The organism is Nocardia sp. NPDC051990 (assembly GCF_040680755.1).
Taxonomy (GTDB): Bacteria; Actinomycetota; Actinomycetes; order Mycobacteriales; family Mycobacteriaceae; genus Nocardia.
In genome coordinates this window covers 173,015-288,357 of record NZ_JBFAXH010000007.1, presented here as the reverse complement: position 1 = coordinate 288,357, position 115,343 = coordinate 173,015, and the positions used below count along the sequence as shown (strand labels likewise).

The 115,343-nt window shown below is 66.1% G+C and carries 108 protein-coding genes (2 of these 108 running past the window's edge); 51 read left to right on the top strand and 57 right to left on the bottom strand.

The features are described 5' to 3' along the window. A protein-coding gene (gene abaF, locus AB0L63_RS16710) for a fosfomycin efflux MFS transporter AbaF (protein ID WP_364500932.1) crosses the window boundary here: on the bottom strand, positions 1 to 1,267 show its 5' portion. The gene continues 107 nt to the left of window position 1, outside the view; 1,267 of the gene's 1,374 nt are visible here — the first part of the coding sequence; it begins with the start codon at positions 1,265 to 1,267; its stop codon lies beyond the left edge, outside the window. Positions 1,268 to 1,537: 270 nt separating this feature from the next. Between abaF and AB0L63_RS16705 the strand changes: the two genes are divergently transcribed. The 11 genes from AB0L63_RS16705 (at position 1,538) to AB0L63_RS16655 (ending at position 13,729) form a co-directional block, all read left to right on the top strand. Further along, positions 1,538 to 2,449 (top strand): dihydrodipicolinate synthase family protein, encoded by a 912-nt coding sequence (locus AB0L63_RS16705; RefSeq protein ID WP_364500929.1) that lies wholly within the window; start codon positions 1,538 to 1,540, stop codon positions 2,447 to 2,449. Positions 2,450 to 2,512: 63 nt separating this feature from the next. Then, complete coding sequence (locus tag AB0L63_RS16700) at positions 2,513 to 3,985, top strand: aldehyde dehydrogenase (NADP(+)) (protein ID WP_364500926.1); 1,473 nt, start codon at positions 2,513 to 2,515, stop codon at positions 3,983 to 3,985. Beyond that, entirely contained in the window at positions 3,982 to 5,205 is a 1,224-nt protein-coding gene (locus AB0L63_RS16695; protein ID WP_364500923.1) for an FAD-binding oxidoreductase, read from the top strand. The genes AB0L63_RS16700 and AB0L63_RS16695 overlap by 4 nt, the downstream gene beginning before the upstream one ends. Next, positions 5,202 to 5,534: a (2Fe-2S)-binding protein gene (locus AB0L63_RS16690; RefSeq protein ID WP_364500921.1), complete on the top strand. Its 333-nt coding sequence runs from the start codon at positions 5,202 to 5,204 to the stop codon at positions 5,532 to 5,534. Before AB0L63_RS16695 ends, AB0L63_RS16690 begins: the two co-directional genes overlap by 4 nt. Next, on the top strand, positions 5,531 to 6,976 hold the full coding sequence (locus AB0L63_RS16685) for an FAD/NAD(P)-binding oxidoreductase (protein ID WP_364500919.1): 1,446 nt from the start codon (positions 5,531 to 5,533) through the stop codon (positions 6,974 to 6,976). The genes AB0L63_RS16690 and AB0L63_RS16685 overlap by 4 nt, the downstream gene beginning before the upstream one ends. An 11-nt stretch (positions 6,977 to 6,987) precedes the next feature. Beyond that, positions 6,988 to 7,977: a proline racemase family protein gene (locus tag AB0L63_RS16680; RefSeq protein WP_364500916.1), complete on the top strand. Its 990-nt coding sequence runs from the start codon at positions 6,988 to 6,990 to the stop codon at positions 7,975 to 7,977. 137 nt (positions 7,978 to 8,114) lie between these two features. Then, positions 8,115 to 9,476, top strand: a complete 1,362-nt coding sequence (locus AB0L63_RS16675) for an amino acid permease (RefSeq protein WP_364500913.1) — start codon at positions 8,115 to 8,117, stop codon at positions 9,474 to 9,476. Positions 9,477 to 9,538: 62 nt separating this feature from the next. Beyond that, positions 9,539 to 10,231 carry a GntR family transcriptional regulator gene (locus AB0L63_RS16670; RefSeq protein ID WP_364500910.1) on the top strand — a complete coding sequence of 231 codons (693 nt, stop codon included), beginning with the start codon at positions 9,539 to 9,541 and terminating at the stop codon, positions 10,229 to 10,231. A gap of 261 nt (positions 10,232 to 10,492) precedes the next feature. Next, positions 10,493 to 11,719 carry a hypothetical protein gene (locus AB0L63_RS16665; RefSeq protein ID WP_364500908.1) on the top strand — a complete coding sequence of 409 codons (1,227 nt, stop codon included), beginning with the start codon at positions 10,493 to 10,495 and terminating at the stop codon, positions 11,717 to 11,719. Between the two features lie 106 nt (positions 11,720 to 11,825). Next, positions 11,826 to 13,295, top strand: a complete 1,470-nt coding sequence (locus AB0L63_RS16660; protein ID WP_364500905.1) for an SDR family NAD(P)-dependent oxidoreductase — start codon at positions 11,826 to 11,828, stop codon at positions 13,293 to 13,295. Positions 13,296 to 13,339: 44 nt separating this feature from the next. Beyond that, on the top strand, positions 13,340 to 13,729 hold the full coding sequence (locus AB0L63_RS16655; protein WP_364501088.1) for a DUF2784 domain-containing protein: 390 nt from the start codon (positions 13,340 to 13,342) through the stop codon (positions 13,727 to 13,729). Here the strand turns inward: AB0L63_RS16655 and AB0L63_RS16650 are convergent. Both AB0L63_RS16650 and AB0L63_RS16645 read right to left on the bottom strand, forming a co-directional pair. Further along, entirely contained in the window at positions 13,669 to 14,442 is a 774-nt protein-coding gene (locus tag AB0L63_RS16650) for an alpha/beta fold hydrolase (RefSeq protein ID WP_364500899.1), read from the bottom strand. The two genes, AB0L63_RS16655 and AB0L63_RS16650, sit on opposite strands and share 61 nt — an antisense overlap. Before the next feature lie 47 nt (positions 14,443 to 14,489). After that, on the bottom strand, positions 14,490 to 15,395 hold the full coding sequence (locus AB0L63_RS16645) for a dienelactone hydrolase family protein (RefSeq protein ID WP_364500896.1): 906 nt from the start codon (positions 15,393 to 15,395) through the stop codon (positions 14,490 to 14,492). A 44-nt stretch (positions 15,396 to 15,439) separates the two neighbouring features. On the opposite strand from AB0L63_RS16645, the gene AB0L63_RS16640 reads away from it, so the two are divergent. Further along, positions 15,440 to 16,786, top strand: coding sequence for a CoA transferase (locus AB0L63_RS16640; RefSeq protein ID WP_364500893.1), 1,347 nt, complete (start codon positions 15,440 to 15,442; stop codon positions 16,784 to 16,786). 33 nt (positions 16,787 to 16,819) lie between these two features. Here AB0L63_RS16640 and AB0L63_RS16635 read toward each other — a convergent pair whose 3' ends face one another. After that, complete coding sequence (locus tag AB0L63_RS16635; RefSeq protein WP_364500890.1) at positions 16,820 to 17,392, bottom strand: TetR/AcrR family transcriptional regulator; 573 nt, start codon at positions 17,390 to 17,392, stop codon at positions 16,820 to 16,822. Positions 17,393 to 17,494: 102 nt separating this feature from the next. On the opposite strand from AB0L63_RS16635, the gene AB0L63_RS16630 reads away from it, so the two are divergent. The 3 genes from AB0L63_RS16630 to AB0L63_RS16620 are packed head-to-tail and all read left to right on the top strand — an operon-like array spanning position 17,495 to position 20,661. Then, a complete protein-coding gene (locus AB0L63_RS16630) occupies positions 17,495 to 18,700 on the top strand; it encodes an FAD-dependent monooxygenase (RefSeq protein ID WP_364500888.1) in 1,206 nt (401 codons plus the stop codon). 48 nt (positions 18,701 to 18,748) lie between these two features. Then, complete coding sequence (locus AB0L63_RS16625; RefSeq protein ID WP_364501086.1) at positions 18,749 to 19,777, top strand: nucleoside hydrolase; 1,029 nt, start codon at positions 18,749 to 18,751, stop codon at positions 19,775 to 19,777. Beyond that, positions 19,774 to 20,661: an amidohydrolase family protein gene (locus AB0L63_RS16620; RefSeq protein ID WP_364500885.1), complete on the top strand. Its 888-nt coding sequence runs from the start codon at positions 19,774 to 19,776 to the stop codon at positions 20,659 to 20,661. The genes AB0L63_RS16625 and AB0L63_RS16620 overlap by 4 nt, the downstream gene beginning before the upstream one ends. Before the next feature lie 3 nt (positions 20,662 to 20,664). Here the strand turns inward: AB0L63_RS16620 and AB0L63_RS16615 are convergent, their stop codons facing one another. Genes AB0L63_RS16615 through AB0L63_RS16600 form a run of 4 tightly spaced genes read right to left on the bottom strand, consistent with a single transcriptional unit; the run spans position 20,665 to position 26,027 of the window. After that, positions 20,665 to 20,856, bottom strand: coding sequence for a hypothetical protein (locus tag AB0L63_RS16615; protein WP_364500883.1), 192 nt, complete (start codon positions 20,854 to 20,856; stop codon positions 20,665 to 20,667). 19 nt (positions 20,857 to 20,875) lie between these two features. Next, positions 20,876 to 21,886 carry a methylmalonyl Co-A mutase-associated GTPase MeaB gene (gene meaB / locus AB0L63_RS16610; RefSeq protein ID WP_364500880.1) on the bottom strand — a complete coding sequence of 337 codons (1,011 nt, stop codon included), beginning with the start codon at positions 21,884 to 21,886 and terminating at the stop codon, positions 20,876 to 20,878. Beyond that, complete coding sequence (gene scpA / locus AB0L63_RS16605; protein WP_364500877.1) at positions 21,883 to 24,183, bottom strand: methylmalonyl-CoA mutase; 2,301 nt, start codon at positions 24,181 to 24,183, stop codon at positions 21,883 to 21,885. The genes meaB and scpA overlap by 4 nt, the downstream gene beginning before the upstream one ends. Next, complete coding sequence (locus AB0L63_RS16600; RefSeq protein ID WP_364500874.1) at positions 24,183 to 26,027, bottom strand: methylmalonyl-CoA mutase family protein; 1,845 nt, start codon at positions 26,025 to 26,027, stop codon at positions 24,183 to 24,185. The genes scpA and AB0L63_RS16600 overlap by 1 nt, the downstream gene beginning before the upstream one ends. A gap of 174 nt (positions 26,028 to 26,201) precedes the next feature. On the opposite strand from AB0L63_RS16600, the gene AB0L63_RS16595 reads away from it, so the two are divergent. Then, complete coding sequence (locus AB0L63_RS16595; protein ID WP_364500871.1) at positions 26,202 to 26,846, top strand: TVP38/TMEM64 family protein; 645 nt, start codon at positions 26,202 to 26,204, stop codon at positions 26,844 to 26,846. Between the two features lie 283 nt (positions 26,847 to 27,129). On the opposite strand, the gene AB0L63_RS16590 is transcribed toward AB0L63_RS16595, so the two are convergent. From AB0L63_RS16590 to AB0L63_RS16580, 3 genes are all read right to left on the bottom strand, one after another. Then, positions 27,130 to 28,032, bottom strand: a complete 903-nt coding sequence (locus tag AB0L63_RS16590) for a trypsin-like peptidase domain-containing protein (RefSeq protein WP_364501084.1) — start codon at positions 28,030 to 28,032, stop codon at positions 27,130 to 27,132. A gap of 223 nt (positions 28,033 to 28,255) precedes the next feature. Continuing rightward, positions 28,256 to 28,621 (bottom strand): nuclear transport factor 2 family protein, encoded by a 366-nt coding sequence (locus AB0L63_RS16585; protein WP_364500868.1) that lies wholly within the window; start codon positions 28,619 to 28,621, stop codon positions 28,256 to 28,258. Positions 28,622 to 28,732: 111 nt separating this feature from the next. Beyond that, complete coding sequence (locus AB0L63_RS16580; RefSeq protein WP_364500865.1) at positions 28,733 to 29,125, bottom strand: hypothetical protein; 393 nt, start codon at positions 29,123 to 29,125, stop codon at positions 28,733 to 28,735. Between the two features lie 164 nt (positions 29,126 to 29,289). Between AB0L63_RS16580 and AB0L63_RS16575 the strand changes: the two genes are divergently transcribed. Genes AB0L63_RS16575 through AB0L63_RS16565 form a run of 3 tightly spaced genes read left to right on the top strand, consistent with a single transcriptional unit; the run spans position 29,290 to position 30,993 of the window. After that, the gene (locus tag AB0L63_RS16575; RefSeq protein WP_364500862.1) at positions 29,290 to 29,607 is read left to right on the top strand and encodes a hypothetical protein; all 318 of its coding nucleotides are present in this window, start codon (positions 29,290 to 29,292) and stop codon (positions 29,605 to 29,607) included. Positions 29,608 to 29,611: 4 nt separating this feature from the next. Continuing rightward, positions 29,612 to 30,157 carry a DUF6879 family protein gene (locus AB0L63_RS16570; RefSeq protein ID WP_364500859.1) on the top strand — a complete coding sequence of 182 codons (546 nt, stop codon included), beginning with the start codon at positions 29,612 to 29,614 and terminating at the stop codon, positions 30,155 to 30,157. Beyond that, on the top strand, positions 30,154 to 30,993 hold the full coding sequence (locus tag AB0L63_RS16565; protein WP_364500856.1) for a helix-turn-helix transcriptional regulator: 840 nt from the start codon (positions 30,154 to 30,156) through the stop codon (positions 30,991 to 30,993). Before AB0L63_RS16570 ends, AB0L63_RS16565 begins: the two co-directional genes overlap by 4 nt. Here the strand turns inward: AB0L63_RS16565 and AB0L63_RS16560 are convergent, their stop codons facing one another. The 4 genes from AB0L63_RS16560 to AB0L63_RS16545 form a co-directional block, all read right to left on the bottom strand. Further along, positions 30,994 to 31,164 (bottom strand): hypothetical protein, encoded by a 171-nt coding sequence (locus AB0L63_RS16560; protein WP_364500853.1) that lies wholly within the window; start codon positions 31,162 to 31,164, stop codon positions 30,994 to 30,996. Between the two features lie 12 nt (positions 31,165 to 31,176). Beyond that, a complete protein-coding gene (locus tag AB0L63_RS16555; protein ID WP_364500851.1) occupies positions 31,177 to 31,455 on the bottom strand; it encodes a hypothetical protein in 279 nt (92 codons plus the stop codon). Positions 31,456 to 31,685: 230 nt separating this feature from the next. After that, complete coding sequence (locus AB0L63_RS16550; RefSeq protein ID WP_364500848.1) at positions 31,686 to 32,933, bottom strand: SPFH domain-containing protein; 1,248 nt, start codon at positions 32,931 to 32,933, stop codon at positions 31,686 to 31,688. Continuing rightward, positions 32,933 to 33,364, bottom strand: a complete 432-nt coding sequence (locus tag AB0L63_RS16545) for an NfeD family protein (protein WP_364500845.1) — start codon at positions 33,362 to 33,364, stop codon at positions 32,933 to 32,935. The genes AB0L63_RS16550 and AB0L63_RS16545 overlap by 1 nt, the downstream gene beginning before the upstream one ends. A gap of 302 nt (positions 33,365 to 33,666) precedes the next feature. Between AB0L63_RS16545 and AB0L63_RS16540 the strand changes: the two genes are divergently transcribed. The 4 genes from AB0L63_RS16540 to AB0L63_RS16525 all read left to right on the top strand — a co-directional run bounded on the left by AB0L63_RS16540 (position 33,667) and on the right by AB0L63_RS16525 (position 39,042). Beyond that, entirely contained in the window at positions 33,667 to 34,494 is an 828-nt protein-coding gene (locus tag AB0L63_RS16540; RefSeq protein WP_364500842.1) for a DUF3097 domain-containing protein, read from the top strand. Between the two features lie 203 nt (positions 34,495 to 34,697). Then, a complete protein-coding gene (locus AB0L63_RS16535; RefSeq protein ID WP_364500839.1) occupies positions 34,698 to 35,516 on the top strand; it encodes a hypothetical protein in 819 nt (272 codons plus the stop codon). A gap of 102 nt (positions 35,517 to 35,618) precedes the next feature. Next, positions 35,619 to 36,389: a serine protease gene (locus tag AB0L63_RS16530; protein WP_364500837.1), complete on the top strand. Its 771-nt coding sequence runs from the start codon at positions 35,619 to 35,621 to the stop codon at positions 36,387 to 36,389. A 193-nt stretch (positions 36,390 to 36,582) separates the two neighbouring features. Further along, the gene (locus tag AB0L63_RS16525) at positions 36,583 to 39,042 is read left to right on the top strand and encodes an FHA domain-containing protein (protein WP_364500834.1); all 2,460 of its coding nucleotides are present in this window, start codon (positions 36,583 to 36,585) and stop codon (positions 39,040 to 39,042) included. A gap of 22 nt (positions 39,043 to 39,064) precedes the next feature. Here AB0L63_RS16525 and AB0L63_RS16520 read toward each other — a convergent pair whose 3' ends face one another. From AB0L63_RS16520 to AB0L63_RS16485, 8 genes are all read right to left on the bottom strand, one after another. Beyond that, complete coding sequence (locus tag AB0L63_RS16520) at positions 39,065 to 40,126, bottom strand: ferrochelatase (protein ID WP_364500832.1); 1,062 nt, start codon at positions 40,124 to 40,126, stop codon at positions 39,065 to 39,067. A gap of 21 nt (positions 40,127 to 40,147) precedes the next feature. After that, positions 40,148 to 40,984 (bottom strand): NADH-dependent enoyl-ACP reductase InhA, encoded by an 837-nt coding sequence (inhA, locus tag AB0L63_RS16515; RefSeq protein WP_364500829.1) that lies wholly within the window; start codon positions 40,982 to 40,984, stop codon positions 40,148 to 40,150. Between the two features lie 74 nt (positions 40,985 to 41,058). Further along, entirely contained in the window at positions 41,059 to 41,775 is a 717-nt protein-coding gene (gene fabG1, locus AB0L63_RS16510; RefSeq protein WP_364500826.1) for a 3-oxoacyl-ACP reductase FabG1, read from the bottom strand. A gap of 97 nt (positions 41,776 to 41,872) precedes the next feature. Next, on the bottom strand, positions 41,873 to 42,877 hold the full coding sequence (locus tag AB0L63_RS16505) for a VWA domain-containing protein (protein ID WP_364500823.1): 1,005 nt from the start codon (positions 42,875 to 42,877) through the stop codon (positions 41,873 to 41,875). Next, complete coding sequence (locus AB0L63_RS16500; RefSeq protein WP_364500820.1) at positions 42,874 to 43,824, bottom strand: DUF58 domain-containing protein; 951 nt, start codon at positions 43,822 to 43,824, stop codon at positions 42,874 to 42,876. The genes AB0L63_RS16505 and AB0L63_RS16500 overlap by 4 nt, the downstream gene beginning before the upstream one ends. Before the next feature lie 53 nt (positions 43,825 to 43,877). Then, positions 43,878 to 45,086 (bottom strand): MoxR family ATPase, encoded by a 1,209-nt coding sequence (locus tag AB0L63_RS16495; RefSeq protein ID WP_364500817.1) that lies wholly within the window; start codon positions 45,084 to 45,086, stop codon positions 43,878 to 43,880. Positions 45,087 to 45,223: 137 nt separating this feature from the next. Continuing rightward, positions 45,224 to 46,642 (bottom strand): NlpC/P60 family protein, encoded by a 1,419-nt coding sequence (locus AB0L63_RS16490; protein WP_364500814.1) that lies wholly within the window; start codon positions 46,640 to 46,642, stop codon positions 45,224 to 45,226. Between the two features lie 265 nt (positions 46,643 to 46,907). After that, entirely contained in the window at positions 46,908 to 47,486 is a 579-nt protein-coding gene (locus AB0L63_RS16485) for a DUF6676 family protein (RefSeq protein ID WP_364500812.1), read from the bottom strand. A gap of 333 nt (positions 47,487 to 47,819) precedes the next feature. Between AB0L63_RS16485 and AB0L63_RS16480 the strand changes: the two genes are divergently transcribed. Both AB0L63_RS16480 and AB0L63_RS16475 read left to right on the top strand, forming a co-directional pair. After that, positions 47,820 to 50,636, top strand: a complete 2,817-nt coding sequence (locus AB0L63_RS16480) for an aconitate hydratase (RefSeq protein WP_364500810.1) — start codon at positions 47,820 to 47,822, stop codon at positions 50,634 to 50,636. A 96-nt stretch (positions 50,637 to 50,732) separates the two neighbouring features. Continuing rightward, positions 50,733 to 51,299: a helix-turn-helix domain-containing protein gene (locus tag AB0L63_RS16475; protein WP_364500808.1), complete on the top strand. Its 567-nt coding sequence runs from the start codon at positions 50,733 to 50,735 to the stop codon at positions 51,297 to 51,299. An 84-nt stretch (positions 51,300 to 51,383) separates the two neighbouring features. Here the strand turns inward: AB0L63_RS16475 and AB0L63_RS16470 are convergent, their stop codons facing one another. Then, a complete protein-coding gene (locus tag AB0L63_RS16470) occupies positions 51,384 to 52,112 on the bottom strand; it encodes an ABC transporter permease (RefSeq protein ID WP_364501080.1) in 729 nt (242 codons plus the stop codon). A gap of 26 nt (positions 52,113 to 52,138) precedes the next feature. Further along, on the bottom strand, positions 52,139 to 53,416 hold the full coding sequence (locus AB0L63_RS16465; protein WP_364500806.1) for a glycosyltransferase: 1,278 nt from the start codon (positions 53,414 to 53,416) through the stop codon (positions 52,139 to 52,141). A 97-nt stretch (positions 53,417 to 53,513) separates the two neighbouring features. Between AB0L63_RS16465 and AB0L63_RS16460 the strand changes: the two genes are divergently transcribed. Both AB0L63_RS16460 and AB0L63_RS16455 read left to right on the top strand, forming a co-directional pair. Next, the gene (locus AB0L63_RS16460; RefSeq protein ID WP_364500803.1) at positions 53,514 to 56,078 is read left to right on the top strand and encodes a cytochrome P450; all 2,565 of its coding nucleotides are present in this window, start codon (positions 53,514 to 53,516) and stop codon (positions 56,076 to 56,078) included. 42 nt (positions 56,079 to 56,120) lie between these two features. After that, a complete protein-coding gene (locus AB0L63_RS16455; RefSeq protein WP_364500801.1) occupies positions 56,121 to 56,939 on the top strand; it encodes an SDR family oxidoreductase in 819 nt (272 codons plus the stop codon). 125 nt (positions 56,940 to 57,064) lie between these two features. On the opposite strand, the gene AB0L63_RS16450 is transcribed toward AB0L63_RS16455, so the two are convergent. Next, a complete protein-coding gene (locus tag AB0L63_RS16450) occupies positions 57,065 to 57,856 on the bottom strand; it encodes a hypothetical protein (RefSeq protein ID WP_364500794.1) in 792 nt (263 codons plus the stop codon). A 50-nt stretch (positions 57,857 to 57,906) separates the two neighbouring features. Further along, a complete protein-coding gene (locus AB0L63_RS16445; protein ID WP_364500792.1) occupies positions 57,907 to 58,392 on the bottom strand; it encodes a MarR family transcriptional regulator in 486 nt (161 codons plus the stop codon). A gap of 299 nt (positions 58,393 to 58,691) precedes the next feature. On the opposite strand from AB0L63_RS16445, the gene AB0L63_RS16440 reads away from it, so the two are divergent. The 3 genes from AB0L63_RS16440 (at position 58,692) to AB0L63_RS16430 (ending at position 60,942) form a co-directional block, all read left to right on the top strand. Further along, a complete protein-coding gene (locus tag AB0L63_RS16440; RefSeq protein ID WP_364501078.1) occupies positions 58,692 to 59,120 on the top strand; it encodes a cupin domain-containing protein in 429 nt (142 codons plus the stop codon). 388 nt (positions 59,121 to 59,508) lie between these two features. Continuing rightward, positions 59,509 to 59,967 (top strand): hypothetical protein, encoded by a 459-nt coding sequence (locus AB0L63_RS16435; protein WP_364500789.1) that lies wholly within the window; start codon positions 59,509 to 59,511, stop codon positions 59,965 to 59,967. Between the two features lie 12 nt (positions 59,968 to 59,979). Beyond that, entirely contained in the window at positions 59,980 to 60,942 is a 963-nt protein-coding gene (locus AB0L63_RS16430; RefSeq protein WP_364500787.1) for a hypothetical protein, read from the top strand. Between the two features lie 81 nt (positions 60,943 to 61,023). Here the strand turns inward: AB0L63_RS16430 and AB0L63_RS16425 are convergent, their stop codons facing one another. The 3 genes from AB0L63_RS16425 to AB0L63_RS16415 form a co-directional block, all read right to left on the bottom strand. Continuing rightward, complete coding sequence (locus AB0L63_RS16425) at positions 61,024 to 61,257, bottom strand: helix-turn-helix domain-containing protein (protein WP_063043281.1); 234 nt, start codon at positions 61,255 to 61,257, stop codon at positions 61,024 to 61,026. A gap of 151 nt (positions 61,258 to 61,408) precedes the next feature. Continuing rightward, a complete protein-coding gene (locus AB0L63_RS16420; RefSeq protein ID WP_364500784.1) occupies positions 61,409 to 63,040 on the bottom strand; it encodes an ABC-F family ATP-binding cassette domain-containing protein in 1,632 nt (543 codons plus the stop codon). 213 nt (positions 63,041 to 63,253) lie between these two features. Next, complete coding sequence (locus AB0L63_RS16415) at positions 63,254 to 64,276, bottom strand: transglycosylase SLT domain-containing protein (RefSeq protein ID WP_364500781.1); 1,023 nt, start codon at positions 64,274 to 64,276, stop codon at positions 63,254 to 63,256. A gap of 160 nt (positions 64,277 to 64,436) precedes the next feature. Between AB0L63_RS16415 and AB0L63_RS16410 the strand changes: the two genes are divergently transcribed. After that, the gene (locus AB0L63_RS16410; RefSeq protein WP_364500778.1) at positions 64,437 to 65,201 is read left to right on the top strand and encodes an SDR family oxidoreductase; all 765 of its coding nucleotides are present in this window, start codon (positions 64,437 to 64,439) and stop codon (positions 65,199 to 65,201) included. A 56-nt stretch (positions 65,202 to 65,257) separates the two neighbouring features. Here the strand turns inward: AB0L63_RS16410 and AB0L63_RS16405 are convergent, their stop codons facing one another. The 4 genes from AB0L63_RS16405 to AB0L63_RS16390 all read right to left on the bottom strand — a co-directional run bounded on the left by AB0L63_RS16405 (position 65,258) and on the right by AB0L63_RS16390 (position 68,190). Further along, positions 65,258 to 67,459 carry an MMPL family transporter gene (locus tag AB0L63_RS16405; protein WP_364500775.1) on the bottom strand — a complete coding sequence of 734 codons (2,202 nt, stop codon included), beginning with the start codon at positions 67,457 to 67,459 and terminating at the stop codon, positions 65,258 to 65,260. Positions 67,460 to 67,474: 15 nt separating this feature from the next. Further along, entirely contained in the window at positions 67,475 to 67,618 is a 144-nt protein-coding gene (locus tag AB0L63_RS16400; protein WP_364500772.1) for a hypothetical protein, read from the bottom strand. Positions 67,619 to 67,740: 122 nt separating this feature from the next. Then, positions 67,741 to 67,899 carry a hypothetical protein gene (locus AB0L63_RS16395; RefSeq protein ID WP_364500769.1) on the bottom strand — a complete coding sequence of 53 codons (159 nt, stop codon included), beginning with the start codon at positions 67,897 to 67,899 and terminating at the stop codon, positions 67,741 to 67,743. 102 nt (positions 67,900 to 68,001) lie between these two features. Further along, positions 68,002 to 68,190, bottom strand: coding sequence for a hypothetical protein (locus AB0L63_RS16390; RefSeq protein WP_364500766.1), 189 nt, complete (start codon positions 68,188 to 68,190; stop codon positions 68,002 to 68,004). A gap of 385 nt (positions 68,191 to 68,575) precedes the next feature. Between AB0L63_RS16390 and AB0L63_RS16385 the strand changes: the two genes are divergently transcribed. Beyond that, on the top strand, positions 68,576 to 69,679 hold the full coding sequence (locus AB0L63_RS16385; protein WP_364500763.1) for a lycopene cyclase family protein: 1,104 nt from the start codon (positions 68,576 to 68,578) through the stop codon (positions 69,677 to 69,679). After that, positions 69,679 to 70,605: a Ku protein gene (locus AB0L63_RS16380; protein WP_364500760.1), complete on the top strand. Its 927-nt coding sequence runs from the start codon at positions 69,679 to 69,681 to the stop codon at positions 70,603 to 70,605. The genes AB0L63_RS16385 and AB0L63_RS16380 overlap by 1 nt, the downstream gene beginning before the upstream one ends. A 129-nt stretch (positions 70,606 to 70,734) precedes the next feature. Here the strand turns inward: AB0L63_RS16380 and AB0L63_RS16375 are convergent, their stop codons facing one another. Further along, entirely contained in the window at positions 70,735 to 71,172 is a 438-nt protein-coding gene (locus AB0L63_RS16375) for a DUF4189 domain-containing protein (protein ID WP_364500757.1), read from the bottom strand. 258 nt (positions 71,173 to 71,430) lie between these two features. Here AB0L63_RS16375 and AB0L63_RS16370 point away from each other — a divergent pair, with 258 nt between their 5' ends. Further along, positions 71,431 to 73,086, top strand: coding sequence for an NERD domain-containing protein (locus tag AB0L63_RS16370; protein ID WP_364500754.1), 1,656 nt, complete (start codon positions 71,431 to 71,433; stop codon positions 73,084 to 73,086). A gap of 85 nt (positions 73,087 to 73,171) precedes the next feature. On the opposite strand, the gene AB0L63_RS16365 is transcribed toward AB0L63_RS16370, so the two are convergent. The 7 genes from AB0L63_RS16365 to AB0L63_RS16335 form a co-directional block, all read right to left on the bottom strand. Beyond that, positions 73,172 to 73,543 carry a metal-sulfur cluster assembly factor gene (locus tag AB0L63_RS16365; RefSeq protein ID WP_364500751.1) on the bottom strand — a complete coding sequence of 124 codons (372 nt, stop codon included), beginning with the start codon at positions 73,541 to 73,543 and terminating at the stop codon, positions 73,172 to 73,174. Beyond that, a complete protein-coding gene (sufU, locus tag AB0L63_RS16360) occupies positions 73,540 to 74,034 on the bottom strand; it encodes a Fe-S cluster assembly sulfur transfer protein SufU (protein WP_364500748.1) in 495 nt (164 codons plus the stop codon). Before sufU ends, AB0L63_RS16365 begins: the two co-directional genes overlap by 4 nt. A 22-nt stretch (positions 74,035 to 74,056) precedes the next feature. Next, complete coding sequence (locus tag AB0L63_RS16355) at positions 74,057 to 75,328, bottom strand: cysteine desulfurase (RefSeq protein WP_364500745.1); 1,272 nt, start codon at positions 75,326 to 75,328, stop codon at positions 74,057 to 74,059. Between the two features lies 1 nt (position 75,329). Then, positions 75,330 to 76,148, bottom strand: a complete 819-nt coding sequence (sufC, locus tag AB0L63_RS16350; protein WP_364500742.1) for a Fe-S cluster assembly ATPase SufC — start codon at positions 76,146 to 76,148, stop codon at positions 75,330 to 75,332. A gap of 73 nt (positions 76,149 to 76,221) precedes the next feature. Then, entirely contained in the window at positions 76,222 to 77,526 is a 1,305-nt protein-coding gene (gene sufD, locus AB0L63_RS16345; protein ID WP_364500739.1) for a Fe-S cluster assembly protein SufD, read from the bottom strand. Then, a complete protein-coding gene (gene sufB, locus AB0L63_RS16340; RefSeq protein WP_364500731.1) occupies positions 77,526 to 78,965 on the bottom strand; it encodes a Fe-S cluster assembly protein SufB in 1,440 nt (479 codons plus the stop codon). The genes sufD and sufB overlap by 1 nt, the downstream gene beginning before the upstream one ends. Continuing rightward, complete coding sequence (locus AB0L63_RS16335; RefSeq protein ID WP_364501076.1) at positions 78,962 to 79,693, bottom strand: metalloregulator ArsR/SmtB family transcription factor; 732 nt, start codon at positions 79,691 to 79,693, stop codon at positions 78,962 to 78,964. Before AB0L63_RS16335 ends, sufB begins: the two co-directional genes overlap by 4 nt. Positions 79,694 to 80,123: 430 nt before the next feature. Here AB0L63_RS16335 and mptB point away from each other — a divergent pair, with 430 nt between their 5' ends. The 4 genes from mptB to AB0L63_RS16315 all read left to right on the top strand — a co-directional run bounded on the left by mptB (position 80,124) and on the right by AB0L63_RS16315 (position 84,827). After that, positions 80,124 to 81,872, top strand: a complete 1,749-nt coding sequence (mptB, locus tag AB0L63_RS16330; RefSeq protein ID WP_364501073.1) for a polyprenol phosphomannose-dependent alpha 1,6 mannosyltransferase MptB — start codon at positions 80,124 to 80,126, stop codon at positions 81,870 to 81,872. A gap of 128 nt (positions 81,873 to 82,000) precedes the next feature. Beyond that, a complete protein-coding gene (locus AB0L63_RS16325; RefSeq protein ID WP_364500728.1) occupies positions 82,001 to 82,933 on the top strand; it encodes an ABC transporter ATP-binding protein in 933 nt (310 codons plus the stop codon). Then, positions 82,930 to 83,721, top strand: a complete 792-nt coding sequence (locus AB0L63_RS16320) for an ABC transporter permease (protein ID WP_364500725.1) — start codon at positions 82,930 to 82,932, stop codon at positions 83,719 to 83,721. Before AB0L63_RS16325 ends, AB0L63_RS16320 begins: the two co-directional genes overlap by 4 nt. A 131-nt stretch (positions 83,722 to 83,852) precedes the next feature. Next, on the top strand, positions 83,853 to 84,827 hold the full coding sequence (locus AB0L63_RS16315) for a heme A synthase (RefSeq protein ID WP_364500722.1): 975 nt from the start codon (positions 83,853 to 83,855) through the stop codon (positions 84,825 to 84,827). A gap of 333 nt (positions 84,828 to 85,160) precedes the next feature. On the opposite strand, the gene AB0L63_RS16310 is transcribed toward AB0L63_RS16315, so the two are convergent. After that, on the bottom strand, positions 85,161 to 85,982 hold the full coding sequence (locus AB0L63_RS16310) for a hypothetical protein (RefSeq protein ID WP_364500719.1): 822 nt from the start codon (positions 85,980 to 85,982) through the stop codon (positions 85,161 to 85,163). A 36-nt stretch (positions 85,983 to 86,018) separates the two neighbouring features. Here AB0L63_RS16310 and AB0L63_RS16305 point away from each other — a divergent pair, with 36 nt between their 5' ends. After that, complete coding sequence (locus AB0L63_RS16305) at positions 86,019 to 86,294, top strand: hypothetical protein (RefSeq protein WP_364500716.1); 276 nt, start codon at positions 86,019 to 86,021, stop codon at positions 86,292 to 86,294. 133 nt (positions 86,295 to 86,427) lie between these two features. Here AB0L63_RS16305 and AB0L63_RS16300 read toward each other — a convergent pair whose 3' ends face one another. Next, a complete protein-coding gene (locus AB0L63_RS16300; protein ID WP_364500713.1) occupies positions 86,428 to 86,778 on the bottom strand; it encodes a hypothetical protein in 351 nt (116 codons plus the stop codon). Between the two features lie 61 nt (positions 86,779 to 86,839). On the opposite strand from AB0L63_RS16300, the gene AB0L63_RS16295 reads away from it, so the two are divergent. Next, positions 86,840 to 87,805 carry a quinone oxidoreductase gene (locus tag AB0L63_RS16295; RefSeq protein WP_364500710.1) on the top strand — a complete coding sequence of 322 codons (966 nt, stop codon included), beginning with the start codon at positions 86,840 to 86,842 and terminating at the stop codon, positions 87,803 to 87,805. 171 nt (positions 87,806 to 87,976) lie between these two features. On the opposite strand, the gene AB0L63_RS16290 is transcribed toward AB0L63_RS16295, so the two are convergent. Then, positions 87,977 to 88,966 (bottom strand): heme o synthase, encoded by a 990-nt coding sequence (locus AB0L63_RS16290; protein WP_364500708.1) that lies wholly within the window; start codon positions 88,964 to 88,966, stop codon positions 87,977 to 87,979. 306 nt (positions 88,967 to 89,272) lie between these two features. Here AB0L63_RS16290 and tkt point away from each other — a divergent pair, with 306 nt between their 5' ends. The 7 genes from tkt (at position 89,273) to AB0L63_RS16255 (ending at position 98,895) form a co-directional block, all read left to right on the top strand. Then, the gene (gene tkt / locus AB0L63_RS16285) at positions 89,273 to 91,414 is read left to right on the top strand and encodes a transketolase (protein ID WP_364500705.1); all 2,142 of its coding nucleotides are present in this window, start codon (positions 89,273 to 89,275) and stop codon (positions 91,412 to 91,414) included. A gap of 6 nt (positions 91,415 to 91,420) precedes the next feature. Then, positions 91,421 to 92,551: a transaldolase gene (tal, locus tag AB0L63_RS16280; RefSeq protein ID WP_364500703.1), complete on the top strand. Its 1,131-nt coding sequence runs from the start codon at positions 91,421 to 91,423 to the stop codon at positions 92,549 to 92,551. A gap of 4 nt (positions 92,552 to 92,555) precedes the next feature. Continuing rightward, positions 92,556 to 94,115, top strand: coding sequence for a glucose-6-phosphate dehydrogenase (zwf, locus tag AB0L63_RS16275; RefSeq protein WP_364500701.1), 1,560 nt, complete (start codon positions 92,556 to 92,558; stop codon positions 94,113 to 94,115). Beyond that, positions 94,112 to 95,020 (top strand): glucose-6-phosphate dehydrogenase assembly protein OpcA, encoded by a 909-nt coding sequence (opcA, locus tag AB0L63_RS16270; RefSeq protein ID WP_364500698.1) that lies wholly within the window; start codon positions 94,112 to 94,114, stop codon positions 95,018 to 95,020. Before zwf ends, opcA begins: the two co-directional genes overlap by 4 nt. After that, positions 95,013 to 95,774 carry a 6-phosphogluconolactonase gene (gene pgl / locus AB0L63_RS16265; protein WP_364500695.1) on the top strand — a complete coding sequence of 254 codons (762 nt, stop codon included), beginning with the start codon at positions 95,013 to 95,015 and terminating at the stop codon, positions 95,772 to 95,774. The genes opcA and pgl overlap by 8 nt, the downstream gene beginning before the upstream one ends. Before the next feature lie 256 nt (positions 95,775 to 96,030). Next, positions 96,031 to 98,307 (top strand): thiamine pyrophosphate-dependent enzyme, encoded by a 2,277-nt coding sequence (locus tag AB0L63_RS16260; RefSeq protein WP_364500693.1) that lies wholly within the window; start codon positions 96,031 to 96,033, stop codon positions 98,305 to 98,307. A gap of 108 nt (positions 98,308 to 98,415) precedes the next feature. Continuing rightward, positions 98,416 to 98,895 carry a hypothetical protein gene (locus AB0L63_RS16255; protein WP_364500690.1) on the top strand — a complete coding sequence of 160 codons (480 nt, stop codon included), beginning with the start codon at positions 98,416 to 98,418 and terminating at the stop codon, positions 98,893 to 98,895. Positions 98,896 to 98,910: 15 nt separating this feature from the next. On the opposite strand, the gene AB0L63_RS16250 is transcribed toward AB0L63_RS16255, so the two are convergent. Further along, entirely contained in the window at positions 98,911 to 99,894 is a 984-nt protein-coding gene (locus tag AB0L63_RS16250) for an alpha/beta hydrolase (RefSeq protein WP_364500688.1), read from the bottom strand. Between the two features lie 54 nt (positions 99,895 to 99,948). On the opposite strand from AB0L63_RS16250, the gene AB0L63_RS16245 reads away from it, so the two are divergent. Next, a complete protein-coding gene (locus tag AB0L63_RS16245) occupies positions 99,949 to 100,797 on the top strand; it encodes an SDR family NAD(P)-dependent oxidoreductase (protein WP_364500685.1) in 849 nt (282 codons plus the stop codon). Positions 100,798 to 100,800: 3 nt separating this feature from the next. Here the strand turns inward: AB0L63_RS16245 and AB0L63_RS16240 are convergent, their stop codons facing one another. Continuing rightward, entirely contained in the window at positions 100,801 to 101,634 is an 834-nt protein-coding gene (locus tag AB0L63_RS16240; protein WP_364500682.1) for a LysR family transcriptional regulator, read from the bottom strand. Positions 101,635 to 101,704: 70 nt separating this feature from the next. Between AB0L63_RS16240 and AB0L63_RS16235 the strand changes: the two genes are divergently transcribed. After that, positions 101,705 to 102,838, top strand: a complete 1,134-nt coding sequence (locus AB0L63_RS16235; RefSeq protein ID WP_364500680.1) for a YbfB/YjiJ family MFS transporter — start codon at positions 101,705 to 101,707, stop codon at positions 102,836 to 102,838. Here AB0L63_RS16235 and secG read toward each other — a convergent pair. Both secG and AB0L63_RS16225 read right to left on the bottom strand, forming a co-directional pair. Continuing rightward, positions 102,825 to 103,058 (bottom strand): preprotein translocase subunit SecG, encoded by a 234-nt coding sequence (gene secG / locus AB0L63_RS16230; RefSeq protein WP_062991810.1) that lies wholly within the window; start codon positions 103,056 to 103,058, stop codon positions 102,825 to 102,827. The two genes, AB0L63_RS16235 and secG, sit on opposite strands and share 14 nt — an antisense overlap. 58 nt (positions 103,059 to 103,116) lie before the next feature. After that, positions 103,117 to 104,727, bottom strand: coding sequence for an MFS transporter (locus tag AB0L63_RS16225; RefSeq protein WP_364501070.1), 1,611 nt, complete (start codon positions 104,725 to 104,727; stop codon positions 103,117 to 103,119). A gap of 257 nt (positions 104,728 to 104,984) precedes the next feature. Here AB0L63_RS16225 and AB0L63_RS16220 point away from each other — a divergent pair, with 257 nt between their 5' ends. Together AB0L63_RS16220 and AB0L63_RS16215 are read left to right on the top strand one after the other, a co-directional pair. Further along, the gene (locus tag AB0L63_RS16220) at positions 104,985 to 105,785 is read left to right on the top strand and encodes an META domain-containing protein (protein ID WP_364500676.1); all 801 of its coding nucleotides are present in this window, start codon (positions 104,985 to 104,987) and stop codon (positions 105,783 to 105,785) included. Then, positions 105,782 to 106,300, top strand: coding sequence for a hypothetical protein (locus AB0L63_RS16215; protein ID WP_364500673.1), 519 nt, complete (start codon positions 105,782 to 105,784; stop codon positions 106,298 to 106,300). The genes AB0L63_RS16220 and AB0L63_RS16215 overlap by 4 nt, the downstream gene beginning before the upstream one ends. A 59-nt stretch (positions 106,301 to 106,359) precedes the next feature. Here AB0L63_RS16215 and AB0L63_RS16210 read toward each other — a convergent pair whose 3' ends face one another. From AB0L63_RS16210 to uvrC, 8 genes are all read right to left on the bottom strand, one after another. Continuing rightward, on the bottom strand, positions 106,360 to 106,518 hold the full coding sequence (locus tag AB0L63_RS16210) for a hypothetical protein (RefSeq protein WP_364500670.1): 159 nt from the start codon (positions 106,516 to 106,518) through the stop codon (positions 106,360 to 106,362). A 166-nt stretch (positions 106,519 to 106,684) separates the two neighbouring features. Then, positions 106,685 to 107,470, bottom strand: coding sequence for a triose-phosphate isomerase (gene tpiA, locus AB0L63_RS16205; protein WP_364500668.1), 786 nt, complete (start codon positions 107,468 to 107,470; stop codon positions 106,685 to 106,687). A 3-nt stretch (positions 107,471 to 107,473) separates the two neighbouring features. After that, positions 107,474 to 108,709: a phosphoglycerate kinase gene (locus AB0L63_RS16200; protein WP_364500665.1), complete on the bottom strand. Its 1,236-nt coding sequence runs from the start codon at positions 108,707 to 108,709 to the stop codon at positions 107,474 to 107,476. Between the two features lie 5 nt (positions 108,710 to 108,714). Beyond that, entirely contained in the window at positions 108,715 to 109,734 is a 1,020-nt protein-coding gene (gene gap / locus AB0L63_RS16195; protein WP_364500663.1) for a type I glyceraldehyde-3-phosphate dehydrogenase, read from the bottom strand. A gap of 476 nt (positions 109,735 to 110,210) precedes the next feature. After that, positions 110,211 to 111,194 carry a DNA-binding protein WhiA gene (gene whiA / locus AB0L63_RS16190; RefSeq protein ID WP_040692075.1) on the bottom strand — a complete coding sequence of 328 codons (984 nt, stop codon included), beginning with the start codon at positions 111,192 to 111,194 and terminating at the stop codon, positions 110,211 to 110,213. After that, the gene (yvcK, locus tag AB0L63_RS16185; protein ID WP_364500660.1) at positions 111,185 to 112,231 is read right to left on the bottom strand and encodes a uridine diphosphate-N-acetylglucosamine-binding protein YvcK; all 1,047 of its coding nucleotides are present in this window, start codon (positions 112,229 to 112,231) and stop codon (positions 111,185 to 111,187) included. Before yvcK ends, whiA begins: the two co-directional genes overlap by 10 nt. After that, the gene (gene rapZ / locus AB0L63_RS16180; protein ID WP_364500658.1) at positions 112,228 to 113,250 is read right to left on the bottom strand and encodes an RNase adapter RapZ; all 1,023 of its coding nucleotides are present in this window, start codon (positions 113,248 to 113,250) and stop codon (positions 112,228 to 112,230) included. The genes yvcK and rapZ overlap by 4 nt, the downstream gene beginning before the upstream one ends. Before the next feature lie 83 nt (positions 113,251 to 113,333). Then, a protein-coding gene (gene uvrC / locus AB0L63_RS16175) for an excinuclease ABC subunit UvrC (RefSeq protein WP_364500655.1) crosses the window boundary here: on the bottom strand, positions 113,334 to 115,343 show its 3' portion. Its footprint extends 18 nt past the window's final position; 2,010 of the gene's 2,028 nt are visible here — the last part of the coding sequence; its start codon lies off the right edge, out of view; it ends in the stop codon at positions 113,334 to 113,336.

The following is a 115,343-nucleotide window of genomic DNA, read 5'->3' as shown; positions in this document are numbered from 1 at the left end:
AGATCGGCACCGAGCTGTGGAAGCTGTCGAGCAGGCTGACGGCGATCAGCGGTGCCAGCGAACCGGCCATGATCGGCGCGACCTGATAGCAGAACGACAGCGCGGTATAGCGGACGTGGGTCGGGAACATCTCCGTCATCAGCGCGGAATACGGTGCGTAGGTGAGTGATTCGATCGCCAGCCCCAGCGTGATCGCGATGATGATGACCGCGTAGTTCCCGGTGTCCATCATCGGGAACGCCACGAATCCCCATCCCGCGGTGAGCACGGCGCCGGTGAGGTAGACCGGCCTGCGGCCGATCAGATCCGACAGCAGTCCGGCCGCCGGAATCATGAAGAAGTGCAGCAGATGCGCCGCGAGCAGCAGCGCGAGGATCGGCGCCGTGTCCACATGCACCATCAGCTTGAGATAAGTGATCGAGAAGGTCACCACGGTGTAGTAGAGGATGTTCTCGGCGAAACGGGCGCCGATGCCGATAAGCACCTCGCGCCAATGGAAGCGCAGCACCTCGACGATGCCCAGTGACCGGCGCTGATCCGCCTCGAGCCTGGCCTGCGCCGCACGGAAGATCGGCGCGTCGTCGACGCTGGAGCGCACCCAGTAGCCGATCAGCACGACCACGGCGGACAGCCAGAAACCGATGCGCCAGCCCCAGGACAGGAACTGCTCATCGGACAGGTTCGCCGACAGCACCAACAGCACCACGGTCGCGAGCACGTTCCCCAGCGGCACCCCCGATTGCGGCCAACTTGCCCAGAATCCGCGGCGATCGTCCGGGCTGTGTTCGCTGACCAATAGCACCGCACCGCCCCATTCGCCGCCGAAGGCGAAGCCCTGGATCAACCGCAGCGTCACCAGCAGGATCGGCGCCCAGTATCCGATCGCGTCGAAGGTCGGCAGACAGCCCATCAGGAAGGTCGTGACACCGACGACGACCAGGCTCAGCTGCAGCAGCGCTTTGCGACCGACGCGATCACCGAAATGTCCGAACAGCAGCCCGCCGAAAGGGCGGGCGAGGAAGCCGACCGCATACAGCGCGAAGGCCGCGATGATGCCGTCGACGGCGTTTCCGCTGGAACGGAAGAACACCTGACCGAAGACGAGCGCCGAGGCGGTGCCGTAGAGGAAGAACTCGTACCACTCGGCGACCGCGCCCGCCATGGCCGCGGCGACGATGCGACGTAGCCCGGCGGGCCCCGATCGCGTCGCGCCGGGGCGAGCCGCCGCTGCATCCGGCGTGGTCTCGGTGTTGTCGAGAGCGGTCATGGTGTTCACCTTTATCGGGATCGAATGGCGCGTCGGATGAGCCGACCACCGGGAGAATCGGGTCCCCTTTGCGCCGATCGGCGGAGATAGATGGGAGTAACCCGCACACTGTGACGTGTGACATTGCACAATAGAGAAGTGGTGTCGCTCACGCAAGGGATTGCGTGACTGCCATCACTCGCGTTACATTCAGTGCAATGTCACACCGTACTGGTGTGGCTCGTCGACCGGGCGTAGGTTTCCCGGACTCCCACACAGATGGAGGCGCACATGTCCGAAATGACCACATCGGCCGAGATCAAGCCCTGGCACGGGGTGTTGGTTGCGACGACCCTCCCCTTCACCGCCGACTACGCCGTCGACTACGACGCGTACGCCGAACACGTGCGGTGGCTGGCGGCCAACGGCTGCCACGGGGTGAGCCCGAACGGATCGCTGGGCGAGTACCAGACCCTCAGCGACGAGGAGCGGGCCAAGGTCGTGACGACGGCCATCTCGGCGGCCCCCGAGGGATTCACCGTGATGCCCGGCATCGCCGCCTACGGCGCGCTGCAGGCGCGCAAGTGGGCCGAGCAGGCCGCCGAAGCGGGGGCGCAGGCCGTAATGCTGTTGCCGCCCAACACCTATCGCGGCGGACGCGATTCGATCCTGGATCACTACCGCACGGTGGCACAGGTCGGACTGCCGATCGTCGCGTACAACAACCCGATCGACACCCGTATCGACCTGACCCCGGACATCCTGGCCGAACTGCACGGCGAGGGTCTTATCGTCGGTGTCAAGGAGTTCACCGGCGACGTGCGGCGCTTCTACGAGATCAAGGAGCTCGCCCCCGAACTCGACGTGCTCGTCGGCTCCGACGACGTGGTCATGGAACTCGGCATCGCGGGCGCGGTCGGCTGGGTGGCCGGTTACCCGAACGCCATCCCGCAGGTGACGGTGGAGCTGTACAACGCCGCGGTCAACCGGGACCTGGACAAGGCGCTGCCGCTGTACCGCAACCTGCACAAGCTGCTGCGCTGGGACTCGAAAACCGAGTTCGTGCACGCGATCAAGCTGTCGATGGATCTGGCCGGACGCGCCGGCGGCGCGTGCCGCCCGCCGCGGGTACCGCTCGCGCCGGAGCTTGCCGAGAAGATCGCCGCCGACACCCGCGAGGTGCTGGCTCAGGGCTACCGGTAGTCGAAAGACGCACGGCAACTGGTGAATTCGGAAGTGGTGAACACGGGAAGTGAGGAGCAGGCGATGACCGGAAGCATGGTCGAATCCGTTGCCGATACGACCGAGGACGAGGTCGATGCCATCGTCCGCGCGGCAGCTGGGGCGGCGGCCCCATGGGCGGCGCTCGAGCTCGCCGACCGGGCCCGGGTGTTGAGGGGCATCGCGGACCGGCTCGACGCGCAGGCCGCCGAGCTCATCCCGCTGGCGATGCGCGAAACGCATCTGAGCGAACCGAGGCTGGTCGGCGAACTGAAACGGACCAGCTTCCAGTTGCGGCTGTTCACGCAGACGGTGCTCGACGGCGAATTCCTCGACGTACGCATCGACGCCGCCGACGCCGATTGGCCGATGGGCGCACCGCGGCCGGATCTGCGCCGGATGAACATCCCGCTCGGGCCGGTGGTCAACTTCGCGGCCAGCAACTTCCCGTTCGCCTTCTCCGTCGCCGGGGGCGACACCGCCGCCGCGCTGGCCGCCGGATGTCCGGTGATCGTCAAAGCCAGCCCTGGCCACCCGATGCTGTCACGCGCGGTCGGCGCCCTCGTCGACGCGGCGGTCGCCGAAGCCGGTGCGCCGCGCGGCACCTTCGGTCTGGTCTTCGGCCGCGACGCCGGGGTGCAGGCGCTCACTCACCCGGACGTCGCCGCCGCGGCGTTCACCGGCTCGACCGCCGGCGGCCGAGCGCTGTACGACCTCGCCTCCCGCCGTCCGGTACCGATCCCTTTCTACGGCGAGCTCGGCTCGATCAATCCGGTGTTCGTCACGCCGGATGCGGCCGAAGCGCAGACCGAGGAGATCGCCACCGGGTTGCTCACCGCAGTGAGTACGAGCGCCGGGCAGCTCTGCACCAAGCCAGGGCTGGTCGCGGTGCCCGCGGGCGCGCCGGTGCTCGGCAAACTGGCCGAGCTGATCCGCACCCGGCCGATGCCGACCGGGCAGCTGCTCAATGACGCGATCGCGGACGGGTTCGCCCGCGCCGTCGAGCAGGTGCGCGCACACCCTGATGTGGAAGTGCTGGGCGGCGGCGAATCCGACGAGGCCCTGCTGCTGATCACGACGGCCCGGACGGTACTCGCCGATCGCGACCAGCTGATGCACGAAATGTTCGGCCCGGCAACACTATTGGCGACCTACCAGGACACTGCGGAGCTGCTGGAACTGGCCAGCGCGCTGGACGGACAGCTGACTGTCTCCGTCTTCGGCGAGCACGCCGACGACACCGCACGCGCGCTGCTCACCGCCGCCGCAAGCGCGGCCGGTCGGGTGCTGTGGAACAGCTGGCCCACTGGGCTTTCGGTGACCTACGCCCAGCAGCACGGCGGGCCGTACCCGGCGACTACCGCACCGGGCTCGACGTCGGTGGGCACCGCGGCCATCGCGCGCTTCCTGCGTCCGGTGGCCTACCAGTCGGTGCCCGACGACCTATTACCACCGCCGCTGCGGGCGCAGAATCCGCTCGCCGTGCCGCGGTCGGTGAACGGGGCGCGCGCGCAATGACCGGCGAGGCGTCCCTGCGAGGTACCGATGTGCTGGTCATCGGCGGCGGCATGATCGGATGCGCGCTCGCGGACCGGCTGACGCTGGCCGGTGCGTCGGTGCGGGTCTGCGAGGCGGGCGGGGTTGCGTCCGGCACCACCTCCCACGGCGAGGGAAACGTACTTGTCTCCGACAAGGGGCCGGGACCCGAGCTGGAACTCGCGCAGCTGTCACGGCGGCTGTGGCCCGACGTCCTCGAACGGGTCGCCGAGCGGCTGCCCGCCGACGCGGCGGCCATCGAATGGGAACCCAAGGGCGGCATCGTCGTCGCCACGACGGACGCGGGAGCCGCCGCGCTCACCGCATTCGCACGTGGTCAGCGCGCGGCGGGCGTGTGCTGCGAAGACCTCGACGCGGATCGGCTCGCGGCGGCCGAACCCGCGTTGACCAGGGACGTTGTCGCCGCCATCTACTACCCTGACGACGCGCAGGTGCAACCGGCCGGCGCCGCGGCCGCCCTCATCGGGTCGGCGGTCGCGGCGGGCGCGGCGGTCGAGACCGGCTGTGCGATCACCGGCCCGATCCTGCGCGGTGGGCGGCTGATCGGCGTGCAGACCACCAAGGGAGCGCGGCACGCCGACGTGGTCATCAACGCGGCCGGCCCCTGGTCGGGTTCGGTATCGGGCCTACTCGGCGCGCCGATCGCGGTCCAACCCCGCCGCGGCGATGTACTGATCACCGCGCCGATGCCGCCGACGGTCTTCCACAAGGTCTACGACGCGGACTATGTGGGCGCGGTGGGCAGCTCGGACGTGGCGCTGCAATCGTCGGCGGTGGTCGAATCCACCCGCGGCGGGCCGTTGCTGCTCGGATCGTCGCGGCGTCAATGCGGTTTCGACAACCGGTTGCGCCCCGACAGCCTCGCCGCCATCGCTCGCAAGGCGATGCGACTGTACCCAGTGCTCGCCGATGTCGCGATCATGCGTGCCTACGGCGGCTTTCGCCCGTACGTCGACGATCACCTGCCGGTGATCGGACCCGATCCGCGACTACCCGGACTGTGGCACGCGACCGGCCATGAGGGAGCCGGAATCGGCCTGTCGACCGGCACTGCGCAACTGGTCGCGTCCGCGCTCGCCGGTCGACCGGACGAGGTCGACATCGCGGCCTTCGCCGTCGACCGCCCGGCCGTCATCGCCACCCGCTCTACCGATCCACGCACGGAGGACGTATCCCGATGAGCCCCATCGTCATTCCCCCGGCCGCAGACCCGGTCGGCCGCGCCGACCGGCCCCTGACGATTACCGTCGACGATCGCGAAGTGCTCGGCGTGTACGGACAGACGCTCGCATCGGTGCTGCTAGCCAGCGGCCGCTCGGATTGGCGCACCGCGCCCACCGACGGGCCGCGCGGCGTGTTCTGCGGCATCGGTGTCTGCTTCGACTGCGTCGCCACCGTCAACGGCGTCCCCGACGTTCGGCTGTGTCTGCGCCCGGCCCGCGACGGCGATTCGGTCACCACCCAGTCCCGCATCACCCGGCCCGCCGAATCCGAACGGGGGGCGCGATGAGCAGACATGTGGTGGTGATCGGCGGCGGCCCGGCGGGCACGGCGGCTGCGGAATCCGCGCTGCGATATGGCGCGACCGTCACGCTGATCGATTCGAACGAGGAACTCGGCGGCCAGTACAACCGGCGCATCCCGGCCGCATACGGCGTTCGCCGCCCGCTCAGCATCGGACACGGATACGTCGCCGCGGATCGACTCGCACGGCTGCTGATCGATCATCCGCGGTGCGAGTACCTGTCGTTGGCCTCGGTCTACCAGATCGAGCGGCACCACGAGGGCGGCTGCCCCGCCGTCCGGCTGCTGCTCGGCGCCGAGGGTGACCGGCGGACTCACCGGGTGGTGCAGGGCGACGCACTGGTGCTGGCCACCGGCGCCTACGACCGGGTGTGCCCGTTCCCCGGCTGGGATCTGCCCGGCGTCTACACCGGCGGTGCCGCGCAGACGCTGGCGAAGACCCAGCGGGTGTTGGTCGGCAAGTCCGTATTGCTGTCGGGCACCGGCCCGTTCCTGCTTCCGGTCGCGCAGTCGCTTGCCGTGGGCGGGGCCGATGTCCTCGCGGTGCTCGAGGCCAATCCAGGCCGCCGGCTCGCCCGGCAGTGGGCGGCCCGACCCTGGCAGCTGCGCCACAGTGCGGGCAAGGCAGCCGAGCTGATCGAGTACATCGCGTGCGGGGTGCGGCACCGGATCCCGCTACGCACCGCCCATGCGGTGGTCGCGGTCGCCGGCAACGGACGAGTCGAGCAGGCCACGGTCGCCCGACTCGACGAGAACTGGACGCCGATACCCGGCAGTCATGCCACGGTGGCCGTGGACGCGGTCGCGGTCTCGCACGGATTCACCCCCCAGCATGAGCTGGCAGTCGCCGCGGGCGCGCGACTGGACGCGGACGGATTCGTCCGCGTCGACCACACCCAGCGCACCGGCGCCGATGCCGTTTGGGCGGCCGGGGAGATCACCGGCATCGGCGGCTCCCAGGTCGCCGCCGTCGAGGGGGCAGTGGCCGGTATCGCGGCGGCGGGCGCCGACCCGACCGCGGACCGGGCACTGCGAGCCAGACACCGCACCGCCGAACAGTTCGTCGCGCGCCTGGCCGCCGCGCACCCGATCCGGCCCGGCGTGCTGACCTGGGCGCGACCCGAGACCGTGATCTGCCGGTGTGAGGGCACCACCCGCGGCGAGCTGGCTGCCGCCTGGGCCCGCGCCGCGGGCGACAGCTACCGGCCCGCCAAACTGGCCACCCGCGCCGGACTCGGCCCGTGCCAGGGCCGCATGTGCGCGGCGAACGTCGAGGCGCTGCGGGGCCGATCGTGTTCCGACAGCGCCGAGCCGTCCGCCGTGACCGCTCCCCCCGGTCTCGCGGCCGCCACCCCTGCCTGGCGTCCGCTGGCCACGCCGGTGCGGCTCCGGGAACTCGCCGACCTCGACAGCGAAGGACACTCCTGATGCGCAGCTCTATGATCATCTCCGCAATCGACACCCACACCGAGGGGATGCCGACCCGCGTTGTCACCGGCGGGGTAGGCACCATTCCCGGTGACACGATGGCCGCCCGGCGGATGTACTTCGCCGAACACCTCGACGGACTGCGCAAACTGCTGGTCAACGAGCCGCGGGGCCACGCGTCGATGAGTGGGGCGATCCTGCAACCGGCCACCACCGACGACGGCCACTACGGTGTGCTGTTCATCGAGGTCAGCGGGCTGCTGCCGATGTGCGGGCACGGCACCATCGGCGTGGCGACCGCGCTGGTCGAGGCAGGCATGGTGCCGGTCACCGAACCGGTCACCGAGATCCGGCTCGATACCCCCGCCGGGCGGGTGGTCGCGGAAGTGGCCGTCAGCGGCGGCCACGCCGACTCGGTCACTCTGCGCAATGTGCCCGCGTACTGCGATAGCCTCGACAACACCGTCGAGGTGCCGGACCTGGGCACTGTGCGCTACGACATGGCCTACGGCGGCAACTTCTACGCCATAGTCGACCTCGGCTCGCTCGGGCTGCCGTTCGACCGCGCGCACAAGGACCGCATCCTGGACTCTGGTCTGCGAATCATGCGGGCCATCAACGAGTTCCGGCGCCCGGTCCACCTCGCCGACGAGCGGATCGCCGGGTGCAAGCATGTGCTGTTCCTCGATCCGGCCTCCGAGTCCGCGCATACGCGCCACGCGATGGCCATCCATCCGGGCTGGTTCGACCGGTCGCCCTGCGGCACCGGCACCTCCGCGCTCCTGGCTCGCCAGCACGCCCGTGGGTTGCTGTCCGGTGACCAAGTGCTGCACAACGATTCGTTCATCGGCACTACCTTTCGTGCACGCGCGGTCGACACGACCACCATCGGCGATCGCCAAGCGATCGTGCCCGCGATCACCGGACGTGCATGGCTGACCGGGACGGCGAACTACCTGCTCGATCCGTCGGACCCCTTCCCTGAAGGATTCATCTTCTAGCGCAAGACATTTCGCACACGGCCCCGTCCACCACAACCCATCTCCGCCATCGCCACACCCCGAAAGGCCAGTCCATGTTGCGAGTCGGCAATCGACCCCCGCGCCCACCGATGACCCGAAGCGGGGTGCTGCGACGAATGCCCGTCACCGTCGCGGACGCCGGCGACTTCACCAAGAGCATGGGCCTGTGGCAACTCGTCGCGCTGAGCCTCGGCGGGCTCGTCGGCGCCGGTGTGTTCTCGCTGGCTGGTGTTGTGGCCCATGAGGTTTCCGGCCCGGCGGTGCTCATCTCCTTCCTCATCGCGATCATTGCCTCCGGCGCGGCCGGCCTGTGCTACGCCGAGTTCGCGGGCATGGTCCCGAAGGCGGGCTCGGCCTACACCTACTCCTATGTGGCACTCGGCGAGATCATCGGCTTCATGATCGGGTGGGATCTGCTGCTCGAATACACCGCCATCGTGTCGGTGGTCGCGATCGCGGTGTCCGGCTATCTCAACTACATCACCCACTACATCGGATTCGACCTGCCCACCTGGGCGCTCGGCGCGCCCGGCACCGGGTCCGGACACAAGGTCGACCTGTTCGCGGTGGTGCTGTGTCTGCTGCTGGCGTTCCTGCTCTCGCGTGGCACCCGTGAATCCGCCCGCGTGCAAACCGGACTCGTCGTGGTGAAGATGGCGATCGTCGCCATCGTGGTCGTGGCCGGCGCGTTCCACATCAAGGCGGGCAACTACACGCCGTTCTTCCCGTTCGGGGTCGGCGGCGCGGTTTCCGGTGCGGCGCTGGCGTTCTTCGCGGTGTACGGCTACGACGCGATGAGCGCGGCCGCCGAGGAATCCACAGACGGCAAGAAGCTGATGCCGAAGGCCATCATGATCAGCCTCGGCATCGCCTCGGTGGTCTACCTGTTGATCTGCCTGGTCATCGTCGGCATGGTGAACTACACCGACATCAATGTCTCCTCGCCGTTCTCCAGCGCGTTCGACACCGTGGGAATGGGGATTCTGGGTCTGGTCATCGCGGTCGGGGCCGTCATCGGCGTCACCACCTCCGCGTTCGCGAATATGCTCGCCGTTACCCGGGTCGGCTTCGCGATGAGTCGAGACGGTCTGCTGCCTTCGTACTTCGGCAAGAGCAGCCCCACCCGCAAGGTACCGACCCGGGTGATCTGGCCAGTCGGCATCGTCTCGGCCCTCATCGCCGGATTCCTGCCGATCCGCGAGGCCGCCGAACTCACCAACGTCGGAATCCTCATGGCGTTCATCGTCGTCGCGCTGGGCGTGATGCGGCTGCGTCGGACCCGGCCGGACGCCGATCGAGCCTTCCGCACCCCGTGGGTGCCGGTAGTGCCGTTGATCGGGATCGGGTTCTCGGTCTGGCTGATAAGCCACCTCGACTGGGTGACCTGGCTGCGTTTCGTCACCTGGCTCGTGCTGGGTCTGGCACTGTACTGGGGCTTCGGCTACCGCAACTCGAAACTGAACACGACGGAGGGCTAACTATGCTGGAAGCCGCGGGCCCGCCCAGAGGAGAAACCCGGAGCGCATTGATGATTGAACGATTGGACACTCGCAAGCGGCCGACGCTGCGTGAGCACGTCCTGGACGCGCTGCGTGCGGCGATCATCTCTGGCGAACTCGAACCCGGAGAACTGTACTCGGCGCCGTGGCTGTCGGAGCGGTTCGGCGTGTCGCCGACACCGGTGCGCGAGGCGATGCTGAATCTGGTCAAGCAGGGGCTCGTTACCTCGGTGCCGAACAAAGGCTTCCGAGTCACCGAGACCTCCGATCACGATCTCGATTCCATCGCCCGCATCCGGATGCTGCTGGAGCCGCCCAGTGTCCGCTCCATAATCGGAGAGATCCCCGACGCCGACATCCCGGGTTTGCGCGCGCAGGCCGACAAGATCGTCGACGCGGCCAAACGCGGCGATCTGGTCGAATACGTCGACGCCGATCAGCGGTTCCATCTGATGCTGCTCGACTATTGCCATAATCCCCGGCTGTCGCAGATCGTCAGCGATCTGCGCGCGCAGACCCGGCTGTTCGGTCTCGCCTCGCTCGTCGAGCGCGGCGAACTGGAGAAATCGGCGCAGGAACATCACACGATCATCGATCTGATCGAACGCAAGCAGGGCGAGGATGTCGAACTCTTCCTGCGCCGCCATATCGGGCATGTGCGCGGCATCTGGGCATCCGGCAACACGGTCGAAAACCGCGTGGAGAGCCGCCGGAAATCCGATAGGCAAGAATAGCTTCGAGTTCGACCTTTGCGGCGTGGTCGCGGCCAGGCGGGTTCGCTGCCGGATTCCGCTACTAGCGCACGCTGAGTGGATCGGTTGTGGCGCTGCCCGATTCACGCCGATCACTGGCTGCCGGTGACCGAGCCGCTGCTCGTCGCCGAGGATTGCCAACGTCGTCGACGATCTGCGCGCGGCCAACGCCAGCATCCCGCACTGACCGCATTGGTCCCACCAGCGGTGGGTGGCAGGCAAACAAGGTGGTACCTTGCGCGCATGACTGGACCGGGGGAACAACAGAACCAGCCCAACGACGCTTGGTGGGCGCAGGAGCAGCTGCAGCAGCAGAGACCGCAGTATTCACAATCGGATCCGACGATGGTCGGGCAGCCGGGTCATCAGCTGCCGTCGCAGCCGGCGGTTCCGGTTGCGGGACCGCAATCCGGCGCTGCCGAGCAGCAGCCCGCCGATCCGACGATGGTGCGGCAGCCGTTCGATCAACCAGGAGCCGCGCCCGCCGGATACCAACCGGGGACCGGATATCAGCAATCGGGATATCACCAGTCCTCGCCGGGATATCCGCAGCCGGGGGCACCCCAGGTCGCGGGGGGATACCCGCAGAGTAATGCCCCGCAAGCCGCACCGGGATTCCAGCAACCCGGGGTACCACACGCCGCGCCGGGATTCTCGCAACCCGCATTCGAGCAGTCCGCACCCGGATACCCGCAGGGCGCACCGGGTTTCCAACAGCCCGGGTATCAGCAACCCGCCGGATTCCAGCCCGCGCCCGGATACCAGCAACCGGCACCTGGATATCAACAGCGGCCCACATCCGGTGGCAAAGGCTGGCTTTGGGCGCTCGCCGCGGTCGTCGCCACCTCGGCGGTATGGGCGGGCGCGATGTTCGCGATCGGCGCCTTCGACGCGGGCAAGGCCGATATCAGCAAGGACGCCGACCTGCGCGGCTATAAGTACATCGACAATCTCTGCGATATCACCGACACCTCGCTCTACACCAGCGCCGGCTTCACCCTGTCGAAGACCGATTCCTCGGGTGATACCTACCCGAAGCACGAGGGCTCCAAGCACGCCGCGGTCGACTCGATGGGGTGCGATATCCGCTTCACCCCGTCCGCGACCGAGAAGTACGAATACGCCGCGATCTATACCAGCGCGCAGGTACACAAGCAGACCAATCCGGGACCGGAATTCACCGCGTCGTACGAAACCTGGACCCAGACCGAATACGGCAAGGACGCGAAGGTCGACAAGGTCTCCGGACTCGGTGACGAGGCATATGTGGTCACCGGCAAGCACAGGTCGGACGATCCGACGGCCGATGTCTCACTGGCCGTGCGCGACGGCTGGACCATCTACCACATCAGCTGGTCGCAGTATTCCTCCAGCACGTCGAAGTCTCCGGGCAAAATCCTCAGCGCGTCCGAGGCCACCGAAATGCTGAAGAAGACGGCTTCCTCGACCATGAGCAAACTGCGCAAATAGCTGGCGTCCGGTCGGTGCGGGACCGCCCGCGCCGACCGGTCCAGATTTCGGATGCGACAATGACCGGGTCAACCTCCCAGATCACGAAGGATCAACCTGCATTCCGATGGTCGAGAACACCGTGTCGACGTCTACCGCACCAGCGCCGAGCGGGACCGCCATCGACCCCGATGAGCTGGCGATCTGCCTGCGGGTGCTGGAACAGGCCGCGCGCTTGGACAAGGACGATCCGGATTCGGTCACGGTACAGCGCGCTGTCGGCCATATGTTCAAGAAGTTGAAGCAGCGCAGGCGAACCGAGGCCAGGGATTCGGTCGCCGAGGCGGACCAGGCCGTGGTCGCGGCGACCGCGACCGGATCGCCGAATCGGATCGATGACGAAACCGCCGGCATTGCGCTGACCTCGAATGCGGTGGGCGCGAGCGCGGGCACGCTGATCCGGCCGCGCCCTTGCTATATCTGCAAACAGCGCTACACCCGAGTCGACGCGTTCTACCACCAGTTGTGCCCGGACTGCGCGGCCAGCAGCCACGCAAAACGGGACGCCCGTACCGATCTCGCCGGAAGGCGCGCCTTGCTGACCGGCGGTCGAGCCAAGATCGGCATGTACATCGCGCTGCGGCTCCTACGCGACGGTGCGCACACCACCATCACCACCCGCTTCCCGAACGACGCGATCCGCCGCTTCGCCGCCATGGACGACAGCGCCGACTGGCTGCACCGGCTGCGCGTCGTCGGTATCGATCTGCGGGATCCGGCCCAGGTCGTCGCGCTCGCCGATGATGTCGCTGCGCAGGGACCGCTGGATATCCTGATCAACAATGCCGCCCAGACCGTGCGCCGGTCCCCCGGCGCGTACAGCGCGCTGGTCGAGGCCGAATCCGGGCCGCTGCCCGCGGGTGCGCTGCCGGATGTGGTGACCTTCGGCAAAACCATGCAGGCGCACCCCACCGCACTCACCGCATCCCTGACTCCGACGCTGTCCTCGGCCGAGGTGGCGGAACTGGCCTTGGTCGCGGGATCGGCCACGCCGGAACGCATTTCGCGCGGTATCGCCATCGATGCCGGTGGTCTGGTACCGGATCTGGCGCACACCAACAGCTGGGTACAGACCGTCGCCGAGGTGGACCCGACCGAACTGCTCGAGGTCCAGCTGTGCAATTCGGTGGCGCCGTTCATTCTGGTTTCCCGGCTGCGCCCGGCCATGGCGGCTGCCGCCGCCCGCCGCAAATACGTCGTGAACGTCTCCGCCATGGAGGGCCAGTTCTCCCGCGCGTACAAGGGCGCGGGCCACCCCCATACGAATATGGCCAAGGCGGCGCTGAATATGTTGACCCGCACCAGCGCCCGCGAAATGTTCGAACAAGACGCCATCCTCATGACCGCCGTCGATACCGGCTGGATCACCGACGAACGCCCGCACTACACCAAGATCCGCCTCGCCGAAGAGGGCTTCCACGCGCCCCTGGACCTGGTCGACGGTGCTGCCCGGGTCTACGACCCGATCGTCCAGGGCGAAACCGGCACCGACCTCTACGGCTGCTTCCTCAAGGACTACCAACCCTCGCCCTGGTGATCCTGCTGGCCGAGACCGTACGCGCCCAGGGATACGCTGGGCATATGGTGTATCGGCTGCTGGCCGATGCCACCGCCGTGGTGCATTTCGCATTCGTGGCGTATGTGGTGGTCGGCGGGTTCGTGGCGTGGCGGTGGCCACGCACCATCTGGCTGCATCTGCTCGCGTTCGGCTGGGGTTTCAGCACGGCGCTGTTCGGATTCGATTGTCCGCTCACATATTTGGAGAATTGGGCACGGCATCGGGCCGGAGTGGCCGGGCTGCCGCCGAGCGGGTTCATCGACCACTACCTGACCGGGGTGATCTACCCGGAGAGCGCGCTGGGGTTGGTGCGCGTGCTGGTCGCGGTGTGTGTGGTGGTGTCGTGGGTGGGCTATGTGTGGAGGGTGCGGGCGATGAGGTCGGCGACCTCGGAGACCTTGTCATCCAGGTAGAAGTGACCGCCAGGAAAGACCATGTGGTCGAAGGCGCCGGTGGTGTGCTCGCGCCACTGCTCGGCCTGCTCCGGTGTCATCGTCGGATCATCGGTGCTGACCAATGCCGATACCGCGCAGGACAACAGGGCACCGTCACGATAGCGGTAGGTCTCGATGGTCTGGTAGTCGCTGCGCACCGCAGGCAGCACCAGTTCGGCGAGACTCGGCTCGTCGCGCAGAATCCGGATGGACCCAGGATCGGTTGCCAGGCGCTCCAGGTCACCGATCAGATCGTCGTCGGAGCCGAGATGCAGGCGACCCGGCTCGACGAAAGTCGGCGCGGGACGGCCGGATACGAACAGCGCGACGAGCGGTTGCCCCTTGCTCTCCAGGCGGCGCGCGGTTTCGAAGGCCACGGTCGCACCCATGCTGTGGCCGAACAGGGAAAGTTGTTCCACCGGGCCCTGATTCAGTACCTCGTCTACGATCCGATCGACGAGGGCGTCCATATCGCCGATGGTGGGCTCACCGAGCCGATCCTGCCGACCCGGATACTGGACGGCCGCGACGGCGATGCCGTTCTCGAACCGTTCGGCCAGTGCCCGATAGGCCGTGACCGATCCCCCACCCGGCGGGAAACACAGCAGTTGATGGCTCGGCGCGGGATGTGCGCGCAACACCCGCAACCAGTCCGTCGCCGTAATGGCCTTGCCCACGTCGATCTCCTTCATTGTCGAAAGTTCCACCGACCTGATATCGCGACGGGAACAGCCGCGTTTCACCCGAGATAGGTTCCGTACCAATCCAGGACCCGCTGCCACGCCTCAGCCGCCGCGGTCGGGTTGTAGCGAGGTCCGGTGTCGTTGAAGAAGGCGTGGTTCGCATTCGGTGCGACGTAGATTTCATGGGTGAGGCCCGCCCGGTCCAGTGCCGCCTCGGCAGTGGGGCGCGAGGCGATCACCCGCTCGTCCTTGGCGGCGTAGATCCCGAGTACCGCCGCGTTGGAACCGGACAGATCTCCGTTCGCCGGGAATGGGCCGTAGAACGGTGTCGCCGCAGCGAGTTTCGGCGTGCCCGCGGCCAACAGCATCCAGACCAGACCGCCGCCGAAGCAGAATCCGGTGGCGCCGATCTTCTTTCCGGGCACCCGCCGTTCCAACTCGGCAATCCCGGCCTGCAGATCGGCGATGAACTGTTGCGGCGCGATCTTGCCGAGTTCGGCGGTGGCCGCCGCCGGATCGGTGAAGGCGGCGGTACCGCCGAGTTCGGACAATAGATCAACGGCGAGTGCGGAGTATCCGGCACCCGCGAAACGTCCTGTCACCGAACGGATATGGTCGGTGAGCCCCTTGTTCTCATGAATGACGAGCACGCTGCCACGCGGCTGCGGCGCAGCCGCCCACGCGGCTTGTAGCTGGCGATTGTCCGGTCCGGGAAAGGTGATCGCGGTGGCCGGGACCGCGCCGCTGGTACCCGGCGGGGGCGATGACGCCGCGGGCTTCGCACCCGTCGACGCGGAATTCGCCTGGTCGCCGCTACTGGAGCAAGCGGCGAGCAGTGCGACCGCGGCGGTAGCGCCGACCCCGAGCATTCCTAGTCGGCGCAGTGCTTCCCGGCGGCCGATCAATCCGTCGGCATGGTCGGTGGCTACCTCTTCGGCGATATAACGCTGCAGCGGCGTCATGGCCCCGACCCTACTACTGCGGCACAACAACTACTCTCGATCTCGTGATTGTGCACGAACAGCTGGTCCGCGACTATGAGGCCGGAATCGGTGTGCCAGCCTCCGGCACCGTCCCCGACGCCGATCCGGGCAGCTGTTTGGCTGCGACGCTGCCGGTTTGGGCACTGGCCGCCGGATCGGTGGCCGCGGTGACGGCGGCGGCGAACCGAATCCGCGACGCACACCACCTGAATCCGGTGCTGCACCGGCTGGATCCGGACCGGATCAATGCCGCCTTCGCCAGCGAACGCCTGCTGCGCATCGGCGGTGCGCCCGCCAAGGTATTCGCCGATCTATCCGGCTTCTTTCCCACCTTCGACGGCTGGGTCCGCACCCACGCCAACTATCCGCACCATCGCGCGCGGTTACTCGCCTCGCTCGGACTACCCGAGGACGCCCCCGTCGATCTGGCGGTCGCGCAGGTGGCGATGAGCCGGGCCAGCGATATCGAGGAACATGCGGCCGCACACGGCGCCATCGCGGTCCAGGTGCGTACCGAGCAGGAGTGGGCGGCGAGCCCGCAGGGCCAGGCCGCCGCATCGGGTCCACTGGTGGCGATCGACACCCGGATCGACCGGGGCGAGCTCGGCCTGCCGATCGGCGCATCGCCCTTGCAGCCGTTGCGCGGGGTCCGGGTACTCGATCTGACCCGTGTGATCGCCGGACCCGTCGCGACCAGAACTCTGGCACTGCTCGGCGCCGATGTGCTGCGGATCGACCCGCCGCACCTACCCGAGATCCCCTGGCAGTACCACGACACCTGCCAGGGCAAGCGTTCCACACTGCTCGATCTGCATCGGCACCTGCCGCTGGTCAACGAACTGCTCGCCGCCGCCGATGTGCTGATCACCGGATATCGACCTGGCGCGCTGGAAAGCGCCAGACTCACCGCCGCCTGCCGTCCCGGCCTCGTACACGGTCGGATATCGGCATGGGGCGAATCCGGCCCGTGGGGTCGGCGGCGTGGTTTCGACAGCATCGTGCAGGCCGCGGCGGGTATTTCGATCGTCGAGGGCGCACCCGCGGTGCCGGGGACACTGCCCACACAGGCACTCGACCACGCCTCCGGCTATCTGCTCGCCGCTGGGGTGATCGACGCACTCGTGGCGCGCGCCCATGACGGTATCGGCCGCGATGTCAGAGTCGCATTGGCGCGCACCGCATCCTGGCTCCTCACCGCGCCCGGCCGGACCCCGCGTCATCCGCAGGCCGCGCCGCCGAGTCCGATGGCGGCGGTCACCCACGGCAATGTCACCACCGCCGCGCCAGTGCTCGCCGAATATCCGGATTATGCGTGGCCCGCACCGCGGTATGGCGCGGACCAGCCGGTGTGGCCGTTGCACACCCGATAGCACTGGCACTGTTCGGCGGCGGGCAGCGACCGATCAGGACTCGCCAGCCAGGGCCGCGATCGCCTTGGCCATTCGCGCGCCGTCGGGCAGGTTCCTGCCGCGGGTGATCGTCCACAGGATGCCGAGGCCCTGGGTAAGCATGAAGTACAGCTCGCCGATCGCCAGGGCGGTGTCCGCGTCCAGGTCCGGACGGGATTCCTGTATCGCTCGAGCGATTTCCTCGTAGGCACCGGTGAGGCTTTCGCTCATGAATGTCTGCGATTCCGGCGTCCGCGCGACGCGGACCAGATTCTCCAGACTGGCCAGCATGCAGTCGAGGTTGTCCTCGAAGACCTGCGGCATCGCGTTCCACATCTGCGTGAATGCCTCGAGCGGCGGCTGACCGCTGCCCGCGCGGACCAACGCCTCCATGCGGTCGCCGATATCCGTGCCCAGCGCGGTGGCGAGTGCCTCGGTGATCAGCTGATCCTTGGAGCCGAAATGGTAGCCGATCGCGGCCAGGCTGACACCCGCGGCCGCCGCGATATCACGCGCGGTCGTCTTCGCCACGCCACGTTCGATGATGGCCTTACGTGCTCCCGCCAATAGATCTTCTCGGTTTCCCATGACCCCAGCTTACACATGGCTCAGACATTTGTACTAGACATTCGTGCCAACCTCGTGTTAGACATACGTCTGGCACATTCGTTCGAGAGACTGGACCCGGTCATGACCGTCAACTCCCTCCACATCCTGATCAGCGGCGGCGGTATCGCGGGCAACGCGCTCGCGCTGCAATTGCTGCGGGCGGGCGTCCGAACCACCATTGTCGAGCGCGCCCCCAAGCCGCGCCCCGGCGGTCAGGCCGTGGACCTGCGCGGGCCGAGCCGCGAGATCGCCGAGCGGATGGGCCTCATGCCGGGCGTCCGCAAGTACCAGCTCGACGAGCGCGGCATGGCATACGTCGACGAAAACGGCCGCGAGTTCGCCCGGATGCCCGCCGAGATGTTCGACGGCAAGGGCCCGGTGGCCGAGATCGAAATCACCCGAGGCGATTTGAATCGGGTGCTGCTCGACGAACTGGCCGATACGACCGGCGAACTCGATTACCGCTACGGCGAATGGATCACGGCGCTGCGCCAGGACGACACCGGTGTCGAGGTCGACTTCGCGTCCGGGCATACCCAGCGATTCGATCTGGTCGTCGGCGCGGACGGGGTGCACTCAGCAACCCGGCAGCTGGCCTTCGGACCGGAGGAGCAGTTCGTCACCTATCTCGGCGGCTACATGTCGTTCTTCACCATCCCGACGCCCCCCGGAACCGAGCCGGGCTGGTTCAAGATGCATATGGTGCCCAGCGCGGCGGTCGGGATTCGACCGGATGCCGATCCGGCCACCGCGAAGGCGATCATCACCATGCGCACCGAGGCCGATCCGGCGCTGCGCCGCGACGTCGCCGCGCAGCAACGACTCATCCGCGACATGCTGGCCGAGGCCGGATGGGCCACCCCGGCCGTGCTCGACGCGATGACCACGACCCCGGACTTCTATTTCGACATGCTGGCGCGCGTCGACATGTCATCACTGTCGACCGGCCGGGTCACGCTGCTGGGCGACTCCGGCTTCTGCGGCTCCCCGATGACCGGTATGGGCACCGCCATGGCCATCGTCGGCGCCTATGTTCTGGCCGGTGAAATCGCCGCCGCCCCGGCTGATCTCGCGACGGCGCTGACCCGCTACGAGCAGATCGTCAGACCGTTCCTGGACAAGGCCAAGGAGCTGCCCGGTGGCGGCATCAAGATGATGTTGCCCACCTCGCGCCTCGGCACGCGGATGGCACGCGTGAGCATGAAAGTGATGACCTCGCGGGTGCTGCGCCCGGTGATGCTGCGGATGATGTCGAATACCGACGATTACGTGCTGCCCACCTACTGAGCCGCCAGGTCCGCTCGCTACGCTCGACTGGTGTGGCAGAAGATCATCATGGACGTCGATACCGGAATCGATGATTCGCTCGCGCTGCTCTACCTACTCGCCTCCCCAAACGTCGAGATCGTCGGGATCGCCGCCACCGCGGGCAATGTGCCCGCGCCACAGGTGGCGGCGAACAACCTCGCCTGGCTGGAGGTGTGCCGGGCACCTGAGATCGAGGTCGCGCTGGGTGCCGCGGAACCGCTCGCGATCCCGCTGCGCACCACCGAGGACACGCATGGGCCGCAGGGTGTCGGTTATGCGGAGCTGCCGCGATCCACTCGGCCGATCTCAGCCCGGTCCGCGGCCGAGATGTGGGTCGATCTGGTGCGTGCGGCTCCCGGCGAGATCATCGGACTCTGCACGGGACCGCTGACGAATCTGGCGCTCGCACTTCGAATCGAACCACGGCTGCCACTGCTGCTGCGGCGGCTGGTGATCATGGGCGGAGCCTTCAACCATCCCGGCAACACCACGCCGACCAATGAATGGAACGTGCACGTGGATCCGGAGGCGGCCAAGGAGGTCTTCGACGCCTTCTCCGCCGCCCCCGCCGATCGGCGGCCGATCGTGTGCGCGCTCGATACCACCGAGACCATCGAGATGCGGCCCAAGCATGTGGCGCAGCTCGCCGAACGCGCGGGCAGTCTGCCCATAGAGCTGGTTTCGGAGACCGACCCGCCGGAGGCCAGGTCGGCGACGAGCAATCCGATCGTGCGGTATTTCACCGATGCGGTTCGGTTCTACTTCGACTTCCACAAGCACCACAACCAGGGCTATCTCGCGCATATGCATGATCCGTTCGCGGCAGCCGTCGCACTGGATCCGGCACTCGCGATTACTCGACCGGCCACCGTCGATGTCGAACTCGTCGGCGCCATCACCCGCGCCACCACAGTGGCGGACTGGGCGGGCATGTGGGGTCGAGAACCCAATGCCGACATCGTGGTCGGCACCGATCCGGAGGTGTTCTTCGAGCGATTGATCACCAGGGTCAGTGACTTCGCCCGGTCGGTCTATCCGCAGGAGGCTGCTCGATGATCGGCGACGCCGACGACAATACCTATCTCGCCGACTTCCGCACCCGGCTCGAACTGCCCGGAATCATCGACGTCCATACACATTTCATGCCGGAGCAGGTGATGGCCAAGGTGTGGGCATACTTCGATTCGGCCGGTCCGCTGGTCGGCCGGGAGTGGCCGATCGCCTACCGCGACGATGCACAGGTCCGGTTGAAGACCTTGCGCGACTTCGGTGTTCGCGCGTTCACCTCGCTGGTGTATCCACACAAGCCGGATATGGCGGCGTGGCTCAACGAATGGACCGCCGACTTCGCCGAGCGCACCCCGGATTGCCTGCATACCGCCACGTTCTATCCCGAACACCACGCCGCGAGTTATGTGGAGGCGGCCATCGAGCGCGGCGCCCGGGTGTTCAAGGTGCATGTGCAGGTCGGTGACTTCCATCCCGGTGATCCGCTGCTGAATCCGGTGTGGGGCATGATCGAGGACGCCGGGATACCGGTGCTGATCCACTGCGGCTCTGGACCCGCGCCGGGCGAGTACACCGGCCCGGAGCCGATTGTCGCTCTGCTGCAACGCTATCCGCGCCTACACCTGATCATCGCGCATATGGGTACGCCCGAGTATTCCGAATTCCTTGATCTGGCAGAGGAATACCCGAACGTGTACCTGGACACGACGATGGTGTGGACCGATTTCACCGAGGCTTCGGCACCCTATCCGACCGCCGAGCACGGCAGGCTGCGCTCCATGAGCGACCGCATTTTGTTCGGTAGCGACTTTCCGAATATTCCGTACTCTTACGGACATTCGATCCGCGCGCTGGAACGCTTGGAACTGGGCGACTCCTGGCTGCGGCAGGTCTGCTACCGAAATGCCGAACGGCTCTTCCGGATCGGGTAGGGCTCAGGCCGATGCGACGGTGAACCTGGTTCGCTGGTGCACCGGCCGCTCGGCCTCGTCGAGCAGGGCCACCGCGAAATCCGCCAGGGAAATCGCCGAGACGCCGTCGGCATCGGTGAGCAGTTTGTCCGCGCCGGGCCGGTAAGCGCCGGTTCGCCGACCCGCCACCCCGGCTGGTCGCCGAGCCGCAGCCACCGATGGATTATCGCCACCTCTAACTGTCGAAGGCGTCGAGAATCTGCTCGGCGGCCAGCGCCGCAGTCAATGTACCGTCGCGCACCTGCTTCTCCACTTGTGCGCGAATGACATTGACGTTCGGGTTCTCCGCGAGGCGCCGCAGCAACTGATCGTGCACCATGGTCCAGGTCCAGTCGACCTGTTGGCGGCGCCGCTTTTCGGCGAATTCCCCGGCCTCGGTGAGCACCCGGCGGTGTTCGAGAACGGTGCCCCAGAACTTGTCCAGCCCATGGCCTTCCAGGCCGCTCATGGTCAGCACCGGCGGACGCCAGAGCGCATCGTGCGGATGGATGAGGCGCATTGCCCCGGCCAATTCGCGGGCCGCGGCCTTGGCTTCGATCTCGTGTTTGCCGTCGGCCTTGTTCACCGCGACCAGGTCGGCGAGTTCCAGGACACCTTTCTTGATGCCCTGCAATTGATCTCCGGTACGGGCCAGGGTCAGAAAACAGAACACGTCGACCATATTCGCGACCGTCACCTCGGACTGGCCGACGCCGACGGTCTCCACCAGGATTACGTCGTAGCCCGCGGCCTCGAGCAGCACGATGGTCTCGCGGGTGGCCTTGGCGACGCCGCCCAGGGTGCCCGCAGTGGGCGAGGGACGGATATAGGCGTTGCGCTCCAACGACAGTCGCGCCATGCGGGTCTTGTCACCGAGGATGGAGCCGCCGGTGCGGGTGGAGGACGGGTCGACGGCCAGCACCGCCACCCGATGCCCCTCGCCGATCAGCTCCATGCCGAGCGCATCGATGAATGTCGACTTGCCGACGCCGGGCACACCGGTTATACCGACCCGATTCGAGGCGACCGTATCGGTCGGCGGTGTCAGTTGCAGCAGCAGTTGCTGTGCCAGCTCTCGATGGTCGGCCCTGGTCGACTCGACCAGTGTGATCGCCCGCGCCACAGCGGCCCGATCCCCCGAGCGGACCGCCTGCGCGAGTGCGTCGACATCAATGGCGCGCTGACGCCCGCCCGATGCTGAAATCATTGGCCGCTGCCGCCACCGATCTCATGACCGAGTTCGCCGGCCAGCTTCTGCAGCAGATCGATGGCCGCGTCGGCGATCACGGTGCCGGGCGGGAAGATCGCCGCCGCGCCCGCCGCGTACAACTCCTCGAAGTCGCCGGGCGGAATGACGCCGCCGACGATGACCATGATGTCGGGTCGCCCGACATCGGCCAGTGCCTGCCGCAGGGCGGGCACCAGCGTGAGGTGGCCGGCCGCCAGCGAGGACACACCGACGACGTGCACATCGTTATCGGCCGCCTGCTGCGCCACCTCTTCCGGGGTCTGGAACAGCGGGCCCACATCGACGTCGAAGCCGAGATCGGCAAAGGCCGTGGCGATCACTTTCTGACCTCGGTCGTGCCCGTCCTGGCCCATCTTGGCGACCAGGATGCGCGGGCGCCGCCCCTCCGCCTCGGCGAATTCCTCGACGAGTTCGCTCGCCTTGCTGATATTGGTCACCTTCCCGGCCTCGTCGCGGTACACACCGGAGAGCGTACGGATCTCGGCCTGGTGCCGGCCGTACACCTTTTCCAGTGCGTCGGAGATCTCACCGACGGTGGCCTTGGCGCGCGCCGCATCGATGGCCAGCGCGAGCAGGTTGTTCTCCATGCCGCCATCCGAAGAGGCTGCCGCACGGGTCAATTCGGCGAGTGCCCGCTGCACTTCGACCGAATCACGTTCGGCCCGAAGCCGGTTCAGCTTCTCGATCTGCTCGGCACGCACCCGGGAGTTCTCGACCTTGAGGACCTCGACCTGCTGATCCTCTTCGACCTGGTACTTGTTCACGCCGATCACCGGCTGCTGGCCGGTATCGATGCGGGCCTGTGTGCGGGCGGCGGCCTCCTCGATGCGCAGCTTCGGGATGCCCTCACCGATCGCCTGCGCCATACCGCCATGTGCTTCCACCTCGGCGATATGCGCGCGAGCGCGGTTGGCGAGCTGGTGGGTCAGCCATTCCACGTAATACGAACCGCCCCAGGGGTCGATCGGCCGCGTGGTGTTGGACTCCTGCTGGATCAGCAGCTGGGTATTGCGGGCGATCCGCGCGGAGAAGTCCGTCGGCAGGGCCAACGCCTCGTCGAGGGCGTTGGTGTGCAGCGACTGGGTGTGGCCCTGGGTCGCGGCCATCGCCTCGATGCAGGTGCGCGCCACATTGTTGTAGGCGTCCTGTGCGGTCAGCGACCAACCCGAGGTCTGCGAATGCGTCCGCAGCGACAGCGATTTCGCGCTCTTGGGTTCGAACTTCGCTACCAACTCGCTCCAGAGCAGCCGTCCCGCACGGAGTTTGGCGACCTCCATGAAGAAGTTCATGCCGATGGCCCAGAAGAACGACAGGCGCGGCGCGAACTTGTCGACCTCCATGCCCGCGGCGATGCCCGCGCGGATGTACTCGACACCGTCGGCGAGGGTGTAGGCCAGTTCCAGATCGGCCGTTGCTCCGGCCTCCTGGATGTGGTAGCCGGAGATGGAGATGGAATTGAACTTCGGCATCTTCGCGCTGGTGTAGGCGAAGATATCGGAGATAATCCGCATCGAGGGCTTGGGCGGGTAGATGTAGGTGTTGCGGACCATGAACTCCTTCAGAATGTCGTTCTGAATGGTTCCGGCCAGCTGTTCCGGTGCCACGCCCTGTTCCTCGGCCGCGACCACATACAGCGCGAGGATCGGTAGCACCGCGCCGTTCATGGTCATCGAGACCGAGACCTGATCCAGCGGGATGTGATCGAAAAGCTGACGCATGTCGAGGATGGAATCGATCGCGACACCGGCCATTCCGACATCACCCTGGACCCGCGGGTGATCGGAGTCGTAGCCACGGTGCGTGGCCAGGTCGAAGGCGACCGACAGCCCCTTCTGACCCGCCTGCAGATTGCGGCGGTAGAAGGCATTCGAATCGGCGGCGGTAGAGAAGCCCGCGTACTGGCGAATGGTCCACGGCTGGTTCACATACATCGTCGGGTACGGACCGCGCAGGAACGGCGCGATACCCGGCACGCTGTCGAGCGGATACCCCTCGGCCGCAATGGCATCGCGGTCGGCCTTGGTGAAAACCGGTGGCACGTCGATACCTTCGGGTGTCGACCACACCAATTGGTCCGGGGTGTAGTTGTGCGCCTCGGCGGCGGCACGCACGAACGCGTCGACCTGCGCCGAGTCGACGTCGGCGGGTTCGGCCGGACATTCGGACAGCGGCACATCGGCGAAACTGCCGATCCGGTGCTCGATGCCGCCGGCCTCGTCGATTTCGTCCGGCTTGTCGATATGACTCAATGTCATCAGGCTCCCACCTTCTCCAGCAGGTCGGACAGTGCGGCCACCGCATCGATGCGGGCCGCGAGATAACCGTCGGGGCGTTGCGCGGCGCTCAGTTCGGCGACGGCTTTTTCCGCACCGGCCAGCAGCACCGTGTCGATTCCGGCGGCCCGCAACTGCTCGACCGCCGGACCTGCCTGCTCGGCATAACGCTTGTCCGAACCGCACAATACGGCGATCGTGGCACCGGATTCCGTTGCCGCCGTGCCGATTCCGGTCACCTCCAGCGGACCGGGGTTTATCGACTCGATACCGCCCGAGGCCAACAGGTTCGCGATGAAGGTGACCCGCACATTGTGTTCGGCCACGGTGCCCAGCGGCACCAGCAGCGCACGCGGTCGCACTCCCTTGGCCGCGAGGTAGGCGTCCGCGCGATTGCGCAGTGCCTCGAATGCGGCGCCGTAGCGAGCCACCTGCCCGGGCTGCCGTGCGGCCTCGGACAGCGACTGTTCGGCCAGGTTCGGGAATTCGTTGACTCCGGTGACTGCCGTCTTGCGGTGTGCCACATCGGCATCCCGGGCCGATCGGGTGGCGGCGATCCGCTCGGCGAGCAGGCCGGAGTCCAGCGCGGCCAGGTAGCCGCCCGCGGCCTCGAGCTCCTGCATGAACTCCCATGCCTTGGCGGCGAGTGCTGCGGTGAGATCCTCGACGTACCACGAACCGGCCCCCGGATCCTGCACATGACCGAGATGCGACTCCTCGAGCAGCAGCAGCTGGGTATTGCGAGCCATACGGTCCGCAAACGACTTCGAGACGCCGAGTTCACCGGGCGGCAACGCCGAATCGAAGGGCAGCACCGTAACCGTATCCGCGCCACCGACTCCCGCGCCGAACGCCGCGAGGGTGGTGCGTAGCATATTCACCCACGGATCGCGCTGGGTCATCATCGCCGCGGAGGTCACCGCATGCTGCGGCGCGCCACCGAATGCGGGTGCACCGCACACATGCGCGATGCGGGCCCAGAGCTGCCGGGCCGCACGGAATTTCGCGATGGTGGCGAACTGGTCGTCGGTCGCGGCGAAGCGGAACTCCAACTGTTCGAAGGCATCCGCGATGTCCTGGCCCTCGGCGAGCGCGCGCAGGTAGGCCAGGCCGGCGGCTATTGCCGCACCGAGTTCCTGGGCGTCCGAGGCGCCCGCATCGTGAAAGACGGTGCCGTCCACCGTGATAGCGCGTACGGTCTCCGGACGCTGCACCGCCTGACCGGCCAGGGCGATCGCCTCCGCCAGTTCGATATCGGCGGCTCCAGCGAAGCGACTGGTGAGCGGGGCCGCGCCCAATGCGACTCGAATTTCGGTCCGGTCCGCCACCTGGTAACCGTCCAGCACCGCGAAGACCTGTTCCGTCGCCGCGGAAACCGCTTCGCCCGCGGCGAGTGTCAGCGGCGCCAGTTCGAACAGCAGACCGGACAGCGCCGCGGGCAGTTCGGCCACCGGCACACCGCGCTCGCCGACGCCGAGCCAGAGTGCGCTGATCCCGTTGTCCAGCGCGGCCAGAATCTCGCGATTCGCCGCGGCGCCATCGGCCGCGTGGATGAATGCGCTGACATACCAGCCGCGATGCACATCTCTGGTGGCGTCCCGGCCACGGACGAACGGATATTCGCCCGGCAGCGGCAGTTCAGGCCGCTCATCCCTGCGGGTGTACAGCGGGGCGATGGTCAGACCGTCATAGGTCCGCTCCTCGAGCAGCTTTTCTGGCTCCTCCGGAAGTTCGGCGACGTCGACCCTGCGGGCCTTCGCCAGTACCCCCGCCACGCCCTTGCGCCATGCGGCGTAATCGGGCACCGGCTCTGAAGCAATCGGCATAGCTGCTGTTCCTCTTCTCCTCGACGCACACCTCGTGTGGCCCAAAACCATTGCATTCGCCCAGCTCAGCAAGCACATCGGTTAACGGGCATTCGTCGGCGTTCCCTTCGATGCTAGCGGCCGCTTCCCGGTCGGTTGACCGTGGCCGCCACTACCAACGGGTAACCTGGCGCGGTGCTCAGGCTCATCCGTGACCCACGCGTTGTCGCCCTGCTCGTCGGTGGCGCGGCGCTGTTCCTCGCGGCCATGCTGGTCCCGCTGCCGACACCACGGCAGATCCAGGACTGGGCAACCTCGGTCGGTCCGATCTTCCCGCTGTTGTTCTTCGTGGTCCATGCACTGGTTACGGTGGCCCCGATCCCACGGACCGTGCTGACGGTGAGCGCGGGCGTCCTCTTCGGACCAGCGCTCGGCATCGTTCTCGCCGCCTCCGCAACCACGGTCAGCGCCGCCCTGGCTATTCTGCTCGTCCGCGCGCTGGACCGCGATCGAGTCGCCGCCCACCTCACCCACCCGGCAGTGCGCTCCATCGATGAACGCCTCGAACGCCGCGGCTGGCTCGCGGTCGGCTCACTGCGCCTGATCGCCTTCGCCCCCTTCTCGGTGATCAATTACTGCTGCGCCCTCTCCTCGATCCGCTTCTGGCCCTACTTGATCGCCACCGTCATCGGCATCCTCCCCGGCACCATCGGCACCGTCATCCTCGGCAATGCCCTCACCGGAGGTACCCATCCCGGCATGCTCATAGTCTCCGGGGTGCTCATCGCCATCGGAATCATCGGACTGATCGTCGACGCGCGCTGGGCGCAAACCCAGTGACCGGGATCGCGGGCCCGCCGCCCCCGGTCACCGTGACCGACCGACTACCGCGCGCGTGCGTCGCCCGAGGCGGTATGTGCACGTCTGCATCGAGCCGATTTGCGGTTGCCGGCGGGTGGCTACCCTGGAACAGCAACGTCCGCTCGAAGGGAGGCGACGAACGATGGTGGTACACGCAGTCGAACCGGGGCCGAATGGCAATAACCACGACAACTGGAATCAAGACCCCGGCGAGGATCTGGCCGACGACGTCATCCGACCGTGGGGTCGATGACTTCCCGACCTAATCCACGGTCAACTCGATCGGCACCGCGAACACATCGACCATCGCACCATTGCGCAATACCGTCACCGGCATCGAGACCCCGATGGCGTCACCGAAGAGTTGCCGTTGGATGCCTTGGGCGTCGGCCACCTCCGAGCGGGCAACGCTGAGTACCAGGTCGCCGCGGCGCAGCCCCGCGTGATCGGCGGGGCCGCCGCGGACGACTTCGATAATGCGGACACCGGCGTGTTGGCCGGTGCGGGCGGCGACGGATGTGGGCAGTGGGGCCGGAACGCCGACCAGGCCGAGGTAGGCGCGGCGCACACGGCCGTCTTTCAGCAGGGTGCTGATGATGCGGCGAGTGGTGGCATTGATCGGGATGGCGAGGCCGAGTCCGACGCCCGCGACCGCGGTATTGACACCGACCACTCGGCCCGATGAATCCGCGAGCGCGCCACCGGAATTGCCCGGATTCAGGGCGGCATCGGTTTGGATCACATCTTCGATCACGCGACCGGCACGGCGGGAGTTGACCGGTACCGCGCGCCCCAGCGCACTGACCACACCCGCGGTGACGGAGCCCGCCAAGCCCAGTGGGCTCCCTACCGCCACCACCAATTGGCCGACCACCAGCTTGTCGGCATCGCCGAGCACCACCGCGCCCGGTGCACCGGCGCGGGCCCGCAGCACCGCGAGATCGGAGAGCGGATCGACGCCGACGACGTCGATCCGCGACTCCACACCGTCCGCGAACACCACATCGCCGCTGCTCGCCGCACCGATCACATGCGCGTTGGTCAGCAGAAATCCGTCATCGGTGAAGACCACCGCGGATCCGCTCCCCCGCCGGGTTCGCACGCTCGCCACATGCGGGGTGACCGACGCCGCGACCGCGATGACCGACCGCGAATACGCGTCCATCGCCGATTCATCGAGATCGTGTTGCCGTCTGGCGTCCTCCGGATCCGACAACGGAACCGACTCGTCGTCCACGCTGACCACCATCCTGCTCATCGGGCGCGCACTCCATATCGAGGCCGCCCTCTCCAGGATCCTCCGCCGACCCGCCCGGTGCAGCGTGTTCGCCACAGGCGCAACCGGATTCATCCGACGTTTACCCGCGCCTGTCAGGCCCCGGGATCGGTTATGCTCCCGGCACGCGATCCAGGAAGCCGTACACACCGATGATCCGGCCGTCCTCGGCGAGGGTGATCACATCCGTCCCGGCGACCGGCGCACTCCCGTCGGCCGACACCAGCTCCCAGGAGAACCGGGCGGTGTTGTGGTGTCCGTCTACCACGCCGAGCTGCCGGAATTCGAAGCCGGGAAACTGCTGGTGCACGCCTCCGATGGCGGCGCTCAATTGTTCGTGCCCGGCGACATCGGTCAGCGGATCGGTGTAGAAACCGTCCTCGCGCCAGGCGGCGGCCACCGCCTTGGCGCGCACCTCGTCATCGGTGGCATTCCATGCCGTAAAGTAGCGCACCACCGCGTCCTCGTACTGATGCATAGCGAATCATCCTCTGCTGGAAGGTATTTCGGCCCCCGCCGGGAAGCTCCGGCGGGATACCTCAACCTTGCCCGCTGCCGATCACGGAGTCGATTACGCGCGAGGTAAGAATCAGCGCGCGAACCAGCGCGGCCACTGATGACCGCGCTCCCACACCGTGTCCCCGGCGACCACGACCAGGTCGCAGATCTCGGTGAGCACGCGCCGCGACGCCCAGATGTGCTCCCTACTCGGCACGATGACCGCATGTGCACCGCAGCGCGCGATGGCCGCGAGTAGCCGCGCGACCGGATCGCCCTGCGGCCCCACCGTCATCGGGACCAGGCCGTAGCCCCTCCGAGCCGCGCAGGTGCGAGTGGCCCGCACATCGTGATCCACCATCGATCCCGAAATATCCCACCGCACGAATCCGATCGCCCACGGTTTGGTCACCACCCCGTTGCACAGTGACCCCGTTTCGCTTCCCAACCGCCCGACAACCTCCCATGGTTCCGACCCGCTCATGTCACCCAACCTGTCTGCCAGCGCCTACCCAGAACGGTAGAAATACGGCCCGGCGCGCCACCATGGTTTTGCGGGGATTTGCGGAAGTTGTTGACCCTTATGGCGATGACCGGCGACGATTATGCGCAGCCAGCGCAATACCCACGCGAGACGAGGCCACTGTCATGCGTATACAACTGCTCGGCGGACCGACCAACAACACCGGCTCGCCCCGGCTCTGGATCGATGAGGATCGACATCTCTATCTCGTGCAGGGCTACCGGGTGGCCCATGACGCGAACCGCGTCGAAATACCGCATATACTGCTCGGCTGGCTGCAGCCCGGCACGTACATCGGCGTCCCGCTGCTCGATTCCGGGCATGGCTCCTTCACCCTCGCCGGACAGCCGATCACCGATCCGGATGCGTTGGCGCACATGCGGATTCCTGATCATGAAACCGCGATCGCAGTCCCGGTCGGACACAGCCCGTGGGAATGGTAATGCAATGCTCTTCTTCAGCATCGAGGAAACCAACGATCTCATTCGCGAGACCCGCAGCGATGCTTTCCATCTCGAGGTGTCCGATGATCACTCCCAGGTTGCCGACGAGACCGAACCGATGCGCCGCGTGCTCGCGGGCCTACCGCCGTTCGAGGAGAGTTCCTATCCGCCGTCGTGGCGTGCCTGGGAGGAGCTCACCAGCGAGGTCGCCGGTCGCGGCGTGCCGATCCGACGTGTTCGGGTGGTCTCAGAGCCGCTCACCGACTACGTTCGATTCCTGCGCGCACTCACCGATCGCAATCAGCGTTATGGCGAGGATATCCGCTGGCTACCAAGGCATCTCGCCGATCCAGCGGAATACACCGACGACGAATGGTGGCTGCTCGACGAGACGGTCGCGTTTACGATCTTCACCAAGACCGGCGATCTGGCGGGGGCCGCGGTAACCACCGACCCCGTGCTGGTCGCACGCTGCACGACAGTACGAGATACGCTGTGGAACAAAGCAATTCCGCACCACGACTATATGCCCGGCGGGCGGAGTGCATGACCGGTGTCGAGCAGTCCCGGCAAGCCTTCGGGGCACGCTTACGCGAACTGCGCAAGGCCGCACATCTGACCGGCGTGCAGCTCGCCGCCGATGCGGGCTGGCATTCGGCCAAGGTGTCGCGCATCGAACACGGTAAACAAACGCCGAGCGATAGCGATCTGGCCGAGTGGTGCCGCCTGTGCAGCGCCGAACTGCTGCTGCCGGATCTACGTGCGGCACTGGCGAATATCGAGGCGCTCTGGCAGGAGTGGCGGCGCATCGCCGCGACCGGACATGCCCAGCAGCAGCGCCGCCGTATCGAGTCGGAGGCGCGCGCCACCACCATCCGCAATTACGAGAACGCGGTCGTGCCCGGCTTGTTGCAGACCGAACCCTATGCCAGGGCCGTACTCGAGACCTGCATCGACTTCGTGGGCGGTATCGACGATATCGACCACGCGGTGGCGGCTCGGATCGCGCGCCAACGAATTCTGCACCACGGCACCCATCGGATCTGCATCCTGCTGGCCGAACAGGTGCTCTACACCACGGTCGGCGACAACGAGGTGATGGCCGGTCAGCTCGAGCGCCTCATCGATATGATGCCGCTGCCCCGACTCGGGATCGGGATCATTCCGCGGACTGCGGATTTCCTCTACACCACAACATGTTTCGTATTGCTCGACAAACGCATCGCCGAGGTCGAAACGATTTCGGCGGGTCTCACCATCAGTCAGCCGCGGGAACTCGCCTACTACGAGAAGACCTGGGCGGCACTGCACCGGCAGGCGCGGTACGGCGAAGCCGCCCGAGCCATGATCATCGATGCGCTGAAACTACGGTTGACACAGCGGTAGTTACAGTGCCGCAAGGAATTTCGCGGCATCCGCGTAATCGTCCTCCCAGGCGGGGCCGGTCGGCGCGAGAATGACACGTTCGACACCGGCGTCCCGATGCGCGGCGAGCAGTCCGACGGCGGCCGAATGCTCGGCGGGCAGCGCCGGTGCCACCACAGTCACCGCGGGCACAGATCGATCGAATTATGCTGCCAGTGACCGCAATTCATTGAAATCGACGGCCAACTGGTCGAGGTCCGCTGCGGGGTTATCCAGCCATCGGCGTATTCGGCCGCCCGCCGCCGTCCGAGTCCCATTGCCCGCCACCACGACCGGCGGCATCGCGGATCCGGGTGCCAGCGCCACGTCGACGTCGTTGACCGTGGCGGTCGCACCGGTGACGAGAGCGGGCAGCACCCGCAGTGCCTCGTCGGTGTGCCGACCGCGCACAATCACCGAACAGATCTTCGGCACGACCGTCACCGCGACGGGCTTCTACATCCGCAATCCGCACGACCTGGGTGACTGCGCGGTGGCCGCCGCGGACAATGGCACCATCGTCTGGCGCGTGCAAAACCAATCCCACACGAGAACACCCGACCCCTGCGCCATCGCACTCCAATTGGCAACGCTGACTATCGATCTCGCGCCCTAGCCATCAACAAGCACCCCGGGCCTCGACGAGATCCGGGGTGCCTGCCGTGTTTCCCCGACTACCGCGATGGCGGCTGCCAGGACTGTCCCTGGGGTCCGTTCGGTCGGTACGGCGGCTGCTGCGGTGGAAGCTGCTGCGGCGGGGTCTGCTGCGGTGCTGGCATGACCGGCTGGTGCGGGGAGGACGGGGTTCCGGTCACCGGAGCCGCCACGCCCTCCACCGATGCGCGGGCATCGGCCTCCGCGGCACGAACCGCCTGTTCGATGGCTGGATCGCGCGCCGTATCGAACCAGCCCGCGACATCGGAATCGTCCTCCGGCTTGCTCTCCACCTCGTCGACGGGGGTGGGCTCGTAGCGGAATACGCCGTCCTCGCCCTTGGTCGCGAAGTTCTGCGCGAAGCCCTCTAGCGCCTTGCCGAAATCGCTCGGCACCAGCCATACCTTGTTCGCATCACCGCGCGCGACCAGCGGCAGGGTCTGCATGTATTGGTAGGCAAGCAGTTCCGGCGTCGGCTTACCGGATTTGATTGCGGCGAAAACCTTTTCGATGGCCTTCGCCTGGCCCTGTGCCTGCAGATAGGCCGCGGCCCGTTCACCCTGGGCGCGCAGAATCCGGCTCTGCCGTTCACCTTCGGCCGCCAGGATCGAGGCCTGCTTGGCGCCCTCGGCGGAGAGGATCTGCGACTGCTTGGCGCCCTCGGCCGTCTTGATCTGCGATTCGCGGGTGCCCTCCGCGGTGAGGATCATGGCGCGCTTCTCGCGGTCGGCCTTCATCTGCTTCTCCATCGACTCCTGGATCGATGGCGGCGGATCGATGCTCTTGAGTTCGACCCGCGCGACGCGCAGTCCCCAGCGGCCGGTGGCCTCGTCGAGCACCCCGCGTAGCTGACCGTTGATCTGATCGCGGGAGGTCAGCGTCTGCTCCAGGGTCATGCCGCCGACCACATTGCGCAGCGTGGTCACGGTGAGCTGCTCGACGGCCGCGATGTAGTTGCTGATCTCGTATACCGCCGCCTGCGGGCTCGTCACCTGGAAGTACACGACGGTGTCGATGTGCAGGGTCAGATTATCCTCGGTGATCACCGGCTGCGGCGGGAAGGACACCACCCGCTCGCGCAGATCGACCTTCGCCCGGATCCGGTCGGCGAACGGCACCAGAAATGTCAGCTGACCGGACACTGTGCGCGAATATCGGCCTAGTCGCTCGATGACTGCCGCCTCTGCCTGCGGGACAAGGGCGATCGATTTGAAGACCACCACCACGACCAGCAGCACCAAGACGGCGGCAACGATCAGTACACCCATCAGGGCCCCTTCCAGACGACCGCGGTCGCGCCATCGATCTGCATGACGTACACCGTGGTTCCCTTCGGATATTCGACCGTTGTATCGAACGGCCGTGCGGTCCATTCCTCACCGCCGATTTTGACCAGGCCGCTGTGCTCGGCCACCGGTTCGAGCACCAGCGCCTGCTTACCCATCAGCGCGTCCACATTGGTCGGGATCGGCGGCGGAGTTCCGAAGCGCCGCCGCAGAACTGGGCGCACCCCGAGCAGCAGCACAAGTGCCAGCATCGCGAAAATCACCGCGTCGACGACCAGACCGGTACCCGCTACCGCGCCCACGCCCGCGGTGCCCAGCGCGGCGACGCCCAGCATGAGCAGTGTGAGGTCCCCGGTGAGCATCTCCGCCGCCGCGAGCAGCAAACCCGCGACGAGCCAAACGATTGCGGCCACATGCCCACTGTAGTTGTCCGTGGCACTTCTGTGGCGTGACAAACCCAAGATCAGCGGCCACAATGCGCACCGCGGCCTGGCCCCCTCGCCGACAACGCCGCAACCATCGCTCGATATGCGCAGATCCGGGCAGTTCGGGAGGGTGCTTCGGACGATCTGGTCACGATTTTCCGCCATCTCGCCGGCCGTCCCGCTCATCCTGCCGATGCCGAACCTGATCACGCCCGATTGCCGAGGGTCTGTGACCGGCACACCAACTCGGTTGCGCCGCAACCCGAAATGGCGGTGCTAGTTTCGGGCGGGTGAGCGGGCGTGACAGATATGGCAGCGATATCTTCTCCGGACATTCGCGGGCGAATAAGCGAACGGTGCCGACGGTGACGGCGGAACGCGACCTCGTCGTGGAGGATGCGGACAGCGGATTCTGCGGCGCCGTCGTCGGATTCGATCGCAGCTACGACGGCGAATTCGTCAAACTGGAGGACGCCCGCGGTGTGGTGCGGTTGTTCGCATTACGCGAGGCCGCGTTCCTCATCGACGGCCAGCCGGTGACGCTGGTTCGCCCCGCAGCCGTGGCACCCAAGAAGCAAACCCGGTCGGCGTCTGGCTCGACGCGCGTGGAGGGGCTGCGTGCGCAGGTCGCCAAAACCAGCCGGATCTGGGTGGAGGGTGTCCACGATGCCGCATTGGTGGAGCGGGTCTGGGGGCACGATCTGCGGGTCGAGGGTGTGGTGGTCGAGCATCTCGAGGGTCTGGACAATCTGGCCGAACGGCTGACCGCATTCGCACCCGGACCGGGGCGGCGGGTCGGCGTGCTGGTCGACCATCTGGTCACCGGTTCGAAGGAATCCCAGCTGACCACCGGCCTCGGTAAGTACGTGCTGGTCACCGGGCATCCCTATATCGATGTCTGGCAGGCCGTGCGCCCAGCGGCGGTCGGCATCGCGGCATGGCCGGAGGTGCCGCGCGGTGAAGACTGGAAGACCGGCATCTGCCGCCGCCTCGGCTGGGGCACCCCACAGGAGGGGTGGCGGCGGGTGTACAACGCCGTCGAATCCTTCCGCGATCTGGAATCCCCGCTGATCGGCGCGGTGGAGCGGCTCATCGACTTCGTCACCGAACCGGAGTGACCGGATCGATACCGGTCCAATCACTGAAATCCTGTCCCACTACGCGGAATTAGGCCCCGGTCGACGCAACTGCGCGGCGGCGGCGGCGGCCGGTCCGACATTCCAGCTACTCGCGGTACCGGCAGACCGATCGATGCGCGCAGCTCACCGGGGTATCCGGCATGGCTCCCCCGAGTCGCAACGCTCCTTTATGCTCGATAATTATGTGCTCTCCTAGTGCCACGCTGACGGTGTGGGCCGGCTCCTGGCTGGCCGGTCGCAGCGCGCCCGATGACATCCTGGAGGCGTTGTACGCCTGGGCGCCGCGGCACACGATCGCCGCGGGCGACCCGATCACCGGCGGTCGCGACGACCTGCCCTGGTCCTTGCGCGACAATCTGTCCGGCACCGGAGTCATGGCGCTGCTCAAGGTGATTCGCGGGGCGATGGCACAGCCCGGTGCGCAATTGCGTCTGGTGCTGCCGGTGCCCGGCGATGTGCGCGGTCTGCCGACCGGAACGGCCTTCGCCGCCGATGCCATCGAGGCGGGCGAGGGCATGCTGTTCGGCGCGCCCGGCGGCGACGGCACCGGTTTGATCCCGCAGTGGGCCGATGACGACACCCTGCAGTGGACGGTCTACAGCACACCGATCCCCGCCACGCCCGGACCGGATATGTCGCTCGGCGAGGCCGAGTACACCATGCGCGAGGCGGTGCGCGATGCCGCCGACGCCCTCATGCGCCTACACACCACCGCCGTCGGCACGGCCGCCGACGCCGACCCCCGCGAACTCATCGAGGCCGAACTCGCCGACTACTCCCGCCACGACTATCCGGACTCGATCCCGTTGCGCGCCAGGCGAATCCTCGACAGCGCCGACCACGTCGCCGCGATCCTCACTGTCGCCCAACGCGAACCGGCCTCCGCGCCCACCTCCGCCACCGCCATCGGCGCCCAGGAAGACCTGCTACGCCCACTCTGGGACGCGATCCGCGCGGCCCGGTTGGTGGCGGTGCACGCCGCGGCCCGGGGCAATTCGTAAAGCAGCGGCGGTCGACCGATGCAGCGGCAACGAAGGCGCGACAACATCGGCATCCTCTGGTCGAAGAGGCCAAGCGATCGCCGGAACCATCCGGGAGGCAGCATGTTACGCATACCTCGCATTGCCGCGGCTGTGACCACCGCACTCATCATCGGTCTCGGCGCGCCCGCCGTTCCCGCCACGGCGATCGTGGGCGGAAATACCACCGAGGCGAGCGCCCATCCGTGGCTCGCCGCCGTCGGCACCCCGTTGTACCTCCCCCGGCCCTCCGGACAGTTCTGCGGCGGTGTGCTCATCGCGCCCGATCGAGTTGTGACAGCGGCACACTGCGTCGAATTGGCCCGGCTGCTCCCGCAGGCGATCAGCGTCACCTTCGGCCGCACCGATCTGCGCTCGTATGATGGAGTTACCGTGGGGGTCAAGGAGATTCGCGTCCATCCGGACTTCAGGAAGACCGATTTCGACGGCGAGACCGTACACCACAATGATCTCGCGATCCTCGTCCTCGACAAACCGATGCCGGGGCCCTACCTGGAAGTTGCCCCGCCACAGCACGATCCGCGTGCATACGGCGACACCGGCACCATCGTCGGCTGGGGCGGCACCACCGAGGACGACACCTCCAATACGCTCCTGCGATCCGCCACGGTTCCGATCGTCCCCGACGCCATCTGCGCCGCCGCCTACGGCTCTGCCTTCGACCCCGCCGACATGCTCTGCGCCGGCTCCCCCGACGCCGACACCGCCGAATACGACAGCGGCGATCCACTCATCGCCGCGGGCCGCCTGATCGGCGTCACCTCTTGGGGCAAGGGCAGCGCCCGCCCAGGCTTCCCCGGCGTCTACGCCTACCTCACCAGCTCGAGCTTCTGACCGACGACACTACGACGGAGCCTGCCCGAACTGGTCCGATGGAACCGGACGGAGTTGCCGTCAACCTGAACCGCTGTATACGTCGTCGACGCGAACGCCAATCGGGTGCTTGTGCTTACGGGTTGCTGACGAGCGGAATTGCGAGGTGGTCGACCATTGCGGGGATACTGCGGACCAGTCGTATACTCGCCTCATGGCGGATGAACAGTCCTCCATGGGATTCCCCGAGGCACCGGTTCTCGTGGTGCAGACCAGGGAACGCGTCTATCGGCTACGCGCTGGAGCGGCGTATAACGTCGGTCGCGATCCGGCTTCCGACATTATTGTGACCGATCCGCGCGCATCTTCGTTGCACGCCGTTCTGGAGCGGGGTGCGGATGGTTGGGAAATCGAGGACGCGGGCAGCCTCAACGGCACCTTTTTCGACGGCCATCGCGTCGAGCGGATGGTGATCGACCATAACGAGACATTCCAGCTCGGTCACGCCGTGGACGGCGAGCAGCTGGCCTGTTTCCTGGAGGGGCAAGCAGGACGACCCGACCACGAGTCCGATGGCGACGTTGGGGAAGACACGATGGTCGTCCCCAATCCCGGTTACAACCTCGAGGATGAAGTAACGGTCACGAAGTTCAACGCTGGCCGGCCCCGGCGAGTTTCGCGATCGTCACCCTTGGCGGTACCCAGCGAGGTCGTCCGGATCACATCGCCCACGCTCCGAATCGGACGCGCGGCCGACAACGACGTTGTCGCGCATGACCTCATGCTCTCCCGCCATCACGCCGAGCTGCGCACGATCGGCGACGGCAAGTACCAGATCGTCGACCTCGACAGTCACAACGGCACCTACGTCAACGGCCACCGGATCGACGCGGCGGACCTCTCCGAATCCGATTTGATCGGCATGGGCCACACCACGTTCCGGCTGGTAGGCGACGAGTTGCGCGAGTTCGTCGACACCGGTGACGTATCGGTGTCGGTGCAGAGTCTCACCGTGCGAACCCCCGATGGCAAGGTGCTCCTCGACGGGGTCGGCTTCCCCATCCCGCAGCGTTCGCTCGTCGGGGTCATCGGGCCGAGCGGAGCCGGCAAGTCGACGTTGCTCGGCGCGATCACCGGGTTACGGCCCGCGACGGAGGGGACCGTCCGCTACGACGGACGCGACCTGTACACCGATTACGACGAGCTCCGGCACCGTATCGGGCTGGTTCCGCAGGAGGACATCCTGCACAACCAGCTGCCGACGCGGCGCGCGCTGCTCTACGCGGCCGAACTGCGGTTCCCCGGTGATACCCGCAGCGAGGAGCGCGAGGAGCGGGTCGACGAGGTCCTCAACGAGCTAGGTTTGGCGCGGCACGCCGATACCCGCATAGATAGGCTCTCGGGCGGGCAGCGCAAACGGGTCAGCGTCGCACTGGAGCTACTGACCAAACCGTCCCTGTTGTTCCTCGACGAACCGACCTCAGGTCTCGACCCGGGCCTGGACAAGACGGTCATGGAAATGCTGTCCGAGCTGGCGCACGACGGGCGGACCGTCATCGTCGTCACGCACAGCGTGGCGAATCTCGATTCCTGCGATCGCCTGCTGGTCTTGGTGCCCGGCGGTCGGCTGGCCTATTACGGGCCGCCCGCGGAGGGTCTGCAGCAGTTCGCACAGCGCAACTGGGCCGAGGTGTTCCAGGCATTCGACCGCGAGGAAGACCGCAACTGGGCCGGTGAGTTCCGAACTTCGCCGCGCTTCGAGAACTACGTGGCGGTCGGGCTGACCGACGACGTCGGCCCAGCGCAAGTTCATACACCTGCGCCACCGCCCGCGCCGCAGTCCAAGCTCAGCCAGCTCAGCACACTGTGTCGGCGATATCTGGCGGTGATCGCCTCGGACCGCAGCTATTTGGCGCTTCTCGGCGTGATGCCCCTGCTGCTCGGTGGCTTGATCGCCGCGGTGCCGTCGGGCGCGGGATTCGCCGGGGCGCCGGGATCCAACACCGATGCCCCGACCAAGCTCATGATTTTGGCATTCGGTGCGTGCTTCGTCGGCACCGGCAACTCGATTCGCGAGATCGTCAAGGAGCAGACGATCTACCGCAGAGAACGCGCGGCAGGCCTGTCGACAGGGGTCTACCTGATGTCGAAAATGCTGGTCCTCGGCGTGATCACCGCCCTGCAGGCGGCGGTGTTGGTCCTGATCGGCACCATCGGTGTGGATATGCCGCCCAAGGGGCTTTTCACATCGGTCGAGCTGGAGTTGATCCTGGCGATGGCGCTGCTCGGCATCACATCGCTGGCATTGGGCCTGCTGGTGTCGGTGTCGGTGAGCACCTCGGAGAAGACACTGCCGCTGCTGATCGTGCTCTCGATGGCACAACTGGTGCTCACCGGCGGGCTGGTGCGGCTCCCCGGCACATTCGGCCTGGAGCAACTGGCCTACTTATCGCCGTCCCGTTGGGGGTTCGGCGCGGGAGCCGCCACCATCGACCTCGACACCCTCACACCGCACTCGGGCGCCGCCGACCCGCTGTGGAAACACACCATCGGCACTTGGCTGCTCGACATGGGAGTCGTCGCCGGGCTGGGGGCCGTCTTCCTCGCGCTGGCCTGGTATCGCCTACATCAACTGCGTCCACGGCGCACCGGTGCCCGCCGCGAGCGGATTTGACGGTGGACGTCCACCTCGAAAGCTAGGTTGCCGCCGCCGGCCGTCGCGGCGGAGTGCAGCAGTCGATTGCGCAGCGGGCACCGTTTACGGTGCAGCCGTAGCCCGGAATATCGCCGAGTCGGCGTGGCAATCTACCGGTCAGGTGCTCGTTGATCAGTTCGACGACCAACTCGGCGAAACGGGGATCGGTGCCAGGGGTGGCGGCCCTGGCGAACGCCATGCCCAGTTCCTCGGCCTTCTCCCTGGCTTCGTTGTCCAGATCCCAGATGACCTCGAGGTGATCGGATACGAACCCGACCGGGCAGACCACGACCGCATCCACACCCTTGCCGGACAGATCCTCGAGATGATCGACGATATCCGGATCGAGCCACGGGATCTGCGGTGGCCCGGAACGGGACTGCCACACCAGGTCATAGTCGGCGAATCCCGTTGCGGCGGCACATAATCGGGCGGCCTCGGCGACCTGGCGACTGTACAGACGGCCACCATCGGCAGGCGGCCCCGCGGAAATATCGGCCGATACCGGGATCGAGTGGGCGGTGAACACCAGTCGAGCGCCCACTCGGCGCTCGGTGGGAAGGGAACCGACCGCAGCCCGAATCGCCGCCGCGAATGCCTCGATCAACAGCGGGTGGTCGAAGTACTGCCGCAACTTCACCAGTTCCGGCGCATCCGGCCCGAACGCCGCACGCGCCCTGCTGATGTCCTCGTCGTACTGGAGGCACCCGGAGTATCCGCTCCACGCCGAGGTCGGGAACACCAGTGCCGACCGCACGCCGTCAGCCGCCATCCGCGCGACGGTGTCCTCGACCATCGGATTCCAGTTGCGGTTGCCGAAGTAGACCGGTAATTCGATGCCGGCACCGGCCAATTCACGCTCGACCGCGGCGATAATGTCGCGATTGAGCGCATTGATCGGTGAGACACCGCCGAAGTGCAGATAATGCTGTGCGACCTCATCGAGACGTGCGCGCGGCACCCCTCGTCCCCGAGTGACGTTCTCCAGGAACGGCATAACGTCCTCGGGCCGCTCGGGACCGCCGAACGACAGCAGCAGTAGGGCGTCGGCGGCCCGAACCACGGTGTCTCCCTTCGGATTACGTCAGTTGATCGACATATTCTCCGGGAACCAGGTGTTGTGGCTGGCTCCGCCGTCGACGTAGATGATCGAACCGGTGGTGGCGGGCAGCCAGTCCGAGAGCAGCGTGACGATCGACTTCGCCACCACGGTCGGATCGTCGACATCCCAGCCGATCGGCGACGCGCCGTCCCAGTAGGTGTTGAGCTGGTTCAACTTGGCGGCATCGTCGGTCGCGGTGCCCGCGATGGCCTTGGCGGCGAGGGTCTTGATCGGTCCGGCGGCGATCAGATTGGAGCGAATCCGCTTGGCGGTGCCCACCTCTCGCGCCACATACCGATTCACCGACTCCAGCGCGGCCTTGGCCACACCCATCCAGTTGTAGAACGGCATCGCGGTGCGCGGATCGAAGTCCATGCCGACGAGCGAACCGCCCTCGTTCATCACCGGAAGTACGGCGCGGGCCAGCGACGCGTAGCTCCAGGCCGAGATCTCGAAGGCCTTGGCCGCGTCCGGACCGGGACCGTCCAGGAATGGCCGCGCCTCCGGGCCCATCAGCGTGCGCGGCGCGAAGGCGATCGAGTGCAGTACGCCGTCGAGGCCGTTCGGCGCCAGTTCACGGAGCTTATCGGCCAGTGCCGCCAGATCCTCTTCATTGGTGACATCGAGCGGGATCGCCGGGGCGACCTCTTGCGGCAGTCGCTTGGCGATCCGATCGATCAACCGCAGCCGCTCCGGAATGCCGGTGATGATCACCTTCGCGCCCTGCTCCTGCGCGACCGCGGCCGCGTGGAACGCGATCGACGAATCGGTGATGATGCCGGTGATCAGGATGGTCTTGCCTTCGAGCAATCCGCCCATGGGTTTTCGGTTCTCCTCAGTCGAAGTTCGTGGGGTTGCGCAACCGCCGAGGCGGCGCGGCGTTGTCGGTTGGCTCAGTGCCCCATGCCCATGCCGCCGTCGACCGGAATTACCGCGCCGGACACATAGCGCGAATCCTCGGAAGCGAGGAAGCTGACCACAGCCGCGACATCCTCGGGCTGGCCGAGACGCTGCAGCGGAATGAACTTCTTCGCCATGTCACGCAGATCGTCGGGCAGCTCGGCGGTCATATCGGTTTCGATGAAGCCGGGCGCGACGACATTGGCGGTGATCGAACGCGAGCCGAGTTCACGGGTGACCGAGCGGGCCAAACCGATGACACCGGCCTTGGACGCCGCATAGTTGATCTGTCCGGCTTGACCGGCGAGGCCGACCACAGAGCCGAGGAAGATCATCCGCCCCCAGCGCGCCCGCAGCATGGCACGATTCGCGCGCTTGGCGCACCGGAACGCGCCGGTCAGGTTCGCATCGATGACCTTAGTGAACTGCTCCTCGGTCATCCGCATCAGCAGGGTGTCGTCGGTGATGCCCGCATTGGCGACCAACACCTCGACCGGCCCCTGGTGCTGCTCCACCTCGGTGAAGGCGGCATCGACCGAATCACTGTCCGTCACATCGCATTTCACACCGAACAGACCGTCCGGAGCCCCCGACCCACGATGTGTGACGGCCACCTTGTGCCCGTCGGCGAGCAGTCGCTGCGCGACCGCCAGTCCGATACCGCGGTTGCCTCCGGTCACCAGGACCGACCGGGATGTGATGTTCGACATGAGAACCAACCTATCTGTTCGGGTTCGCGCGCCACGCCCAGGCCACACATAGTGCTCTATGCAGAACCGGGCGCGTCGCGACGGTGGGCATTGACGACTACGGCAGGCGTTGACGATAGAGCAAGCCGGTCACTACACCGGCTGCGATAACGAGCATGCCGAGCAAAAGCCATGGTCTGCTGGCATCGCCCCTGGTCATCTCATAGCCGATCTGTTCTTCGAGCGTGTCGTAGACGGTGGTCAGCTCGGTCAGGCTCGAGGCGGTGTAGAAATCGCCGCCGGAAAGTTCGGCGATCTCGCGCAGCGCATCGTCGTCGACAGGCACCTTGACGCGCTGAGTGCCCTTACCGTCCGGGTCCGGAATCTCCACCGAGCCCCACGAGGTGCCGAACGAAATCGTCGACACCGGAACACCTTTGTTCTTCGCCAAGCGGGCAGCGGTGAAACCGTGCCGTGGATTGTCGGCATCTCTGTCGTCGGGCACCGTCTGCTTACCGTCGGACATCAGCACGATACGCGCGGGCGGTGGCGTTTCCGCACCGCCCAACACCGTGGCGATGGTGTCGATCGACTGCAGCGCGGTGAGGATGCCTTCACCGGTGGCCGTGCGCTCGGCGAGTTTGATATTGTCGATGGCCGCCTTGACGGCCTCGCGGTTCGTCGTCGGCGGCACCATCACCGAGGCGGTGCCCGCGAAGGTGACGAAGCCGAGATTGATGCCTGGCGGCAGCCCGTCGACGAATTCCTTACCGGCCTTCTGCGCCACCTTCAGTCGCGAGGGCGGCACATCGGTCGCCTCCATGGACAGCGAAACGTCCATCACCAGAACGACTGTCGCGCGATTGCGGGGCACCTTCTTGACCGCCGTCGGCCCCGCGGCCGCGATGGTGAGGAACACCAGACCGACCAGCAGCAGCGCGATCGGCACATGGCGCATCGGACTCGGCCGCGCCGGGGCGACCTTCTCCAGCAGCTCCATATTGGTGAACTGCAGCATGTGCCGGTGGCGGCTGCGCTGAACGAGGATGTAGCCCAAGGCGATCAGTACGACCACGGCGAGGAAACCGAGCCAGACCAGCGCGGTGAAATGCGAAATACTCACTGGCGCGGCGCCCGTCCGCTCGGGGCGCCGAATGCGTGGCGCCGGGTGGACACGAACCGGACCACATCGGAGATCCAGTCCCGATCGGTCTGCAGGGTGAGCACCGGGGCGCCGCAACTGCGCAGGGCCTGTTCGACTTGAACGCGATGACGCTCGGCGGCGGCCGCGAAATCGGCGCGCAGCGCAGGCGTCACGCTGAACTCGCGGGTGCGCCCGGTCTCGGGATCGTGCAGCACCACGTCCCCCACATCGGGCAACGACAGATCGCGGGGATCGAGCACCTCAACCGCGAGCAGATCGTGGCGCGCGGAGATGGCGCGTAGCGAACGCTGCCAGTTGATTTCACCCAGGAAGTCGCTGATGACCACCGCGAGTCCGCGTTTGCGCTGTGGGCGGCGCAGCGATTCGATCGCCTCGCGCAGATCACCGCGCACGCCGTCGCGGGCGTGCGGCGTCGTCGCGATCTCGCGCAGCATCGACTGCGCGTGCACCCGACCACTGCGCGCGGGAATGCGGGTCAACTGTTCTCCGGTCGCAACGACCGCGCCGATCCGATTGCCACCGCCGCTGGTGAGATGGGTAATCGCCGCGGCGGCCGCGACCGCCAGATCGCGCTTCTCGCACAGCGCGGTGCCGAAGTCGAGGCTGGCCGACAGATCGACCACCATCCAGGTCTCGAGTTCCCGGTCCGCAATCATCTGCCGCACATGCGGATGGGTGGTGCGGGCGGTGACCGACCAATCCATCTGCCGCACATCGTCGCCCGGCTGATAGGTCCTGGCCTCGCCAGGCTCCGAGCCGGGGCCCGGAATCAAGCCGAGGTGATCGCCGTGAAGTACACCGTCGAGCCGACGACGGACGGTCAGTTCCAACGTTTTGAGCGCCGCCGTCAACTTCGGGTCGGACAGTTCGCCCGATCGGAAAGACGGTGGTGCATGTGAGGACATCGGCACTGGTGGAACCCCGTCTTGTGGCAAATCAGGCGCAGCCGATGCCGAGATCACTTCGGCTGGTTGTTGCCGGCGGCCGGAGACATCTGCGCGACCGACGGCTGCGGCACCGCGTCCTGGCGTGCCGGCGGCTGCGGGATCGGGGCCTGCGCGCCGTGCGGACCCATGGCGGGCGGGGCGGCCGGAGCCGGGGCAGCAGCCATCCCGGGGGCGACCGCCTGCGGCCCGACCTGCGGCAGGCCCACCGTCTGCAGCACGCGCTTGATCACATCGTCGGGGCTGATCTCATCGGCTAGCGCGTCGTAGGACAGCACCAGCCGGTGACGCAGCACATCCGGAATCACCTCGACGACATCCTGCGGCACCACATAGTCGCGGCCACGGATCAGCGCGACGGCGCGGGCCGCGGCGATGATGCCGAGGCTGGCGCGCGGCGAGGCGCCGTAGGCGATCCAGCTCGCCACATCCTGCATGCCGAAATCGCCGGGCTTGCGGGTCGCCGCGATCACCCGAACCACGTAGTCGACCAGCGCATGGTGCACGAACGTATTCGCGGCCACCTGCTGTAGGCGGATCAGCTCGGACGGCTCGAGGATCGGCTTAGCTCCCGGCGGGGTGACACCCATCCGGTAGATGATCTCGCGCTCTTCCTCCACCGACGGGTAGTCGACGACCACTTTGAACAGGAAGCGGTCGCGCTGCGCCTCGGGCAGCGGGTACACGCCCTCGCTCTCGATCGGGTTCTGGGTCGCCATAACCAGGAACGGATCGGGCATCGGGTAGGTCTTGCCGCCGATCGATACATGCCGCTCGGCCATCACCTCGAGCAGTGCGGACTGCACCTTGGCCGGCGCGCGGTTGATCTCGTCGGCGAGGACGAAGTTCGCCACGACCGGGCCGAGTTCGGTATCGAATTCCTCGCGGCCCTGGCGATAGATGCGGGTACCGATCAGGTCGGTGGGCACCAGGTCAGGGGTGAACTGGATGCGGGCGAACGAACCACCGACAACCTTCGCGAAGGTCTCCACCGCAAGGGTTTTGGCGATACCCGGCACCCCCTCGAGCAGAACGTGGCCGCGTGCCAGCACCCCCACGAGCAGCCGTTCGACCAGCCGATCCTGACCGACGATAACGCGCTTGACCTCGTATATCGCCTTCTCCAGGGTCTGGACGTCACGCTCCAGGGTGCTGGGTGCGGGAGCAGTGGCCGATTTAGCCAAATTTGCCCCGCTCACACCGTCCGTCGAAGTCACCAACATCCCCGCTTTCGCTTTGGTCCTGTGCGTGCTGCCACAACTATTCCAGGTAATGGCCGCATATGCCGCAACCGGACCCGAGATCACGGCAAATCAGCAGGTGCGCGGTCGGCTTCGCGGCGTGCGGCCCAGCCTAGGGGCTACGAGACGATCCGCACCGCGTACGGCATGATGCCGCCCTCGCGCACCGGCGCCACCCGTACCACCTCGCCGGACTGCGGCGCCTCCACCATCTTCCCGTTTCCGAGGTAGAGCGCAACATGTTCGCTGCCGTTCGGCCCCCAGAACAGCATGTCGCCGCGGCTGCGCGCAGCCACGGGCACCCTGGTGCCCGCGTTGTACTGATAGCCGCTGTAGTGCGGCAATGAGACGCCGACACCAGCGAAGGCGTAGATCATCAGACCCGAGCAGTCGAAACCGACCTTGTGGTAATCGCCGAAGCTGTCGGCAACACCGCCGTCGCGGATGCCGAGGGTCGGCCCGTCCTCGTCGCCACCGCCCCAGGCATAGTTGACACCCAGCTGCGACATGGCCCGATCGACCACGGTTTCGATCGCCTCGGCACCGCCGATGGACGGCCTGGTGACGCGCGGCTTGGTCTGGCGCGGCGGCGGCGAATCCTGCATCTGGATATGCGGTCGTCTACCCTCGCCCGCTTGCGCCGCGCGGTCCTTGGCGGCCTGGTCCTGGGCCGCGCGCGCGGCGGCGGCCGCAGCCGCGGCGCGGATGGCTGCCTCCTCGGCCTTGCGCTGTTCGTCCCAGGCCAGATAGGCCTCGCGCTGTCCTTGCAGCCCGGCCACATTCGCGCGGGCCTGATCGAGGCGGCCCTGCGCCGCCGCGCGCTCGCGTAGTAGGCCCTCCCGCTGCGCCGCCTGTTGATCCTGTTCGGCCTTCACCGCGGCGACGGCGTTCTCGGCATCGGCCTTCTTCTGTTCGGCCACGGCAGCGGCCGCGTCCGCGGCCGACTTCGCTTGGCGCGCACTGGCATTGTCATTGCCCTGCGCGATCTGCGCGCGGCGCAGCGAGTCGAGCACCGACTGCTGATTCTTCGATACCAGCGTGAATACCTGGGCGCGGTTCAGGGCGACATCCGGGGTGGCCGAGGACAGATAGGTCACCATCGAGGTCGCTGCGGGCCGGGTGTAGGCCTGCACCGTGAACTGATCGAAGTTGCGCCTGGCCTGTTCGACCCGGGTTCCGGCCTCGCTCAGTTCGCGCTGGGTCTGCACCACCACCGCCGTGGCCGCGTCGGCGGCGGCGCGCGCGTCCTGTAGATCGACGAGGGCCTTATTGACCTCTTCACGCTTGTGCGCGACGGCGGCGTCGAGCTCCTGCAGCTTCTGATCCGTCGCCGCGACCTGGTTGATCAGCGCGCCGACCTCGCTCACTCGTGCGTCGACTTGCGCTCCGGCACCGGCGATCTGGTCATCGCTCGGGTTGGGCGGGGCAGGCGGCACCGCGGCGACCGGTCCGGCCGTGACGAGCACAGCGGCAGTGATGAGCAACCCCAGAGCGACCCACAGTGGACGCCGATTGCCGGCAACGCCGTTGTTGCGCATCGCACCTCCCAAAGGACCCGAACAGGCTTAACCTCACGAGCCCCCTGCGAACCATCCCACTCAGTGGTTGACAGATAGCTCTCTGATCACTCTTTCCCCATCCGTCATCATTCGAACCGTACGACACATCTTTCACCAAAGAAACTATGGCAACAGAACTACAGCAGCGTAATTTCCCCGCAGCCCGGAGATAACCGGATGTGCGCGGGGATTCGGTCGAGAAAAACAAACCGACCGTCAGGAAAAGTAACTGAGTGGATACTCGCTACGAGGCGAGATCCTGGTTATTGTCACGACCCGAAACCCCCACCGGCACAGCTGCCCGCTCGGCAGGACGGCGCGACTTCACCCAGTAGAGACCGCCGACCACCACCGCGGTGCCGACAATCAGCACACTGGTGATCGCGGTCCAGGAGACCTTCTCCGGCCGCTCGAGCCGATCGACGAAAATCTGCGCCGCCTGTGCTGAATGACCCTGCATACTCTTGGACGCGTCCTCGGCCCACTCCAGCTTCACCCGGCTGATCGAATCGCTGTAAGTACCGACCCAGTCGTCGCTGAGCACCACCACGGTTCCGTGCTCGGCCTTGCCGACCTCGGTGGCCAGGTCACGTAGATTGGAATCGTGGCCTGGATTACCGGGAATCACCACGATGCTGAGTTCGATGCCGTGGGCTCGGGCATCGGCGACGACCGCCTCGAGTGCGTCCTGATCCTTACCCTTCGGCGTGGCCACATGGTTGTCGGCCACATCCTCCTTGATCTGGGTCAACGCCTTGTCGTCGATACCAGGGGGGAGTTCGGCGCGCATGGGCGTGAACACCGAGGTGTGCGAGACGGTCATCTTCCATCCGGTCTGTCGAGCCGCATCGGTACGCGAGGCGACGGGCATCCAACACTGCGGGGGGAACCGATGCAAGCCCACCGATCACCCCGAACAACTCGAAAGCACAGTACGCGACGGGGTGTCGGAGCACATTCAGGCGGCGCGTCCAACGGAACCCGCGCGTTTCACAGGACAAGCGTACTGTTAGGCTCGAAGGCGCGAGGAGCCAGTAAGTTCCAGTGCTGGGACCCTCCGAAGACGTAGCCGTAGCGACTGCTTGCAGATCGCTCGAAAGACCAGCCGCGGGCACAGCCCCGCCCGCGGCCACCCTCACAGACGAGTGGAGCTGACGTGACGACAAGTATCGATACTTTCGGCGCCAAGGGCACCCTCGAGGTCGGAAGCAACTCCTACGAGATCTTCCGTCTCTCGGCCGTGCCGGGCACCGAAAAACTCCCCTACGCACTGAAGGTCCTCGCGGAGAATCTGCTCCGCACCGAGGACGGCGCCAACATCACCGCCGATCACATCCGCGCCATCGCCAGCTGGGATCCGTCGGCTCAGCCGAACACCGAGATCCAGTTCACCCCGGCCCGCGTGATCATGCAGGACTTCACCGGTGTGCCCTGCATCGTCGACCTGGCCACCATGCGTGAGGCCGTCGCCACCCTCGGCGGCGACCCGGACAAGGTCAACCCGCTCGCCCCCGCCGAGATGGTCATCGACCACTCCGTCATCATCGACGTATTCGGCCGTGCGGACGCCTTCGAGCGCAACGTCGACATCGAATACCAGCGCAACGGTGAGCGCTACCAGTTCCTGCGTTGGGGCCAAACGGCTTTCGACGATTTCAAGGTCGTTCCGCCGAGCACCGGCATCGTGCACCAGGTCAATATCGAGCACTTGGCGCGTGTCGTCATGGTCCGCAATGGCCAGGCGTACCCGGACACCTGTGTCGGCACCGACTCGCACACCACCATGGTCAACGGCCTCGGCGTATTGGGTTGGGGCGTCGGCGGCATCGAGGCCGAGGCGGCCATGCTGGGCCAGCCGGTCTCCATGCTCATCCCGCGCGTCGTCGGCTTCAAGCTGACCGGTGAGATCAAGCCGGGCGTGACCGCCACCGATGTGGTGCTCACCGTCACCGATATGCTGCGCAAGCACGGTGTGGTCGGCAAGTTCGTCGAGTTCTACGGCAAGGGCGTCTCCGAGGTGCCGCTGGCCAACCGCGCCACCCTGGGCAATATGAGCCCCGAATTCGGTTCCACCGCAGCGATCTTCCCGATCGACGAGGTGACCGTCGACTACCTGAAGCTAACCGGGCGCTCTGATGAACAGGTCGCGTTGGTCGAGGCCTACGCCAAGGAGCAAGGCCTCTGGCACGACGCCGACAACGAGCCCCCCTACTCGGAGTACCTCGAGCTGGACCTGAGCACCGTGGTGCCGTCCATCGCGGGTCCGAAGCGTCCGCAGGACCGAATCCTGTTGTCGGAGAGCAAGACCGCCTTCCGCAAGGACATCCACAACTACACCGATGACGCGGAGACCGGTCCAGCCGCCACGACCCCGCACACCCACCTGGACGAGGCCATCGAGGAGTCCTTCCCGGCCAGCGATCCGGCGGTGCTCTCCTTCGCCGACGACGACGCCGTACTGCCGTCCGCCGCGAACGGTGCGGTGGGCCGCCCGTCCAAGCCGGTCAAGGTCTCCACCGAGGAGTACGGCGACTTCGTGCTCGATCACGGCGCGGTCGTGGTCGCCTCGATCACCTCCTGCACCAACACCTCCAACCCGTCGGTCATGCTGGGCGCGGCCCTACTGGCCCGCAACGCGGTGGAGAAGGGCCTGACCCGCAAGCCGTGGGTGAAGACTTCCATGGCCCCGGGTTCGCAAGTCGTGAACGGCTACTACGAAAAGGCCGGTCTGTGGCCGTACCTGGACAAGCTGGGCTTCAACCTGGTCGCGTTCGGCTGCGCCACCTGCATCGGTAATACCGGTCCCCTGCCGGAGGAGATCTCCAAGGCGGTCAACGACAACGACCTGACCGTCACCGCGGTGCTTTCCGGTAACCGCAACTTCGAGGGCCGCATCTCCCCCGATGTGAAGATGAACTACCTGGCCTCGCCGCCGCTGGTCATTGCCTACGCGCTCGCGGGAACCATGGACTTCGACTTCGAGAAGGACGCGCTCGGCAAGGACACCAATGGCAACGAGGTGTTCCTGAAGGACATCTGGCCCTCGCCGCAGGAAATCCAGGACACCATCGACCGGGTCATCTCCCGCGATATGTTCCTCGAGGACTACAAGGATGTCTTCAAGGGTGACGCGCGCTGGCGTTCGCTGCCGACCCCGGAGGGCAAGACTTTCGAGTGGGCCGCGGAGTCGACCTACGTCCGCAAGCCGCCGTACTTCGAGGGCATGCCCCAGACGCCGGAGCCGGTCACCGACATCAAGGGCGCGCGTGTCCTCGCGTTGCTGGGCGATTCGGTCACCACCGACCACATCTCCCCCGCGGGCAACATCAAGCCGGGCACCCCGGCCGCGCAGTACCTGGAGGCCAACGGCGTCGAGCGCAAGGATTACAACTCCTACGGCTCGCGTCGCGGTAACCATGAGGTGATGATCCGCGGCACCTTCGCCAATATCCGGCTGCGCAACCAACTGCTCGACGATGTCTCGGGTGGTTACACCCGCGACTTCACCCAGACCGGTGGCCCGCAGGCGTTCATCTACGACGCCTCGCAGAACTACCAGGCCGCGGGCATCCCGCTGGTGGTGCTCGGTGGTAAGGAGTACGGTTCGGGTTCCTCGCGTGACTGGGCCGCCAAGGGCACCTCGCTACTCGGCGTGAAGGCCGTCATCACCGAGTCCTTCGAGCGCATCCACCGCTCGAACCTCATTGGTATGGGCGTCATTCCGCTGCAGTTCCCGGCTGGCGAGTCGGCCGCGTCGCTGAAGCTCGACGGCACCGAGACCTTCGATGTCGAGGGCATCACCAAGCTGAACGAGGGTGTGACTCCGAAGACCTTGAAGGTCACCGCCACCAAGGAGAACGGTGATGTGGTCACCTTCGACGCGGTGGTCCGGATCGACACCCCCGGTGAAGCCGACTACTACCGCAACGGTGGCATTCTGCAGTACGTGCTACGCAACATGATTCGCGGCTGAACGCCTGTGCTGTAGTAGGTCCGCGCACCGCATCACCCGCGGTGCGCGGACCTCTTCACATTGCATTGCCCGCTTCGCTCAGAGGAGCCCGCCGAAATGCCCAAAGTCAGTGATGATCACCTCGCCGCCCGGCGTAGTCAGATTCTGGAGGGGGCGCGGGCCTGTTTCGCCGAATACGGGTACGACGGAGCAACCGTACGCCGCCTGGAAGAGGCCATCGGCCTGTCGCGCGGCGCGATCTTCCACCATTTCCGGGACAAGGACGCCTTGTTCCTCGCGCTGGCCCAAGAAGATGCCGACCGCATGGCCGACGTCGCGGCCAATCAGGGGCTGGTGCAGGTCATGCGCGATATGCTCGCCCACCCTGAGCAATTCAATTGGCTCGGCACCCGTTTGGAGATCGCGCGCCGCCTGCGCACCGATCCGGAATTCCGCGCCAGCTGGACCCAGCGCTCCGCCGAACTGACCGCCGCCACCCTGGCCCGCCTGGAACGCCGCAAGGCCGCAGGCGCCCTCCGCGACGACGTCCCCACCGACGTCCTCCTCGGCTACCTCGACCTCGTCCTCGACGGCCTCATCGCGCGCATAGCCTCCGGCCACACCAATGAAAACCTCTCCGCGGTACTGGATCTCGTAGAAGCCTCGGTCCGCCGCAAGGAGTGAACCAGCCGAACGGGTCGACCCGCATAGGAACAAGGTGTCGCGATGCCTCTGCTGGCGAGCCTGACCGCCGTAACCGCTGAGCGGTCAGTGGTGGGATAAACGGCTGAATACGATGCTGGCGCTAGCGAATCCGAGGGTGCCGAGCATGGCACACCAGCAGAGGGCGAGGGGGGCATTGTGGCCGATGTCGGTGGAGTTCAGGAGTCCGCGTACGGTTTCGATGATGGGGGTGGCGGGTTGGTAGTCGGCGAAGCCGCGGAGCCAGTGGGGCATGGTGGTGGTTTGGACGAAGGCGCTGCTGATGTAGGGGATGAACATGATGGCGTAGGTGAGGCCGCCGGCGGCTTCTGGATTCTTGGCGACCAAGCCGAGAGCGACTGCGATCCAGGAGATGGCGGTGACGAACAGGGCGATGACCGCGAGGGCCGCAAGCCAGCCGAGTGGGTCGGCCTGGGGGCGGTAGCCGAGTGCGAGCGCCACCGTGACCGCGATCGCGATGGCCGCCAGATTGCGGACGACGCCCTCGGCGACGTGGCCGGCGAGTACGGCCTGGCGAAACATCGGCAGGGTGCGGAAGCGGTCGATGCTGCCCCGGGTCATATCGGTGGAGACGGCAGTGGCGGTGATCGATGAGCCGAAACCCGTGCACAGCAACATGATTCCGGGCACCACATAGTCGAGATAGGGTCCGCCGACATCGATGGCCCCGCCGAAAACGTAGGTGAACAGCAGCATCACCAGAATCGGCATGAGCAGCGAAATGATCAAGGTGTCGCGACTGCGCAGGGTGTGCCGGATACAGCGGCGGAACATAACGACGGTGTCGGCGAAGACGTCGGTCACCGGGCGGCGGCTTCGATGATATCGGCAGCACGACCGGCGGCGTCCTCGGTGCTCAGCGTCTTCGCGAATTCCGCTGCGCGGGAACGGCGTTCGGGCGTGAGCAATGACGCGACGCCTTGTTCCAGCCGAGCCTCGGTGAGTCTGGTGAACGGCAGATGCGCACCAACCCCGAGGCGCTCGACCTGCCCGCCCCACATCGGCTGTTCGAACGATACCGAGCAGACCAATGTCGGCAATCCGGCACGCAGACTCTCGAATAACGTACCGATACCGCCGTGATGCACCGCCGCGGCGCAATACGGGAAAACCAGATCGTGCGCGAATGGACCGACCACCTTCACATTCGGCCCCGCCTGTGCATCGGCGATATCCAGATCACTCCAGCCCGCACTCACCAACGCACGCACACCCAAACGAGCAGACACCTCGTTGACCATGGCCAGCACCGCGGCCGTATCCCGAATGGGCATACTGCCGAATCCGAAGAATACCGGCGGCGCCCCCGTCTCGATCCACGACAGAATGCCAGCATGGTCGCCCGCCAGATCACCGACGGCCTCCCGGGCGGCGTGATCGAGCGTCAGAAATCCGGTGAACGGCCTGCGCTCATCCCATTGTTCGGGCAGTCCGGGCACCAATGCTGGATCGTAGATCTGCACTTCGGGCACCTGCGAACGCGCCAATACCGCAGCGGTACTCGCCCGCGACTTCGGCAGCCCGAGCATCGTCCGTAGATCGTTGAGATAGCGCATGAACATCACCCGGCGCAGATTCTCCGCGAGCGCCCAGGTCGCCCGATTGACGACCGCGGGCGGATGCCACCGCGGCGGCAACGCACCCGGAAACGGATATGCACCATTATCGCGGCAGGGGAAGTAATGCAGGCTGACCAGCGGAACTCCCATTGCCTCCGCAACCGAACTAGCGCGATCCTCCGTCACAGTGCTCGCCACGATCAGCTCCGCACCCGTGCAGACGTCGATGACCTCCTGATTCATCTGCTGGGCATAATCGGCCATCTGCCGGGCGACCAATTGCATGAGCCGCAGGGTGTTACCCGCCGCCAGCGCCCGCTGTCCGGCGTCCGAACTGTAGAGCTGCTGCACATCCGGTCCGCATGCGACGGCGGCAAGCCCGGTGGCCGTGGCGAATTCGACCAGATTCGGCGGCGCACCGAGCAGCACATCATGGCCGCGACGGCACAGTTCGAGTCCCAGCGCCACGACGGGCTGGACGTCACCGCGGGTTCCGGTGAGCGGAATCGCTATTTTCACGGCGGCTCTTTCGGTATCGGGGCCCTGACGACGCCGACCGGATGATCCACAGAATTGAGGGCTCCGCACGGCGGCGATGTGTCAGTACAGTGCCATTGTGCACATAGCGATGTTCATGGACTACCACCCGGCCACCCTCGGTGGGATCCAAACCGCAGTCGCCTCGCTGTGCCGCGGACTCGAACGCGCAGGTCACCGCGTCACCCTGTTCGTCGCGCCGCAGCCGGGCGCCGACGAGCTCCCGAATGTGGTGCCACTGCGCGCGGTCGGCGGTCTCGCGGTGAACGGATTTCCGGTTGTGCTGCCGACCAAGCACAATGCCGAACTCATCGACGCCGCCTTCGCCGGGCGCGGCCCGATCGACCTCGTGCACACCCACACCACCTACGGCGTCGCCATTGCCGGCATGAAAGCCGCACGGCGACATCGGATTCCGCTCGTCCACACCGCCCAGAGCCGCGACGACGCGTTCATCGAGAACACCTCGCCCGCACCGTATCCGGCGGCGCTCGCCCTGCGCGCGCTGCACAGCCGGTTCGTACCGCACGATCAGCACATGCCACGCCGCGCCGAAAGCCGTGCGGCGCGCCATGCCTGGTGGACCATCGTCGGTCAGGCCCAGGCCGCGGATCGGGTCATCGCGCCGACCCAGCACTTCGCCGACCAGCTGCTCGCTCACGGGCTGACCCGGCCGCTGCGGGTGGTATCCAACGGTGTCGATGACGAGCTCATCGAAAACAGCGCCGGCACACCGATTGTCGAGCAGACGACCGACGCGCCGCTGCGGCTGATCTGGTGCGGGCGACTGTCCGCTGAGAAGCGACTGCTCGCCGCGATCGAGGCCGTGCGGTACCTCGACAACTGCACGCTCGATGTCTATGGAGATGGCGACCTGCGCGCCGAGGCGGCCGCCGCTATCGGCGAATATAAACTCGCAGACCGAATCCGCTTGCACGGCAGGGCTACTCAGGCCGAATGCCTCGCTGCCATGTCCGAAGGCGACACACTGCTGTTCCCCTCCAACGGTTTCGACACCCAGGGCATGGTCCTGCTGGAGGCGGTGGCGGTCGGTCTGCCGATCATCTACTGCGATCCCGACCTGGACGAATCGGTGCCGACCGGGGGCGGCATTCGCACCGCCGATCCGTCGCCCGTCGCGATCGCCGACACCATCTCGAAACTCGACGCCGATCGCACCGCGCTCATGGAAATGCGTCAGATCCTTGGCAAATACGGCGACTCGGTACGACAGTCACAGCACATCGGGACCGTACTCGAGATCTATCGGCAGGCTCGTGCGGAGGCCGCGCGCAGCCCGGAATTGGTCCTGCCGCAATCGCTTTCGGAGGTGCCGACCGCGCCCGGTCAGCTGCCGCTGGTCGGCCACAGCCTGCGGGCCCTGCGCGACGCTCCAGGGTTCGTCAACTCGCTGGCCGATCTCGGCCCGATCGTGCGCCTGCGGTTCGGCCAGAAGACCGGATATCTGCTCACCACACCGGATCTCGTCCGCGAGGTCGGGCTCGGCGATGCCGAACTCAATCGGGATGATCTGCGCGAAGCCATCGAGGATGTCGCGGGCGGATCCGTCAATGTGCTGCGCGGCGCGGAACACAAACTGCGGCGGCGAATGATCTCGCCCGCGTTGCGGCAGAGCCGCCTCGCCGAATACACGCGCTCGGCGGCCGATATCGCCGAAACCTGGTCGGCGGGACTGCCTTCGGGCGGACGCGTGAATCTCATGGACGAGGCGCACGGCCTGGTCCTCGACACGGTCTCCTCGACGCTGTTCACCGCCGACTTCAGCGATGACGCCCGCCGCGAGATCCGCGACAGCGTGCCCTGGCTGCTCAGTCAGGTCATCCTGCGCACCGCACTTCCCCCGCAGGTGCGTCGGCTGCGACTCATTTCGAACTGGCGCTGGCGCACGAAGGCGCGCAACCTACGGACCGCCATCGGGTCCGTTATCGCCGAATACCGCCGCCGCGACGAGGATTTCAACGATGTAGTCTCGGCGCTCATCCGACACACCGACAGCGAGACCGGCGCGACCCTGTCCGACGAGCACATCATCGATGAGGCGATCCTCATGCTGGCCGGTGGTGTCGGCTCGATGGCGTCACTGACCGGCTGGCTCTGGCATGAGGTCATGCGCCGCCCACAGATCGCCGAGCGATTGTATGCCGAACTCGACGCAGTCGTCGGCGCGGGCCCGGTGCGCGCCGATCATCTCGGTGCACTCCTCTATCTGAAACAGGTTGTGGCGGAGACACTTCGGTTCTGGGGGCCGTGGATCAGTGCGGGCACCGCCGACGGCGACATCACCATCGGCGGACTCACCGTTCCGGACGGCACGGCGATCATGTTCTCCCCCTATCTGGTTCAGCACAACAAGCGGTATTACACCGATCCGGAATCCTTCGACCCGGACCGCTGGTCGCCCGACCGCGCCGCCGATATCGACAAGAAGGCGAACCTCTCATTCGGCGTTGGCCGTCGCCGCTGCCTCGGCGACCATTTCGCCATGATCGAAATCGGCCTCGCCGCCGCGGCGCTGCTGGTCCGTTGGCGCCCGACACCCGACCCGCATTATGTGGTGCGCGCCTCCAATCGTGACTTCGTCCTGTCGCCCTCGGCACTGCCGGTTAGGCTGCATCCACGGTGAACACTTGCTTGGAGTGCACTCCAAGTGACTAGCGTGGATCGCATGAGCAAAGTTTGGTTCATCACCGGAGTCTCACGAGGATTCGGCCGTGAATGGGCACTCGCCGCACTGGAACGCGGCGATCACGTGGCCGGTACGGCGCGCGATACCAGCACACTCGACGATCTTGTCGCCAAATATCCCGATACCTTCCTGCCGCTGCACTTGGACGTCACCGACCGGGACGGCGATTTCGCCGCGATACAGGAGGCGGCCGAGCGATTCGGACGGCTCGATATCGTGATCAACAACGCCGGCTACGGCCAGTTCGGCATGATCGAGGAACTCAGCGAGGACGAGTTCCGCGAGCAATTGGAGACCAATGTCTTCGGCGCGCTGTGGGTCACCCAGGCGGCCCTGCCGATCCTGCGGGCCCAGGGCAGCGGCCACATCATCCAGGTGTCGAGCATCGGTGGCATCGCCGCCTTCCAGAACCTCGGCGCGTACCACGCGTCGAAGTGGGCACTGGAAGGTTTCTCCCAGGCGCTGGCCCAGGAGATCGCCCCCTTCGGCATCCACGTCACCCTGATCGAACCGGGCGGATTCGGCACCGACTGGGCCGGCCCCTCGTCGCGGCATGCCACCCCGCTCCCGGCCTACGATGCGGCCAGGGCGGCGCGAGCCGCCCAGCGTGCGGCGGTGCGCCAGGGCGATCCGGCCGCCACTCGTACCGCCATCCTCGCGGTCGTCGATGCACCCGAGCCGCCGTTGCGCATTTTCCTCGGCGCGGCCCCGCTGACCATGGCCACCGCGGAATACGAATCCCGCCTCGCACTCTGGCGCGAATGGCAGCCCATTTCCGCTGCCGCGCAGGGTGATTGAGCCGAACAGCACGGGTGCGACGCCGCCGGGGAGAACGACGGGGATGATGGTGGCCCCATCCCCGCCGGCGCCGACCCACCCGTCCGGAGTTCCCGGACTTCAGGCACGAAACTACCCCCGGGCGGTCAGTAGTTGGCGTTCAGATAGTTGGCGGCATGGGTCGTCCACAGGACATTCGTGCCGGGCATATTGTGTCCGGAGTAGAGCACATGCTGGCCGTCCGGCCACGGCGTCAGATAGCCGATGACACCGTTGACCGCGGTCGCGTAGCGATCGAGATCGGCGATCGGATCGTTCATCAGGAAACGCAGCAACTCGGCGAAGATCAGCGGGGTCACATTGCCGATGCGGGCGCCTTCGACGAACGAGAACGGCGAGATGCCGACATCGATGACCCGCAGCGGCGAGTCGCCCGGCGCCGCGGTGATGATATCGCCGGGATTCGCGTACTCTTCGACATCGACTGCGGGCCAGGCGCCGTGTTCGCCGTGCAGGCCGTAAGTCGTTGCCGGACAGAGATTGCCGACCGACTGGCCGCGTTTGCGCAGCGGGTTGGCGATATTGACCGCGAAAGCGATTTCCAGGGGCGAATCGTCGGTGTTCTTATACCTCCCCGACCGCACCCCCTCCAGGATCTTGCTCGCGCAGATACCTCCGAGCGAATAGCTCAACAGCCCGCAGACATTCGGCGAGTCCTGAATCGCCTTGACGCCTGCGGCGATACCGAGCCGGATCGAGGTGTCCAGCGACGGGCCCCACAACTCCGGACTCGGCCCGACCGAGGCGGGCCAATCCGGCTCGAAGGCCGTAAATCGTCCGGGATCGAGCAGTTTCGTGACATCGCGCAGCATGCCGGCGGGCGTCCCATCGGTATTCCGCGGTTCACCCGTGCCGCGGAGGGTGATGATATCGATCATTACTGCAGAGTGCCCCGATGACCGCACCGGCACACGAGTAGCGGACTACCTCATTTCGTCCCGCCCTCGAGGCTCGCGAGCAGTACGCGGGCGATCCGGTCCAGGTCGTGGCGGTCCTTCGCCGAGAGCACCGACAACATGCGGGTTTCGTTCTCGGTATGCGCGGTGACAACCTCATCGATCAGCGTGCGGCCCGTCTCGGTGAGCGCGACCCGGATGGCGCGGCGATCCTGCGCATCCGCGATGCGCCGGACCAGCCCCGCCGACTCCAGACGGTCGAGCCGTCCGGTCATCCCCGCGCGCGACAGCATCAGTGCGTCGGCGAGCACCGATGGGTTCAATTCGAATGGCACCCCCGAACGACGCAGTGCGGCAAGCACATCGAACTCCCCACGCTGTAGCCCACGCGCGAGGAAGACTGCCTCGATATCCCGCTGTGCGACCGCGAGCAGCCGACCCATTCGTCCGATCACCCCCATCGCCTCCAACTCGAGGTCCGGTCGCTCCTGGCGCCACTGTTCGACGATCGCATCCACCGGATCCTGTTCCGCCTCCCCGAACCTTTTGCCGGTCGTAAGTGCCGCGACAGTGTCGTTGCGGGCCGGCGGTTGAGTACCTGGCGGAGTTCTGGACGTACCCGGCGAGTTACCCATGTGCCTGCGAAATCAGTTGTCGCGACTGAGCCATGGACAACATTCTATTCACCAAGATATAGTTCGGTAGTGAATTATCAATCATCAAATCATATGGAGTGACCACCGTGAGCACCACCGACCGCACCTTCGCCATCCGCCAGCCGCAGGATGCCGAGACTCTGGTGACCCCCTCGGTCACCATGCGCCTGCTCATCGACTCGAACGAGGCAGGCGGCGCGGTCAGCCACTTGGAGGTCATCATGGATAAGGGCGCCGACGGCGCGGCACCGCACTACCACACCAAGTCGGACGAGCTGTTCTACGTCGCCGACGGCGAATTGCAGGTACTGGCCGGAGACGAGATCGTCACCGTCGGAGCGGGCGGGTCGATCGTGGTACCGAAGCTGATGCCGCACGCCTTCGGCGCCAGCCCGGACAGCTCCGCGCGGATCCTGATCGCCCTCATGCCCGCGGTGGAGCGCTTCGGCTACTTCCGCCTGCTCGACCGGCTGACCAAGGGCGCGGCCATCTTCGAAGAGTTGGCGGCAGCACAGGAGGAGTACGACAACTGGTTCGTCGAGTCGCCCGAGTGGTGGGCCGAGCGCAACGCGAACCGGCGCGATTGGTGAAGCGACACAGCGACAATTGATTTCGTACGCACATGGCGAGCGCGCATAACTCGTTGAGCACTTCCCGGCGCACGCTCGCGAGCGCTCGCCGAACAACCCGGCCCCTAGAACCCTGAACCACACCGGGCACATCCGCACCACAGGATGCACGGCCGCCAATCCCGGGCAATACCGACCGTGCCGAACCGTTCAGAAGTAGCTCAAAGATTGCTGAAGCCTATTCGGGTGCATAACGAAATTCTTTCGGCGCAAGCGCATCCCGAGCCGAAATCGGGTTTGCCAGCCGCGGTCAAATCTCCCGATCCGAACCGTGCGGGACCCTTGCGCGATATGATCCAGTTCCCGCTCGTGGGTCCTGGCAAATCGCGAGCAGATCGGAGAGCTCACTATGACCGACGCAATCCACCTCCCCGGTACCGGGGCGACGGGCGACCGGGTCCCCGCGTTGCAGGGACTGCTGGTGGCCGAGTCGGAACGAGATTTCACGGTCGAAGTGACCGAAGGAACCTGGACCTTCCACCGCGACGATGTGCTGCGGGTGATCGACTGGGCCGACGGTGCGACCGCCGAGCGCGACGGCCGTCCGGTACTGATGGATATCCGCCCCGGCGCCACCGCCGATTTCACCCGCCGCCTACGCATCGACCTCGTCGACCGGCCGATGACGCTGGCCGAGGAACCCTCCGCGGCATCGGGAGATGAAGCACTACAACAACTCACCGCGTCCTGGGCCGATAGCCTGCAGCTGGCCCATTGCCCTGGCACCAGCGGAGCGACCTTCACCTACTGCCAAACCAAATCGCTCGCGACAAGCGACGACGGCATAAACTGCGACAGTCTCGACTGAACGGAACTGTGCATGGCGGCGCGCCGGACAGGTTCGGTCCTCATCGTCTCCGAATCCGATGATCTGCACGGCACCGCGATGGCGGCGACGTTGCGAGAACACCACGGACTCAGCCCGATTCAGCTCGATCTGCGCGACTTCCCGCGCGAATCCGGAAGCTTCCGGCTCGATCGGCGCGGCACCGCGCGATCGCTGTCCCATGTGATCGGACTCGACGATGTCCGCTCGGTCTGGTGGCGCAGACCGCATCCCACCCAGGTTCCTGCCGGTGTGCGCGCCTCGGATGACGCCTACCGCCAAGCCGAATGCGACGGCTTCATCCAGGGCTTACTGTGGTCGATACCGGCGTACTGGGTCAACGATCCCGGCGCCGACCGTACCGCGAGCCGCAAGATCGTGCAGTTGGAGACCGCGCGCCGAGCCGGTTTCGCGATCCCAGAAACGCTTATCACCAACGATCCGGACGAGGCGCGCAGCTTCGTCGAATCACGTTCGGGCTCGGTGGTTTACAAGCGAACCGGCACCGGACGTGCCGAATTCGCCGAGACCCGAATAATCACCAAGGCCGACTTCGGCCGCCTCTCGGGCATCCGCTCCGCGCCGACTACCTTCCAGGACTACGTCGAGGCGCAATGCGATCTGCGGGTGGTGTGGATGGACGGCATCGAATGGGCGGTACGCATCGACTCGCAGTCCGGGGTCGGCCGGGTTGATTCCCGGCTGGACACCACCGTCGACTTCGCACCGGAGCATCTGCCCGCCTCGGTCAGCAAATCGCTGGCCACGTTGATGGGCGCACTCGGCCTGAGCTTCGGCGTGCTGGATCTACGCCTCGGCCTCGACGGCGAGTACTACTTCCTCGAGGTCAACCCGCAGGGCCAGTTCGCGTATCTGGAGATCAAGACGGGCCTGCCGATGTTCCGCAGCCTCGCGAACCTACTGGTCAACGGCGACGGTGCGGTGCCGGGCTACTAGCGCGCTCGATCCCGCTCGGTGTCGGCGAAAGCCATTCGCCGACACCGGGATTCAGCTGAGCCAATCCCTTTGGGGTGAACGCTACTGGCTCTTGCGGCGATTTGCACCGCCGCGGCTGCGGAGCTGCACATGCGACTCCACCAGCACGTTGTGGATGAAGCCGTAGGAGCGGCCGGTGGACCGGGCCAGCGATCGGATGCTGGCACCCGCCTCGTACTGCTTCTTCAGCTGGGTTTGCAAACGGTCTCGTGATTTCCCCGTGACGCGTGTGCCCTTACCCAGTGTGGCCTTGACTTGTGTGGGCCTGTCGCTCATGGCTTCCTCCGAGTCGCCGAGCCGCGTCTTTCCAGGCTAGACACTCGGGAAGCTGTGATCAACGGGTGTTTGTGATGAATATCACCGGCGATCCGGTTCCGGAAGGTGAAAACCCATCGCGCGCAACGAAACTCCGGCCGGTTGGCCCGGATCAGGCCAGCTGAATCAGTTCCAAATATTCCGCCGACCAATGGTCTTCCTGGCCGTCGGGCAGCAGGATCACCCGTTCCGGGGACAGCGCCTCGGCCGCGCCCGGGTCGTGGGTGACCAGGACGACCGCGCCCGCATAGGTGCGCAGCGCGTCGAGGACCTGTTCGCGCGAGATCGGGTCCAGGTTATTGGTCGGTTCGTCCAGCAGCAGCACATTGGCCGCCGAGGAGACCAGCCCGGCCAGGGCGAGACGGGTCTTCTCACCGCCGGAGAGCGTGCCTGCGGGCTGCTCCAGCTGCGGTCCGGAGAACATGAACGCACCGAGCAGACCGCGCAGCTCCTGCTCCCCCGCATCGGGTGCGGCGTGGCGGATGTTCTCCCACACCGTGGCCTGATCGTCGAGGGTGTCGTGCTCTTGGGCGAAATAGCCGATCTTGAGCCCGTGACCGGGCACGAGACCACCCGCCGTCGGCGTCTCCACCCCGGCGAGCAGACGCAGCAAGGTGGTCTTGCCCGCGCCGTTGAGGCCGAGTACGACCACGCGGCTGCCGCGGTCGATGGCCAGATCGACACCGGTGAAGATCTCCAGCGAGCCGTAGACCTTGGTCAGGTTCTCAGCCATCAGCGGCGTCTTACCGCAGGCGGCGGGTTCGGGGAATTTGATCCGCGCGACCTTGTCGGCCACCCGCACCTCGTCGAGTTCGGCCATCAAGCGGTCCGCGCGCTTGGCCATGTTCTGTGCCGCAGTGGCTTTCGTGGCCTTGGCGCCGAGTTTGGCGGCTTGGGCGCGCAGTGCGCTGGCCTTCTTCTCGGCATTGGCGCGTTCGCGGCGACGACGCTGCTCATCGGTGGCGCGCGCGTCCAGGTATTTCTGCCAGCCCATGTTGTAGACGTCGGCCTCACCGCGCACCGCGTCCAGGAACCAGACCTTGTTCACCACATCGCCGAGCAGTTCGACATCATGGCTGATCACGATCAGACCGCCGTCGTGGTTCTGCAGGAAGCCGCGCAGCCAGGTAATGGAGTCGGCGTCGAGGTGGTTGGTCGGTTCGTCGAGCAGCAGGATGGTGTCCGAGCGTCCACCGCTGCCGTCGGAGGCGGCGAACAGGATGCGCGCCAACTCGATTCGGCGGCGCTGACCACCGGACAGCGTGCGCAGCGCCTGACCGAGTACCCGATCGGGCAGGCCGAGGCTATTGCAGATGCGCGCCGCTTCGCTCTCGGCCACATAGCCGCCGAGCGCCGAGAAGCGCTCCTCCAGCCGACCGTACTTGCGCACTGCCTTCTCACGTTCGGCATCATCGGCCACCTCGGCCATCAGCGCCTGCTGCTTCTCCATATCGCGCAGCAGGGTGTCCAGGCCGCGAGCGGAGAGCACGCGATCGCGGGCGAGCACGTCCAGATCGCCCTCGCGCGGATCCTGCGGGAGATAGCCGATCTCGGTGGAACGCAAAATCTTTCCGGCGTAGGGCTCGCCCTCCCCCGCCAGAATGCGCAGCGTGGTGGTCTTGCCCGCGCCATTGCGTCCGACCAGTCCGATCCGGTCGCCAGCCTGCACCCGGAGTGCGGGCCCCGGGGCCGACAGCAGGGTGCGGACGCCGGCCCGGACCTCCAGGTCCGTCGCGGTGATCACAGGCTTCTCCTACGGGTACGTGGTGCTGATCGGTTGCTGCTCGATTGTGCGACGCGAAGGCGCACAAGAACCACCGATTTTACCTGGCTCCAGAGGTGCTTCCGACACCCCACGATCCAGGTGTGACCGCGCTAACTCTCCGCAGCATCTCGGCAGGACCGACCTGCGATGTCGTGGGGACCGGCATGCTCGCCGTGCGCGGATGCCGACGTCTCAGTAGCCCTTCGGAGCCGCGAGCGGATTGGCCTGATCGACCCGCGCCGCCAGATTGGAGCCGTCCTCCCGCACGCCGTAGCGGTGCATCACGTAGTTCATACTGGCCGCGATATTCGCCGTCGGATCGGTGATACTCGATGACGTTCCAGCGACGTGATAGCTCGAAAACGTACCGGGGATGGTCTGGGTCAGACCCTGCGAGGGGTGTCCGGCTGCGGCATTGGAGTCCCAATTGTTGATGGAGCCCGCATCGCCACCCGATTCACGCTTGATCAGGGTCATGTACCCCTCGGTCCACCTCGCACGGGCGGCCGGATCGGTGATGCCCAGAGCATCCAGGGCTTTCCCGATGTGGTATCTGAGCTGATCATCACTGAGTTTATTGCGCCCGCCTCCACTCGTCGAAGCGGTGACGGGTTCGGTGTACGGACTCTTGGTGCCGGAGTAGTTGCCGCCCCCGCCGCCCCCTGACGACACGCGATATGCCGGGCCGTAGTTATTGTTCGCCGGGGGTGGGTCGCCCACGCCACCGGCGTGCTCGTTCATCTGGTTGTACGCTTCGGACACCGCCGTCGCAGCGTCACCGACGGCCTTGTCGATTCCGCCGATCGCATTCATCTGCAACTCGATGGTGGGATTGAGCGGCACACCGGTCTCGGGAGCGAGAACCTGCTTGACGAAGTCCACCACATTCTTGACTTCGGTATGCACCGTGTTGGCCAGGTCGGCAGATTTCTGCGCTATACCAGCGATACCGACGATCTTGGTATCCAACGAGTTCAAATCGTCCCGGTATTTCGTCGCGTCACTCTGCTGGGCGTGGTACTTGTCGACGATGTCGCCGGACTTCAGCTGCGACTCCCCCAATCCATTCAAATTCTCGACCGTAATCGACTTTGCCGAACCGTCGCCCACCGCGTTGTCCAACTTCGCCAGCACCGCCTCTATATGGCCGACGTAGGCGTTGAGGATAGGTGCATCCGGGCGCGACGGCAGCGATGTGTCGACAGCCCCAGCCATATCTCACCTTCCGCCGATACCCCTCCGGCAGCCTAATCGCAGCTAGGCACCGCGCTCTGATCATCAGGTCCCCACCTGTGGGAACAGTCGCTCCGTGAGACATCGCACAAACCCGACCAGATCCACTCGGCGGATTTCAACAGCGGTAGCGTGCCATCACATGACGACCGATCTGTTGGGCAAGAGCGCACTGGTTTCCGGAGCCAGCCGGGGCATCGGCAAGGCCGTCGCGGCGGAGCTGCTGCGCCGGGGCGCCAATGTGCTGATCACCGCCCGCAAACCGGAACCACTCGAGGAGGCGGCCGCCGAGCTACGGGCGCTCGGCCATCGGGGCGAGGTCAGCGCGCTGGCGGGCAATTCGGGTGATCCGGACAGCCGGGCGGCCGCGGTGGATCGGGTGGTCTCGGAATTCGGCTCGCTGGACATCCTGGTCAACAACACCGGCATCAATCCGGTCTACGGCTCGCTCATGGATGCCGATCTGGAGGCGGTGCGCAAGATCTTCGACATCAATGTCGTCGCCGCACTCGGCTATGTGCAGGAGGCCTACAGGGCGTGGATGCGCGAGCACGGCGGTGCGGTGGTGAATGTGGCCAGTGTCGCCGGGCTGCGCTCGACCGGCGTGATCGCGGCATACGGCGCGTCCAAGGCCGCGCTGATCCGGCTCACCGACGAACTGGCCTGGCAGCTGGGCCCGAATATCCGGGTGAACGCGGTGGCGCCAGGCGTGATCAAGACGAAGTTCGCCGACGCGCTGTACTCGGCGGATGAGGAGCGGGCCGCGAGTATGTACCCGATGAAGCGACTCGGCGCACCGGAGGATGTGGCGCAGCTGATCGGATTCCTCGTCTCGGATGAGGCCGAGTGGATCACCGGTGAGACGGTCCGGGTCGACGGCGGACTGCTGTCGACCGGCGGAATCTGAAAGGCCCCAACCGAACTGATGGCCGTGCGGCGAATACCGCACGGCCATCGGCCTTTCTACACCCTGGCGGGCTGGCGCAGATTCTTCGGATCGGGCAGCGACGGCACGGACGGTCCTTCGTTGAATCCGAAACGCTCGTGCAGCTTTTCGAGTGGGCCGGGTGCCCACCAGTTCCAGTCGCCGAGCAGTTTCATCACCGCGGGCAGCAGGAAGCCGCGGATCAAGGTCGCATCGACCAGTACCGCCAGCGGCAGGCCGATGCCGAAGGACTTCATGAAGGTGATGTCCGAGGCCAGGAATCCCAAGAACACCAAGGAGATCAGAACCGCGGCGGCGGTGACGATCCGGCCGATCTTCTCCAGGCCATGGGCAACGGCGGATTCGTTCTTACCGGTACCTTCGTACTCTTCGAGGATCCGTGACAGCAGGAATACCTGATAGTCCATGGCCAGACCGAAGGCGACACCGAAGAGCATGACCGGCACGGTCGGCGGCAGATCGCCGGTCACGGTGAAATCGAGCAGGCCGGATAGGTGCCCATCCTGGAAGATCCAGACCAGCGCGCCGAAGGTCGCGGTCAGGCTCAGGGCGCTCAGCACGATCGCGACCAGCGGCAGTACCACGCTGCCGGTCAGCAGGAACAGCACAACCAGCATGATGATCACAACGTAGGCCAGTGCCACGGGCAGCGCCGAGGTCACCGCATCGAGGGAATCAGCGCTCGCGGCCGCGATACCGCCGACCAACCGCTGTGAGGGTGCGGGCACCGCGCGCAACTCCTTGGCCACCCGATCCAGCAGCGCCGGATCGCTGGTATCCGGAGTCACCGAAAGGTATGCGGCACCCTTGGTTTCGAAGCGCGCATGTTGTGCCATGGCCGGGGCGAGCTGCCCGCCGTGGGCGTAGCTGCCGGTGGCGGTGTCGACGCGACGGACATTGTCGACTTCGGAGAGTTTCCTGGCGTAGGCGTCCAATCCGGATTTGCCGTCGGGCAGTACGACGAACAGGCCGTTGGTGTCGGTCGCGGCGAACTCACGCTGGATGGTCTCGGTGATCTGCCGGTTGTTCATCGACTCCGGCAGTGCCCGTTCGTCCGGGAGGCCGAGTTTCACACCGAGGAACGGCGTCCCGAGCAGCAGCAGGAAGGCGGCGACCGCCAGACCGATGGGCATCGGCTTGCGCATGACGAATACCGCGAGTCGATGCCAGAACCCCTCACCGGGCACGGGACGTTGCGGACGGAAGAACCAGCCGAGTTGGCCGCGATCGATGCGGCTGCCGAGCAGCAGCAAAATCGCGGGCAGCACCGTCAGCGATACCGTCGCGGCAATAGCCGCGACCACCAGACCGGCATACCCCATGGAACGCACCGCGAGCAGCGGGAAAAACAGCAGGCCCGACAGCGCCACCGCGACGGTGACCGCTGAGAAGGCCACGGTGCGACCGGCCGAACGCATGGTCGCGGCGACGGCCCGGCCGGTCACGGCGCCCGCGGCCAGTTCGTCGCGGTAGCGGCTGATGATCAGCAGGCTGTAGTCGATCGCGAGGCCGAGGCCGAGCAGGGTCGCGACATTGGTCGCGGTCGCGGCGAGATCGGTAACCAGGGTGATCAGCCACAGCGCGCCCATGGTGATCATCACGGTCAACGCCGCGACGACCAGCGGCAGGCTGGCCGCCACCAAACCGCCGAAGACGAACAGCAGGGCGATCAGGGTGATCGGGAAGGCGATGGATTCGCCGAGGGCAGCGTCCTTCTCGCTCTGCTGCACCGTCTCGTGCAACAACATCGCGTAACCGCCGACGCGCACCTGTACCGGCCCGTGCGTGCCGCCATAGCGATCCGCCAGGCCGCCGACCTTCTTGTCGACCGCACCCTCCTCGCCGAGAATGCTCGCGACGATCAGCCCCGACTTGCCGTCGGCACTGCGCAGAGCGGGCGACTTGTCCATCCAGTACGACATGACACCGGCGACACCCGGCTCATTCTTCAGCTTCAACGCCAATTTCACTGCGGCCGTTGCTGATTCGAGATCGTCGACCGAGGTGTCGCTGTGCACCAGCAGCACGAAGTTCGGCGGCGCCTGACCAAAGGTATCGCGCAAAATCTCGGTGGCCCGGCTGGCTTCGCCGCCGGGATCGCTGTAGCCGCCGCCCTGTACCTTGTCGAACAACGTCGAGCTGAGCATCCCCATGAGCAGCGCCAGGCCGACAAAGATGCCGAGAATCCATTTGCTTCGCTGCTTGGTCAGTTCGAACACACCGCCACACCCTCATCACTCGTTAACCGCGCCGCGATTGCTGTCCGACGAATCCGCGACCTGCCGGGCTTGTACCTGCCTGGCCACCACCCGCATCGGCAGATACTTCGGGTGTACCAGGGCGCCGATCACCGTATCTTGCACCTCGATGCCGGGCATCGGGCGCAGGCGCCAGCGCGCCCGCCGATCGTAGCAACCTGCACGGCAACCTCGGTGGGCGAGAACACATTTCCCGGACACTGGCGGGTGCCGATACCGAACGGCAGGTACACACCCTTCGGTCAGGACTCCATCGCCGCAGGCAGCCAGCGATCCGGGTCGAATTCATCCGGATTCGGGAAGACCGCCCGGATCCCGATGTACCGCAATGGGTAGGAGGTCGCCACTGCGGGGCTACCGACGAAGACGAACCGGCCGCCGGCCTCCCACGCCGCCTGCACAGCCGCCGAGTGCCCTCGACATTCGCCTCTCAGAACTGCGTTGGATGGTGACCGCGGTGGGGACCCGCTGCGCCGAGCGGCCGCAGAACCACAACCGCCGAGTCATCCGGCCAGGCCGGATCGCCGATGCGAGGCCAGCGGCGCACGGTGCCGTCGGGGGCAGGTCTCGTCGATCTTGTTGCAGGCATCGGCGGCCGGGTTGCGGTGATAGGCGGTGCTGCCTTGGGCACCGGTGACGACTCGGAACTGCGCGGAGATCACCGCGAACAGACAATGGCCGCGGGCAGGCATGCGTGAATTCTGTTCCACTGGAAAGGGAACAGAGAGTCCCGAAATCACCACTGATATCGGCATTCGGATCCGGATCACCCGACCCTGGGCATGCCGTCCCACAACGCCGAACATACGACGCACCGGACATTTGTGACCAGCCCGATGACAACACGGCACTACTGGCGAGTCACATCGTCGCCGGAAAAGCGAGATCTGAAATGATCGCATTATGAATAGTGTCACCGTCGATATCCATGAACTATCACCGAGCAACGCCGACCCGAAGGCCCGACAGTAAGCTCCGCGCAACCAACGAACCACGCCGATAAACGAAGGGGTCCGCTCTGCACACCACCGAACTCGCTGTGCCACATCGACATCCGCGTTCCACACGGGAAATGCGATGACCGCGGATCTCATCGTCTGCGGACTCGGACCCGCCGGTCGCGCACTCGCGCACCGCTGTCTCGCGCACGGAATGTCGGTCGCCGCAATCGATCCGGTGCCGGATCGACGCTGGTCGGCGACGTATGCGGGGTGGTACGACGAGTTGCCGCGATGGTTGGACCCCTCGGTCATCGCCACGACCGTGGCACATCCGACGGCCTGGGGTACGACGCCGCATCGCCTCGACCGCACCTATGTCGTCTTCGATTCCGCGGCATTGCGGGATTCGCTGAATCTCGATGGCGCGCAAATAGTTGCCGATCGCGTTGTCGAAATTCGGTACAACACAGTGACTTCGGCTTCGGGAACAACATTCAGCGCCGAGCGGGTTATCGACGCACGAGGAATTGCCCGCTCCCCCATGCTCGCCGAGCAAACCGCGTACGGCGTGGTCGTAGGACGCGACGCCGATATCGCACCCCTGTTCATGGACTGGCGCACAGACAACGGCACGGAACCCGATGCGCCACGGTCGTTTCTGTACGCGGTGCCGCTGAGCGCGGAGACGATGCTGCTGGAGGAGACCTGCCTCGCCGGACGTCCCGCTCTGGAGACCGCGGTGCTGCGTGACCGCCTGCACCACCGATTGCGGTCACGCGGAATCGAACTCACGGGAAGTGAACCGGTCGAACGCGTGCGGTTCCCGGTGCAGGGCGGCCGACCGGGACCGCGACGGTTCGGCGCGGCGGGCGCGTTCACCCATCCCGCAACGGGTTACAGCGTCACCGCTTCGCTCGCCGCCGCCGACACCGTCGCCCTTGGTTCGTCGGTGTGGCCCGCCCGAGCGCGAGCGGTACACGCGTTGCGGTCGGCGGGACTGCGTGCGCTGCTCGCACTGCCGCCCGCCGACCTTCCCGTCTTCTTCGATGCCTTCTTTACCCTCCCGCCGCGACTGCAACGGGCCTATCTGTCGGGTCGCACCGATCTCGGCGGCACTGTCGCCGCCATGCGCACCCTCTTCGCTGCCCTACCCGCACGGCTGCGTCGGCGCGTCGCGACCGCGACACTCGGGATTCCGATTCGCTCGCCTATTCGAAACGGTTCGTCCATGATGGAGTGATGGCACGAGCTATCTGGAAGGGCTCGATTGCGTTCGGGCTGGTAAACGTCCCTGTCAAGGTGTACACCGCCACCGAGGATCACGACATTCGGTTCCACCAGGTGCATGCCAAGGACGGTGGCCGGATCAAGTACGACCGCGTCTGCACGGTCTGCGGCAACTCCGTGCAATACGCCGATATCGATAAGGCCTACGAATCCCCCGAGGGGGACAAGGTCATCCTCACCGACGAGGACTTTTCGAAGCTGCCCGCCGCCGAGAAGCACGAGATTCCGGTGCTGCAGTTCGTCCCCAACGACCAGATCGACCCGATCCTGTTCGAGAAAAGCTACTATCTCGAACCCGACTCGAATACCCCCAAGGCCTACGTGCTGTTGGCGACCACGCTGGAGCGCATCGATCGAACCGCGCTCGTGCATTTCACACTCCGGCAGAAAACCAGACTCTCGGCGCTGCGGGTGCGCGACGGTGTGCTTGTGCTGCAGACACTGTTGTGGCCCGATGAAGTCCGTTCCGTCGACTTCGAATCCCTGGACGGTGTCGCCGAGCCGAAGCCGCAGGAGATCAAGATGGCCGAGACGCTGGTCGAGACCATGTCCGATGATTTCGATCCGGACCAATACACCGACGAGTACCAGATCGAGCTGATGAAGGTGCTCGACGAGGCCATCGCCAGCGGCACCGGGAAGGTCGTCGCTCAACCCGAGGAGGTGCCCGCCGCGATGGATGCCGAGGTCGTCGACCTGGTAGCCGCACTGCAACGCAGTCTGGAGGCCAGTGGGCGGCGGGCCGTGGAGAGTTCCGGTAAGAAAGCCGCCGAGCCCAAAGCCAAGGCAGCACCGGCGAAGAAGGCAGCGGCCAAGAAGACCGCCACCAAGCCCGCCAAGAAGACCGCGAAGAAGGCAACCGCCCGCAAGGGTGCCTAAGCACCACCTGCTACCAGGTACTTCGACACCACTACCAGGCCGAACTGATCACCGCGATGATCGCTGAGGCGCGCCTCGGCGAGGCCGCGCTATCGACGCCGATCGCGTCGAGAGCGCACTCGGTTTCCGTCAGCTCGCGTTCGCCGTGCACTGCGAGTCGACGATGCGCGGTTCGCGCGGCGCCGAGCTGCCGAAGTTCAGCAGTGGCGGCGGTGCGGTCGGCCCGGCATTTGCGATCGCCTGCTGCTCGGCCTCGGCCCGTGTCGGCGCCCAGGCCCAGCCCAGGTGATCATCGCCATTACGTGCCACGGCTGCACAGGAATTGGCGAACTGCACGACGACATGGCAGCTGGACAGACCGCACTGTTGCACCGCGGCGCGGTCCGAATCCGCCCAGTTCGAGTGGTTGTACGCCCATCCGATCGTCGCGTCGCCACGCGACGAGACCGAAATCGCCAGCGAGCCGTAGAGGGCCTCGTCCGCCTGCGCGGCGCCGGCCCCGGCGGCGACGAACGCACCCGCGGACGCGGCCGCCAGACCCATGGCAGCCTTGGACGATAGTGACATGTATTGCGCTCCCCAGTTCCGAAATGGCTCGGATCGAAATCCTGACCGTTCCGATCCGAATTGTCGAAGTCTTTGTATCACCAGAGCTGGGCACCGTCTTCAGCGAACCCTGATACTCCCGTCTGCCGACGCGCCGACGTAGTGACACCTTTTGCCGCCAAAACCCTGCTCTTTGAGTGCCTTTCGCATTCTCACACGACGTCTGCGGTGAATACCGTTGGGAGGGTCGGCTGTGCAGGCGAGAGGGAGGTGACCTCGATGCTGGTTGTCAACGAACGGGCGACGCAACCATCCGGAGCGTCCGTGGTCGAGTGGTTGCGGACTTGGAACGGCCAATACGTCATTGTGGGCCTTGCGGTTTCGGGATATCCGATTTCCGACGACATCCCCGGTGGCTCGCCACGGCAGCTGGACGTGATGGTCATTACTCCGCGCGCTGTGGTCGTGATCGAAGTGTTCGAGATCGCTGCCGAGGTGACCGGCGGGGTGCATTCGGTGCGGGCCGACGGGCGCTGGCAGCTTTCCGGATTCGATGGGGAGCCGGTTCCCAGCCACGACAGTGATCCCTTCGGCCAGGTGACGAACAATGCGTATCTGCTGAGCAAGATGGTGCGCAGGCAGCACCCGGACGCCCTCATCGACCGGGTCATCGTGGTCGTCCCGCCCCGAGACGCGACCATCACACTGGATATCGAATCGCGAATGCCCGGCGGTACCGTCGTTGTCGACTCGTCGGCGCAGTTGCGAGCCTGGTTCCTTCGAACGGCGAACCGAAAGCTGATCTGGACCGCGGAACAAGCATACGAACTGCTCGGTGAGCTCGGCCTATCGCATGCGGTCACGGTCGAAGAGCTTGTGGCCGAGGGATTTCCGTCGCAAGCCGGACGACCCGAGAGTCCCGCGTCGAAAGTGCTGGTGCAAGCTCATGCGTCGGCCGCGCTCGGTGCCGTCGAACATCCCGACGACGCTCGCATATCGTCGGAGATGTCACCTTCCGGGACTCCATATCCGTCGTGGCTCCCGCCCGACACCGACGAGGAGCCGTCGGACAGCGTGGCACTCTCGCCGCGCGAGGTCGGTACCGATGTAGAGCCGCACGCCCAGGTATCCGCCCCGCCTGCGCCGGTGGACCATCCGGATATAATGCGGGAGCCGTCGGCTCCGCAGTTGTCGGCGGCATTCACGGACCGGTGGTCGTCGTGGATCGAGTCCGATGGGTTGTCGGATGTACCTCCGTACCGCCGTGACCTCGACCGTCGAGGTCGTCCGCACCGAGAGCCGCGCCTACGGAACTGGCTGCCGACACCACCGAAGTTTGTGGCAACGGCGGCGCCACACCTGTCGAAGGCGAAGCTCCAGCCTTCGACGCTGGTTGGGCCGGAACCTCGATCGGAGGAAGGGCCGCGGTCTTGGACCGCGACCGGGTCGGGGTCGCTGTCAGACATGGATCCGCAATCATTGTCGACAGCACCGGCCCAGCCTTCGTCGATGGTTGGGGCGCAGTCGGTATCGGAGCCAGAGCCACCGCATTCGTCGGGGGTTGAGTGGGAACCGCCGACGGAGACCGACCCGCGACCGGTGCGATCGTTGCGGCCGGGCAGCGCGCCCGCCGCACCGCCTGCGCATCGGGCTTCGACTCCCCGGCTGGCGTCCGTGGCGCGGACCTGTGTTGCCACCGTGATCGCCAAGGGGGCGAAGCTCATCGCGGGCCTGCCGCAACTGCTCGCGACGGCGGTGGTGATCGCGGTAATAGTCGCCACGTTCTGGTTACTTGTTTCCGAGGGTATGCACCCGAAACCCACTGTCGTCGAGACCCGTCCGGAATCGAGCAGCGAGCAGGCTGTGCTGCCGGAACTGCCGGCCCCACCCCAGTCACCCACGACGCAGTGCTTCCCATTCCAGCAACAATGCTGATCGAAGCGAGCCACGCACTGGTAGTCAGGGCGTGGCTCGTCATCGTGCGCGCGGCAGGCTCGGCGCCGCAGCTGTATTCGCGGTTCTAGACCGTGAAGCCCAAGGCGCGGAGCTGTTCGCGACCGTCCTCGGTGATCTTGTCGGGGCCCCACGGAGGCATCCAGACCCAGTTGATCTTGAGGTCTTCGACCAGACCGGAACGGACCAGAGCGTTGCGGGATTGATCCTCGATGACATCGGTCAGTGGGCAGGCCGCCGAGGTGAGGGTCATATCGAGGGTAGCGGTATTGTCCTGGTCCACGCTCACGCCGTAGACCAAGCCGAGGTCGACGACATTGATGCCGAGTTCGGGATCGACGACATCGCGCATCGCCTCCTCGATATCCTCGAGCTGCTTGATGTCCTCGGCCGAAAGTTCGACCTGCTCGGTCGTTTCGGTGGCTGGTGTCTCGCTCATGATGGTTTTCCATTCGTGGAGATGTCGCTGCTCATGGTCCGCTTGGCCTCTTCCGCGGAGGTTATCCGGATCACCGCGTCCTTGAACGCCAGCCAGCCGAGCAGTGCGCATTTGACCCGCGCCGGGTACTTGGACACTCCGCTCAGCGCGATGCCGTCGCCGATCATGTCCTCGTCACCCTCGACGGTGCCGCGGCTGGAGATCATCTGGTTGTACGAGTCGACCACCTTCAGCGCCTGCTGCACCGGCAGTCCGATCACCTGATCGGTGAGGATCGAGGTGGCGGCCTGACTGATCGAACAGCCCTGACCGTCATAGGACACATCGGCCACATCACCATTGCCGTTGAGCTGGACGCGCAAAGTCACCTCGTCACCGCAGGTCGGGTTGACGTGGTGCACTTCGGCCCCGAACGGCTCCCGCAGCCCGCGGTGATGCGGGTGCTTGTAGTGATCGAGGATCACTTCCTGGTACATCTGCTCCATGCGCATGTCTTATGCAACTCCACAGTGTTTAATTGTCGGCGTTCGCTGCGCTGACACCGAAGAAGCTCTGGGCCTTCCGCACGGCGGCTACCAGCTGGTCTACCTCATCAAGGGTGTTGTAAACCGCGAAGGACGCACGGGCGGTGGCCGGAACGCCGAGACGGCGCATCAGCGGCCAGGCGCAGTGGTGGCCCACTCGCACGGCCACGCCCTCGTCGTCGAGAATCTGCCCGACGTCATGGGCGTGGATGCCCTCGACCACGAACGACACCGCGCCGCCGCGATCGATATTCTCGGTCGGTCCGATTATCCGCACGCCCGCGATCGCCGCAAGTCCATCCAGCGCCGCACCGATGAGCGTATGCTCGTGTGCCGCAACAGCTTCCATGCCGATCTGTTCGAGATACCGCACGGCCGCACCCAATCCGACCACCTGCGAAGTCATCGGCACACCGGCCTCGAACCGCTGCGGCGGCGGCGCGTAGGTGCTGCCCTGCATCGTGACGGTCTCGATCATCGAACCGCCGGTGATGAACGGCGGGGTCTCCTCGAGCAGCGCCCGCCGCCCGTAGAGCACACCGACACCCGACGGTCCGAGCATCTTGTGCCCGGAGAACGCGGCGAAGTCGACGCCCAGCTCATGGAAGTTCACCGGCATATGCGGCACCGACTGGCAGGCATCCAGCACGGTGAGCGCGCCGACTTCCGTTGCCCGGCGCACCAATTCGGCCACATCGGTGACCGCACCGGTCACATTCGACTGATGCGTGAACGCGACAACCTTTGTGGCGGACGACAGTTCGAGGGAATCGAGATCGATCCGCCCCTCATCGGTAATGCCGTACCACTTCAGGGTCGCACCGGTCCGGCGCGCGAGTTCCTGCCACGGAACGAGATTCGCGTGATGCTCGAGCTCGGTGATGACGATCTCGTCGCCCGGACCGACGTGGTATGGGAAGCGATCATCGGAAAACGCGTACGTCACCAGATTCAGCGATTCGGTCGCATTCTTGGTGAAGACGATCTCGTCCGCGTCCACACCGACGAATCGGCCGATGTCGGCGCGTGCGCCCTCGTACGCGTCGGTGGCCTCCTCGGCCAACTGGTGCGCACCGCGATGTACAGCCGAATTGCGCTCGGTGAGGAATTCGCGTTCCGCATCGAGTACGGCGAGGGGACGTTGTGAGGTCGCGCCCGAGTCCAGGTACACCAACGGCTTTCCGTCCCGAACCGTGCGGTTCAGGATCGGGAAGTCGGCCCGGATGCGGGCGACGTCGAGGGTACGGACCGTGGCGGTCATATCAAGCTCCAGCGGTAGCGGACTGGGGGACGGCAGTCGGCGCAGCCGACGGGGTGGGCGAGCCCTGCGTGAAGCGGACGTAGCCGTTGGCATCGAGCTCTTCGGCCAGCTCGGCGCCGCCCTCGGCGACGATGCGACCGCCGACGAACACATGCACGAATTCGGGCTGGATGTAACGCAGGATGCGGGTGTAGTGCGTGATCAGCAGCACGCCACCATTCTCGCGCTCCTTGTAGCGGTTGACGCCTTCGGAGACGATGCGCAGCGCGTCGACGTCCAGGCCGGAGTCGGTCTCGTCCAGGATGGCGATCTTCGGCTTGAGCAGACCAAGCTGCAGGATCTCGTGGCGCTTCTTCTCACCACCGGAGAAGCCCTCATTCACGCTGCGCTCGGCGAAGGCGGCGTCGATTTCCAGCTCATTCATCGACTCCTTCACCTCCTTGACCCAGGTGCGCAGTTTGGGGGCCTCGCCGCGGACCGCGGTAGCGGCGGTGCGCAGGAAGTTCGACATCGAGACACCGGGGACCTCGACCGGGTACTGCATGGCCAGGAACAGACCCGCCCGCGCCCGCTCGTCGACCGACATCGCGAGCACATCCTCACCGTCGAGGGTGATCGAACCCGAGGTCACCGTGTACTTCGGATGTCCGGCGATCGCGTACGACAGCGTCGACTTGCCGGAGCCGTTCGGGCCCATGATCGCGTGCGTCTCACCGGATTTGATGGTGAGGTTCACGCCCTTGAGGATCTTGATGGGCTCACCGGACTCGTCCGGGTTGGCGACCTCGACGTGCAGGTCCTTGATTTCCAGGGTGGTCATCGAATTCGGATTCCTTTGCGGGGTAAGGGGTTCTGGTCTCTTCGAGCGACCTGCGAGCAGTCGCTGGCGGCGGTCAGGCGCCGATAGCGGCGAGTTCGGCCTCGATGGCCGACTCCAGCCGCTCCCGGACCTCGGGGACCGCGATCTTCTGGATGATTTCGTGGAAGAAACCACGCACCACCAGCCGGCGGGCGGCATCCTCCGGGATGCCGCGGGCACGCAGGTAGAACAGCTGCTCGTCGTCGAAGCGGCCGGTGGCACTCGCGTGGCCGGCACCGACGATCTCACCGGTCTCGATCTCCAAATTCGGCACCGAATCGGCGCGTGCACCGTCGGTGAGCACCAGGTTGCGGTTCACCTCGAAGGTGTCGGTGCCCTCGGCGGTGGCACGGATGAGCACGTCACCGACCCACACCGTGCGGGCGTCGCCCTTGGGTTTGTGCGCGGAGCTTGCGGAGTGCCCATCGAGCAGAGCCGGATCACCTTGCAGCGCACCCTTGTACAGCACCCTGGATTTGCAGTGCGGCACCGCGTGGTCGACCAGCAGACGCTGCTCGAAGTGCTGACCGGCGTCGGCGAAGTAGAGGCCGAGCAGTTCGGCATCGCCGCCGGGACCCGCGTAGCGCACATTTCCGGTCAGGCGCACCAGATCACCGCCGAGGGTGACCGAGGTGTGCCGCAGGGTGGCATCACGACCGAGCTGGGCGTGGTGCGCGGTGGCGTGCACGGCGTCGTCGGCCCAGTCCTGGATCGCGACGACGGTCAGCCTGGCGCTGTCGCCGAGTACGAATTCGATGTTCTCGGCGTAGGTTCCGCTGCCGCGCTGGTCGATGATCATGGTGGCGACCGCGAAGTTGCCGAGCCGGACCTGCAGGTGACCGTACGCGGTCTTACCCTTGCCGGGACCGGTGACGGAAACGATAACCGCTTCGGCGACTTCGGTTTCCGCGCCGACCGAGATCACGGTCGCCTGTTCGAAACCCGAGTACGCCTGGGCCGCGACCCGATCCGACGGCACCCCGGCCGCGCCGAGGCGAGAGTCGGTGCGCGCCACCGTTTCCACGGTCACACCGGCTACCCCCGCGGGACTCGCGTCAGGGCCGGAGTCGACTGCCTGCGTAACCACGGAGGCCCCGCGAGTCCCGCCATCGGACACGGCGACCTCGACCGTGACCGCACCGTCGCGCACGGCGGTGCCGTCCTGCAGGCCACGCAGGCGACGCAGCGGGGTGAACCGCCACGCCTCATCCTTCGCCGAGGGCACCTCGAAGGCGTTCACATCGAAGGAGGTGAACACCTCCCCCTTATTGCTGGGCGCGTGGGTCGCGTCGGTAATGCGAGCCTCGGCGGCTTCGGCAACGTTGTCCAGGGTTGCCATCAGCCGACGGCTCCTTCCATCTGCAGTTCGATCAGGCGGTTCAGCTCGAGTGCGTACTCCATCGGGAGTTCCTTGGCGATCGGCTCGACGAAGCCACGCACCACCATCGCCATCGCCTCGTCCTCGGTGAGGCCGCGGCTCATCAGGTAGAACAGCTGATCCTCGGACACCTTCGAGACCGTGGCCTCGTGGCCCATGGTCACGTCGTCCTCGCGGATGTCGACGTAGGGGTAGGTGTCGGAGCGGCTGATCGTATCCACGAGCAGCGCATCACATTTCACGGTCGACTTGGAACCGTGCGCGCCTTTGTTGACCTGGACCAGACCGCGGTAGGACGCCCGGCCGCCACCACGCGCCACCGACTTCGACACGATGGTCGAGGAGGTGTGCGGCGCCAGGTGCAGCATCTTCGCGCCGGTGTCCTGGTGCTGGCCCTCGCCCGCAAAGGCGACCGAGAGGACCTCACCCTTGGCGTACTCGCCGGTCATCCAGACCGCTGGGTACTTCATGGTGACCTTGGAGCCGATATTGCCGTCGATCCACTCCATGGTCGCGCCCGCCTCGGCCTTGGCCCGCTTGGTGACCAGGTTGTAGACATTGTTCGACCAGTTCTGGATGGTGGTGTAGCGGCAGCGTCCGCCCTTCTTCACGATGATCTCGACCACCGCGGAATGCAGCGAATCGGACTTGTAGATCGGCGCGGTGCAACCCTCGACGTAGTGCACGTAGGCGCCCTCGTCGACGATGATCAGGGTCCGCTCGAACTGACCCATATTCTCGGTGTTGATCCGGAAGTATGCCTGCAGCGGAATGTCGACCTGCACGCCCGGCGGCACGTAGATGAACGAACCACCCGACCATACGGCGGTATTCAGCGCGGAGAACTTGTTGTCACCGGCCGGGATGACGGTGCCGAAGTACTGCTCGAAGATCTCCGGATGCTCGCGCAGACCGGTATCGGTGTCCAGGAAGATGACGCCTTGGGCCTCCAGATCCTCGCGGATCTGGTGGTAGACGACCTCGGATTCGTACTGCGCGGCGACACCGGCGACCAGGCGCTGCTTCTCCGCCTCCGGGATGCCGAGCTTGTCGTAGGTGTTCTTGATGTCCTCGGGCAGGTCTTCCCAGCTCTCGGCCTGCTTCTCGGTCGAGCGCACGAAGTATTTGATGTTGTCGAAGTCGATGCCGTCGAGGTTGGAGCCCCACTTCGGCATCGGCTTGCGATCGAAGATGCGCAGCGCCTTGAGCCGGTGCTCGAGCATCCACTCGGTCTCGTTCTTCTTGGCCGAGATGTCGCGGACGACAGCCTCGGACAGGCCTCGTTGCGCGCTGGCACCGGCCTCATCCGAATCGGCCCAGCCGTAACCGTATGTGCCCAGGGAAGCAATGGCTTCTTCCTGGGTGAGCGGTTGCACCTGGTCGGTGGTCGTCGTCGTCATTCGGCGCTCCTTCCGGAGTCGTTCGTGCGTACCGCTGCGGGCTGTGCAGCGGTCGTTGCGGAAGCGTTCGCTTTATCGGTGATAGGGAGAACGAACAGCGGGACATGGGTCGTGCACGCGCAATCGCCGTTGGCGATCGTCGCAAGTCGCTGTACGTGGGTTCCGAGCAGGTCCCGGAAAGCCTCGAGTTCGGCCTCGCACAACTGCGGGAATTCCTCGGCGACGTGGGCCACCGGGCAGTGGTGCTGGCAGATTTGAACGCCCGCGCCGACCTTGCGGGTGGACGCGGCGAATCCGGCGTCGGTGAAGGCCTCGGCGATCTCGTCCGCCTTGGCAGTGGTGGTCTCGGGGGTGTGCTCGGCAGCCGGTTCGATGCCCTTGACGATGGTCCGCGCCTGCTTGCGGGCGAAATCGGTAATCGCCTGCTCACCGCCGACCTCACCGAGCTGGCGAATCGCGGCACCGGCCAGATCGTCGTACGCGTGGCCGAGCCGTCCTCTGCCCACCGCCGTCAGCTGATACTGCTTGGCGGGACGGCCGCGCCCCTTCTGCTGCCACGGCGCCGAACGGCTGGCCCGCGCCTGACCGGATTCGATCAGTGCGTCCAGATGCCGACGAACACCGGCGGGCGTCAGACCGAGCTTGGTGCCGATTGCGGTCGCGGTGATCGGGCCCTCTTCGAGCAGCAGCTGGACCACCGCGGCGCGCGTATGTCCTTCGCCGCCCATGACGAGGGTCGCGGGCGCGGCAACGGATGCGGCACCGGTCCGGCGACCGGTCCCTCCATCCTCGTCGTACGGCAAACCCACGTTTTTCACAACACCAGTGTGACGGAATTAGTTCCCGGAATCCAATAAGGGTGCCCTGAGTCGACCGGGCCGATGACCTGCACGGGAGCGCTCTGCGGGGCGGCGTGCGGATACGACACATTCACCACCTGCGGGTCTCGCGTGCGGACCGACCCGAGCGCCCGCCGGAATTGCACATGCGATTTAGGCCACACGACGGTGGCGAAAATCCGTCAACGCACCTGACGCCGCCGTTCCACACCTCCGCCGCCGCCCGGTCCTCGGGTCCGAAGTAGCGCGAATATGTGCCCCGCGGTCGGTTTCGCGGAGCACCGGAAACGCCGGTGACATCGGCTACGCTGACCGCGTGATGTCAGGCGAACACGGCGAACCAGGTGTCGAACGCAACTCGTCGACCACCTCGGGCACCCTGATTCGCCTGCGTAAGACCGCGCCGATCAGCACCGCCGTATCACTGGGACGTCGGATCATCGGTCTGGATGTCGCGCCCGACCACACCGTCGGCGACACCCTGCACATCAACGAACCCGAGGCCGCCGAACTCAACCCGCAGGAGACCACGCAATTGCGCCGGGTCCGGCTGTTGGGCGCCACGGGTTCGGTCATGATGGCCATCGGCGCCCTGGGTCTGGGCGCCCAACCCACACTGCAGAATCCGACCTACGGCAAGGCGATTCTCGGGCTGCCCGCGCGCGTGCACAATTCGGGGCTGGCGACGACCATGGTCGGCACGGTCATCGTGATGCTGGCCTGGCTGCTGCTCGGCCGATTCGCACTCGGCTTGCAGTCCAACCGCATTCGTCGCATCAGCCGCTCGCAACTGGACCGCACGCTGCTGCTGTGGATCATCCCGCTCTCGGTCGCACCCCCGATGTTCAGCCAGGATGTCTATTCCTATCTGGCCCAAGGGGAAATCGCGGCGAGTGGACTCGATCCCTATGACGTCGGGCCGGTACAAGGACTCGGCCAGGACCATATCCTGACCCGCAGCGTCCCCAATATCTGGCAGAATTCACCCGCGCCATACGGCCCGCTCTCGATTTGGCTAGGCAAGGGCATCGCCGAAATCGTCGGCGACAATATGCTCGCCGGGGTGCTACTACACCGAGCGCTGGCACTGCTCGGCGTGGCCTGCATCGTTTGGGCACTGCCACGACTGGCACAACGGTGTCGAGTATCGCCGGTCGCCGCATTGTGGCTCGGCGCGGTAAACCCGCTCGTGATATTCCACCTGGTATCCGGTGTACACAATGAGGCCATGATGCTCGGCCTGATGCTGGTCGGGCTGGAATACTGTCTGGCGGCCCTGAGCAATACCGGACCGATGCGTGGCCACACACTCGTGCTGCTCTTATCGGGAACCACCCTGATAGCGCTGTCCAGCATGGTCAAGATTCCATCGATGCTGGCACTGGCGTTCGTGTGGATGGCATTGAGCCGAAAATGGGGCGGCGATTGGCGTGCCGTGCTCAGATCCGCGCTATTCCTCGGTGGTGTCACGGGTGCCGTCATGCTCGCGGTGTGCCTGGGCAGCGGTCTCGGCTTCGGCTGGATAGACACCCTGACCGGGGCCAACTCGGTGCGCAGCTGGATGTCGCTGCCCACCGCGCTCGGGGTCGTCACCGGATTCGGCGGCGTCCTACTGGGATTGGGCGACCACACCACCGCACTGTTGAGCATCACCCGACCGATCGCGGCGATCGCGGCCGCACTGATCGTGGTGCGGCTGATGGTGGCCACCTGGCGCGGACGGCTGCATCCGGTCGGTGCGCTCGGCGTCGCCTTCGGCGCGGTTGTCCTGCTGTTCCCGGTGGTACAGCCCTGGTATCTGCTCTGGGGCATCGTCCCGCTGGCGGCCTGGGCCAGCCGACCCGCCTTCCGGGTCTCGGCCACGATCGCCTCGGCGGCGATCAGCGTCATGCTCATGCCGACGGGCAGCGAAATCCAGCCGTTCGTCCTTATCTACGCGGCCTGCATCACCATCCTCACCTGCACGCTGATGATCCTGGCCACCCGCAAGTCACTGCCGTGGCGGCTACACCAGATCGGCGCCGATCGGGCGCCCACCACGGCCGGTCCGGCCGGACCGCAGAACTGACGAGGCAGGGGTGTCGTCCGGGTCACATCCCTCGACCGCTTACGGTGTGACACCGTGAGGGAGCGCAGCGAGCGAACAATAGGCACAGCGCCCTTGGACGCGACGGAACCGAGCACCGAGGCGCGATGGTGACCGCAGCCTCGGAACCCGCCGTCTCTATCGACGGCGTCGTCAAGCGCTACGGCGAGACCACCGCCGTTGCCGGGATCAGCTTCGCCGTCGAACGAGCGCAGGTGCTGGCCCTGCTCGGACCGAACGGCGCGGGTAAGACCACGACCGTCGAGATGTGCGAGGGCTTCAAAACCCCGGATGCCGGTTCGGTCCGGGTACTCGGACTCGATCCGATCGCCGATTCCGACCGATTGCGGCCGCGCATCGGCGTCATGCTGCAGGGCGGTGGCGCGTACCCGGGCGCGCGCGCGGGTGAGATGCTCGACCTGGTCGCCGCCTACTCCGCCGCTCCGCTCGATCCTGAATGGCTACTGAAAACCCTTGGCCTGCAGGACAATCGGCGCACACCGTACCGGCGCCTGTCCGGCGGCCAGCAACAGCGGCTCGCCCTGGCCTGTGCGCTGGTCGGTAAGCCGGAGATCGTCTTCCTCGACGAACCGACCGCGGGCCTGGACGCCCAGGCCCGGCTCATCGTGTGGGAGCTGATCGATGCGCTGCGCCGCGACGGCGTCACAGTACTGCTCACCACGCACATGATGGACGAGGCCGAGCAACTGGCCGACCAACTGGTGATCATCGATCACGGACAGATCGTCGCCTCCGGCACGCCCGCGGAGGTGACCGCGCACGGCGCGGCCGGTCAGCTGCGCTTCACCGCCCCACCGAAACTCGATCTGCGGCTACTGAAAACCGCATTGCCGGAAGGCTTCTCGCCGCGCGAGACGACGCCGGGACAGTATCTGGTCGAGGGTGAGATCGATCCGCAGGTCCTGGCGACGGTGACCGCGTGGTGTGCGCAGCAGAATGTGCTTGCGACCGATATCCGGATCGATCAGCGTCGCCTCGAGGACGTATTCCTGGAACTCACCGGACGGGACCTACGCGGATGAATCAGCCAGATCCCGTCGGGAACCGCTTCGCACCGGGCACTTTCACCCCCGATCCGCGCCCGAGCAACCGCCTCGCCATGATGACCGCGCAGACCCGGCTCGAGCTGATCCTTTTGCTGCGCAATGGTGAACAGCTGCTGCTCACCATGTTCATTCCGATCACCCTGTTGGTCGGGCTCAGCCTGTTGCCGTTCGCGAACCTCGGCGAGAACCGAGTCGGCAAGATCGTGCCCGCGGTCATGATGGTCGCGGTCATGTCGACCGCCTTCACCGGACAAGCGATCGCGGTCGGATTCGACCGGCGCTATGGTGCGCTCAAGCGCCTGGGCGCCACCCCCCTCCCCCGCTGGGGCATTGTGGCGGGCAAGAGTGCTGCGGTGCTGATCGTGGTGGTATTGCAGGCAATTCTCTTGGGGACCATAGGTTTCGCACTCGGCTGGCGGCCAGACCTCGCCGGGCTCGCACTCGGCGCGCTGTTGATCGTGCTCGGCACGGCCACCTTCGCGGCAATGGGCCTGCTGCTCGGCGGCACACTCAAGGCGGAGATCGTGCTGGCACTGGCGAATATTCTGTGGTTCGTCATGCTCGGCATCGCCAGCATCGTGTTCGCATCCGATGATCTGCCCACGGTCGTAAATGTGCTCGTACGGTTGGCGCCGTCCGGGGCACTGGCGGTCACGCTGGAAGACGCCATGCGCACCAGCGTCGACTGGTTCGGAATCGCCGTCCTCGCCGCATGGGGCGGCATCTCCGGCTTCCTTGCTACCCGCTTCTTCCGTTTCGATTAGTCCGCGCGAGATCACGGCGGGATCTCCCGACCGATGCCGCCATGACGGCCACCTGATCTCGAACAGGCGGCAACGACGAGATGTAGTAGACCGGGTGCGGGCGGCCCGAATGGCCCGGCTACCATCATTGGGTGCTGTATCGCGCATTCCTGAGACTCGTCGATCTGCTCCCGCTGCCCTCCTTGCGAGTGCAGCGACTGATCGCCGTCGCGGTCATCGTCTCCCAGGCGGGTATCGCCGTCACCGGTGCGATCGTGCGGGTCACGGCGTCCGGACTCGGGTGCCCGACCTGGCCGCAATGCTTCCCCGGCAGCTTCACCCCGACCGGTGTAGCCGAGGTTCCGGTATTGCATCAGACCGTCGAGTTCGGCAACCGCATGCTGTCCTTCGTGGTAACGCTGTGCGCGGCGCTGATCGTGCTCGCCGTTACCCGGGCCCGCCGCCGGCGCGAGGTGCTGGTGTACGCGTGGCTGATGCCCGGCGGCACGGTGCTGCAGGCGATCATCGGCGGTATCACCGTGCGCTCCGGCCTGCTGTGGTGGACGGTGTCGGTACACCTGCTGGCGTCGATGCTGATGGTGTGGGTCGCGGTGGTCATGTTCGCGAAGGTCTGCGAACCCGATGACGGCATCGAAGTGATCCAAGCGCCCACGCCGCTGCGCTGGCTCACCGGGCTGAGCGGTGTCGCGCTCGCCGGCGTTCTTATCGCGGGCACGCTGGTCAGCGGTGCCGGACCGCATGCGGGCGATAAGAGCATCGAGCGACCGGTCGAACGCCTGCAGGTCGAGATCGTCACCCTGGTGCACCTGCACTCGCAGCTGCTGGTCGGCTATCTCGCGCTACTCATCGGTTTGGCCTTCGGTCTCTTCGCCGTCGGCATCGCCCCCGCCGTCCGCACCCGGCTGTTCGTCCTGCTCGGCCTGGTCGGTGCCCAGTCCCTGGTCGGCGTCGTGCAGTACTTCACCGACGTCCCGGCCGCGCTGGTCGCCACCCACGTCGGCGGCGCGGCCGCCTGCACCGCCGCCACCGCCGCCCTCTGGGCCGCCCTGCGCACCCGCGAACGCGTCCCGGCACCGGTCTCCAGTTCCGCCGAACAATTGACATAGCGGATCGCGGCAACGTCGAGCGTCGAAGTGCCACAACCGTTCCCGGATATCGAACCGTACGAACGCGGCCTCCGAAGCGGTACTGGCCGAACTGGTTTCGGAGCGACTGCGCGCGGCCCTGGATGTCATGGACTCGGAGCCCTGCCACCTGAGCATCCGTACGAGACCGCGCCCGAGACCGCATCTCGCGGGCAGCAGCCGGCGCAGTCCTGAATGCGCCTACGCCGTTATCGCGACGGAGGCCGCCAGAATCGCGGTCAGCGAGCTGCCGAAAACCCTGTGCGCGGCGATTATCGACGCACTGCCACGCTCACGCGGCCCGTACTCGACCGATTACGCGAATCGCGGCCGAGTGACGCGTGCAAGCGTTCGGGTCAAGGTATCCGATGCCAGTTGCCCGCGTTGGATCCGCAGCCCCGCGTAGCACGGATCGCCGTTCTCGACGAGCCCGACGATCATCGGCTCCTCCAATTGCTCTGCGGCGAAGGCATATATCTGCTCCAGCTTCGGCACGATCAGACCGTAATCGAGGGCCCGTGCCACGCGTCCCTCCAGTGCGAGCACCGCGTCGACGGACATATTCGCCAGCGGATACACCTCGGGAAAGACATTGCGTAGATCGAGGAATAGGCGAACCGAGCTGCGGCGCGGATCGGCCGACCAGCCGCCGAGGGCACCGAACCGGCCGAGCGCGAGCGTCGGCCGTGCCACCAGCACGTGGGTGAACAGCACCCGCATGAGCGTCACATTGATCATCAACCGTTCGGCGGGCAGTTCGGCCGCGGCCAACTTCTGATGTTGTAGATAACCGGTGACGATGCTGCGATTGTGCGCCCGGTACCATGCCGCGGGCGAAGGGGCGACAAGGAATTCGAGCCACAGCCGGGCACCGGGTGTCGACGCGTCGTGGGCGCTGGCACGATGCAGCAGCGCGGCCTCCAGCTTGTCGTGCAGCAGCCGGTCGTTGATGGCCCGCCACCACGGGCTGCCGGCCGCGGCATCGAGGACGCCGCGGGCGAGTTCCCACTGCAGGAAGGCGATTTCGGCGCGACGGTAGGCGCGCAGTTCCGGTGGGTAGAAGCTCTCGGCGAGCGCGACGCGCTGACGCGCATCGGTATGCGCGGCCGCCAGCTCGCTCGCCTTATCCGCGTTCATCCTCCCCTACTCTACGATCCGAACGGGACCACGATCGTGCAGGCCACCGGCGGCGTCGCTGCCACAATCGGGGCGGTGTTGCTGTTCCTACCCGATCTGATAGCGGGTCCGTTGCGTCCCGTGGTCGCCCCGCTCGACCGGATCACCTTCCCGGCCATGACGGCCGCGCCGCTGTCCGGATGCTCATCGAATTCGATTCGACTACGGTGGCACATGAATATCGAACCGGCGAAACGCTTTTCACCTGGTTCCGCCCGCTACGCACCATCGATCCGTATCCCCGAGGCCATGCAGCATGCCCAGCACATCTAGCAGGCGCGCGGTTTGGTCCTGCTGCCGATCCTCAGTATCTGGCCGTTCACCCGGCTCGCGAGCATTTTCGCGGGCCCGGTCCTGCGCACCGTCCCGCGCGAATCGACGGCGCCACCACCGGAGCCTGAACGGCTCAGTTCTCGTTGCGCGCCTTGGGAAAACGGGTCTGCCGGGCGACCCAACCGGCCATCTTGGCCCAGTGGCCCTGACGCGGGGTGACCACCGAGATCAGCTCGCGATCCCATTCATCGGCCTCGGTGAGGCCGTCGATGGTCTCAACCAATTCCTTGGCGGTCGCCAGATCGTCGACCACTCGGTCGCCGAGGACGCCGTCGGAGCCGACCATGGTGACGCGCACACCCGCGCGGCCGATCGGCTGCAGCACGGCCGTGGCGGAGCCGCCGTGCTCGGCGACGAATCCCTTGACCGAATCCACTAGGGAACCCGACAGCTGCACTGCAGCGGTGGCGGCTTGAGCACTCATGGCGGTTAGTTTACTGACCGGTACGTTCAGATCCAGCCCCTGTGGGTGTAGAACGGATCTCATGCACGCTATTCAGGTTTCCGAGCACGGTGGTCCCGAAGTCCTGAACTACGTCGAGGTGCCGGATCCGCGGATCGGTCCGGATGAGGTGCTCGTCGACACCGAGGCGATCGGCATCAACTTCATCGACACCTATATCCGCACCGGCCGCTACCCGCAGGCGGTCCCCTATGTTCCCGGCGCCGAGGGCACCGGTGTGGTGGCCGAGGTGGGCGCGAATGCGACCGAATTCGCGGTCGGCGACCGGGTCGCCTGGGCGGCCGCCCCCGGCAGCTATGCCCACAGGGTCGCGGTACCGGCTGCGGTCGCGGTCAAGGTGCCCGCTGGTATCGACGCACCGGTCGCCGCTTCGGCGCTGCTGCAGGGTATGACCGCGCACTACCTCATCGAATCGATCTACAAGCCCGAACCCGGCGAGACCGTACTGGTGCACGCGGGCGCAGGCGGCGTCGGTCTGTTGCTCACGCAGCTCGCCGTCGCGCGCGGTGTTCGGGTGATCACCACGGTCTCCTCGGATGCGAAGGAGAAGCTGTCCCGCGAGGCGGGCGCGACAGAGGTACTGCGCTACACCGATGATCTCGCCGAGCAGGTCCGCGCACGCACCGACGGCGTAGGCGTCGCCGCTGTCTACGACGGTGTCGGCGCGGCCACCTTCGAGGCCAGTCTCGCGTCTTTGCGGGTGCGCGGCATGCTGGCCCTCTTCGGCGCGGCCAGCGGCCCGGTCCCGCCCTTCGATCTGCAGCGTCTCAGCCCGGCGGGCTCGCTGTTCGTCACCCGCCCCACCCTGGCGCACTACACCCGTGACCGCGCCGAATTGCTCTGGCGCGCAACCGATATTCTGGCCGCGATCGCCAACGGCACACTGCACGTGCGGATCGGTGCCACGTATCCGCTGGCCGAAGCCGAGCAGGCACACCGCGATCTCGAGGGCCGCAAGACCACCGGCTCGATCGTCCTGCTGCCATAGCGCGCGATCGGATGCGAGGCCACTGGTCCTCGCATCCGGTGCCCGATGGCCCGATCTGCATATCTGCGTCGGGTGCGACCGAAGCTGCAGATCACCGAAACCTTCGCCACTGTTCCGCGGACCGCATGCGACGCTGCATACGAGTCCGACCCGACGGCTATTTCGGCTGAGCTAGCTGAAGAAGCTGCCGATCGTGTGCCACCCGAGCACCGAATCCACCGCCAGACCACAGAACACTACGGCCAGATAGTTGTTGGACTGCAGGAACAGTCGCAGCGGCTTCACCGATTCACCGCGCCGCACACCGGAGTACAACTGGTGCGCCATGAGCAGGAACCACGCTCCGGCCACCAGTGCGACGGCCGCGTAGACCACACCGGTCGCGGGTACCAGCGCGAGCGTGGTCAGCACGGTGAGCCAGGTGTAGATGACGATCTGCTTGGTGACAGCCTGCTCGGTGGCCACGACCGGTAGCATCGGCACTCCGGCCGCGCGGTAGTCCTCCTTGTAGCGCATGGCCAACGCCCAGGTGTGCGGCGGCGTCCAGAAGAAGATGACACCGAAGAGCGCGATCGCGGGCCAGCCGATGTTCCCAGTCACCGCCGACCAGCCGACCAGCGCGGGCATACATCCGGCCGCGCCGCCCCACACCACATTCTGCGAGGTACGGCGCTTGAGGCCGAGAGTGTACACAAAGACGTAGAACAGGATCGTTGCGACGACCAGCAGACCACTGAGCAGATTCGCCTGCCACCACAGCCAGGCGAACGAGCCGATGCCGAGCGCCACACCGAAGACGAACGCGTGCGAGGTCGCCACGGCCTCCCTCGCCAGTGGCCGCTTCGCGGTCCGCTTCATCACCTTGTCGATATCGGCATCGGCGACGCAGTTGAGCGTGTTGGCGCTCGCGGCGCCCATCCAACCGCCGAACAGCGTGGCCAAGATCAGTCGGATATCGACATGGCCGCGATCGGCCAGCAGCATTGTCGGAATGGTCGCAACCAGCAGCAGCTCGATGACGCGCGGCTTGGTCAACGCGATATAGGCGAGCGGTCGCCGCAGTAGTCGGGACAGCAGGCCATCGCCGGTCAACCGGTCGGCCAGCGCCGTCGCGGAGGAGCCATGTGCGCCATTGCCACCCGGCTGTTGCCCAATCCGCACTGTCTCTCCTCGCACGCTGTGCATCGCATCCGGCATAAAACCACCACCGCGCTCCCCTGCTCGAGCTGGTGTGAGGCGGCAACTACTACAGACGATGGTAGACCCAGCCGCCCAGCCTTCTTTCCATAGCCCCTCGCTCCGGCACGCTGCCGGAGCGATTCGGCATTCGAAGTAAGCCGGGTTCCTCACATGCCGGTCATTGGGCACATCTAGGGTAGTTGGGGTAAACCGGTTCGCATTCCACCGCTGCCGTGCGTGCACCCCTCCGCCACCGTCGACGAAACCAATGTCAGGAGAACCTCGGTCGTGTCAGTGACAGACGACATCCGCGCCCTCACTCAGCCGAACCACCCGGACGACTGGACGGATCTGGACACCAAGGCCGTCGACACTGTCCGGGTTCTAGCCGCCGACTCGGTGCAGAACGCCGGGAACGGGCACCCCGGCACCGCGATGAGCCTCGCACCGCTGGCCTACACGCTCTACCAGCGCACCATGCGCCTGGACCCGAGCGATCCGAGCTGGGTCGGCCGGGACCGCTTCGTACTGTCCTGCGGTCACTCCAGCATCACCCAGTACATCCAGCTCTACCTGGCCGGATACGGTCTGGAGCTGGATGATCTCGAACATCTGCGCAAATGGGGCTCGCTCACTCCGGGCCACCCCGAATTCCGCCACACCGACGGCGTCGAGATCACCACCGGCCCACTGGGTCAGGGGCTGGCCTCCGCGGTCGGTATGGCGATGGCGGCGCGGCGCGAACGCGGTCTGTTCGACCCGGATGCCGCACCAGGCACCAGCCCGTTCGACCACTTCATCTACGTCGTCGCCTCCGACGGTGATATGGAGGAGGGCGTCACCTCCGAGGCTTCCTCGCTCGCGGGCACGCAGCAGCTGGGCAATCTGGTCGTGATCTACGACGACAACAAGATCTCCATCGAGGACGACACCACCATCGCCTTCACCGAGAATGTCGCTGAGCGATACCGGGCGTACGGCTGGCATGTGCAGGTGGTCGAGGGCGGCGAGGACGTCGTCGCCATCGAGGCGGCGCTGGCCGCGGCCAAGGCGGAGACCGGTAAGCCCTCGATCATCGTGTTGCGCACCATCATCGGCTTCCCGGCGCCGAACAAGATGAACACCGGCGCCGCGCACGGTGCCGCACTCGGCGCCGACGAAGTGGCCGCCACCAAGAAGATCCTCGGCTTCGACCCGGAAAAGAACTTCCAGGTCGACGACGATGTCATCGCGCACACCCGCAAACTGGTCGAGCGCGGTCGGCAGGCGCATGCGGCCTGGCAGCAGCAGTACGACGCGTGGGCCGCCGCCAACCCGCAGCACAAGGCGCTGTTCGATCGGCTCGCCAAGCGTGAGCTGCCCGCGGGCTGGGCCGCGCATCTGCCGACCTACGAGGCGGATCCGAAGGGGATGGCCACCCGCAAGGCGTCCGGCAAAGTGCTCGCCACGCTGGCGCCGCTGCTGCCGGAGTTGTGGGGCGGTTCGGCCGACCTCGCCGAATCCAACAACACCACCATGCCGGACGCGCCGAGCTTCGGTCCGGAATCGATTTCGACCGGCATGTGGAAGGCCAACCCGTACGGCCGCACCCTGCACTTCGGTGTCCGTGAGCACGCCATGGGCGCGATCCTCAACGGCATCGCCCTGCACGGCCCGACCCGTCCGTACGGCGGCACCTTCCTGGTCTTCTCCGACTACATGCGTCCGGCCGTGCGCTTGGCCGCGCTCATGCGGGTGCCCGCGATCTACGTGTGGACGCACGACTCGATCGGCCTCGGTGAGGACGGCCCGACGCATCAGCCGATCGAACATCTGGCCGCGCTGCGCGCGATTCCGGGTCTGAACGTGGTCCGCCCCGGCGACGCCAACGAGACCACCTACGCCTGGCGCACCATCCTGGAGCGCGACAGCAGCGAGCACACCTCGCACTTCTCGGTCTCCGAGCCCGCCCACCAGGACGGACCGTCCGCGCTCGCACTGACCCGCCAGGATCTGCCGATCCTCGAGGGCACCAGCTACGAAGGCGTCAAGAAGGGTGGCTACGTGCTGGCCGAGGCGTCCACCGGCACCCCGCAGGTAATCCTGATCGCGACCGGCTCCGAGCTCCAACTCGCGGTCGCCGCCCGCACTACGCTGGAGGCGCAAGGCATCGGCACCCGGGTGGTCTCGATGCCGTGCGTGGAGTGGTTCGACGCGCAGGACAAGGCGTATCGGGACGAGGTACTGCCGCCGGCGGTCGCCGCTCGTGTGGCCGTCGAGGCCGGTATCGCGATGCCGTGGTACCGGTTCACCGGTGATGCGGGCGAGATCGTATCGATCGAGCACTTCGGTGCCTCGGCCGATTTCAAGACCTTGTTCCGCGAGTTCGGGATCACCGCGGAAGCCGTGGTGGCTGCCGCGCAGCGCACGCTGGAAAACGTGAAGGGATAAGAGCTCATGGCACAGAACAAAAACCTCGCCGCCCTCTCGGCCGCGGGCGTCTCGGTGTGGCTCGATGATCTGTCACGCGACCGGATCCAGTCCGGCAACCTCGCCGAGCTCATCGAAACCCGCAGTGTCGTCGGCGTCACCACCAATCCGACCATCTTCCAAGGTGCCCTGAGCCAGGGTCACGCCTACGACGGCCAGGTGAAAGAGCTTGCCGCCCAAGGCGCGGATGTGGATTCCGCGATCCGGACCATCACCACCGACGACGTCCGTGCGGCCTGCGATGTGCTGGCCGGGGTCTACGAGGCCAGCAACGGCGTCGACGGCCGGGTCTCCATCGAGGTCGACCCGCGCCTGGCCTTCGACGCCGAACAGACGGTCGCCCAGGCCATCGACCTGTGGAAGACAGTGGACCGGCCCAACCTGTTCATCAAGATTCCGGCCACCGAGGCGGGCCTGCCCGCGATCACCCGGGTGATCGCGGAGGGCATCAGCGTCAACGTGACCCTGATCTTCTCGGTCAAGCGCTACCGCCAGGTGATGGGCGCCTACCTCGACGGTCTGCGCGGCGCCAAGGCCACCAGCCACGATCTGGCCAAGATCCATTCGGTCGCTTCCTTCTTCGTCTCCCGGGTGGACACCGAGATCGATAAGCGGCTCGAGGCGATCGGCACGCCGGAGGCGCTGGCACTGCGCGGACGAGCCGGTGTCGCCAACGCACGCCTGGCCTACGCCGAATACCAGGATGTCTTCGACGGTGGTACGCACACCTCGACCTACTCGCATCTGGCCGCCACCGGCGCGAATCGGCAACGGCCGCTGTGGGCTTCGACGGGCGTCAAGAATCCGGAGTACTCGGACACTCTGTATGTCACCGAGTTGGTTGCGCCGAATACGGTGAACACGCTGCCGGAGAAGACGCTCGAGGCGGTCGCCGATCACGGCGAGATCCGGGGCGACGCCGTCAGCGGTACCGCCGCGGCCGCGCAGGAGGTCTTCGACAAGCTTGTCGCGGTCGGCATCGACCTCGACGATGTGTTCGACGTGCTCGAACGCGAGGGTGTGGAGAAGTTCGAGAAGTCGTGGGAGGAGCTGCTTTCCGCCACGGCAGGCGAACTGGCCAAGACTCGGGATAACTGATCCGATGGCCGGCACTCAGACAAATACCTGGAAGAACCCGCTCCGCGACGAGCGGGATAAGCGGGTCACCCGCATCGCGGGGCCATGCAGCATGGTGATCTTCGGCGTCACCGGCGATCTGTCCCGGAAGAAACTGATGCCGGCCATCTACGACCTGGCGAACCGGGGGCTGCTGCCCCCGGGCTTCGCACTGGTCGGCTTCGCCCGCCGGGACTATGCGGACGAGGACTTCGCGAAGGTCGTGCTCGATGCGGTAAAGGCACACGCCCGCACACCCTTTCGGCAGGAGGTCTGGGACTACCTGGCCGAGGGCATCCGATTCGTCCAGGGTTCCTTCGACGACGATTCCGCCTTCGCCAGACTCGCCGACACCCTCGCGAAGTTGGACAAGGACCGGGGCACCGGCGGCAATCACGCCTTCTACCTCTCGATTCCGCCGAATATGTTCCCGGTGGTGCTAGATCAGCTCTCCGAGCACAAACTGGCCCAACCGGTGCAAGCCGATGGCGAGGGCCACAAGCCGTGGCGCCGGGTGGTGATCGAGAAGCCGTTCGGCCACGATCTGCACAGTGCGGTCGAACTCAACGCACTGGTCAACCGGGTGTTCCCGGAGGAGACGGTATTCCGTATCGATCACTATCTCGGCAAGGAGACGGTGCAGAACATCCTGGCACTGCGCTTCGCCAACCAGCTCTACGAACCGATCTGGAATGCCAATTACGTCGACCATGTGCAGATCACCATGGCCGAGGACATCGGATTGGGTGGGCGGGCCGGCTATTACGACGGTATCGGCGCGGCCCGCGATGTCATCCAGAACCACCTGCTGCAGTTGCTCGCGCTGACCGCCATGGAGGAGCCGATCAGCTTCGAGCCCAAGCAGTTGCAGACCGAGAAGATCAAGGTGCTCTCGGCGACTAAACTCGTTGCGCCCCTTGATGAAACCACCGCGCGCGGACAGTACGCCGAGGGCTGGCAGGGCGGCGAACATGTGGTCGGCCTGCTCGACGAGGAGGGTTTCGACCCGCAATCGCGCACCGAGACCTACGCGGCGATCACCCTCGAGATCGACACCCGCCGCTGGGCGGGTGTGCCGTTCTATCTGCGCACCGGAAAACGCCTGGGCCGCAGGGTGACCGAGATCGCGGTGGTGTTCAAGCGGGCCCCGCATCTGCCGTTCGACCAGACCATGACCGAGGATCTCGGGCAGAACGCAGTGGTGATCCGGGTGCAGCCCGATGAGGGCATTACCACCCGGTTCGGCTCGAAGGTGCCAGGGTCGAGCATGGAAGTGCGCGATGTCAATATGGATTTCAGCTATGGCGAGGCGTTCACCGAATCCTCCCCCGAGGCCTACGAACGCCTGATCCTCGACGTGCTGCTCGGGGTGCCGTCCCTGTTCCCGGTGAACGCGGAGGTCGAATTGTCCTGGCGCATCCTGGATCCGGTGCTCGAGCACTGGGCCGCCGACGGCAAACCCGAACAGTACGAGGCGGGGACCTGGGGTCCGTCCTCGGCTGATGAGATGCTGGCCCGCACCGGGCGTGAATGGCGGCGGCCATGATCGTCGATATGCCACAGACCACCACCTCCGAGGTCACCAAACGCCTGGTACGCCTGCGCGAGAGCAATGGTGTGATCACCATGGGCCGGGTGCTGACCCTGGTCGTGTGCACGCTGGACAGCTCCGAAGCCGAGGACGCCATCGACGCCGCCAATGACGCCAGCCGCGAACATCCCTGTCGCGTGGTCGTTTTGGCGCGCGGGGACCGCGCGGCCGAGACGCGATTGGATGCCCAGATCCGCGTCGGCGGTGATGCGGGTGCAGCCGAGGTGATAGTGCTGCGGCTGCAGGGTGATCTGATCAACCATGAGAGCAGCGTCGTCATCCCGTTCCTGCTGCCGGATACTCCGGTGGTGGCCTGGTGGCCGCGTGGTGCCCCGGAGTTTCCGTCCAAGGATTCGGTGGGTCGCTTGGCGACTCGCCGGATCACCGATGCCACCTTCGCCCCCGATCCGCAGGCGACGATCAAGAATCGGCTCGACTCCTACGCCTCCGGGGATACCGATCTGGCGTGGAGTCGCATCACCTATTGGCGGGCGTTGCTGGCGGCCGCCCTGGACGAAGCGCCGTTCGAACCGGTGAATTCGGTCATCGTCTCCGGGCTGCGCGACGAACCCGCGCTGGATATGCTCGCGGGCTGGTTGGCCGCCCGGCTCGACTGTCCGGTGCGACGCCGCTCGGGTGAGTTGCGGGTGGAGGTACAACGCCCGACGGTATCGATCGCGATCGAGCGGCCGCAGACCGGGCGTACCGCGACACTGACCCGCACCGGTGACCCGGATCAGCGAATCGCATTGGCGCGCCGGGAAACTCGCGACTGCCTCGCCGAAGAACTGCGTCGGCTGGATGCCGACGACATCTATGCCGAGGCACTCGCCGGAATCGAGAAGGTGACCTATGAGTGAGCGCGCGGACTCAGCTGCACCAGTGGTGGTAGTACATGACAACACCGAAGCCTTGGTTGCCGCCGCGGCCGCACGCTTCGTCGCCGTCGTGGTGGCGGCGCAGGCGGCACGTGGCTCCGCATCGGTGGTGTTGACCGGCGGCGGAACCGGGATCGGACTGCTGGAATTGGTCCGCAAGACACCCGGCGATATCGACTGGTCGCGACTCGATGTGTTCTGGGGCGACGAGCGATTCGTGCCCTCGGGCGACTCCGAGCGCAATGATCTGCAGGCGCGGGAGGCGCTGCTGGATCACGTGCCGTTGGATCCATCGCGGGTGCATCCGGTCGCCACCTCCGATGGCGAGTATCCGGATCCGGTCGAGGCCGCGGCGGAGTATTCGGCGGCGGTGCACGCGCATCTGGCCGAGCACGGGGCCTTCGATCTGCATCTGCTCGGTATGGGCGGCGAGGGGCATGTGAATTCGCTCTTCCCACATACCACTGCGGTGCACGAACAGCATGAACTCGTTGTCGCGGTATCGGATTCGCCCAAGCCGCCGCCGGTTCGGGTCACGCTGACGCTGCCCGCGGTCCGGCACAGTCGACACGTTGTGCTGGTTGTCGGCGGCGCAGCCAAGGCCGAGGCCGTTGCCGCGGTGGTTGCGGGTGCGGATCCGGTAGAGATTCCCGCGGCGGGCGCCGTCGGGTCGGAATCCACTACGTGGCTACTGGATCGCGACGCCGCGGCGGCATTGCCCGGCGCCGCGAACTGACTCCGCAACCACTGTGCCGTTGCGCCGAGGACCAGTCCGCGCACGGGTGGGTCAGCCGGTGGCGCGTACGACTGTGAGTCGTGCGATGACCGGGTGCCGTAGGGAGCATCCCAACCGGGAGATAGCCGACAGATCCTCGATTTGGGACCGTTCTACTCGGAGAAGTTTCTCGCATCTATCGAGGTGATCAGAATATTTTCGGAAATCGCGCCGAAATCGGGCACCCGGAGCGGTGTTCGTCGGAGATGATCACAGCGTGACCGAACAGCGAGTCGACCTTGATGAGCGATTTCGTGCCGAGCTATCAGCGCTGGAGCCGCGACCGAGCCAACCCGTCGAGCAGCCGCTCGAGGGTGGCGGGCTCACCGGAGCCCAGTGCTTGGACCTGTTCGAATCACAGGCGACCAGTAGGCATCTCGATCTCGCGGCGCGCCGGCTGGGCGTTGCCAAGCGCGGCTATTACAGCATCGGGTCGTCAGGGCATGAGGGCAATGCGGCGGTGGCAGCGGCCCTGCGCCCCTCCGATCCGGCGCTACTGCACTATCGCTCCGGGGCATTCTTCGTGCACCGGAGCAGGCAGGTGCCCGGTCTCGACCCGATCCGGGATGTGCTGCTCGGCGTGGTCGCGGCGGCCGCCGATCCGATATCCGGCGGCCGTCATAAGGTTTTCGGCAGCAAACCGGCCGGGGTGATCCCGCAGACCTCCACCATCGCGTCGCATCTGCCGCGCGCCGTCGGACTCGCCTTCGCGATCGAGCGCGCGGCACGGCTCGGCGTCGGGGGCGAGTGGCCGTCGGATTCGGTGGTGCTCTGCAGTTTCGGCGATGCCTCCGCCAATCACTCCACCGCCGCTGGTGCCATCAATGCCGCGATCCACACTGCGCGCCAAGGGGTTCCATTACCGCTGCTATTCGTGTGCGAGGACAATGGGATCGGCATCAGCGTCTCCACCCCGCCCGGCTGGATCGAACAGTCCTACGGCATCCGCCTCGGCCTGCAGTATTTCGACGCGGACGGCTGCGATCTCCTCGACGCTGCGCCAACCGCAACCCAGGCCGCCGACTGGGTGCGCGAACACCGCAAACCCGCCTTCCTCCACCTGCGCACCGTACGGCTTATGGGCCACGCCGGATCCGATGTCGAATCCGCCTATCGCACCCCTGCCGATATCGCCGCCGACTTGCGCCGCGACCCGGTGACGGCAACCGCGCGCCTCCTGGTCACCTCCGGTGTCGCCACCCCAAGCGAAGTCATCGCACGCTACGACGATATCGGTGGCCGCGTCGCCGCCATGGCCGAATCAGTATGGGGCGAACCAAAACTGGCTTCCGCTGCCGCGGTAATGGCACCGTTGGCCCCGCTACATCCGGACCTGGTACGGACCGATGTACTTCGTCGAGCTCCGCTCACGTCCGGAGTAGGCGGCCAGCCTGGTGATAATCGGCGTAGCGGACAGCCACTCACGACCGAGCAACAGACAGCGGAACGCACGGTCGCACAAGGTGATTCGGTGACATTGGCGCAGGCGATCAATCAGACGCTCGCCGGGCTGCTCGACCGGGACCCCGATGTGCTGGTCTTCGGCGAGGATGTCGGACGCAAGGGTGGCGTGTACGGCGTCACCAAGGGCCTGCAGAAGCAGTTCGGAGTTCGCCGCGTCTTCGATACGCTGCTCGACGAACAAAGCGTGCTGGGAACGGCTTTGGGCGCCGGGCTCGCCGGATTCGTACCGATTCCGGAGATCCAGTATCTCGCCTACGTGCACAATGCCGCCGACCAGTTGCGCGGGGAAGCCGCCACGCTGTCGTACTTCTCCCAGGGGCAATACCGGAATCCGATGGTCGTCCGCATCGCCGGTTACGGTTATCAGAAAGGGTTCGGCGGCCACTTCCACAACGACAATTCCATTGCGGCACTGCGCGACATCCCCGGCCTGATCATCGCCTCCCCAGCCCGCGGCGATGACGCCGCCGCCATGCTACGAACCTGCGTCTCCGCGGCCCGCGTCGACGGCCGCGTCTGCGTCTACCTCGAACCCATCGCCCTGTATCACACCCGTGACTTGCACCACCCCGGCGACAATGCCTGGCTCGCAACACCTTCCGACACCGAACACATCGCCATCGGCCGCGCCCGTGTCTACGACAACGACAACGACAACGACAACGACCTCACCATCGTCACCTTCGCCAACGGCGTCCCCATGAGTCTGCGGGCAGCCCGACGCCTCTCGGCTCGGGGCATCCGAGCCCGCGTCCTCGACCTCCGCTGGCTCTCGCCGCTCCCTCTCGACGACCTACTGCACCACGCTCGCGCCACCGGCCGAGTCCTCATCGCGGACGAAACGCGACATACTGGCGGCTTCTCCGAAGCCGTCTGCACCGCTCTGATCGACGCCGGTTTCAACGGGCCCATAACCCGCCTAACCAGCGCAGATTCCTTCATCCCCTTGGGCCCGGCCGCCAGCACCGTCCTCCTCGACGAATCCCGAATCGAATCCGCCGCCACCGACCTCGTCAGTACCTCCCGGTAGCGCCGACCGATCCGACACGCGGTGGCCGACTTGCGGTGAATCGGATTCGGCGGCACCACCGAGGAAATACAGTGGACCTACGGTGACCAGCGGCGAAAGGGCGCGGCTATGACCACGATGTCCATGCTCGGCGAGGTGCGACCCGAACACGATCGGGCGATCGAGGAAGGCCGGGTGCTGCTGCACTATCTGCGGTCGTTCCGCATGCCCGTACTCGACGTATGGTCCGCCTGCGCCGAACACCGGCAATTGGATCGTTGGTTCGGCAAGGTCATCGGCGGCAATGGCAACCTGACCATCGAACCATTCGACGGACCGGTCCCCGGCCCCATCGCGATCCGCGTCGAAGACTGCCGCGCACCACATGATCTGGTGATCCATGTCGACGGCGGCATCCTCGAACTGCATATGACCCAGGTGGGCGTCGTCACCAATCTCGAACTGATCCGCCGCCACATCTACCCCGCCGACGCCTGCTCGGTCGGCCCCCGCTGGCAGTACCTGCTGGACCGTCTCACCGCCTACCTGGACCGACGCCCACTGCCCAGTTGGGGCGACTACCCCGAACTCACCGACGAATACCGCTGACCCACACGTCGGCTATCACGTGAGAGCCGGATTCGGGACCAGGTCGCGCAGGTGGGTGGTAATCAAGGTGTTGACCTCGTCGGTGCGTTCCAACTGCACCAGGTGGCCCGCGTCCGCGATCTTGGTGACGGCCCGCAGATCGGAAATGTTCGCACGGAGGGTTGCCAGCGGATCGCGCCCACTGAATCCCTCCATATCCGGATCTCGGTCACCGTACAGGAAATACGTCGGAACGGAGATTACGGCATCGGCAAATTCGGCGGTGAGTTCCCAGTTCCGATCGAGCACCCGGTACCAATTGAGCCCGCCGGTGAAGCCGGTGCGCTCGAAATCCTCTGCCAAGGTGTCGAATTCGGCGCTGGCGAGCCAGCACCACGGCAGTGGTGGGGCTTCGGGGAGAACGTCGAGGTAGCCGGTCCCCTCGGCCGGGAATTGCCAGGTATCGAGGTAGTGGTAGTCGGCGCTGAGCGAATAGTAGACGCGGGCCAGGAATTCCCTTGTGCGACCGCCCAGTTCGGCATCGGCCACACCCGGCTTCTGGAAATAGTCCAGGTGCAGGAAGTGACGCTGGGCGGCCTTCGCCCACAGTTGCGATGGTGCGCGCGGCGGCCGCGGGGCGAACGGATTATTGAGCACGATGACGCCGCTCACCCGCTCCGGCGCGCGCAACGCCAACTCCCATACCAGCGCGGCCCCGAAGTCCAGTCCGACGAAAACCGCCTGCTCGGCGCCCATGGCATCGAGCAGGCCGAGCAGGTCGCCGATGACTGCGCGATTCGTATAGTCCTCGATATCGGTTGGCACATCGGTGCGCCCGTAGCCACGCAAATCCGGCGCAACGGCCCGGTAGCCCGCCGCGGCGACCGCCACGAGCTGGCGATGCCACACGAACCAGGTGTGCGGAAAGCCGTGGCAGAAGATCACCGGATGCCCCTCGCCCTGCTGGGCGATATGCATGCGAATGCCGTTGTTCGTCACGAACCGATGGGTCGATTCCACTACGGCCTCCAGTTGCTAGAACGTGTTCTTGTTTCACGGTAATGTCCCGGGATCATGAACGGAATACCTCGGGTTCTAGGCGGCCGGGTCGCGATGGTGACCGGCGCGAGCCGCGGCATCGGCAAGGGCATCGCGCTGGAATTGGGCGCGGCGGGCGCCACGGTGTACATCACCGGACGCTCGGCCGCACCGGGACGCCTGCCGGGGACCGTGCACGCGACCGCGTCGGAGATAGACCTGCTCGGCGGCGTCGGGATTCCGGTCGTCTGCGATCACCACGACGACGATGCGGTCGAACGGCTCTTCGAGCGGATCCGCAACGAGCACGGCCAACTCGATGTGCTGGTGAACAATGTCTACAACGCCCCCGCCGCCGCGCGATGGCTGGGCAAACCGTTCTGGGAGGTGCCGCCGCGGGCCTGGGATGAGACCTTCGATATCGGCGTCCGATCACATTATGTCGCAAGCGTTTTCGCCGCTCCGCTGCTGATCGAATCGGCGGGCCTGATCGCCAATATCTCCTCTCCGGGCGCCGAGCGCTACATGCACAATGTGGTGTATGGCGTCGCCAAGGCCGCGCTGGACCGCCTCACCGCGGATATGGCCGCCGATCTCGCCGAGACCGGCGTCACGGTGGTCTCGCTGTGGCCCGGAATCGTCGATACCGAACTGCTGCAAATGGTTCCACGCGATAAGGACGGCCGACGGGTGGTCACTCTGCCCGGTGAGGGCACCTACGATCTCGACAGCGCCGAATCCCCCCGCTTTCCCGGTCGTGCCGTCGTCGCACTGGCCGCCGACCCGAACCGCCGCCAACGCTCCGGATCGGCTTGGCGCATAGCGGATCTCGCCGAGGAATACGGTTTCACCGACGTCGACGGCCGCATTCCGCGCAACGACTGATAGTCACACGAGACTCAGGAAACGGTCTACCGATCGCAATGGCGTCGGCTTTACCCGCCAGGTCAGATAGATATGCGATCGCGGCGCATCCACGATATCGACATAGACCACGCCCGGATGCGGTGCGCGAGTGCGCGCCAGCACCGGCACAATCCCGATACCGCGTTCCGCCGCGACGAGTTCGATCCATTCGTCGAAATTCGTGCAAGTGACGACGGTGCGGTTCGGATCGGGCGAGTCCCATGATTCGGCATTGGTGGTGCCGGAAACGGTATTGGCCACCAGCGGATAATGCGCGAGATCGGCCCAGCGCACCTCGACCGCGGTAGCCAGCGGCGAATGCACCGAAACCGCCAGAACCCGCTGCTCCGAACCGATTTCGCGAGATTCGAGGTGGTGCGGGAGCCAGATATCGTTGCGGTGGATCGCGATATCGATCGAGCGGTCGTCGAGTGCCGCCATCGGATCCTCCACGCGGCGCAGCGAAATCCGGCCACCCAGGGCCTCATAGTGGCTGCGGGCCGCGGCGAACCAGGCATCGGGCAGCAACCAGGTGAATCCGACCTCGATCGTGGCGCGCATGCGCAGATCCGCCTGGACGGTCTCGATATCGCCGATGATGCGTCTGCTGTGTTCGAGCAGCTCGGTCCCCTCGTCGGTCAGCTCGAAACGCCGGGACGTGCGCTCGATCAACCGGCATTCGACCAGCCGCTCCAACTGCTGAATGGTCCTGGTCAGCGCGGGCTGGCTGAGGTGTAGCCGGGCGGCGGCGCGGGTGTAGTTCGCTTCCTCGCACAGTGCGAGGTAGGCCCGCAGATGCCGCAGCTCGATATCCATGCGTCGAGCGTATACATCGTGCACAGAAAGCATTTCACAGGCTCGGCGGCGGCCCATACCGTCGAATCTCGTGACCGGATCAGCTCTCCTCGACACCCCGCGCCGCATCCTCGCACCGGCACTCGCCGCAGGTGCGGGCCTCGCCGGCGCGGTCGGTGTCGGGCGCTTCGCCTACACGCCGCTGCTGCCTGCGATGGTGGATGCGCACCGCATCGATGCCCACGATGGCGCGCTGATCGCCGCCGCCAACTACGGGGGATATCTCGCGGGCGCGGTGCTGCTCGCGCGTCATCCGGATCTGAACAGCCGCAATATTTTTCGGATTTCGGCCGGGGTCCTGGTGGCCAGCGAAGCACTGGTCGTACTGCCCGGACCGACGGTGCTCCCGGCGCTACTGCGACTGATCGCGGGCGTGGCGAGTGCGGTGATCTTCGTCGGGTGCGCGGGCGCGATCGCTCGGCTCAGTGGCCGCACGCATGCGGCAGGTATCGCCTTCGGCGGCGTCGGATTCGGTATCGCCGTCACCGGATTGCTCGCGCTGGCCGCGCGACCGGTGCTGTCCTGGCAGGGGCTGTGGCTTGGTGCCGCCGGACTGACCGCCCTCCTACTACTGCCCGCCTTCCGCTTGGATATCCACGGCCGACAGGGCGCCGAGGTAGTCTCCGCGAAACGCACGAGTGCGGCTTGGCGCGCGCTGCTCATCGCCTACTCGCTCGAAGGCGTCGGCTATATCGTGATCGGCACCTTCTTGGTGGCCGCCGTCGGCGCACACAACGCGACCGTGGGCTCGGCGATGTGGGTGATCGTCGGCGCGACTGCCGCACCGGCGGTGCTCTGGAGCATTGCCGCACATCGCTGGACGCCGACGACCGCCCTGGTCCTCGCACTGCTCGCGCAGTGCGCATCGTCGGCCTTGCTCGCCTCCTCGACGACCGTATGGTCCGCGATTATCGCGGCGGCGCTGTTCGGCGGGACGTTCATGGGCATCTGCATGCTCGCGATTCAGATCGGCACCGAACTGACCGACCATCGCGCCGCGGCCACCCTCACCGCGGGCTATGGTGCCGGGCAGATGCTGGGGCCCCTGGTCGTCGCACCGGTAATCGGCGACGGTTATGTGACGGCCTTCGTCATCGCGACCCTTGTGCTGGCGGCGGCGACAGCGGCAGCCATCATCGTCGCCAGGCAGCTCAAGCGAACTTGATCTCCAGGCCGATGCCGAGGATGGCGATGAGCCAGATCAAACCGGTGAAGATGGTGATGCGATCGAGGTTCTTCTCGACGACGGTCGAACCCGACAGGCTGGACTGCACGCCGCCACCAAACAAGCTGGACAGACCTCCACCCTTGGCGCGGTGCAGCAGCACCAGCAGCACCAGCAGCACGCTGGTGATGATCAGGAGGATATCCAGGAACATCCGCATGCCGGACAGTCTATGGGTGTGCGCCGATACCTGCATAATCACCCCGGCTCGACGCGACCTACGGTGTCGCTACCGCGACCAGGTGTGTGGTGGTGTCCCGGCCGATCATGTACTCCGCGACGGCACGTTCGCGCAGCTGGTCCTGGGCGGTGAGCCGCACCTGATGCTGATGCATATGCTCCGACCAGGAGCGCACCACGAATGCCTCCACATAGCGATCGAACACCCCGACGTCGCGATACAGCCGCCACTCCATCGCGCCGGTACGCTGCATGGACCGTCCGACGAACACCATCGCGGCCAGGAATTCGTCGACCTTCTCCGGCGGGACATCGTAGGTGCGCAGTACCAGCACCGGACCGTCCTCGGGATCCGGCTCGACCACGAGCTGTGGTTCCGGCCAGAAGGCGCTCGGGCTCAGATCCAATTCCTCCGCATTGTGGCGGATCGGCAACCAGACCGAACTCAGCGCGGAGCCCGCCAACAGCACCGCGGCCGCCAGTAGCGCCGCCACCGGGCCCAACGCTCCCGCGACCAAACCCCACACCAGCGAACCGAGTGCCTGCCCACCCATGAAGACCAGCATGTACACCGACAACCCGCGGGCCCGCACCCATGCGGGCAGCAGCAATTGCATGGTCGAGTTCATCGTCGACATCGCGAGCAACCAGGCGAATCCGGCCCCGACCAACAGCAGCAGCACCACCGGCACGCTGCGCACCACCGCCGCACCCGCCGAGGCGATGCCGAACAGGATCGCGGCCGCCGTCAAGCGCTGCGTGGGCGTGAGCAGAGCACGGACGCGCCCCAAGCCGATCGCCCCTGTCACCGCGCCGAGTCCGAGCGCACCGAGCAGCAGACCGTAGCCGGAGGACGACAAACCGAGCTCGTCACGGGCGATCACCGGAAGCAGCGCCCACACCGCGCTCGCCGGGGCGATGAACAGAATCGAACGCAACAGCACTCGCCGAATCGCGGGCGCGGCGCGAATGAACCGGGTGCCCGCCTGCAGCGCGGCCATCGGACGTTCACTGGGCAGCTTCCGCTCCTTCACCGGTCTGCGCCAGCTGAGCAATACCGTGACGACGGCCACGAACGAGATCGCATTCAGCACGAACACCAACGTCGGCCCGGACACCGAAACCAGCACACCCGCGATAGCGGGCCCGACCGAGCGCCCGATATTGATATTCATGCTGCCCAGCGCAGCGGCGGACGGAATCTCTTCGCGTGCAACGAGTTCCGGCTGGATAGCCTGCCAAGCCGGTGCCGTCAACGCCTGCCCGCACCCGAGCAGGAACAACAGCGCCAACAGCACACCCGGGGTGGTATGCCCGGTCGCCGTCGAGACCGCGAGCACCGCCGCCAACACCGCCATGGCCGATTGCGCCCCAACCAGCAACCTGCGCCGATCCAATAGATCCGCCAGCACGCCCGACGGAATCGACAGCAGCATCACCGGCAACGTCGTCGCCGTCTGCACGAATGCCACCAACGTCGCGGCATTGGGCGCATCGACCAGAATCCACTGCGCCCCAACGGTTTGCATCCAGGTACCCAGATTCGAGACCAATTGCGCGACCCACAGCGCCCGATAGATCCGCGACCGTAACGGCGCCCAGGTGGATAAAGGTGTCGTCGCATCGGCTGTGGTCACGGGCCCGAGCATAGCCACGGGTGGATGCACGTGCCCGTTCGCTATTTCGCTCAGCGCTGCCGATCCGCTTGCCGCGACCTGGGCGCGCCTCGGGTCGGTGCGGTGGGCGGCCGGGCGACTGATGGTCGACGAGCGGGACGGTTGCCCCCCGAACGCCCACAGGTACCGACCACACAACGGCGTGCACCATCGCGGACTCCGAGCCCCGCGGATCGAGGGTCAGCTGAGTTGCGCGGTTCCCAGCGGCGACGCGCCGTACCATCGGCTACATGTCGGCGACAACGGTGCGCGTTGGGGTTCTTCTGGCTGTGACGGCCGGTCTGGTGGCCGGGTGTTCGAATGACGGTAAGCAGGAGAACAAACCGGCGGCATCGCCGATGGGGCGCACCTTTGTCTCGACCGGTGTCGAGGGAGAGCAGATTCCGGGCGGCGGCCCGATGACGCTCACCTTCGCCGATGGCAGGATCTCGGCGAACTCCGGCTGTAATACCGCCAGTGGCACGGTGGATCTGACCGAAGGAATCCTGCATGTCGGGACCCTGGCGACCACACTGATGGCCTGTCCGGACGAACGTAGCCAGGCCGATAGCTGGCAGGACAAGGTGTTGGCGGCACCGCCCAAGTGGCGGCTCGACAATTCGACATTGACGCTGATCGGGAACAAAATAACGGTCACGTTGCTGGACAAGAAGGTCGCCCAGCCCGATCGGCCGCTCATCGGCACGACGTGGATCGTCTCCGCACTGATGACGCCCGATGCGCAGATCCGTTCGCAGACCCTGGACGATGTGAAGCCCACGCTCACCATCGCGGCCGACGGTAAGGTCTCCGGCAGCGCCGGATGCAATCGTATGACCGGTCACGCCACCCCATCACCCGCCGCCAACGGTCCGGACGTCACCTTCCAGATCGGCACCACGAAGATGGCGTGCGCACCGGAGATCATGGAGGTCGAGCAGGCGGTGCTGAAGGTCCTCGACGGCAAGACGACGGCCACCATCGACGCGGAGACGCTGATCCTGCGCAATACCAACGGCTTCGGCCTGACCCTGCGCGCGGCACAGCCGTGAACCGAAACGCCTCCCGCACACCGGATCTGCGCCATCCGGACCGCAAACGCACCTGGCATGTGGCGATCGGTCCGTGGCCGGATCTTCCGTCCGCCCACATCGAGAAGCTGCCCGCACCGCCGTCTCCGGTAACGCTGGTCCGCTATGCCGAGCTCTACGCTGCCGCCGGACGTATTCGCCACACCGAGAACGGCGGCTGGGATATGGATACCGTCACCGCGCTACTCACCGAACGAGACGAATTCCTGCACACCACCTTCACTTTGGGCTATATCGATCCCGATGGCGCACTCCTGGCCGAATGCTCCGTCGGCATCTCCGCGGAGACCGCCAGGCTGTGCCTCGTGCACGCCACCAAACAACCGGCCGAACTCGCCGCCCTGCTCCGCGGCACCATGTATCGATTACATGTGCACTATCCGGACGTGCGGACCGCCGAGATCTCAATGGGCCCGCACGACGAGCCACTGGAGCTGGCACTGACAGCCAGCGGTTTCATCGTGAACCACCTCTGATCCCGACAACTACTTCCGCGTCAGGACTACCTGGTCCGCGATCGGCTCCGCCTCCCGGGCTACCCGAAGTAGAGCTCCATGGTCACCCGATCGGCCGACTCCAATTTGATCACCGTCCGCGCCGGAATCGTCTTGCCGACGAACTGCGGACCGAGCACGTCCGGATCGGTGAACTCCCCGCCCCTCGATATGGGCAGCGCCGCCGCCGGCCTTCGCAACCTTGTAGGTCATCATCACCGGCGTCACGCGGTCCACCGTCGACCATTCGTAGACAGCATCGCGGCCCCGGCAGTGGTGCGCCTCGCCCCGATCGAAAAGGCCGAACACAAATCAGCCCGGTAGCACGCGATCAGGCATGCTACCGGGCTGATTCGATTTCACCCGTCAGGGCAGCGGACCACCGGCGGCAATCGCGGACAGTGTGGCGAATTCGTCGCCCTTGAGCGACGCACCGCCCACAAGCGCGCCATCGATATCGGTCTGCGCGACCAATTCGCCGACGTTCTTGGCATTCACCGAACCGCCGTAGAGCACCCGTACACTCGCCGCGACCTCGGCCGAGGCCAATTCGACCAGCTCCGCGCGAATCGCACCGCAGACTTCCTGCGCGTCGGCGGGGGTGGCGACCTTACCGGTGCCGATGGCCCAGACCGGCTCGTAGGCGATGACGATCTTCGAAATCTCTTCCGCCGTCAGACCTTTGAGCGAGCCACGCAACTGCTCGAGGTTGTACTCGACGTGGGTCTTCGCCTCGCGGACATTGAGCCCCTCACCGATGCACACGATCGGGGTGATCCCGTACTTCAGCGCCTGCTTGGCCTTGGCCAGCACGGTGGCGTCGTCCTCGGAGTGGTACTGCCGCCGCTCCGAATGGCCGACGACCGCGAAGGTACACCCCAGTTTGGCCAGCATGGCACCGCTGATCTCACCGGTGTATGCACCCTGGTCATGGGTCGAGACATCCTGCGCACCATAGGTGATCAGCAGCTTGTCACCCTCGACGAGGGTCTGCACGCTGCGGATATCGGTGAACGGCGGGATGACAGCGACGTCGACCTTGGCGAAGTACTTCTCCGGCAGCGCGAAGGCGACCTTCTGCACCAGGGCGATCGCCTCGAGGTGATTGAGGTTCATCTTCCAGTTGCCCGCAATGAGCGGTTTGCGTGCCATGGTTCAGTCCTCCAACACCGCGATACCGGGCAGTTCCTTGCCCTCGAGGTATTCCAGGGATGCGCCGCCACCGGTGGAGATGTGCGAGAAACCGTCCTCGGGCAGGCCGAGCGCGCGCACGGCCGCGGCCGAATCACCACCGCCGACCACGGTGAAGGCACCCTTACCGGTCGCGGTCACGATCGCCTCGGCGACGCCACGGGTTCCCGCGGCGAAGTTCTCGAACTCGAACACACCCATCGGGCCGTTCCAGAACACCGTCTTCGCCTCGGTGAGCAGTGCCGCGAACCGGTCCACCGACTCGGGACCGATATCCAGTCCCAGCCAACCGTCTGGAATCTCGTTGGCCGGCACCACCTTCGAATCCGCGTCGGCCGCGAACTTGTTCGCCACGACGATATCGCGCGGCAGGTGGATGACGTCCGCGTAGCGCTCCAACAGCCCCTTGCAGGTTTCGATCATCTCCTCCTGCAGCAGCGAGGCACCAACCGAAAGACCCTGTGCGGCAAGGAAGGTGAAGCACATGCCGCCGCCGATCACCAGGGTGTCGACCTTGGGGGCCAGTGCCTCGATGACGGCCAGCTTGTCGGAGACCTTGGAACCGCCGAGCACGACCGCGTACGGGCGCTCCGGGGCTGCGTCATTGTCCCCCAGCCCGCCCCCCAGCTTGGCGAGCACCTCGACCTCGGCGGCGACCAGCGTGCCCGCGTAATGCGGCAGCAGCTTGGCCACATCGTAGACCGAAGCCTGTTTGCGGTGCACCACACCGAAGCCGTCGGAGACGAACGCACCGTCATCGCCGACCAACTCGACCAACGCGGCGGCCAGCTTGGCCCGCTCGGCATCGTCCTTGCTGGTCTCGCGCGCATCGAAACGCACGTTCTCCAGCAGCAGCACATCGCCGTCGGTCAGGCCCTCCGAGCGCGACAGCGCGTCGTAGCCGACGACGTCACCGGCCAGCTGGACATTGCGGTCCAGCAGCTCGGCCAGCTTCACCGCGACCGGGGCGAGGGAGAACTTCGGATCCGGCTCCCCCTTCGGACGGCCCAGATGTGCCATGACGACGACCTTGGCACCGGCCTCGACCAGCGCCCGCAACGTCGGCACCGACGCGATGATGCGGCCCGGATCGGTGATCCCGCCGTTCTCGTCGAGGGGGACATTCAGGTCGGAGCGCACGAGTACGCCCCGACCCTCGACACCCTCGTTCAGCAGATCCTGAAGTGTCTTGACTGCCATGCGCGTCAGAGCGACTTGCCGACGAGGCCGATGAGGTCGGCGAGGCGGTTGGAGTAGCCCCACTCGTTGTCGTACCAGCCGACCACCTTCACCTGGTCATCGATGGTCTTGATCAGCGGCGCATCGTAGATGCACGAGTGCGGGTCGGTAACGATGTCGCTGGACACGATCGGGTCCACGTTGTACTTCAGGATGCCCTTCAGCGCACCTTCGGCGGCGGCCTTGTACGCGGCGTTGATGTCGTCGATCGAGGCCGACCTGCTCAGGGTCACGGTGAGGTCGGTGACCGAGCCCGTCGGGACCGGGACGCGCAGCGCGTAGCCGTCGAGCTTGCCGTTGAGCTCCGGAAGCACCAGGCCGATGGCCTTCGCGGCGCCGGTGCCGGTGGGCACGATGTTCAGCGCGGCGGCGCGGGCACGGCGCAGATCGCTGTGCGGGCCGTCCTGGAGGTTCTGGTCCTGGGTGTAGGCGTGGATGGTGGTCATCAGACCACGCTCGATGCCGAAGCTGTCGTTGAGCACCTTCGCCAGCGGGCCGAGGCAGTTGGTGGTGCACGAGGCGTTGGAGATGATGCTCTGGCTGCCGTCGTACTTGTCGTCGTTGACACCCATGACGACGGTCAGGTCCTCACCCTTGGCGGGCGCGGAGATGATGACCTTCTTGGCGCCCGCGGCGATGTGGCCCTTCGCCTTGGTCGCGTCGGTGAAGATGCCGGTGGATTCCACGACCACGTCGACGCCGAGGTCGCCCCATGGCAGGGCCGACGGGCCCTCCTTGATGGCCAGCGCCTTGATCCGCTGCTCGCCGACCACGATGGTGTCGTCGCCGTCCAGCGACACCTCCTGCGGCAGGCGGCCGAGGATCGAGTCGTACTTCAGCAGCGTGGCGAGGGTCGCGTTATCAGTGAGGTCGTTGACCGCGACGATCTCGATGTCGGTGGTGCCGAGCGCCTTCTGCGCCTCCACCGCCCGGAAGAAGTTTCGTCCGATACGACCGAAGCCGTTGATGCCTACCCGGACAGTCACGTTATCGCTCCTCAGCTTTCAAGCGGATTCATTCCGATGCCATAAACCACAGTAGTGCCCGAGCTGTGTTCGATTTGCAGCACCTCCGGCGCCGCGTGTTCGCCGCCCCTGGTGTGTGGTGGCCTCGCATTCGCTCGTCCAAGCGCAAGAGACTGATGACGGACTTTGCCCGGCGGCATTCGATGGGCGGGTCCGAGCCGGCTGTGTCGATGACCGCGCCTTCGCGCGGATGCGAGACGGGTCGCGAACGTCGCTCGCAAGACTCGCTCCGTGGTGGTCAACCAGGCCCGGAACAGGATTTACGGTGCATGCTCGTCGTACAGCGAGTTCATGGTTGGCGGATTACTCCGCGGTGCTGGCCCCAAACTATCCGGCTCGTTGTACCGCCTGGTGGATACACCGACATTCGTCTCGAGACGCAGAGACGGGTAGCGTCCGGTCGAGTCGAATCGCCGTCTCGTCGGCGGCGATTCGACTCACGCTTCGTCGAGCAGTTCGGCGGTGACGGCCGATTCGGTATCAGGTACCCCCAACTCCTTGGCCCGGCGGTCCGCCATCGACAGCAGGCGTCGAATCCGGCCTGCCACAGCGTCTTTCGTCATCGGCGGATCGGCAAGCTGGCCCAGCTCCTCCAGTGACGCCTGGCGGTGCTGCACCCGCAGCTTGCCCGCCGCGGCCAGATGGTCGGGTACCTCGTCGCCCAGAATCTCCAGTGCGCGTTCGACTCTCGCGGCCGCGGCGACCGCGGCACGGGCCGAGCGGCGCAGATTCGCATCGTCGAAATTGGCCAGACGATTCGCCGTGGCCCGCACCTCGCGGCGCAGCCTGCGCTCCTCCCAGACGATCCGGGTGTCCTGTGCACCCATCCGCGTCAGCAGTGCACCGATGGCCTCGCCGTCGCGCACCACAACCCGATCGGTGCCGCGCACCTCACGCGCCTTGGCGGTGATGCCGAGCCGACGCGCCGCACCGACGAGCGCGAGCGCGGCCTCCGGACCTGGGCAGCTGACCTCCAGCGCCGAGGAGCGACCAGGTTCGGTGAGCGAGCCATGCGCGAGAAACGCTCCGCGCCAAGCGGCTTCGGCATCGCCAATGCTGCCGCCGACCACCTGTGCGGGTAGTCCGCGCACCGGACGACCGCGCACATCGAGCAGACCAGTCTGTCTGGCCAGCGCCTCGCCCTCCTTGGACACCCGCACCACATAGCGCGAGGTCTTGCGCAGACCACCCGCGCCGAGCACGTGCACATCGGAGCCGTAGCCATACAGCTCGAAGATCTCGCGCCGTAGCCGGCGCGCGATGGAACCCATATCCACCTCGGCCTCGACGATCACCCGCCCGCCGACGATGTGCAGACCGCCCGCAAACCGCAGCAGCGCAGACAGTTCCGCCTTGCGGGAACTCACCTGCGAGACCGTGAGCCTGCTCAGCTCGTCCTTCACTTCGGCCGTCATCGCCACGAGACGCGCTCCTTTCCACCCAACCCGGAACGCACATCCTGACCCATGTGCCGTCCCTCGACTCGAAGCCCTGCCATATGTGGCCGAGGTTGCCGGATCAGCTGATCCAGTGCGGCGGCAAGCTTTCCGGGGTGATGCCGGTCGGTGCCCGCTTCGGCGACATCGGAAAAGGTTACTCGTGCCCGCAATTGCTCGGCAGCCCTGGCCACATGTTCTCTTTCGCGACCCTCCGGCACCGACCCGGAATCGACCAGTACCTCGTCGACCACGAATTCCGGTGCGTGCTGGGACAATACATGGAGATGGCGTTCCGCGGAGAAACCCGCCGTTTCGCCCGGCTCCGCGGCCAGATTCAGCACCAGGACCTTGCGCGCCCTGGTATACACCAGCACGTCGCGCAATTCGGGTACGAGCACATGCGGAATCACGCTGGTGAACCAGGAACCCGGGCCAAGCACAACGACATCGGCGTGTTCGATGGCCGAGGTGGCCTCCGGACTGGCCGGCGGATCGGACGGGATCAGCCGCACCCGCCGCACCTTACCCGGTGTCGTCGCGATGGCGACCTGCCCACGAATGCAACGGCTCACGCGCGGATCCGCTTCCAGCCCAGAAACATCCGCTTCGATATCGAGCGCGATGGGCGACATCGGCAGCACCCGCCCGGTGGCACGCAACATCTTGGCGACCTCGTCGAGCGCGGCGACCGGATCGCCGAGCACCTCGGTCAGACCCGCGAGGATCAGATTGCCGACCGAATGTCCGGCCAGCGCGCCGGTGCCGCCGAAGCGGTGTTGCACGGTGCGCGTCCACACATCCTCGCCGTCCGCGGCCAGCGCCGCGAGCGCCATGCGCAGATCACCGGGCGGTGGCACACCGAGTTCGGCGCGCAGTCGGCCCGATGAACCACCGTCGTCGGCGACGGTCACCACCGCGCTGATCTTTCTGGTCAGCCGCCGCACCGCGGTCAGCGTCGCATACAGGCCGTGCCCGCCACCGAGCGCAACTATGGCGGGATCCGATTCCCACCCGGTCATTCGCGCCCCAGATCCCGATGCACGACCCGTACGACATCGGCCGGACCGGATGCTTCTGCCTGCAGTGAATCGAACACTGCCGAGCCGATCAATTCGCCGAGCGCCTCGGCTATCGCGACGCTGCGGTGTTTACCTCCGGTGCAGCCCACTGCGACCGTCATGTATCGCTTCCCCTCTTGGCGGTAACCATTCGTCGTCAGATCGACCAGGTGGTGGCAGGTACTCAAGTAATCGGCCGCGCCGGGACGCGACAATACATACTCGCTGACCACGGTCTCCTGTCCCGAATGTTCCCTGAGTTCCGGTATCCAATGCGGATTGGGTAGAAAACGCACATCCAACACCATGTCCGCATCGAGTGGAACCCCATACTTGAATCCGAACGACTGCACCGTCAGCTGCAGTGCGGTGGGCGCGCCGCCGCCGTAGGCCTCCTCCAACTTGCGGTGCAGCTGGTGGATCGAGAGTTCGGTCGTGTCGATCACCAGGTCAGCCGCCGTCTTCACGGCGGAGAGGCGAATCCGTTCAGCCGCGATGCCCGCCGAGAGCGTACCGTCGGCACTTTCGCTCTGCAGCGGATGGCGCCGGCGCGCGAAGCCGAAGCGGCGGATCAGCACGTCGTCGGAGGCCTCCAGGAACAGGATCCTTGTCGGTACGCCCGCGGACCGCAGCTGGTCGGTGACCGCCGAGAGATCGCCGGTGAAGAAGCGGCTGCGCACATCCATGACCAGCGCGAGGCGGCGAATCGGCGGTTCCGCGGAAGCCCCGAGTTCCACCATCCGGCCGATCAGCTCCGGCGGCAGGTTATCGGTGACGTACCAACCCAGATCCTCGAGTACACGGGCCGCCGTGCCGCGACCCGCGCCGGATAGGCCGGTCACGATGACGACCTCGACCCGCGGCTGGGATGGGTTGCTGTCGCTGCGTCCGACGGGTGCGCCGATGGAGCCCGCGGAGCCGGTTCGCCCAGGGGTCGACCGCGGGCTGCCCGCACTGTTGTTCGATTCGACGCGTCTCATGTCCTACCGGATCTGTGTCAGGGTGCCTGTCGATCATCCCGCACCGGTTCCGGTATCGGGCGCAGACACACAACGTAGGTCGCTTATTCCTCCTGCAATGCGGCCAAAACGGCCTTGGCGGTCGCCACTCCGATGCCGGGCACCTCGGTGATCTGCTCGACCGTCGCCTCCTTCAGTTTGGCAACCGATCCGAAATGCGTGACCAGCGCCGTCCGGCGGGACTCGCCGAGGCCGCGTACCGAATCCAATGCGGATGCGGTCATCCGGCGCGAGCGTTTGCTGCGGTGGAAGGTGATGGCGAAGCGGTGCGCCTCGTCGCGCACCCGCTGCAGCAAATATAGCGACTCGCTATTGCGAGGCAGGATCACCGGATCACTCTCCCCCGGCACCCACACTTCCTCCAGCCGTTTGGCCAGGCCGATCACCGCGACATCGGTGATGCCGAGTTCGTCGAGGACCTCCACGGCGGCCGCGACCTGGGGTGCGCCGCCGTCGACCACATAGAGATTGGGCGGGTAGGCGAATTTCCGCGGGCGGCCGGTGTGTGGGTCGATACCGGGCCGTGAGGTGAGTTCGAGGTCGTCGGCGGATTCGTCGGCGTGTCCATTCTCCCGACCGGATGTCGGCTCCTCGGCCGCCAACTCATCCCGTTCGCGACGCAGGCGATAGAACCGCCGCCTGGTCACCTCCGCAATACTGCCGACATCATCGGAGCGGCCCTCGCCCGCGGCCTCTTTGATCGTGTAGTGGCGATACTCGGACTTGCGCGGCAGACCGTCCTCGAACACCACCAGCGAGGCCACCACATCGGTACCCTGCACGTGGCTGATATCCACACACTCGATTCGTAGCGGCGCGCTGTCCAGATCGAGGGCATCTTGAATATCTTGCAGCGCAGCGGATCTCGAGGTCAGATCGCCCGCGCGCTTGAGCTTGTGCTGGGCCAGCGCCTCCATCGCATTGCGCTGCACGGTTTCGGCGAGCGCCTTCTTGTCACCGCGCTGCGGTACCCGCAGCCGCACCGTCGAACCGCGAAGTTTGCTCAGCCACTCCTGCACCTGTTCGGCATCGGCGGGCAGTTCCGGCACCAGCACCTCGCGCGGGACCGCGGTGGCCGGTTGTTCGTCCTCGCCCTGTTCGGCCAGTGTGGCCTGCTCGCCGTAGAACTGGGTGAGGAACTGCTCGACCAGCGCGGCCACCTCGCCACCGGCCTCGTGGCCATCGATGGCGTCGCCGGATTTGTCGACCACCCACCCGCGCTGACCGCGCACCCGGCCGTCGCGGACGTGGAAGATCTGGACCGCCACCTCCAGCTCATCGATGGCGAAGGCGACCACATCGGCATCGGTACCGGTGCCGAGGACAACTGCCTGCTTCTCCAGTGCCCGCCGCAGCGCTTGGACGTCGTCGCGCAGCCGGGCGGCGGCTTCGAAGTCCAACTCCTCGGCGGCGTCGTGCATCCGGCGCTCCAAATCGCGCACCATGCGATCGGTGCGCCCGGCCAGAAAATCGCAGAAGTCCTCGACGATCCGGCGGTGCTCGTCGGCATCGACACGCCCGATGCACGGGGCCGAGCATTTGTCGATGTAGCCGAGCAGGCACGGCCGCCCGATCTGGTTGTGCCGCTTGAAAACTCCGTTGGAGCAGGTGCGCGCGGGAAAGACCCGCAGCAGCAGATCGAGAGTCTCCCGAATAGCCCAGGCGTGCGCGTACGGACCGAAGTACCGCACCCCCTTCTTGCGCGCGCCGCGATAGACGAACAGCCGCGGGTACTCCTCGTTCAAGGTGACCGCAAGCACCGGATACGACTTGTCGTCCCGATACCGCACGTTGAATCGCGGATCGAACTCCTTGATCCAGTTGTATTCCAGCTGAAGGGCTTCCACCTCGGTGGAGACCACGGTCCATTCGACGCTGGCCGCCGTCGTTACCATCTGCTTGGTCCGCGGGTGCAGCGAAGCCACATCGGCGAAGTACGAATTCAACCTGCTGCGCAGACTCTTCGCCTTGCCGACATAGATCACACGCCCGTGCGCGTCCCGGAATTTGTAGACACCGGGTGCAATGGGAATCGTGCCCGGCTTCGGCCGGTA

Bases quoted from the DNA above. Each gene is read 5' to 3' on its own strand.
- AB0L63_RS16705 (WP_364500929.1), top strand. From the start codon at position 1,538: ATGTCCGAAATGACCACATCGGCCGAGATCAAGCCCTGGCACGGGGTG.
- AB0L63_RS16700 (WP_364500926.1), top strand. From the start codon at position 2,513: ATGACCGGAAGCATGGTCGAATCCGTTGCCGATACGACCGAGGACGAG.
- AB0L63_RS16695 (WP_364500923.1), top strand. From the start codon at position 3,982: ATGACCGGCGAGGCGTCCCTGCGAGGTACCGATGTGCTGGTCATCGGC.
- AB0L63_RS16690 (WP_364500921.1), top strand. From the start codon at position 5,202: ATGAGCCCCATCGTCATTCCCCCGGCCGCAGACCCGGTCGGCCGCGCC.
- AB0L63_RS16685 (WP_364500919.1), top strand. From the start codon at position 5,531: ATGAGCAGACATGTGGTGGTGATCGGCGGCGGCCCGGCGGGCACGGCG.
- AB0L63_RS16680 (WP_364500916.1), top strand. From the start codon at position 6,988: ATGATCATCTCCGCAATCGACACCCACACCGAGGGGATGCCGACCCGC.
- AB0L63_RS16675 (WP_364500913.1), top strand. From the start codon at position 8,115: ATGCCCGTCACCGTCGCGGACGCCGGCGACTTCACCAAGAGCATGGGC.
- AB0L63_RS16665 (WP_364500908.1), top strand. From the start codon at position 10,493: ATGACTGGACCGGGGGAACAACAGAACCAGCCCAACGACGCTTGGTGG.
- AB0L63_RS16660 (WP_364500905.1), top strand. From the start codon at position 11,826: ATGGTCGAGAACACCGTGTCGACGTCTACCGCACCAGCGCCGAGCGGG.
- AB0L63_RS16655 (WP_364501088.1), top strand. From the start codon at position 13,340: ATGGTGTATCGGCTGCTGGCCGATGCCACCGCCGTGGTGCATTTCGCA.
- AB0L63_RS16650 (WP_364500899.1), bottom strand. From the start codon at position 14,442: ATGAAGGAGATCGACGTGGGCAAGGCCATTACGGCGACGGACTGGTTG.
- AB0L63_RS16645 (WP_364500896.1), bottom strand. From the start codon at position 15,395: ATGACGCCGCTGCAGCGTTATATCGCCGAAGAGGTAGCCACCGACCAT.
- AB0L63_RS16635 (WP_364500890.1), bottom strand. From the start codon at position 17,392: ATGGGAAACCGAGAAGATCTATTGGCGGGAGCACGTAAGGCCATCATC.
- AB0L63_RS16630 (WP_364500888.1), top strand. From the start codon at position 17,495: ATGACCGTCAACTCCCTCCACATCCTGATCAGCGGCGGCGGTATCGCG.
- AB0L63_RS16625 (WP_364501086.1), top strand. From the start codon at position 18,749: ATGGACGTCGATACCGGAATCGATGATTCGCTCGCGCTGCTCTACCTA.
- AB0L63_RS16620 (WP_364500885.1), top strand. From the start codon at position 19,774: ATGATCGGCGACGCCGACGACAATACCTATCTCGCCGACTTCCGCACC.
- meaB (WP_364500880.1), bottom strand. From the start codon at position 21,886: ATGATTTCAGCATCGGGCGGGCGTCAGCGCGCCATTGATGTCGACGCA.
- scpA (WP_364500877.1), bottom strand. From the start codon at position 24,183: ATGACATTGAGTCATATCGACAAGCCGGACGAAATCGACGAGGCCGGC.
- AB0L63_RS16600 (WP_364500874.1), bottom strand. From the start codon at position 26,027: ATGCCGATTGCTTCAGAGCCGGTGCCCGATTACGCCGCATGGCGCAAG.
- AB0L63_RS16590 (WP_364501084.1), bottom strand. From the start codon at position 28,032: ATGGACGCGTATTCGCGGTCGGTCATCGCGGTCGCGGCGTCGGTCACC.
- AB0L63_RS16585 (WP_364500868.1), bottom strand. From the start codon at position 28,621: ATGCATCAGTACGAGGACGCGGTGGTGCGCTACTTTACGGCATGGAAT.
- AB0L63_RS16580 (WP_364500865.1), bottom strand. From the start codon at position 29,125: ATGAGCGGGTCGGAACCATGGGAGGTTGTCGGGCGGTTGGGAAGCGAA.
- AB0L63_RS16575 (WP_364500862.1), top strand. From the start codon at position 29,290: ATGCGTATACAACTGCTCGGCGGACCGACCAACAACACCGGCTCGCCC.
- AB0L63_RS16570 (WP_364500859.1), top strand. From the start codon at position 29,612: ATGCTCTTCTTCAGCATCGAGGAAACCAACGATCTCATTCGCGAGACC.
- AB0L63_RS16565 (WP_364500856.1), top strand. From the start codon at position 30,154: ATGACCGGTGTCGAGCAGTCCCGGCAAGCCTTCGGGGCACGCTTACGC.
- AB0L63_RS16550 (WP_364500848.1), bottom strand. From the start codon at position 32,933: ATGGGTGTACTGATCGTTGCCGCCGTCTTGGTGCTGCTGGTCGTGGTG.
- AB0L63_RS16535 (WP_364500839.1), top strand. From the start codon at position 34,698: ATGTGCTCTCCTAGTGCCACGCTGACGGTGTGGGCCGGCTCCTGGCTG.
- AB0L63_RS16530 (WP_364500837.1), top strand. From the start codon at position 35,619: ATGTTACGCATACCTCGCATTGCCGCGGCTGTGACCACCGCACTCATC.
- AB0L63_RS16525 (WP_364500834.1), top strand. From the start codon at position 36,583: ATGGCGGATGAACAGTCCTCCATGGGATTCCCCGAGGCACCGGTTCTC.
- inhA (WP_364500829.1), bottom strand. From the start codon at position 40,984: ATGGGCGGATTGCTCGAAGGCAAGACCATCCTGATCACCGGCATCATC.
- fabG1 (WP_364500826.1), bottom strand. From the start codon at position 41,775: ATGTCGAACATCACATCCCGGTCGGTCCTGGTGACCGGAGGCAACCGC.
- AB0L63_RS16500 (WP_364500820.1), bottom strand. From the start codon at position 43,824: ATGTCCTCACATGCACCACCGTCTTTCCGATCGGGCGAACTGTCCGAC.
- AB0L63_RS16495 (WP_364500817.1), bottom strand. From the start codon at position 45,086: ATGTTGGTGACTTCGACGGACGGTGTGAGCGGGGCAAATTTGGCTAAA.
- AB0L63_RS16490 (WP_364500814.1), bottom strand. From the start codon at position 46,642: ATGCGCAACAACGGCGTTGCCGGCAATCGGCGTCCACTGTGGGTCGCT.
- AB0L63_RS16485 (WP_364500812.1), bottom strand. From the start codon at position 47,486: ATGACCGTCTCGCACACCTCGGTGTTCACGCCCATGCGCGCCGAACTC.
- AB0L63_RS16475 (WP_364500808.1), top strand. From the start codon at position 50,733: ATGCCCAAAGTCAGTGATGATCACCTCGCCGCCCGGCGTAGTCAGATT.
- AB0L63_RS16470 (WP_364501080.1), bottom strand. From the start codon at position 52,112: ATGTTCCGCCGCTGTATCCGGCACACCCTGCGCAGTCGCGACACCTTG.
- AB0L63_RS16455 (WP_364500801.1), top strand. From the start codon at position 56,121: ATGAGCAAAGTTTGGTTCATCACCGGAGTCTCACGAGGATTCGGCCGT.
- AB0L63_RS16450 (WP_364500794.1), bottom strand. From the start codon at position 57,856: ATGATCGATATCATCACCCTCCGCGGCACGGGTGAACCGCGGAATACC.
- AB0L63_RS16440 (WP_364501078.1), top strand. From the start codon at position 58,692: ATGCGCCTGCTCATCGACTCGAACGAGGCAGGCGGCGCGGTCAGCCAC.
- AB0L63_RS16435 (WP_364500789.1), top strand. From the start codon at position 59,509: ATGACCGACGCAATCCACCTCCCCGGTACCGGGGCGACGGGCGACCGG.
- AB0L63_RS16430 (WP_364500787.1), top strand. From the start codon at position 59,980: ATGGCGGCGCGCCGGACAGGTTCGGTCCTCATCGTCTCCGAATCCGAT.
- AB0L63_RS16425 (WP_063043281.1), bottom strand. From the start codon at position 61,257: ATGAGCGACAGGCCCACACAAGTCAAGGCCACACTGGGTAAGGGCACA.
- AB0L63_RS16415 (WP_364500781.1), bottom strand. From the start codon at position 64,276: ATGGCTGGGGCTGTCGACACATCGCTGCCGTCGCGCCCGGATGCACCT.
- AB0L63_RS16410 (WP_364500778.1), top strand. From the start codon at position 64,437: ATGACGACCGATCTGTTGGGCAAGAGCGCACTGGTTTCCGGAGCCAGC.
- AB0L63_RS16400 (WP_364500772.1), bottom strand. From the start codon at position 67,618: ATGCCCGGCATCGAGGTGCAAGATACGGTGATCGGCGCCCTGGTACAC.
- AB0L63_RS16390 (WP_364500766.1), bottom strand. From the start codon at position 68,190: ATGCCTGCCCGCGGCCATTGTCTGTTCGCGGTGATCTCCGCGCAGTTC.
- AB0L63_RS16385 (WP_364500763.1), top strand. From the start codon at position 68,576: ATGACCGCGGATCTCATCGTCTGCGGACTCGGACCCGCCGGTCGCGCA.
- AB0L63_RS16380 (WP_364500760.1), top strand. From the start codon at position 69,679: ATGGCACGAGCTATCTGGAAGGGCTCGATTGCGTTCGGGCTGGTAAAC.
- AB0L63_RS16375 (WP_364500757.1), bottom strand. From the start codon at position 71,172: ATGTCACTATCGTCCAAGGCTGCCATGGGTCTGGCGGCCGCGTCCGCG.
- AB0L63_RS16370 (WP_364500754.1), top strand. From the start codon at position 71,431: ATGCTGGTTGTCAACGAACGGGCGACGCAACCATCCGGAGCGTCCGTG.
- AB0L63_RS16365 (WP_364500751.1), bottom strand. From the start codon at position 73,543: ATGAGCGAGACACCAGCCACCGAAACGACCGAGCAGGTCGAACTTTCG.
- sufU (WP_364500748.1), bottom strand. From the start codon at position 74,034: ATGCGCATGGAGCAGATGTACCAGGAAGTGATCCTCGATCACTACAAG.
- AB0L63_RS16355 (WP_364500745.1), bottom strand. From the start codon at position 75,328: ATGACCGCCACGGTCCGTACCCTCGACGTCGCCCGCATCCGGGCCGAC.
- sufC (WP_364500742.1), bottom strand. From the start codon at position 76,148: ATGACCACCCTGGAAATCAAGGACCTGCACGTCGAGGTCGCCAACCCG.
- sufD (WP_364500739.1), bottom strand. From the start codon at position 77,526: ATGGCAACCCTGGACAACGTTGCCGAAGCCGCCGAGGCTCGCATTACC.
- sufB (WP_364500731.1), bottom strand. From the start codon at position 78,965: ATGACGACGACGACCACCGACCAGGTGCAACCGCTCACCCAGGAAGAA.
- AB0L63_RS16335 (WP_364501076.1), bottom strand. From the start codon at position 79,693: ATGGGCGGCGAAGGACATACGCGCGCCGCGGTGGTCCAGCTGCTGCTC.
- mptB (WP_364501073.1), top strand. From the start codon at position 80,124: ATGTCAGGCGAACACGGCGAACCAGGTGTCGAACGCAACTCGTCGACC.
- AB0L63_RS16320 (WP_364500725.1), top strand. From the start codon at position 82,930: ATGAATCAGCCAGATCCCGTCGGGAACCGCTTCGCACCGGGCACTTTC.
- AB0L63_RS16310 (WP_364500719.1), bottom strand. From the start codon at position 85,982: ATGAACGCGGATAAGGCGAGCGAGCTGGCGGCCGCGCATACCGATGCG.
- AB0L63_RS16300 (WP_364500713.1), bottom strand. From the start codon at position 86,778: ATGAGTGCTCAAGCCGCCACCGCTGCAGTGCAGCTGTCGGGTTCCCTA.
- AB0L63_RS16295 (WP_364500710.1), top strand. From the start codon at position 86,840: ATGCACGCTATTCAGGTTTCCGAGCACGGTGGTCCCGAAGTCCTGAAC.
- tal (WP_364500703.1), top strand. From the start codon at position 91,421: ATGGCACAGAACAAAAACCTCGCCGCCCTCTCGGCCGCGGGCGTCTCG.
- zwf (WP_364500701.1), top strand. From the start codon at position 92,556: ATGGCCGGCACTCAGACAAATACCTGGAAGAACCCGCTCCGCGACGAG.
- opcA (WP_364500698.1), top strand. From the start codon at position 94,112: ATGATCGTCGATATGCCACAGACCACCACCTCCGAGGTCACCAAACGC.
- pgl (WP_364500695.1), top strand. From the start codon at position 95,013: ATGAGTGAGCGCGCGGACTCAGCTGCACCAGTGGTGGTAGTACATGAC.
- AB0L63_RS16255 (WP_364500690.1), top strand. From the start codon at position 98,416: ATGACCACGATGTCCATGCTCGGCGAGGTGCGACCCGAACACGATCGG.
- AB0L63_RS16245 (WP_364500685.1), top strand. From the start codon at position 99,949: ATGAACGGAATACCTCGGGTTCTAGGCGGCCGGGTCGCGATGGTGACC.
- AB0L63_RS16240 (WP_364500682.1), bottom strand. From the start codon at position 101,634: ATGGATATCGAGCTGCGGCATCTGCGGGCCTACCTCGCACTGTGCGAG.
- secG (WP_062991810.1), bottom strand. From the start codon at position 103,058: ATGCGGATGTTCCTGGATATCCTCCTGATCATCACCAGCGTGCTGCTG.
- AB0L63_RS16225 (WP_364501070.1), bottom strand. From the start codon at position 104,727: ATGCTCGGGCCCGTGACCACAGCCGATGCGACGACACCTTTATCCACC.
- AB0L63_RS16220 (WP_364500676.1), top strand. From the start codon at position 104,985: ATGTCGGCGACAACGGTGCGCGTTGGGGTTCTTCTGGCTGTGACGGCC.
- tpiA (WP_364500668.1), bottom strand. From the start codon at position 107,470: ATGGCACGCAAACCGCTCATTGCGGGCAACTGGAAGATGAACCTCAAT.
- AB0L63_RS16200 (WP_364500665.1), bottom strand. From the start codon at position 108,709: ATGGCAGTCAAGACACTTCAGGATCTGCTGAACGAGGGTGTCGAGGGT.
- yvcK (WP_364500660.1), bottom strand. From the start codon at position 112,231: ATGACCGGGTGGGAATCGGATCCCGCCATAGTTGCGCTCGGTGGCGGG.
- rapZ (WP_364500658.1), bottom strand. From the start codon at position 113,250: ATGAGACGCGTCGAATCGAACAACAGTGCGGGCAGCCCGCGGTCGACC.